General features: G+C 44.2%; 77 protein-coding genes, 1 tRNA gene and 4 pseudogenes (1 of these 82 cut by a window edge). 40 read left to right on the forward strand and 42 right to left on the reverse strand.

What is annotated here, in order from left to right; all coding sequences use genetic code 11:
* Positions 1-3,036: the 3' portion of a HEAT repeat domain-containing protein gene (locus F6K46_RS05120; protein ID WP_293053225.1), read on the forward strand. 1,866 nt of this gene lie to the left of the window's left edge; only the last 3,036 of its 4,902 coding nucleotides appear in the window; its start codon lies off the left edge, out of view; its stop codon occupies positions 3,034-3,036.
* Between the two features lie 104 nt (positions 3,037-3,140).
* Here the strand turns inward: F6K46_RS05120 and F6K46_RS05125 are convergent, their stop codons facing one another.
* The 6 genes from F6K46_RS05125 to F6K46_RS05150 all read right to left on the reverse strand — a co-directional run bounded on the left by F6K46_RS05125 (position 3,141) and on the right by F6K46_RS05150 (position 7,443).
* A complete protein-coding gene (locus F6K46_RS05125; RefSeq protein ID WP_293053222.1) occupies positions 3,141-3,284 on the reverse strand; it encodes a hypothetical protein in 144 nt (47 codons plus the stop codon).
* A gap of 13 nt (positions 3,285-3,297) precedes the next feature.
* Positions 3,298-4,005, reverse strand: a complete 708-nt coding sequence (locus F6K46_RS05130) for a hypothetical protein (protein ID WP_293053219.1) — start codon at positions 4,003-4,005, stop codon at positions 3,298-3,300.
* 406 nt (positions 4,006-4,411) lie between these two features.
* Complete coding sequence (locus tag F6K46_RS05135) at positions 4,412-4,882, reverse strand: DUF6174 domain-containing protein (protein ID WP_293053216.1); 471 nt, start codon at positions 4,880-4,882, stop codon at positions 4,412-4,414.
* Positions 4,883-5,022: 140 nt separating this feature from the next.
* Complete coding sequence (locus F6K46_RS05140) at positions 5,023-5,619, reverse strand: RloB family protein (RefSeq protein WP_366664683.1); 597 nt, start codon at positions 5,617-5,619, stop codon at positions 5,023-5,025.
* Positions 5,620-5,748: 129 nt separating this feature from the next.
* Entirely contained in the window at positions 5,749-6,918 is a 1,170-nt protein-coding gene (locus F6K46_RS05145) for a transposase (protein ID WP_293053478.1), read from the reverse strand.
* A 291-nt stretch (positions 6,919-7,209) separates the two neighbouring features.
* Positions 7,210-7,443, reverse strand: coding sequence for a hypothetical protein (locus F6K46_RS05150; RefSeq protein ID WP_293053475.1), 234 nt, complete (start codon positions 7,441-7,443; stop codon positions 7,210-7,212).
* 413 nt (positions 7,444-7,856) lie between these two features.
* Here F6K46_RS05150 and F6K46_RS05155 point away from each other — a divergent pair, with 413 nt between their 5' ends.
* Together F6K46_RS05155 and F6K46_RS05160 are read left to right on the forward strand one after the other, a co-directional pair.
* A complete protein-coding gene (locus tag F6K46_RS05155) occupies positions 7,857-8,390 on the forward strand; it encodes a hypothetical protein (RefSeq protein WP_293053472.1) in 534 nt (177 codons plus the stop codon).
* A 214-nt stretch (positions 8,391-8,604) separates the two neighbouring features.
* The gene (locus F6K46_RS05160) at positions 8,605-10,290 is read left to right on the forward strand and encodes a penicillin-binding protein 2 (protein ID WP_293116823.1); all 1,686 of its coding nucleotides are present in this window, start codon (positions 8,605-8,607) and stop codon (positions 10,288-10,290) included.
* 31 nt (positions 10,291-10,321) lie between these two features.
* Here the strand turns inward: F6K46_RS05160 and F6K46_RS05165 are convergent, their stop codons facing one another.
* From F6K46_RS05165 to F6K46_RS05175, 3 genes are all read right to left on the reverse strand, one after another.
* Positions 10,322-12,427 carry a thioredoxin domain-containing protein gene (locus F6K46_RS05165; protein WP_293053466.1) on the reverse strand — a complete coding sequence of 702 codons (2,106 nt, stop codon included), beginning with the start codon at positions 12,425-12,427 and terminating at the stop codon, positions 10,322-10,324.
* Positions 12,428-12,880: 453 nt separating this feature from the next.
* Entirely contained in the window at positions 12,881-15,166 is a 2,286-nt protein-coding gene (locus tag F6K46_RS05170; RefSeq protein ID WP_293053463.1) for a polysaccharide biosynthesis tyrosine autokinase, read from the reverse strand.
* Between the two features lie 426 nt (positions 15,167-15,592).
* Complete coding sequence (locus tag F6K46_RS05175) at positions 15,593-16,957, reverse strand: glycosyltransferase (protein WP_293053460.1); 1,365 nt, start codon at positions 16,955-16,957, stop codon at positions 15,593-15,595.
* A 505-nt stretch (positions 16,958-17,462) separates the two neighbouring features.
* Here F6K46_RS05175 and F6K46_RS05180 point away from each other — a divergent pair.
* Positions 17,463-17,551 (forward strand) — tRNA-Ser (locus tag F6K46_RS05180).
* Positions 17,552-17,691: 140 nt separating this feature from the next.
* Here the strand turns inward: F6K46_RS05180 and F6K46_RS05185 are convergent.
* The gene (locus tag F6K46_RS05185; protein WP_143727857.1) at positions 17,692-18,810 is read right to left on the reverse strand and encodes a hypothetical protein; all 1,119 of its coding nucleotides are present in this window, start codon (positions 18,808-18,810) and stop codon (positions 17,692-17,694) included.
* Positions 18,811-19,388: 578 nt separating this feature from the next.
* Between F6K46_RS05185 and F6K46_RS05190 the strand changes: the two genes are divergently transcribed.
* The 3 genes from F6K46_RS05190 (at position 19,389) to F6K46_RS05200 (ending at position 24,456) form a co-directional block, all read left to right on the forward strand.
* Complete coding sequence (locus F6K46_RS05190) at positions 19,389-20,078, forward strand: C40 family peptidase (protein ID WP_293053457.1); 690 nt, start codon at positions 19,389-19,391, stop codon at positions 20,076-20,078.
* A gap of 333 nt (positions 20,079-20,411) precedes the next feature.
* Positions 20,412-23,207: a PAS domain S-box protein gene (locus F6K46_RS05195; RefSeq protein ID WP_293053454.1), complete on the forward strand. Its 2,796-nt coding sequence runs from the start codon at positions 20,412-20,414 to the stop codon at positions 23,205-23,207.
* A gap of 286 nt (positions 23,208-23,493) precedes the next feature.
* Complete coding sequence (locus tag F6K46_RS05200; RefSeq protein WP_293053451.1) at positions 23,494-24,456, forward strand: RluA family pseudouridine synthase; 963 nt, start codon at positions 23,494-23,496, stop codon at positions 24,454-24,456.
* On the opposite strand, the gene F6K46_RS05205 is transcribed toward F6K46_RS05200, so the two are convergent.
* From F6K46_RS05205 to F6K46_RS05225, 5 genes are all read right to left on the reverse strand, one after another.
* Positions 24,436-25,218, reverse strand: a complete 783-nt coding sequence (locus F6K46_RS05205) for a phycobilisome rod-core linker polypeptide (RefSeq protein WP_075904242.1) — start codon at positions 25,216-25,218, stop codon at positions 24,436-24,438. The two genes, F6K46_RS05200 and F6K46_RS05205, sit on opposite strands and share 21 nt — an antisense overlap.
* A 363-nt stretch (positions 25,219-25,581) precedes the next feature.
* Positions 25,582-26,175, reverse strand: a complete 594-nt coding sequence (locus F6K46_RS05210) for a hypothetical protein (RefSeq protein ID WP_293053447.1) — start codon at positions 26,173-26,175, stop codon at positions 25,582-25,584.
* Complete coding sequence (locus tag F6K46_RS05215) at positions 26,132-26,770, reverse strand: phycobiliprotein lyase (RefSeq protein ID WP_293053602.1); 639 nt, start codon at positions 26,768-26,770, stop codon at positions 26,132-26,134. Before F6K46_RS05215 ends, F6K46_RS05210 begins: the two co-directional genes overlap by 44 nt.
* Before the next feature lie 195 nt (positions 26,771-26,965).
* The gene (locus F6K46_RS05220) at positions 26,966-27,715 is read right to left on the reverse strand and encodes an SDR family NAD(P)-dependent oxidoreductase (protein ID WP_293053444.1); all 750 of its coding nucleotides are present in this window, start codon (positions 27,713-27,715) and stop codon (positions 26,966-26,968) included.
* Between the two features lie 58 nt (positions 27,716-27,773).
* Entirely contained in the window at positions 27,774-28,538 is a 765-nt protein-coding gene (locus tag F6K46_RS05225) for a cupin domain-containing protein (RefSeq protein WP_293053441.1), read from the reverse strand.
* Between the two features lie 531 nt (positions 28,539-29,069).
* Here F6K46_RS05225 and F6K46_RS05230 point away from each other — a divergent pair.
* Entirely contained in the window at positions 29,070-29,237 is a 168-nt protein-coding gene (locus F6K46_RS05230; protein WP_008183188.1) for an NblA/ycf18 family protein, read from the forward strand.
* Positions 29,238-29,963: 726 nt separating this feature from the next.
* Here F6K46_RS05230 and F6K46_RS05235 read toward each other — a convergent pair.
* The 3 genes from F6K46_RS05235 to F6K46_RS05245 form a co-directional block, all read right to left on the reverse strand.
* Positions 29,964-31,088, reverse strand: coding sequence for an S-layer family protein (locus F6K46_RS05235; protein ID WP_293053438.1), 1,125 nt, complete (start codon positions 31,086-31,088; stop codon positions 29,964-29,966).
* Between the two features lie 39 nt (positions 31,089-31,127).
* On the reverse strand, positions 31,128-32,942 hold the full coding sequence (locus F6K46_RS05240) for a filamentous hemagglutinin N-terminal domain-containing protein (RefSeq protein ID WP_293053435.1): 1,815 nt from the start codon (positions 32,940-32,942) through the stop codon (positions 31,128-31,130).
* Positions 32,943-33,139: 197 nt separating this feature from the next.
* Positions 33,140-33,733 carry a phycobiliprotein lyase gene (locus F6K46_RS05245; protein WP_293053432.1) on the reverse strand — a complete coding sequence of 198 codons (594 nt, stop codon included), beginning with the start codon at positions 33,731-33,733 and terminating at the stop codon, positions 33,140-33,142.
* Positions 33,734-33,872: 139 nt separating this feature from the next.
* On the opposite strand from F6K46_RS05245, the gene F6K46_RS05250 reads away from it, so the two are divergent.
* Complete coding sequence (locus F6K46_RS05250; protein WP_293053429.1) at positions 33,873-34,733, forward strand: pentapeptide repeat-containing protein; 861 nt, start codon at positions 33,873-33,875, stop codon at positions 34,731-34,733.
* Here the strand turns inward: F6K46_RS05250 and F6K46_RS05255 are convergent.
* Complete coding sequence (locus tag F6K46_RS05255) at positions 34,718-34,936, reverse strand: hypothetical protein (protein ID WP_293053426.1); 219 nt, start codon at positions 34,934-34,936, stop codon at positions 34,718-34,720. The two genes, F6K46_RS05250 and F6K46_RS05255, sit on opposite strands and share 16 nt — an antisense overlap.
* Before the next feature lie 230 nt (positions 34,937-35,166).
* On the opposite strand from F6K46_RS05255, the gene F6K46_RS05260 reads away from it, so the two are divergent.
* The gene (locus F6K46_RS05260; protein WP_075904227.1) at positions 35,167-35,373 is read left to right on the forward strand and encodes an acetyltransferase; all 207 of its coding nucleotides are present in this window, start codon (positions 35,167-35,169) and stop codon (positions 35,371-35,373) included.
* Between the two features lie 54 nt (positions 35,374-35,427).
* Entirely contained in the window at positions 35,428-36,294 is an 867-nt protein-coding gene (locus F6K46_RS05265) for a HEAT repeat domain-containing protein (protein ID WP_293053423.1), read from the forward strand.
* Here the strand turns inward: F6K46_RS05265 and F6K46_RS05270 are convergent.
* The gene (locus tag F6K46_RS05270) at positions 36,226-36,471 is read right to left on the reverse strand and encodes a hypothetical protein (protein WP_293053420.1); all 246 of its coding nucleotides are present in this window, start codon (positions 36,469-36,471) and stop codon (positions 36,226-36,228) included. The genes F6K46_RS05265 and F6K46_RS05270 overlap by 69 nt on opposite strands.
* Before the next feature lie 501 nt (positions 36,472-36,972).
* Here F6K46_RS05270 and F6K46_RS05275 point away from each other — a divergent pair.
* From F6K46_RS05275 to F6K46_RS05305, 8 genes and pseudogenes are all read left to right on the forward strand, one after another.
* Positions 36,973-37,842: a phycobilisome linker polypeptide gene (locus F6K46_RS05275; protein WP_293027899.1), complete on the forward strand. Its 870-nt coding sequence runs from the start codon at positions 36,973-36,975 to the stop codon at positions 37,840-37,842.
* A 190-nt stretch (positions 37,843-38,032) separates the two neighbouring features.
* Positions 38,033-38,824 carry a phycobilisome rod-core linker polypeptide gene (locus F6K46_RS05280; protein WP_293053416.1) on the forward strand — a complete coding sequence of 264 codons (792 nt, stop codon included), beginning with the start codon at positions 38,033-38,035 and terminating at the stop codon, positions 38,822-38,824.
* A gap of 45 nt (positions 38,825-38,869) precedes the next feature.
* Positions 38,870-39,664 carry a phycobilisome rod-core linker polypeptide gene (locus tag F6K46_RS05285; protein WP_075904218.1) on the forward strand — a complete coding sequence of 265 codons (795 nt, stop codon included), beginning with the start codon at positions 38,870-38,872 and terminating at the stop codon, positions 39,662-39,664.
* A gap of 159 nt (positions 39,665-39,823) precedes the next feature.
* Entirely contained in the window at positions 39,824-40,585 is a 762-nt protein-coding gene (locus tag F6K46_RS05290) for a phycobilisome rod-core linker polypeptide (RefSeq protein ID WP_075904217.1), read from the forward strand.
* Positions 40,586-40,928: 343 nt separating this feature from the next.
* Positions 40,929-41,102, forward strand: a complete 174-nt coding sequence (locus tag F6K46_RS05295; protein ID WP_158069822.1) for a hypothetical protein — start codon at positions 40,929-40,931, stop codon at positions 41,100-41,102.
* Between the two features lie 226 nt (positions 41,103-41,328).
* Positions 41,329-41,790, forward strand: a pseudogene (locus F6K46_RS40030) (phycobilisome rod-core linker polypeptide); the annotation flags it as partial.
* A 363-nt stretch (positions 41,791-42,153) separates the two neighbouring features.
* Positions 42,154-42,606: pseudogene (locus tag F6K46_RS40035) on the forward strand (phycobilisome rod-core linker polypeptide); the annotation flags it as partial.
* Positions 42,607-43,576: 970 nt separating this feature from the next.
* Positions 43,577-44,791, forward strand: coding sequence for a hypothetical protein (locus F6K46_RS05305; protein ID WP_293053408.1), 1,215 nt, complete (start codon positions 43,577-43,579; stop codon positions 44,789-44,791).
* 111 nt (positions 44,792-44,902) lie between these two features.
* Here the strand turns inward: F6K46_RS05305 and F6K46_RS05310 are convergent, their stop codons facing one another.
* From F6K46_RS05310 to F6K46_RS05345, 8 genes are all read right to left on the reverse strand, one after another.
* Entirely contained in the window at positions 44,903-45,520 is a 618-nt protein-coding gene (locus tag F6K46_RS05310; protein WP_293053405.1) for a HEAT repeat domain-containing protein, read from the reverse strand.
* Between the two features lie 124 nt (positions 45,521-45,644).
* Positions 45,645-46,772, reverse strand: coding sequence for a transposase (locus F6K46_RS05315; protein WP_293053599.1), 1,128 nt, complete (start codon positions 46,770-46,772; stop codon positions 45,645-45,647).
* A 524-nt stretch (positions 46,773-47,296) separates the two neighbouring features.
* A complete protein-coding gene (locus tag F6K46_RS05320; RefSeq protein WP_293053402.1) occupies positions 47,297-47,785 on the reverse strand; it encodes a bleomycin hydrolase in 489 nt (162 codons plus the stop codon).
* A 74-nt stretch (positions 47,786-47,859) separates the two neighbouring features.
* Entirely contained in the window at positions 47,860-48,393 is a 534-nt protein-coding gene (locus tag F6K46_RS05325) for a phycocyanin subunit beta (protein WP_293053399.1), read from the reverse strand.
* A 207-nt stretch (positions 48,394-48,600) separates the two neighbouring features.
* On the reverse strand, positions 48,601-49,470 hold the full coding sequence (locus F6K46_RS05330; protein ID WP_293053396.1) for a Uma2 family endonuclease: 870 nt from the start codon (positions 49,468-49,470) through the stop codon (positions 48,601-48,603).
* Between the two features lie 473 nt (positions 49,471-49,943).
* Positions 49,944-51,224: a HEAT repeat domain-containing protein gene (locus F6K46_RS05335; protein WP_293053392.1), complete on the reverse strand. Its 1,281-nt coding sequence runs from the start codon at positions 51,222-51,224 to the stop codon at positions 49,944-49,946.
* 195 nt (positions 51,225-51,419) lie between these two features.
* On the reverse strand, positions 51,420-51,914 hold the full coding sequence (gene cpeA / locus F6K46_RS05340) for a class 1 C-phycoerythrin subunit alpha (RefSeq protein ID WP_075904203.1): 495 nt from the start codon (positions 51,912-51,914) through the stop codon (positions 51,420-51,422).
* Positions 51,915-52,018: 104 nt separating this feature from the next.
* A complete protein-coding gene (locus F6K46_RS05345) occupies positions 52,019-52,552 on the reverse strand; it encodes a bleomycin hydrolase (RefSeq protein ID WP_075904201.1) in 534 nt (177 codons plus the stop codon).
* A gap of 353 nt (positions 52,553-52,905) precedes the next feature.
* Here F6K46_RS05345 and F6K46_RS05350 point away from each other — a divergent pair, with 353 nt between their 5' ends.
* Positions 52,906-53,064: a hypothetical protein gene (locus tag F6K46_RS05350; RefSeq protein WP_293053389.1), complete on the forward strand. Its 159-nt coding sequence runs from the start codon at positions 52,906-52,908 to the stop codon at positions 53,062-53,064.
* A 382-nt stretch (positions 53,065-53,446) separates the two neighbouring features.
* Here F6K46_RS05350 and F6K46_RS05355 read toward each other — a convergent pair whose 3' ends face one another.
* The 5 genes from F6K46_RS05355 to F6K46_RS05375 all read right to left on the reverse strand — a co-directional run bounded on the left by F6K46_RS05355 (position 53,447) and on the right by F6K46_RS05375 (position 57,062).
* Positions 53,447-53,698 (reverse strand): CpeR family transcriptional regulator, encoded by a 252-nt coding sequence (locus F6K46_RS05355; RefSeq protein WP_293053386.1) that lies wholly within the window; start codon positions 53,696-53,698, stop codon positions 53,447-53,449.
* Between the two features lie 427 nt (positions 53,699-54,125).
* On the reverse strand, positions 54,126-54,737 hold the full coding sequence (locus F6K46_RS05360; RefSeq protein WP_293053383.1) for a chromophore lyase CpcT/CpeT: 612 nt from the start codon (positions 54,735-54,737) through the stop codon (positions 54,126-54,128).
* An 86-nt stretch (positions 54,738-54,823) separates the two neighbouring features.
* Positions 54,824-55,360: a phycobiliprotein lyase gene (locus tag F6K46_RS05365; RefSeq protein ID WP_293053380.1), complete on the reverse strand. Its 537-nt coding sequence runs from the start codon at positions 55,358-55,360 to the stop codon at positions 54,824-54,826.
* Positions 55,361-55,847: 487 nt separating this feature from the next.
* Positions 55,848-56,399, reverse strand: coding sequence for a phycobiliprotein lyase (locus tag F6K46_RS05370; protein WP_293053377.1), 552 nt, complete (start codon positions 56,397-56,399; stop codon positions 55,848-55,850).
* 90 nt (positions 56,400-56,489) lie between these two features.
* Entirely contained in the window at positions 56,490-57,062 is a 573-nt protein-coding gene (locus tag F6K46_RS05375) for a phycobilisome protein (protein WP_293053374.1), read from the reverse strand.
* 265 nt (positions 57,063-57,327) lie between these two features.
* Between F6K46_RS05375 and F6K46_RS05380 the strand changes: the two genes are divergently transcribed.
* Positions 57,328-57,984: a HEAT repeat domain-containing protein gene (locus F6K46_RS05380; protein WP_293053596.1), complete on the forward strand. Its 657-nt coding sequence runs from the start codon at positions 57,328-57,330 to the stop codon at positions 57,982-57,984.
* Between the two features lie 163 nt (positions 57,985-58,147).
* Here the strand turns inward: F6K46_RS05380 and F6K46_RS05385 are convergent, their stop codons facing one another.
* A complete protein-coding gene (locus F6K46_RS05385) occupies positions 58,148-59,428 on the reverse strand; it encodes a nucleotidyltransferase family protein (protein ID WP_293053371.1) in 1,281 nt (426 codons plus the stop codon).
* A 515-nt stretch (positions 59,429-59,943) separates the two neighbouring features.
* On the opposite strand from F6K46_RS05385, the gene F6K46_RS05390 reads away from it, so the two are divergent.
* From F6K46_RS05390 to F6K46_RS05400, 3 genes are all read left to right on the forward strand, one after another.
* A complete protein-coding gene (locus F6K46_RS05390; RefSeq protein WP_293053368.1) occupies positions 59,944-60,681 on the forward strand; it encodes a 15,16-dihydrobiliverdin:ferredoxin oxidoreductase in 738 nt (245 codons plus the stop codon).
* On the forward strand, positions 60,678-61,427 hold the full coding sequence (locus F6K46_RS05395; RefSeq protein ID WP_293053366.1) for a phycoerythrobilin:ferredoxin oxidoreductase: 750 nt from the start codon (positions 60,678-60,680) through the stop codon (positions 61,425-61,427). The genes F6K46_RS05390 and F6K46_RS05395 overlap by 4 nt, the downstream gene beginning before the upstream one ends.
* 811 nt (positions 61,428-62,238) lie before the next feature.
* Positions 62,239-62,973, forward strand: a complete 735-nt coding sequence (locus F6K46_RS05400; protein ID WP_293053364.1) for a phycobilisome rod-core linker polypeptide — start codon at positions 62,239-62,241, stop codon at positions 62,971-62,973.
* Here the strand turns inward: F6K46_RS05400 and F6K46_RS05405 are convergent.
* Complete coding sequence (locus tag F6K46_RS05405; protein ID WP_293053361.1) at positions 62,963-63,160, reverse strand: hypothetical protein; 198 nt, start codon at positions 63,158-63,160, stop codon at positions 62,963-62,965. The genes F6K46_RS05400 and F6K46_RS05405 overlap by 11 nt on opposite strands.
* A gap of 362 nt (positions 63,161-63,522) precedes the next feature.
* Between F6K46_RS05405 and F6K46_RS05410 the strand changes: the two genes are divergently transcribed.
* Positions 63,523-64,041, forward strand: a complete 519-nt coding sequence (locus tag F6K46_RS05410) for a phycocyanin subunit beta (protein ID WP_293053358.1) — start codon at positions 63,523-63,525, stop codon at positions 64,039-64,041.
* Positions 64,042-64,130: 89 nt separating this feature from the next.
* A complete protein-coding gene (gene cpcA, locus F6K46_RS05415) occupies positions 64,131-64,619 on the forward strand; it encodes a phycocyanin subunit alpha (RefSeq protein WP_293053355.1) in 489 nt (162 codons plus the stop codon).
* Positions 64,620-65,142: 523 nt separating this feature from the next.
* On the opposite strand, the gene lgt is transcribed toward cpcA, so the two are convergent.
* Complete coding sequence (lgt, locus tag F6K46_RS05420) at positions 65,143-66,021, reverse strand: prolipoprotein diacylglyceryl transferase (protein WP_293053155.1); 879 nt, start codon at positions 66,019-66,021, stop codon at positions 65,143-65,145.
* A 484-nt stretch (positions 66,022-66,505) separates the two neighbouring features.
* Between lgt and F6K46_RS05425 the strand changes: the two genes are divergently transcribed.
* Together F6K46_RS05425 and F6K46_RS05430 are read left to right on the forward strand one after the other, a co-directional pair.
* On the forward strand, positions 66,506-67,306 hold the full coding sequence (locus F6K46_RS05425) for a type 1 glutamine amidotransferase (protein WP_293053152.1): 801 nt from the start codon (positions 66,506-66,508) through the stop codon (positions 67,304-67,306).
* Between the two features lie 254 nt (positions 67,307-67,560).
* Entirely contained in the window at positions 67,561-68,370 is an 810-nt protein-coding gene (locus F6K46_RS05430; protein ID WP_293053149.1) for a hypothetical protein, read from the forward strand.
* Between the two features lie 174 nt (positions 68,371-68,544).
* Here the strand turns inward: F6K46_RS05430 and F6K46_RS05435 are convergent, their stop codons facing one another.
* Complete coding sequence (locus F6K46_RS05435) at positions 68,545-68,931, reverse strand: hypothetical protein (protein ID WP_293047109.1); 387 nt, start codon at positions 68,929-68,931, stop codon at positions 68,545-68,547.
* 243 nt (positions 68,932-69,174) lie between these two features.
* Positions 69,175-69,504, reverse strand: coding sequence for a hypothetical protein (locus tag F6K46_RS05440; RefSeq protein ID WP_075902669.1), 330 nt, complete (start codon positions 69,502-69,504; stop codon positions 69,175-69,177).
* 648 nt (positions 69,505-70,152) lie between these two features.
* Here F6K46_RS05440 and F6K46_RS05445 point away from each other — a divergent pair.
* From F6K46_RS05445 to malQ, 4 genes are all read left to right on the forward strand, one after another.
* Complete coding sequence (locus F6K46_RS05445; protein ID WP_293053145.1) at positions 70,153-72,510, forward strand: NACHT domain-containing NTPase; 2,358 nt, start codon at positions 70,153-70,155, stop codon at positions 72,508-72,510.
* A gap of 45 nt (positions 72,511-72,555) precedes the next feature.
* Positions 72,556-72,678, forward strand: a complete 123-nt coding sequence (locus F6K46_RS05450) for a hypothetical protein (RefSeq protein ID WP_293053142.1) — start codon at positions 72,556-72,558, stop codon at positions 72,676-72,678.
* Positions 72,679-73,035: 357 nt separating this feature from the next.
* The gene (locus F6K46_RS05455) at positions 73,036-73,206 is read left to right on the forward strand and encodes a hypothetical protein (RefSeq protein WP_293053139.1); all 171 of its coding nucleotides are present in this window, start codon (positions 73,036-73,038) and stop codon (positions 73,204-73,206) included.
* Between the two features lie 343 nt (positions 73,207-73,549).
* Positions 73,550-75,058 carry a 4-alpha-glucanotransferase gene (gene malQ / locus F6K46_RS05460; RefSeq protein WP_293053136.1) on the forward strand — a complete coding sequence of 503 codons (1,509 nt, stop codon included), beginning with the start codon at positions 73,550-73,552 and terminating at the stop codon, positions 75,056-75,058.
* Positions 75,059-75,485: 427 nt separating this feature from the next.
* Here the strand turns inward: malQ and F6K46_RS05465 are convergent, their stop codons facing one another.
* The gene (locus F6K46_RS05465) at positions 75,486-76,274 is read right to left on the reverse strand and encodes a RodZ domain-containing protein (protein ID WP_293053133.1); all 789 of its coding nucleotides are present in this window, start codon (positions 76,272-76,274) and stop codon (positions 75,486-75,488) included.
* 31 nt (positions 76,275-76,305) lie between these two features.
* A complete protein-coding gene (locus F6K46_RS05470; protein WP_366510662.1) occupies positions 76,306-77,061 on the reverse strand; it encodes a pseudouridine synthase in 756 nt (251 codons plus the stop codon).
* 162 nt (positions 77,062-77,223) lie between these two features.
* On the opposite strand from F6K46_RS05470, the gene F6K46_RS05475 reads away from it, so the two are divergent.
* From F6K46_RS05475 to gatB, 8 genes are all read left to right on the forward strand, one after another.
* Positions 77,224-77,958, forward strand: a complete 735-nt coding sequence (locus tag F6K46_RS05475; protein WP_293053130.1) for a DUF2993 domain-containing protein — start codon at positions 77,224-77,226, stop codon at positions 77,956-77,958.
* Between the two features lie 676 nt (positions 77,959-78,634).
* Positions 78,635-78,982, forward strand: a complete 348-nt coding sequence (locus F6K46_RS05480; protein ID WP_293053127.1) for a hypothetical protein — start codon at positions 78,635-78,637, stop codon at positions 78,980-78,982.
* 117 nt (positions 78,983-79,099) lie between these two features.
* Complete coding sequence (locus F6K46_RS05485) at positions 79,100-80,626, forward strand: AAA family ATPase (RefSeq protein WP_293053124.1); 1,527 nt, start codon at positions 79,100-79,102, stop codon at positions 80,624-80,626.
* A gap of 155 nt (positions 80,627-80,781) precedes the next feature.
* On the forward strand, positions 80,782-81,135 hold the full coding sequence (locus F6K46_RS05490; RefSeq protein ID WP_070394816.1) for a DUF1257 domain-containing protein: 354 nt from the start codon (positions 80,782-80,784) through the stop codon (positions 81,133-81,135).
* A 345-nt stretch (positions 81,136-81,480) separates the two neighbouring features.
* Complete coding sequence (locus F6K46_RS05495; protein ID WP_293053120.1) at positions 81,481-81,804, forward strand: thioredoxin family protein; 324 nt, start codon at positions 81,481-81,483, stop codon at positions 81,802-81,804.
* A gap of 101 nt (positions 81,805-81,905) precedes the next feature.
* A complete protein-coding gene (locus F6K46_RS05500; RefSeq protein ID WP_293053118.1) occupies positions 81,906-83,129 on the forward strand; it encodes an LL-diaminopimelate aminotransferase in 1,224 nt (407 codons plus the stop codon).
* Positions 83,130-83,210: 81 nt separating this feature from the next.
* Positions 83,211-83,372 carry a hypothetical protein gene (locus F6K46_RS40040; protein WP_366510661.1) on the forward strand — a complete coding sequence of 54 codons (162 nt, stop codon included), beginning with the start codon at positions 83,211-83,213 and terminating at the stop codon, positions 83,370-83,372.
* An 809-nt stretch (positions 83,373-84,181) separates the two neighbouring features.
* Complete coding sequence (gatB, locus tag F6K46_RS05510; RefSeq protein ID WP_293053115.1) at positions 84,182-85,669, forward strand: Asp-tRNA(Asn)/Glu-tRNA(Gln) amidotransferase subunit GatB; 1,488 nt, start codon at positions 84,182-84,184, stop codon at positions 85,667-85,669.
* Positions 85,670-85,897: 228 nt separating this feature from the next.
* Here the strand turns inward: gatB and F6K46_RS05515 are convergent.
* Positions 85,898-86,761, reverse strand: a pseudogene (locus F6K46_RS05515) (transposase); the annotation flags it as partial.
* Between the two features lie 18 nt (positions 86,762-86,779).
* Positions 86,780-86,943, reverse strand: a pseudogene (locus tag F6K46_RS05520) (IS4 family transposase); the annotation flags it as partial.

The following is an 86,943-nucleotide window of genomic DNA, read 5'->3' on the forward strand; positions in this document are numbered from 1 at the left end:
CTCAAGCCTTGGGTGGAGACGTTTGTTAATGCTTATTTTCAGCAAACTGCTACTTATCTCAAGTATCAGGTGGCTAAACAGGATTATTGTCAACAGTTAGCTAACTGGTTTGATGATGTTAAATTTGCTGGCATTGCTGTGCCTGGGCAAGAGGTAGAAAAATCGGAGAAATTAGCCCAGATTTTTGTAATGCCAGATGTCGTCGAGGAGGTGTTAACTCCTAGGGATTTGGAATTGGAGCGGTTGGTAAGGGAAAGTGGGGAAAAATCGGAAAAGGCGCTGTTGGAAAAGACAACTGGCAGGAAATTTTTGGCTGAGCAGTTATTGAGCCAAAGTCAGTCCAGAAGAGTAGTAATATTGGGTGCGCCAGGCTCTGGTAAAACCACCTTGATCAGTTATTTTGCCGTCATGTTAGCTCAGAGCAATCCTAAGGTTTTGGGATTAGATGCTAATACCGACTGGCTACCGATTTTAATTAGGATGCGGGATTTGGCGAGACATCCAGATCAAAGCCTGATCGACTATGCCCGTGGGTTTGCTGAGAAAAGGATTGCAGTCAACACCTTACCAGTGGGATTTTTTGAGCATTGGTTATCTGATGGTAGGGCGTTGATATTGCTGGATGGTTTGGATGAAGTAGCAGAAGACGCTAAACGGTATGATGTAGTCAGTCGTATCAATAATTTTTTAGGACAGTTTGACAGAAATCGGGCAATTATTACCTCTCGTCCGGCTGGTTATCGACGGGACTTTTTCCGCACTGAGGACTTTCCCCACTATCAAATCCAACCCTTTGATGACCAAAAAATTTCAGCATTTATTGATAACTGGTATAACAGTCGGTTTCAAGACCAATCAGAGGCTCAAAGGCGCAAGCAGAGTTTACGAAAGGTTCTGGAGGATAATGACCGGATTAACTTGTTGGCACAGAATCCGTTGTTGTTGACAATTATTGCATTAATTCATCGGTATCAAGCGGCATTGCCCAAGGAACGCTATAAGCTTTATGACAAGGCGGTGGAGACCTTGTTAACTTCTTGGGATGCCAATAAGGAATTAAGTAGTGATAAGTGGTTAACTTATTTGGGTTTGGATGATTTACGGCGGTTGATGGAATGGTTGGCTTATTGGATTCATACCCAGGGAAATGTTGAAGATAACGACAGTGGCACCCTTATAGACCGGGATGAGTTGATTGATCAGTTGAGTCAGCAGATTAAGACATTGAAGCACGTGCAGTTGTATCAGGCCAAGGAAGAGGCGAAACGGTTTGTGGAGTTGATTCGCGAGCGCACCGGTTTGTTGAATGAGCAAGGGCAAGATTGTTATGGGTTTGTTCATAAGACCTTTCAGGAATATTTGTGTGCCCAGGAAATTAACTATCAGGCGGATAATGAGGGAGATTTTGAGATTGTTTTGAATCACATTGGGGAGCATTTGCATGACTCCCACTGGCGCGAGGTGTTACTATTGCTCATAGCACAACAAAAACCGAAGAAAGCGGCAAAAGCGATTAAGGCAGTTTTGACTAATAATAGTAACTATGAGCAGTGGTTGCATCGGGATTTGTTGTTTGCTGGTAAGTGTTTGGCAGAAGACCCGAAAAATTTGCGGGGTACTGATAGTGGGTTAGTGCAACAGATTTTGGAGCGGTTGGTTGAGTTGGAGGTGAGTAGTGAGGAGCGGGTTGGCGAGAGGGTTTATGAGCAGGTCTTTCAGGTAATTGGCAATTTGTATGAAACGGATTTTGAGGCACAGGTATTGGAATTGTTGAAAGAGCGATCCCATTTAATTGATCAGGAACGATTGCTAAACTATCGAGCTGAGTTAGGGGAAAAGGATGAGGTAATTACAATATTGCTAGCACGGCTTCAGGATGAAAATTCTGATGTGTGTAGCAAGGCAGCCAATGCCTTGGTCAGATTGGGCAACAGCTCAGAAACTGTACTCAGTACCCTACTAGCACGGCTTCAGGATAAGAATTCTGATGTGCATCGGTGGGCAGCCTATGCCTTGGGCAGATTAGGCAAAAGCTCAGAAACCGTACTTAGTACCCTATTAGCACGGCTTCAGGATAAGAATTCTGATGTGCGTGGGGGGGCAGCCGATGCCTTGGGAAGATTGGGCAACAGCTCAGAAACCGTAGTCAACCCCCTAATCGCACTGCTTCAGGATGATGATTATAGTGTGCGTCAGAGGGCAGCCCTGGCCTTGGGCAATTCGGGCAACAGCTCAGAAACCGTAGTCAACCCCCTAATCGCACTGCTTCAGGATGATGACTCTGATGTGCGTGTGGCGGCAGCCTATGCCTTGGGCAAATTGGGCAACAGCTCAGAAAGTGTAGTCAGTGCCCTAATCGCACTGCTTCAGGATGATGACTCTGATGTGCGTAGGGAAGCAGCCGATGCCTTGGGCCAATTGAAAAACAGCTCAGAAACCGTAGTCAGCGCCCTAATCGCACTGCTTCAAGATGATGATTGTGTTGTGCGTGGGGAGGCAGCCGATGCCTTAGGCAATTTAGGCAACAGCTCAGAAAGTGTAGTCAGCGCCCTAATCGCACTGCTTCAGGATAATGATTGTGTTGTGCGTGGGGAGGCAGCCGATGCCTTAGGCAATTTAGGCAACAGCTCAGAAAGCATAGTCAGCGCCCTAATCGCACTGCTTCAGGATAATGATTGTGTTGTGCGTGGGGAGGCAGCCGATGCCTTAGGCAATTTAGGCAACAGCTCAGAAACCGTAGTCAGTACCCTCCTAGCACTGCTTCAGGATGATGATCTTGTTGTGCGTGGGAGGGCAGCCGAAGCCTTGGGCAATTTAGGCAACAGCTCAGAAACCGTAGTCAGCACCCTCTTAGCACTGCTTCAGGATCACGATTCTGAGGTACGTGGGAGGGCAGCCGAAGCCTTGGGCAAATTGGGAAAAACATCCAATCATGTTCTCCCCAGTGTGATTAAATGGATTGAACAACACCAGGATTGTGACTATGTGGGCAGTGGTATTGATGTGCTGTGGGATTTGGTTGTAGGTAGGGAATAGGGAGTAGGGAGCAGGGAGTAGGGAGCAGGTAAAAAGAGGGTTTTGCGTAGGCTCTCTTGTAGACTGGAAACTCGATAAGCTTTTGCGATCGCTTCGATTGTAGACTAGAAACTCGATTGGATTTTGCGATCGCTCTCATTGTAGACAACACAGGATAAGCTTTTGCGATCGCTAGCCAACGCCCTTCGGGCTAATCGCCTTTGGCGCGGCTGATGCCTTTGGCCACGCTGCGCGAACGCCGATCGCATTCCAAATCCCATCTCATCTAGAAATAGAGCGACTATTACAATAGTTCCGGTAGCCTCTAATATAATCGTTAACCACATCAATCGCTTGGGGGCGCATGTTTCGTTGGCGGGGAAAGTCCTTTAATACCGAAAAAACATTCTGGTAAACCGCACACCAATTCCCAATCCCTGCCCGTAATGACTGTTGTCCCCGAACCAGGCTACGGATGAAAGCAATAGAGAAATCCTCAGGATCCTTCACAACTGCTGCATCCAATAATAATAGAGCATTAGCTCGCTGAACTTGTCCCAGACTACTGCTTGATCTAGAGCGATTGACTACTGCAACAGCACTCTCCAAAGTCGGGTCATCCATCGCTAGTAAATACCCTAGCGCTAGGGCTTCTGCTGCGGTTAACATCTCAAGGGTAATGGTTGATGGCTGCTGACTACGGCTGCGAGCAATATACTCAAGATACTGATTAGCCCTCTGGCTTGGCTCAACAGAAAACCCAAGTTGGTTGATAATCGCTGCTCGCACATCATGGGTAATATTAGGGTTGCTTAGGTTTTGGAAAACCTTATCATTAAGTCCATAAACCGAGGCATATGTAATCAGATCAACATCTTTATATGCCTTAGCAAAAGGAGTACTAGTTAAGGGACTATCCGCCAACGCTACCGGAGCAGCTGTCACAATACAACATACCACAACAGGTGTCAGTAATGGTGTAATTTTCATTAGTTATTTATAATTTCTTGATAGAGTTTGTAGGGTGGGCAAAAACAGTTTAATTATTTGGATGATTATAAATAATATGTAAGCATTCAGCCGTCAGCCGTCAGCCGTCAGCCGTCAGCTTGTTTTATTCAAAAGCTTTTCGGTATATAGCGTTTATAGGACTCATGAGGTACACATAATTGTTTGACTATTGGCTCTTACCTGCTCCCTGCTCCCTGCTCCCTGCTCCCTGCTCCCTGCTCCCTGCTCCCTGCTCCCTAAAACCCGGATATTTGTACCTCACAAGTCGTAGAATTGCTATAGCGTGCGCTGATAGCTGATAGCTGATAGCTGATAGCTGATAGCTGATAGCTGATAGCTGATAGCTGATAGCTGATAGCTGATAGCTGATCTTACTTTGCCCACCTTACTTTAATTGTTCCAAATTATCAATAGTCAAAGTTCTTTCATCATCCGCTATCTCTGCTCTGTAGTCCATATCGATTTTAGTTGGATAACCTAAGGTAGGGTCGTAGGTAACATCAAGCTTATAATAATCCTGATCAATAGCCTTTTGGACAACATCGAATAGCTTCGAGACGGAATCATAGTTGTCAAAAAATTTCCGATTAACTGGTTTGCCGCTATCAGCAGCAACAATAGAAGTCGTTTCACCATTACGGATTTCTACAAATACTGGCTTAGTGACGTCACCAATACAATAGCAACTTACCTGCAATCTATACCGGTAGTTATCTAGCTTTTGAGTTTCCCAACGTTGCTGGTTTTGTTCCAATAGCTGCTCAGGGGAAGGATCACTAGCACAAGCGGAAAGTGGCACAATCATCACCAGTAATCCTAACCAACAATAGCGATAGAGTCTGGAGTGTAACGTCATAGTGTTCGAGTCACCGAGTCGAGTGACCAATGATAATTCGGGATGGTTGACGAATCCGCTAGTGATTTTGTTGCCATTGTCGGTAGGGGGGCGGAGGCAAAAACTTACTGACTCTCGTTATCTGACCCTTGATGCTATAGTCAGATCAAGGCTTTCTGGTCTTGTAGGTATTTAACCAGCTGATGTACTTTTGTTGATGGGTTAGCACAATCAATATTAAACGTCTGTTGTTCCTCCAAATGATATTTCTCCAAACGTTGAGCATTAGCTATTGCTTGATCGAGTTTAGATTCTAATACACTGTACATATCCCTAGCTTTATCATAATCCTTAATCCCATCCTTTTTGAGTTCAGAATTTAGTTGATAAATTACGTCTTTGCATTTTTCAAAAGATTTAGCAGTGTATTTGTAATGTAGCAGAAACCAAAACTCAAAACATGGTATTGATGGGATAGCGATAATACCGTAGATTTTAGCTTGTTCCAGCGCTTGTTTATATTCGGTAGGTTTATCGCCATCAAATACACAGTATATTTTATCATAGGTTACTTCTCTTCCTTTTTGCTTTTGCTGCTTGTTGCGCAAGCGCCACTTATTAGCTGTTTCCACGATCACCAGAGGATCCCCACCCTTACCGGGAACCACTTCTACTGTTGTTGTTTTGAGTTGTAAGGATGTCTTGAGAGATTTAAAGTAGTTGTATTCTGTTTCTTCACCTTCAACTACGATTAGAATATATTGTTTCGCTGGTTCAACATTTGGACTACGTCCAAGCTGAGCATAACATGGTTTTCAAGTTATCAAGGTTTGACCCTTGCGGCTAGTCCCCCAAATCCTTTATGGATAAGGTTTATAGCCAACGAATCACACAGCTTTACTGCTGACGGGACGCCCCACCGCCAAATTCAATATGTTTATTGCCGCATTCACATCACGATCCGCTGTAAACCCACAGTGAGGACAAGAATGGATGCGGTCTTTTAATTTTTTAGGGACTTTCGTTCCACAATTGGAACAGTTTTGGCTGGTATTTCTGGGATTCACTGCCTTCGTGATTAGTCCAGCATTTATGGCTTTGACTGATAAGATAGACAGAAATTGACCCCAACCAGCATCTAATATAGATTTAGCTAATTTAGTTTTCGCTAAACCTTTAATGTTCAACTTTTCATGAGCTACTAAATCATGATTGTTTAGTAATCCCTTTGCTGTTTTAAAATGAAAGTCTTTCCGAGTGTCAGCAACTCTTTTATGGGCTTTGCCTAATTTGCTAACAGCCTTTTTCCTGTTGTTACTACCTTTTTTAGACCGACTAACAACTTTTTGGATCTTCTTTAGCCGTTTTTGAGCCTTTCGATAGTATTGGGGTATTGGTACCTCTGAACCATCAGACTTAACAAGAAAAGACTTGAGACCCATATCTATCCCAATGGGATTTTCAACGCTATCTACTGGGATAACCTCTGGAACACTATCATCTTGGATTGACAACGTAACATAGTAGCCATCAGCCTTTCGGGTTATGGTAGCTGTTTTGATTTTGAATCCTTCTGGGATAGGTCGGTGATAAATCATCTTGACTTTGCCAAATTTTGGAAGAGTCAAGATGTTGCCATTTATAGGATTCTTGGATAGAGAAGGAAAAGTAAACGACTTGTATCTATTTTTACTTTTAAATCGAGGTCTTCCGCTCTTTTTCCCATTACTATCTCCCTTAAGAAACCGCTTAAAAGCCAGATCTACTCTCTTTACGCAATCCTGTAATACGTGAGCGTGAATATAACTATACCAAGGTCTATCTTTCTTTAGCTGAGGTAGAGTTTTCTTCTGGGAAAAGTAGTCAGGGTTATTTCTTAGATCTGGTAAATGACAAACAAGGGGACAAGAATTAATAGGACAGCGATTCTGCTCAAACCAATTAAACCTGTCTGCCAACAAATAGTTGTACTGATGACGCAACATGTCCAGCCATTTCTCTACTTTTGCAATTTGCGACTTTGCTAGTCTTAATCGGTATTGATATGCATATCTCATTTTTGTCCTCTTGCTTATCGACCTATTGTTAGTCTAACATTTGGGGATCCATATGACAATCCAAAATACCGAAAAGATGAAAGATAAAAAGTTGATAGTCAGAGTAACTGAATTTGAAAAACGACAATTAAAACAGGAGGCCGATAAGAGAGGGATGACCCCCTCTGAGTTGATTAGAAGCTTGATAGCTCGTTTCCCTATCCCCCAGGATTCCTAATTGGTGACTCCGTTTCACTCCATCACCGGGCTATCCTTCCTAGAGACGAAACCTGATTGTTAGTGGAGCCTTAATCATAAAGTTTTCACCAAAGGTGCGCTTTCCTTGTCTTGATGCAATAGCGAGTGGGGGGAACCCCCAAGACCGCGCTGCATCGCTAGGCGAATTAAATTCGCCACGGGTCGCACCTCTTTTATGCATAACCGACCAACCATAAAGGCTCCACTATCCTTACGGTAACTTTGAGACGCTGACCAAGCACGGGTACAGCGCGGGGCTGCCGCCCTAAAGCTCAACCGATTCAGCACTGCCTGTGGCGTCTGGATTAATCAGTGTGGCTGTGTGATTGATTTACAGGAATAATTTCTATTGATGGGATTGGTTTTTTGCTCTAACCTTAGGGTGATAGCTAGGGTTATTGGTGCGCTCAGGTTTTTTTCTGATTTTTACCACCAATTTTTAGGATATCACAAATACCCGTCTGTCGGTAACTAACCATTTCTCTTGAATCTGAGCTGATGCTAAGATAGGTGCGTTCTAGCATCATCTTTCTAGGCTTACTTTAAGTCAAACTGCGACCAAGTTAATCCTGGTCAGCAGCGCTTCTTGAGTTAGCTGACCAGCCTAAGACCTCTGAAGTCTCGGCCACTAGATTGTTTTCCTGCCCTGATTAAAAGTTACCGGTTTCCCATAGGTGTTTCCAACAACTAAGGAGTTTTTTATGAATGCTGTTCCTCGCTCTGCTCGTAGTCAAAGAAATCGGTCTCAGCAATCATTGGCTATTTCAAAAGACAAACGTTCTAGGATAGCACGACCACCAACACATACTATGATGTCACCGAAAAACCCTAAGCCAAAGGTTGAAAACGTGAGTGTTTTGCAGCAGCAAACACCAATTTTGTTGAAAGCCTTACTATTTTTAAAACTTGGCTCAGATATAGTAACATTTACACTAATTGCTACTGCTGTCACCGTTTATTCCTGGACAGTTTACAGCCAGCAACAATGGACCCAAGAGTATCGTAAGCTAGAGGAGCTGCAAAGAGATGAGCGCAATATGACAGCAACAACCGAAGTGATTAAAGATCAACTCGCTCAACAGGCTGAAAATCCAGCTACAGGGCTGGTTACTCCCAATCCAAGTAATACAATTTTTCTCAAACGAGCTCCTGAACGTCCTCAGCGCCAGCCATTTACCGCTTTCACGAAACCTCCTGAGCCAAAACCCAAGAAAATCACACCCCTGGGTTACTAGTTTTTTGCCTAGGTATAGGGCGAATGGGGGTAGGAAAAACTATGTTTAGGTATATTTATTTAAGTATATCTTTATAAGTATATTTATTGAAATACATTTAATTAAGTGTGTCTGTTTAAGTATATTTATTTAGGTATATTTGTTAAAAATGATAGTCAGGTAAAACCTTATGAAGCCCGGTAAGTCACTGGGAAACAACCGTTTGAGACTGCTAATGATATGGGTAATAATGATGGCAGGCGGCAGTGGGCTGTTGCTAAATTTATACCGTTTGCAAGTTTCAGAGGGATCGTCCCTAGAGGAAAAAGCACGGCGGCAGCAAATGGTCTATATGCGGCCCTTTGTACCTCGCCGTCCTATTGTTGACCGCAAGGGCAATGTTTTAGCCATCGACCGACCTGTCTATACCTTATATGCTCACCCGAAGTTGTTCAAAAAATCCTTACAGGAAATTGCTGCTTTGCTGGCTCCGATGATCAAAAAAACACCAACAGATTTGGAGGAGCTGTTCGGTAAACGTAAGAGTGGTATTCGCTTGGGCAATACGATCCCAGAAGCGATCGCAGACCAAATTGCTCGGTTGAACTTAGATGGTTTAGAGTTGATTCGACAATACTCCCGCTTTTATCCCCAAAATGAATTGGCATCAGATGTGGTGGGTTATGTAAACATTTTCGATCATCTGGGTCAAGCGGGTCTAGAATACACCCAAGAAAAGTTCCTAGAACGGGAGATAAAAAACATCCGACTGAGCCGTGCTGGCAATGGAGCCTTGATGCCAGGTCATGTGCCAGAAGGATTTATGCACCTTGATGACCTGCGGCTACAAATAACTATCGATAGTCGCCTGCAACGAGCAGCTCGCTCTGCCCTGAAGGAAACCATCAAGAAGTTTAATGCAGAGCGTGGCAGTATCCTAGTGATGAATGTAAACAATGGTTCGTTGTTAGCCCTAGTTTGTGAGCCAACCTACAACCCCAATCAGTACTCCAAATTCGATGTGAGTTTGTTTAAAAATTGGGCGCTGTCAGACTTGTATGAACCTGGTTCGACATTCAAACCCCTAAACGTTGCGATCGCATTAGAAACTGGTATCATTACAGCCCAAAGCTTGTTCAACGACACTGGTAAGATTCAAATTGGCGAATGGCCGATTCTCAACCATGACTATAAATCAGTAGGCGCTCGCGGGATGATCAATCCCACCAAGATTCTGCAACATTCCAGCAATGTGGGCATGGTGAGGATGATGAAAAAGATGAAACCTGAGGTTTACTATGACTGGTTAGAGAAGCTAGGCTTAAAGCAAAAAGTAGGAATTGAGTTACCAGCTGAGACGGCTGGACAGCTCAAAAGTAAGTACAAATTTAAAGTTTCCCCAATTGAACCAGCTACGGCTTCCTTTGGTCAAGGCTTTTCCTTAACCCCAATTCAGCTAACTCAGATGCTAGGTGCCCTTGCCAATGGCGGTAAGCTAGTGACTCCCCATGTGGTTCGCGGACTGTTTGACACCAAAGGGAATTCCCACTGGCAACCACGCCGTCCTGCACCGAGACGAGTATTTTCCCCCAACACTACTCGGACAGTGGTGGAAATGATGGAAACTGTAGTAACTGATGGTTCTGGAAAGGCATCCCGTATTCCTGGTTATCGGATTGGTGGTAAGACCGGTACGGCTCAGAAAGCCAGTCCTAATGGGGGCTATTACAGCGATGCCAAGATCACCAGCTTTGTGGGAATTTTGCCAGTAGAATCTCCCCGCTATGTCATCTTAGCAGTAGTGGATGAACCCCAAGGCAATGCCTTTGGTTCTACCGTAGCTGCACCATTAGTCAAATCAGTTATAGAAGCACTGATTGCCATTGAGCAGATTCCACCATCGTCTCAAAACTTCCGGTAGTAGGGCAACTTTGTTTTCAAATGAGTACAATTCAAGCTCTGGTTTGACTTGTCTGCACCTGTGCTAATAATTGATTAATGTTACTGGCTGCTGGTTTACAACTAAGTCCCTGACAAACTAAACCAATAACAGAATCTGGCAGATGGGTATCTAATTGATAAACACTGACGGGGAAATACCCACAGATCAGGGAGGTAAGTTGGTCAGCACCAGCGCGAATCAGAGTGCAATTGCGGTACCAATCTAAAGCAGTAAATATACTGGGACAGGATTGAGGGGATGTGTTGAGTACGCTACTAAATGCTTTCAAGGCTTCTTCTGCTCGGTCAAGGTATCGCAAATCTTCAGTGAGTAAAGCCAGACGTACTAGGTTAGCGATCGCTACGCCATTGGCAGATGGTGTCGCATTATCCGTATAACTACGCTCGTTTACTAACAGTTGATCACTAGGGTCACTGGCAGCATTATAGTAACCACCATTATCCACACTCCACAGCAATTCATCAAACTCCTCCTGAACCTTAACAGCTTTCTCTAACCAACTGGCCGGTGACAGGTTCATCGGTTGCAGATTTGAACCTTGGCCTTTTGCCCAAGGTTGTTCTACTGACAAACTTGCTTGATGTAAATCTAGCAAAGCTTTGATAAACAAAGCATAATCCTCAGACTGAGCCAGCACTGCCGGTTGACCATCATAGTTTAGTCGGTGGAATCGTCCTGCTACCCATTGATTATTGAGGATGAATTGAGCAGCAACAGTTGCTAGTTGCCAATAGTCCGGTTCAAGAAACACACTATAGGCTCGCGCTAGACCAGAAATCATTAAGCTATTCCAGGCAACAATCATTTTGGTGTCCGTTACTGGTGGAATTCTACCGAGCCAGTTCCGGGTTTTTGCCTCTTGATTGGTCTTGGCTGGTGGAAAGGTTTCCAGGAGATCCGGTTTGGCACCATAACGTGCTTCAAACAGTTTAGCCAAAGCAGCTTCAGTGTTCTGGGAAAACTGATCTGAGTAACGGCGCTGCAACACATTCTTGCCTTCAAAGTTGCCCTCTTTGGTCAGAGTAAATTCTTCCTGAATTGCTGTAAACTCCGATGGGCTTAGCAGTTGTTCTAGTTCTGAATAACTCCAGACATAAAACGCCCCTTCTTCAGGTTCACTGTCTGCTGGGGTCGCGAAATTATCTGCATCTTGAGCAGCATAAAAGAAACCATTCGGAGCGGTCATTTCCCGCTTGAGCCATTGAACTGTTCCTGCGATCGCTCGTTTAAAAGCGGCTTCCTGAATCCCTGCACTCCACAAATCTACCAAGTACTCCACAATCTGCCCATTGTCATAGAGCATTTTTTCAAAGTGGGGTACTGTCCAAGTGGGGTCAACTGTGTAGCGATGAAACCCCCCAGCCACATGATCGTAAATACCGCCCTTGGCTAAGTCTAGTCCCCGCTGTGCACAAGCCTGCTCTGGGGTATACTCCGATGCCCAATCGAAGCGAGTAACCCGTAGTGCCATACTGGCATAGGGAATCATGGGGAAACGTGGACCTGGATTGAGAGCATTAACGACACCCACACTAACTTGACCACCGATAAAGAGCAAATCATCACCAAGCTGCTCTGATTCGGGTAGTACTGCTGCCTGTTGGAGGTATCCCAGGATGTCTTCTTTGAAACTGTTAAGCTTACCTTTTTCTAAATCATAGAAGCGACGAATTGATTGGAGCAACTGCAAAAACCCCGGTCTTCCGTAGCGTGGTTCCACTGGGAAGTAGGTACCTCCATAAAAGGGTACCAAGTCATCCGGTGTCAGGAAAATATTAAGGGGCCAGCCTCCTTGACCTGTCATCATCTGCAATGCTAGCATGTAAATGCTATCAATATCGGGTCTTTCTTCCCGGTCTAGCTTAATCGGAAGAAAATTAGCATTCATATACTTGGCAATTGCCTGATTGGAAAACGCTTCGCCCTCCATCACCGTACACCAGTGGCAGCTAGAGTAACCGATAGACAGGAAAATTGGCCTATCTTGTTTTCTTGCTGTTAATAGCGCTTCTTCACACCAAGGCCACCAATCGATCGGATTTTCAGCATGCTTACGTAGATAAAGGCTTTGGGATTGGGCAAGGCGGTTAGTCATGACAGCTTCAGTAGTCGCTTCCCCTTCAGTCTACCTTGGTGAGTAGTGAATCATTGATGTATTTGTCGTTAGTTATTTGTCGTTAGTTATTTATAATTCACTCTTTGTTCTGAGGGCTAGCCACTGTTGACGATTTTCTCCAAATATCTGGCAGTATCTACAAAAATATGTTAGACAATGATTAGTTTTCTAGTGTCATTGAAAACATTCTGTAACTTGAATTGAAGCCGAAAACCAAAGCAAACCATGATAGTGGTTGCGTTTTCTATTAAACACAGATAATAGCGCCAAGAGCGGAACAAAACCGATCTTGGCCTTGGGAGATACCCCCTGGCTGCGAGAGCAGCTTGCAGAGCGTGGGCTAAAATCGGCAAAGTAGATTTTGGTAGCTAAAAAGTATCGGTAGATACAAATCACCCATGACCAATGATGAATCACTAGTAAACTTTGGTTTTAAACTTTGGTTTCCTCAAGAGTATTACCAAAGTAATGATGATAGTAATCATAGCTACCGGTAGTGTAACCTTTTAAACCATTAGCAACGATACCCAAAACTCTGCTATGAGCAATTCTCAATTCCGAGAGAGCTTCTTTGAACAAAATTTGCTTAGCTTTCCCTAAACCTACCACCATCAATATCCCATCGGTATTAGGCTCCAGAAGTCTAGCATCCGCCAGACCAAGTAGGGGAGGGGTATCAAAAATTACCAGCTCAAACCGCTCTTTGAGATATTGAACTAAATTCTCCATCTTTGGGGAATTGAGAAGCCTGGTGGGGTCGGGGGAAATTTGACCAGCACTTAGAACACAGAGATTTTCCTCTAGAGGCGATCGCTGAATAACATCATCAACCTTGATTTCGCTAGAAATAACATCGCTCAGTCCCCATAAATTAGGTAAATCCATCTTCTGATGAATCTGAGGAAAGCGCAGATTAGCATCCACCAGTAAAACCTTTTGCCCCATTGCTGCTGCTGCCAGGGCTAAGAATATAGCCGTAGTGGATTTACCATCTACTGGTTCAGCAGAAGTTACCACTATAGCGCTAATGGGTTTCTCAGAATACAGACATTGGAGATTAACTTGGAGAGAGCGAAACGCCTCTAAAACAGGAGAAATCTGGTAACTACCAGATCCCACACCGAGTTGTGGAGCTGAGGCTTCTGGCTCGGGTATTATGCCCACACCAGTAACGGTAGTGCATTTCTGGAGTTCTTTGTTAAAGGGGATTGTTGCTAATATTGGAAAGCGAGTATACTCTTTGATATCGTCAGTGCTGTTAAGTAAATGATGTAACTTTTCTGCTAAAAACCCAGCCGTGGCACCTGCAACTATCCCTGCGGCTGCGCTTAGGAGCAAAGTATCAGGCAAATTTGGGGATATTGGTTTTTCAGGTTGTTGCGGCTCAACAATTGTCTGCCAAGGGATACTGGTTTTAGCTGATTCAAGTTCCAAAGTTTCCCGAACTGACTCAAAGCGGTTTAGGCTTTCTGTTGCTACCTCAATCTTCTGCTTGAGTTCTGTATATCGATCGGCAATCACAGCTAGCTGTTTAAGTTTTTCACTGATCAGACTTTCCCCTTTAGCGATTGCGACCTGGCGCATCTCTAAAACCTTAATTTGGTTCGCTGTCTCTACTAGCTGCTGAATCAAATTCAGGCGAACTGTACTTGAGGAACCCGATTGAGCATTGCCACTCAACTCCTGAATACGGCTATTTATCACCTTTTCTGCTTCCTGGCTTAACAGGGGGAGTAAATTTTGCTGTTGTTGCCTTAATCCTTCAAAGGTAGATTGGTTTTCCTTGAACTCTGCTAAATCCAACACCATCTGACCTTCTACTTTAGAAAGTTGGTTGAGCAATTGTTGATAACGGGGTGTTGCGATCAGGTTAGCTACTGCTTCCGCTTGCTGTGAGGATAGCCCCAACTGACCTTTGAGTTTCCCATACAGTATAATCATGTCTCGCAGCTGAGTTTGGGTAGCTTGTCTGTGTTCGACAATAGCATTGACCCGATTCGTCAACAGTTCACCCTGAAGTTGTGGATTAATCAGGTTGTACTTCTGCTGGAGTTGCTGGAGTTGTAGCTGAAGCTGATTAATTTGTCCTTGTATTTTCGGCTGCTGATTCGAGACAAATTGAATGCCTTGTTTGATGCTAGCCTGTTGTTGTTGCTTAGAGTACTCGATGTAGCCCAGAGCAACCTTTTCCAAAACAAATTGAATTCTTTCGGGGTCTGAATCTTGGTAGGCAACTTCTAAAATTTTGGTTTCTCGCAGTCGGGATACCATCATTCCTTCCCGGAGAGTATGATAGTTTATTTCTGGATATTGGGTTTGAATTTGCTCCACAATCTCAGACATAACCTGAGGAGAGCTTAATACCTGAATTTGAGTGTCATAGTCGAAACTTTTAGTTGGAGCAGCAATGCTATGTACCCCGGGTTTTGCCTGCAACTCCAACGGGTCTTCACCAGATATGGGTTCGAGTAACAGCTGGAATTTGCCTTCATAGATCGGAACTGCACTTAAAGTTTTGGCAATAATTCCGGATGTCACAGTAAGGGCCACCCCTGCCATCAAGACAGCTCGACGACGAGCAGCAGCTAATATACGACGCAGATCGAGTTTGCTGGCTTCCAACTCATAGGCTCCTCCTGTTAGTTGTGGAGAAGATCGATACTGCTGTTGACCACTATGCTTAGATAGGGATGGCTTATAAGCTCCTTGGGAACCCATAATTCAAGTTCTTCTTGCTACTTGGGGATTGGGAATTGGAGATTGGATAACTGGTAGGATGCATAAACCCTAGTTACATGCTAGTTACAGGAACATCGGGAATGATTAGCCTGGTTTTGTGATCAATATCGATTAGCCCGAAGGGCTACGCTACGCGAACAGCAATAACCTTTTATTTTCCTTGCTTGAAGGTCAAAACAAGAAATTTAATGTAACATCATTCCGGACTCACGAAGCAATCGCTTGCCAACATATAGGATATCCAATTTACCAAACTTTCCCAATTTACAGATACAACAGTTATACCACCCATCAGGATGAATAGGACCCATGCAAAAAGGCAAAAGGAATACTAGGGTCGTAACTTAATCCTTTAACCTTTGACATCTATCCTGATTGCCACGGAATGAATGTGCCCAATAGATTTCAGGCACTAGTTGTTGCCAAATTCTCTGATTTGGCTTCCAGCAAGCTCTCATAGAGCTGACTCAGCTGATGGGCAACACCATTCCAGCTAAACATATTTTCTACCCTTGCTCTTGCCCCTAAGCCAAGTTGATTTTTCCAGTCGTGATCCGAGAGAATCCGATCGATAGCAGCCGAAAAAGCACCAGCATCTTTAGGTGGTGCCAGTAAGCCAGTTTCTGCAGATACAACGGTAAACTGAAGACCACCGACATCACTAGCTACCACAGGGGTGCCACTAGCCATGGCTTCGATGGCAACTAAACCAAAAGGTTCGTAGTGACTTGGTACTACGCAAACATCAGCTGCAGCGTAATAAGCTGGCAGTAGTTCATCAGGAATGCGTCCAGGAAATGTAGTGATAGTTTGCAGTTCTAATTCAGCTACAATCCCTTCAATGCGATCGCGTTCCATACCATCTTTCTCACCAGGACGAGAACCACCACCAATAATCAGCTTCAAGTTAGCATCACCCCGTAGCTGGGACGAACCAACAGCTCGAACTAGGGTTTCAATGCCCTTGCGTTCGTCAAACCGTCCCACGTAAAAGATGATTTTGTTTTCAGGGCTAAGTCCAAGTTTTTGCCGTGCTTCTAAGCGGTTAATCTTGCCAAATCGGTCAATGTCGGTACCACAGGGAATAATATCAATGTCGCCCTTACTTGAAACTAGCGATCGCATGTGTTCTTGTTCTTGGGGAGATGTAGCCACAATGCGTTCTGCTGTTTCTAGCACTGCTTTTTCTATCTCCAAGCGAGTAGCAGCAATCTTCGGAATTGTTTCTACTGACTCGTATTTAACTGCGCCTAGGGAGTGATAGGTGTGAAGTTGAATGAGCGATGCAGCGCGGTCTTGGGGAGGCAGCGCGGTCTTGGGGGTTCCCCCCATGAGCGACTGCCGTTGGTTTCCCCCACTCGCTATTGCATCAAGAAGGGATTGACGCTTCTTCCACTCCATACCCACCCAAGCCGAAAGCCAGTAGTTTGTATGTACTATTGAGTAGGTAATGCCTGATTGCTCCTGAAACTTAAGCAATTCGGTTAAAAACTCACCGCAGTATTCAAAAATCTCTTGCCGTGGCACAAATGCTTTTGGACCAGCAGTTAGGCGAATAGTGCGACAACCCGGAGTATGTTCAACAATTGTGGCTTGATTGGAACTGGAGAGGCGAGTAAACATATCGACCTGCCACCCCTGCTTAGCAAGAGCTTCACCCACTTGGCGCACATACACATTCTGTCCTCCAGCTTCTTCCTTACCGATTTCTATCGCTGGATCTCCGTGAACGGAGATCAGAGCAATGTGCTGTGTATTTTTCGTATTCATAGGCTTTTTTGATGTTGGAGCTTACAGAAGGTTTTCAGGTATGGGGAGTCTGACCTCTATCCGGCTAAACCCTCAGCGTCGAGCTTTTACACACTCACTTAACAAATTTTAACTTCTCAGGTGTGCTTAACACATCAGTGGATGGAAGTAAATAAATCTTAACAATTTATTTATATATAATGATAACTTAAGTCCGGCACTATATGGTAGCTTGTGTTAGCTTCTTGAAATGCTTCTGGGATTTCACACAGGTCTTTATAGCTGGCTGAATGTCCCTCACTTAAAAATAGTGCATCATTCAGCGATGCCTCAGGTGCGACCCGTGGCGAATTTAATTGGACGACTGTAAGCGCACCATTACGGTCTTGGGAAGGCAGCGCAGTCTTGGGGGTTTCCCCCATGTTTGTAGTAGTGTGAACGATCGCTGATGGTTTCTAATCAGAAAATTTACATTACTAGCAGTTGACAACTTCAAAAATGTGCTATTATGGATTGACATCACCTTGGAGAGGTGGCTGAGTGGTCGAAAGCGGCAGATTGCTAATCTGTTGATAGGTTCAGGCCTATCCGAGGGTTCGAATCCCTCCCTCTCCGTTGAGTATCCTCAACTGGCAAAAATAAAACTTTCGTTGCTTAGAAAATTTGATTAACTCTACCTAGGTCTTTGTAAAAAGGAGGCATAAGATGCGCCATCACGGTATCTTATCCCTCCTTTGCTTAGATCTGTCCCTTGTCTACCTATCAAAGTTAGAGAAGCTGTAACCAATGCCAAAGGAAATTCCGAGATCTGTGGCACCATCAACGAAAATTCCACCAGTTAAAGCAGCATTGGCAACAAAATTGGGTCCAAATGGCCAATCAACACCACCAGTAACGATTAAACCGACATTGTCCTCATCACCTGTAGAAAAAGCCAAACCAGCACCAGCAAAAGCTGAGTAAGTAGGCGGCTCAAACGGTTCATCCTGGAAAATAAAGTTGTAAGTGGCTGGGATCACAAAGGTAGCATCATCATTGATTAGTATGCTAGGACGCACTGATAGGGTGGGGGATAAATCGTATTTGCCGTTAATCATAAAGCCACCTCGACCAATATTGGTGCCATCATCAGTAAAACCGATATGACCGCCAATTCCGATATAGTTTCCAACCCCGAGGCTCTTGCCAGTAGGGTCAATGTTTCTTTGAGCTACAGGGGTGCCTACTTCATAGGAGGTTGGCTCTGAGGTGGGAGAGCTGGCTGGATCTAGTTGTATGTTTAGAGCTGCTACAGATGTCGCTAAAGTCCCTGGTCTCGGTGGAGCTACCACAGGATTATTGAACTCTTGAGAAGGTTTTTGGGATTGCTCAGTGATCGCTTCTAGGTCTTGTTTGGAGAGATTACCAGGATACTGGATAGTTTCTAAATTGGCTAATGGTACCTGCTTTTGTGTGACTGTATAGTCAGCAATTGGTGCAACTGAGCCATTGAATTGGGAGCGGTTGACCAATTCATTAGGAGACCCTACCGACTTAGTAGCACGAACCGCTGCTCCTATCCTGTCCAATTGCCCTAAACGGGAATTAGCTTGATGGTCAGTGATAGTGTTGAGATTGCCTGATAGCAGACTAGTTGGTCTGAAGATATTTTCAGGAGTCTGTGTAGTTTCCGGATTAAATCGATTAGGGTCAAGTGTGATGGTGGAAGCTGCTGCTAATTGCTTAGGTCTGACCGCTGCTGCTGTCTGGGTAAATTGCTTTACCGATGAATTATAGCTAGGTGTTTCAGCAGTAGCAGACAGCTGGTAACTGACCATCGTCAATACTGCCATACTCAGTTGCATCGAAAGGGTCTTAGGAAAATTACTCTTCACACTCACTCCTCAAAAACTACTTGGTCATTGGTTAGGGGTAACAAATTTAGCAGTTAGGCAAAAGCTAAAAGCTATATTTCTTGGTCAGTAACTTGTAGCTGCTAGCCATTGAGATCAGATAAGCTACTCAAGAACTTGAACCCAATCCTAGGATAGTCTACTCATCCGACCAACTTTACCAGATACAAAGAGCAGAATAACCTCATTTTGGCTTTTAGTTTTGCCCTGCGTAAACATCACTACTAACACAGGACTTAGCTATCTAAACCTCTAAAACCTCTGTAATTCTCTATTTTCGGTTGCCCGATCGGAAATTAGCGATTGGCGTTGGCTCCTGATTTTTCCTCTCTCTTGGTGCGCGTTCACGCTTGTCGGGAAACCCGACCGGGGTCGCACCGCTGAGTGGCGTAAGTCCACTTGCCAGATCCCGAGGCGCTCGATTAGAGTAACTTGATCATGAGGCAGTCAGGGAAAGGTTGGTCAACGGGCAACGGTTGATTTCACTGCTGAATCTTCCTAGTTGTTCATCCTTCTAGAAAAGGATCATAATCTGAGTGTAAGTTCCGCCTTCCTATACTATGGTTTTGCTTGAGCAATTACGAGCCAATGATTTAGAATACTACTGTCGTGGTAATCTCAACCTCTATGATTCGCCCAACTGTAAGGGTTTGACAACGCAAGCAGCTACAGGAAGGCACTTGCGGGTCAAGTCTGTCCCGCCTGTCGGTAATGCCTTAGAAGTACGTCTGTGCGAAGATAACTATTCTGGTTGGTTGCCTGTGTCGGATTTGGCTCTACTGGAGATAGCTAAGACTCCTTATCGCCCCATTTCTCTGTCTCCAGCTCAAATTCAAGCACGAATGAAAGCGGTGATTGGGTTTACTAAAGCAGCAATGGATCAAAATCCCTATTACCTTTGGGGGGGTACAGTAGGTCCCAACTATGACTGTTCAGGGCTGATGCAAGCAGCCTTTGCGGCATCGGGGATTTGGTTACCCAGAGATTCCTATCAGCAAGCAGCTTTCACCCAAACCATTAGAATGGAGCAACTACAACCAGGGGATTTGGTCTTTTTCGCTACCGGTCAAAAAGTTAACCATGTAGGATTGTATCTAGGTGATGGTGATTACATTCATAGTTCGGGTATTGATCATGGTCGAAATGGGATTGCAATTGACCAGCTTTCAGAACAAGGGGATGAGATAACAAAGTATTATTACCGACAGCGCTACGGAGCTGGGCGAGTTGTGACAAGTTATCAGCCCTAGTCACCTAGCACAATTATCTAGCACAATTATCTAGCACAGTTATCTAGCACAGTTATCTAGCACAGTTATCTACCACAGTTATTTACCACCGTACTGCTCGAAGAGAACATGCTAATCAGGCTTACTATAAAGCTCTCAGCAGGGCTTCAGGGCAAAAGACTAACAAACATTACCACAAAATGTCCTCACAATTTCCTTTACTCAGAGAAATCTTCTGAGCTTTCTAAAATATTCCTGCTGATGATCTTGTGATTATACTGATTATTGAGGGAAGACTGTGGGTAGATGTATCCCTAGCTTATCTGTAGAATTCCTGACGGATCGAGCCCAGCAATGAACACCACTCAGTCTCACATCAAAAGTACTGAAACAATGGCAGAGGCAGAGTCCGCCCTAAAGATCTTGTTTTCTTTATCACTTGATCTATTATGCACCTTTGGTCAAAACGGATATTTTCAACAACTTAATCCGGCTTGGGAAAAGGTTCTAGGTTGGACTTGCTCCCAATTGCGATCGCGACCTTGGATTGAGTGGATTTATCCAGAAGATCGGGAATTTACTCTCAATGCCCTTCGTGATTGTGGTCAAGGAAAACTAGTCGAATACCGGAATAGATTATACCACAAAGATGGTAGCTTGCGTTGGCTCGCTTGGAGAATTTCACAGGATGAACAGGGTCTTCTCTATGCTGTTGCTAAAGATATCACTAGTATTAAACAGCTAGAATCGGGATTGGACTATGGTAACTCTACTGGCTCCTATAAAGGCAGTAAGGGCTTTGAAAATCTAAATCTAGATGAGCAAAACTTCAAAAGTGACTTTGCTCTATTAACGGAATGGGTTTATCGCTATGAAGCGGTTAGTCAAATTAGTGGTCATCTGCTCTACGAATGGAATACCCAGACCAATGAATTGATTTGGGGTCACAATATTGAACAAGTATTGGGTTATTACCCAGGAGAACTCACCAACACTGGGCAAGGGTGGGATGAATTAATTTATCCTGATGATTTAGAACGATACCGACACACCATTGAACGGGTGATTGTCACTAAAGAGCCTTTTGATATTGACTATCGGATCCGTAAGAAGGATGGCACATACATCACCGTTGAGAACAAAGGACAGTTTTACCTAGATAGTTCAGGTAATCTCAATCGTCTGCTGGGGTTAATTGTTGACATCACGGAGCGCCAACAGGCAGAAGAGGCATTACGCCTAAGCGAAAAACGATTTCGCCTAGCAGTGGATAATTATCCCGGTACATTTATTATCTATGATGCCCAGCGGCGGCTCCAGTTTATCAATCAACAAGGGGTTAAACTAACTGGAGTGGCTGATTCACCACTACTGGGTCACACTGACGAGGAAATCTATCCTCCTGTATTTAAGGATATCTATGTGAAACTGCTACAAAAGGCTGTGGAAACCCGGATGCCACAAGTGGAAGAACTGACTTTGACTTTGCCAGAGGTTGGTGGACTCACTGTCCTCGCTACCTATATTCCCCTGCTAGATGAGCAAGGAAATATTTATCAAGTTATCGGGATTATCCAAGATACTACCCAGCGCAAGCAGGCAGAGGTAGAACTACGGCAAGCTTATCAGCAATTGAGACTAAATACAGAAGCCGCGTTAGACCAAAAAGAAGCAAAATTTCGACGGGTGTTTGATGAAGCACCTATTGGAATGTCACTGTCAGATTTGGATTATCAGTTTATTCAGGTGAATCGGGCTTTTTATGAAATGCTCGGATACACCAAGTCTGAACTAATGGCTCTCAATGGTTTGGCAATTACTCATCCTGAAGACCTAGAACAAGCCAAGCCTTATATTAGGCACGTCATACAAGGAGAAATTGATAGTTTTAAGTTAGAAATACGTTACCGTAAAAAGAATCAAGATACCCTCTGGGGTAATTTAACCATGATGGCTATGCGAAATCAAGCAGGAGAAATCCTGTGTATTTTGAGCATGGTTGAAGACATTACAGAACGCAAGCAGGCAGAGGAGGCGGTGCGACACAGTGAAGAACGATTTCGTGCCATCATTGAAGATCAAACTGAACTGATCTGTCGCTTGAAACTTGATGGCACCCTAACGTTTGTCAATGATGCTTACTGCCGCTATTTTGACAAAGACCGCTCTGAATTAGTAGGGAAAGTATTTTTGCCAAAAATGCCTCCGGAAGACGAAGACATTGTTACCCGGAACTTCCGTTCTCTTTCCGTAGATAATCCGATCAACACTTACGAACACCGAGTTCTTCTCGACTCTGGAGAAATTCGCTGGCAGCAGTGGAGTGATCGAGCTATGTTTGATGAACATGGCCAATTTATCGAATGCCAGGCGGTGGGAAGGGATATCACTGAACTCAAGCAAGCAGAAGCAGATATTCTTAATGCATTGGCTAAGGAAAAAGAACTGGGTCAACTCCGATCAGGTTTCGTTTCATTAGTTTCTCACGAGTTTCGCACGCCACTGACTACCATTCAATCTTCTGCTCAAATGCTGCAACGCTATCAGGAAAAATTGTCCCCTGAGAAAAAACAGAAGCACCATGATAAGATTCAGCATGCTGTGGTCCGGATGACTCAACTTTTGGATGATGTTCTAACGATTGGGAAAGCGGATGCTGGTAAACTCAAGTTTGAACCAGAATCCATGGATTTAGTGGCTTTGTGTCAGGACATACTCGAAAATATTAAAATTAACCTGGGTTCTAAGCATAACCTGATGTTCATTAGTCATGGTAGCTGTCAAGATGCCCTAATCGATGAAAGACTCTTGAGTCATGTTGTTAACAATTTGCTCTTAAATGCGATTAAATATTCTCCAGAAGGAGGTACGATCAAATTTGAACTCAATTGCAATTCTTCGACCGCAGTAATCCAGGTTCAAGATCAGGGGATCGGCATTCCTATAAAAGACCAAGAGAAACTATTTGAGTCCTTTGAAAGAGCAAGTAATGTTGGCAGTATCCCTGGGACTGGACTGGGTTTAGCAATTGTCAAAAAATGTTTAGACTTGCACAATGCTAAAATTGCTGTAAACAGTGAAGTTGGGGTGGGAACCACATTTACTGTTACCCTACCGCTGCACTTTGCTACGAACCAAAATAGGGAGTAGGGAGTAGGGAGTAGGGAGTAGGGAGTAGGGAGTGGCGTCCATAAAATGGAATGTACCTCATAAGTATCAGAAACGCTATATACAATGGTTGATCGCCTTTGGCTCATTATTAATTATTAATTATTGCTAATTAATATAGCATTATTAAATGAATTGTGATAATTTTTGATGCCATATTCCCTACTCCCAGATCCGCTGTTCCCAGATCCGCTGTTCCCTTTGCTATACATAATTGAAGTCTTCTGTATTCCTAATTCTCAGTTCGGTTGACAATCAACGATCAACAATGACCCCTCAGCTTTCTATCAAATTCTTGCAAGTTCAGGAAAGTAGCAACTCTACTGCTTCAACCCCCAGTTATCGCCTTGACAGCTATATTGCTCAACAAACACCTGACTTGTCTCGCTCTCGTATCCAGAAGCTGATTGAACAAGGCAACGTGCAAGTGAATGATCACGTGTGCATCTCAAAAAAAGCTAAAGTTCAGCTAGGCGATCGCATCTCCCTAACCATTCCTGACCCCAAACCTCTGGAATTACAACCGGAAGTTATCCCCTTAGAAATTCTTTATGAAGATGACGTTCTGATTATTATCAATAAACCGGCTGGTTTGGTAGTTCATCCTGCACCTGGCCATGAAAGTGGTACTCTTGTCAATGCCCTTTTAGCCCACTGTCCTAAACTGACAGGTATTGGTGGTGTTCAGCGTCCAGGCATTGTCCACCGCTTGGATAAGGATACAACTGGTGCAATTGCGATCGCAAAAACTGACCAGGCTCATGGACATCTACAAGCCCAACTCCAAGCCAAAACTGCTCAAAGACAATATTTAGGTATAGTCTATGGTGCTCCCTCTGCTGAGTCTGGCACCATTAACCAACCGATTGGACGGCATCCTGTAGACCGCAAGAAAATGGCTGTCGTGCCAGTAGAAAAAGGGGGACGCCCAGCTATTACCCATTGGCAAGTCCGAGAACGACTGGGCAACTATACCCTGATCCATTTCCAATTAGAAACTGGTCGCACCCACCAAATTCGTGTCCACAGTAGCTATATTGGTCATCCCATTGTTGGAGACCCCGTTTACAGCAGTGGTCGTTCTGTCGGTGTTAATCTACCGGGTCAAGCACTTCACGCTTGGCGACTACAACTACAGCATCCGGTTTGTGGGGAGTGGATTGAGTTTGTTGCCCCTCCCCCCCTAGCTTTGATCAAACTCTTAGACGTGCTACGACTTCGCTTCAGCTAGTTCCTTGTTCTGAGCCCGATATGGCACTAAGGATTCGTAATCGATATTCAAAGCTGACACTCGTGGGATAGTGTTGCCTTGGGGAGACAGCTCCCGTGCTAAGCCCATATACAGAGATGGATCCCCTGCCTTGGCCTTCTTGTCTTGTGGCACGTAACTGCGCACCTGGGTCTGCCAAATGATTTGTGGGAAGCCCAGTACTGCACGGTAGTATTCGTTGTAACGTGGAGATTTGATGTTGAATGGTGTTTCACCCTGAGGGCGACCGGGAAGCACTCGACGCCGTTGATAGGGGACGGTGTTGTACCCAAAATTCTCCATGTACTCTTCGCTGTCGAGCAGTTGATCGACGAAGCCTTGGATACCCTTTGTGGCAATTATAATTGACCAGGCTAATTTTTCTCTTTCGCCATAGATATCACGTCCAAGCACCCGCTGCACGCACTGCTCTACAACGCGATAGTTGCTGTTTTTGTCATAGAAGCTGGTTTTGAAAGTTTCAGAAAGCAACAACCCACGAATAAAGTCCCGCACTGTGATCTGACCGAACCGGAGTTGAGACTCCAGGAACGGTTCACGATCCGAAGCAAAGGCATGGAAGAAGATTTGACGGTATCCTGCCTCGATTAGGGCATCCATGTCTCCGGGGGAGAGCAAGTTTTCAGTGGAATAAATTCTGGGTTGCTCTTCTCCTGGTATCTCATACCCATCTATGCGCGCATTCTGCGTCACAGGGGCGTAGCCTAGTAAAGGAATAGCCACGTTTTTATCTCCGTATTCTTAGAAAATCTTACAAACCTTAATCAAATATATAATGAATCCTGTGTCAGTCTATAAAAAAATTATATTTTAATCGATATCCTAATCTCTCAAGCGACTAGTGATAGCTGGCACAGCAGTCAATCGTCAATCGTCAATAGTTATGGGTTAATCAACTAACCTTCTTCTTGCTTTTGTGATTAATCTGTGTGATTACTCTGAGTCTTCCCCTTTAACTTAATCACCTTAATCACTAATAGATTATTAATTTTGATTAAGCAAAATGTTAATCAAATTAATAATTTTTAATATTTATTCAGATAGCCCGAAAGAATTAGACCAAAGAATTAGACCATAGCCTATCGCTCAAGTGCATCCATACCCCATCCAAAAAGACAATGAATTAGTCTTGGATGGACACTCAGGCCAATCCCGTAAGTAAGTTTCCAGATCTAACTGCCAGCGTGGCGGTTTTAATCCCAGACCCAAACAGAGATGGGAAATGACATCAAAAAAACGCTGATCGTGACCAGGGGCACCTAAATGAGCATGGGCATATTCATGGACGACAATACTCAACCAATCAGACCGTGCAATGCGTCCGACATCAATTAATATCACCGCCGGAGTGGCTAAGATGTTGCAAAAGCCATCAATACCAAACTTTTCCCCTAAAGGGGTTGCCAAAATCCGCATTGGGCGGCATAGGGAATCATGATAGCAGCTATGACAGGCTTCTAGGCAAGTCTGGAGCTCTCCATTAATGGCATCAATGTGATTGCCAATCCAGGTATAAATGCGATCGCTTTCTCTACCATTATCAGTGATCTCTACCATACTTGGGTCTAAAGCCAGCTGACCCACAGCATTGAGATACTGGTAGCCCCGGATTAACGGATCATCGCTGATGGTGGAATCACCAGCCCAAGATTGAATAATACTCTTCCGGTGCCAAGACATTTTGTTGTTGTTGAGATGTCACGCCAATATTAGCCCCAGTATTAGCGCCAGCACTAGCCCCATTATCTAGATTAGAGTCAATCCGGGTTTCGATACAAAATGATGCGCTGCTAAATCCACCAAAACGTTTCACTATACTTGTACGCATCCGCCGATATGGAGTGATAAACGAGAAACGCTCATGAGCACTCATGGTTTCATATTCAGTAATCAGCACTAGCCCATCTTGAGCATCCATCTGATAAAGACCAGCTACTGGCATGGTTTCAGCGTAACCTTTTTCCCGCAATAACTTCCCCTGTCTAGGAGAGTCGGCATCTGGAACCACCACCATCACCGTCGAGTCTTTGTGACCGTCATCACTCTGGTCCCAAGCCATTGTACCCTGCCAACTGACCAAAGCTCCACCTGCTGCCAAACTCGGGTTAATCTTATGAAGCTCACACAGCTCAATGACTTGGGGATGATCAGCCTCTAAGGTGGCTACATTGATGTCCAACTCTCCCTTCTCTGCTTGTCGGAAGGCTAGGTGGTGGGTTGTGCGTTGCGATCGCCAGTTGCCAGCACTGAGCTGGAAAAATTCCATGGCATCAATAATTGGATCCATATTATGGTATTTGATTTACCGAGTTTTTACTTAAATTTTACAGGAGTTACGCAAAGCAAAGCACCCATTTGTAGGGGTTGTTAGCGCAGCTAGGTAAGTCCTAATTATTTTTTTGAAGCAATTACATCAATTTCTCAAGTTGAATCAAGCGCTAAAGACTGTACACCAACAGTTTGGCTCCATCTAAGCAAATTTCAGCGAAAACCCTCCATCAACCACCAAGACCTCACCCGTCACTGCATCTGCTTTCGCCAAATAAAGGAAGGCTTCAGCGATCTCATCAGTATCAATGAATCTCTTAATGGCCGTTGAGTTTATAAAGCCCTGCTTTGTTTCTTCGGACAGTTGTTGGATCATAGAGGTAGCCACAAAGCCAGGGGCTACAGCGTTGATATTTATCATTGGTGCCAACTCCTTAGCCAAGGTTTTGGTAAAATTTATCAGAGCCGCTTTAGCTGCCGAATAAGCCATTATTCCTTCGCGCCCGCCGTATGTTAGACCACGAACTGACGTGGTATTAAGTATTTTGCCATGACCTTGGCGAAGCATAATCTGTGCAGCTTCCCTAGAGCAGAGAACCGCGTTAAACAAGTTATTATTAAACATCGCGAGCCAGTGCTCTTTCGTCAGCTCAAGGAAAGGTTCTCCAACAGCTTGCCCCGCATTGTTAATTAGAATATCAACTGTACCAAAAGTTCGTACTGTTTCTTCAAACAGAAATTTAACTTGACTGGGCTGGGAGAGGTCGCTTTGAACGTAAATAGCCTCATGACCAAGTGATTTTATATCTTCAACAACCTGTTTGCCCTCAGCCACACTCGATTTTGAATTGATGACAACTTTAGCCCCTTCCTGTGCAAACCTCATGGCAATGGATTGGCCGATCCCATTTGATGATCCGGTAATGATCACTACTTTGTCATGGATATTCATTAGCTAGTTCCTTGATCATTTCTGATAATCAATCAATTGTATGAGTTAAAGTGCTAATCTATCCATGTTCCTGACCACAACCAATCTGTAAACGACTTTTTCTTCCGAATCTGGTTTGTTCTGCTTTTGCAACGTAACGTTCGCCATCGAGAATGCATTCCAGTTCACCGCTCAAAATGAAACAACATTCCTCGAAAGGATGGTCATGAAGAGCAATGCTCACACCAGGCTGAAATTCAACTAACAACAAGCGGTGATGAATGGCTCCCATATTTTCGTCAATTAACCAGTTTAGAAACGTGCCGTTTCGGCCACTTACTGCTGTATACGCTTCTTCATTTGGTGATGGAATCTTGTCCAAGCCAAAATGGCCTAGCAAATTGCCTTGTGTATTACTCGGATCAAGCCGTTGGGCTTCAGTTGGGAAATCGCCGGATTTTAAAAAGAAGGTATGGCGCAACCCACCCTCTAGCTTGGGTTGGGGAGCCGCCATCTGAAGCCATTGTACAAACTCTGCACCAACATTATGCCAAGCATGGGGTTTTCCAACTGGAAGGACAGCCCAATCACCTGCTTTAAGATGATAGGCTTGCTCATCAATACTAATCAATACCTCACCCTGCAAGATATATACTCCCTCCTCATATGTATGATAGTGAGAATTGAGCACACCTGATGGAGCGAGTTGACAGATAGCCATAGATGTATGAACTGAGCCACAAGTCTGATCGACTAACGCATTTTCGGTATAGCCCTTGCTATGATTGCGGTAAGAATTTGGTGTTTTTAGCATTGTTTCGTCAAACTTTGCTAAATAATGCACTTTGACTATCCTCCAGTTTGATTGATTTAAAGCTTCGCTCTCGTTGGGAGTATGTCACTTATGCAGAGCATTTGTAGTAAAGCTATCGTCTCCTCATCTGTTTTACCTTGCTCTGATCGTATATAGTTCATTTGTTCTACAACTTTGACCTGCTCCTGTTCTACAACTTTGACCTGCTCCGGCCTGCTTGCGTAAGTCCTGTTTTACATAAACTTTAATTCTTTCATATTGCTGAGATTTTTACAAACAAGTCCCCCAGTTATTATACATATAGTGATATCAAAGCCATTGTTACACTATATAAAGAGTTAGCTTCGGGTTTTGCCTAAGTCCGTCAGACATACAAGCACAAGGACAAATCATCGCTTTCCGGATTTTTATTACAATTTGTATCTTTGATTACTTATTGCTTGACAGAATCGACAGTATTCTATAGGTGTGTTAGATTGATTAACAACGGCCAAAAAAAAGAGCAGTCGGAACATTCGTCCGCCTGCCCTAATCAACGTATGTAAGCTTAGGAGTAAACCTATGGAAACGCCTGGAAAGCTAAGTTTGGAGCAACAGTTCCAGATGAAAATCTACCAAGACCAAGTCAAGCTCTTGAGCCAGGAGGAGGCTCAGTCCTATCTCTTGGAAGTTTTGCGTCAAATGATGGTTAAGGAGAATCTATTCCGCCATCTACTCAAAAACGCTTAACTCTTAATTAGCTGCGAAGGTTTCACTTTGCTTGACTTGTTTTAAGGGGTGCCTCAGTCGTACCTAAAGTGGAATAATCTACACCAGCATGGGAACGCCTATAATCTAAACCTTCGCTGCTGATCCCAAACTGCTAATAGCAATCGTAGCTTCAGCCTTTGCTGGCCTACTACTAGATAATAATAGTATATTTTATAAATTTCAACTTACGTAAAAACACTGAGATACTCAGGGAATTCGATAGTTAGGAAATTAGGTAGTCAAGGAATGCTTATCAGGAACCCTTGGCTGTTAATGACTTGAATTTACAATCTTGAATTTAGACTAGGAACTAGCTTGCATAGTGCTCACTTTAAGCTTCCTCCGAATTCTAGCACACATGATAGGATTAGGGGTGCTCGGTTTTTGCGTTACTTGCCATTATCCTTCGTTTCAGGTCAATCAGGACTTAGCCAAAATGGAGCAACCAACCCACTGAGCTACCAAAAACCTAGATGTAGGGTGGGCAGTGGCTTAGACCGATTGATCAACCTGGCCATCGGGTGGCTAGACACTGCCCACCAAAAACCTAGATGTAGGGTGGGCAGTGGCTCAGACCGATTGATCAACCTGGCCATCGGGTGGCTAGACACTGCCCACCAAAGGATTAATCACAGCAGTACACAGACCGATGCATCAAGCTGGCCAAGGGCCAAAGCTAAGCACTGCCCACCTTAAAATTAATCACTAAGATCGATTACTAATTCTCCTAAGATCCTCGCAAGAAGGGGATTTAAGGGAAGAATTAGCCCAGGTATCGGGGGTGGTAGGGAAAGCGGTGAGAATAACGGTACCATCAGGGCCAATCAGCCAACCCTGAGCTTCCACAATCCGCAGCTTTGGACGCTTGGGAACCGACTCCTCCCTAGCAGCGGGAGTTAGTTGACTCTGATAATTTGCTGTTGCTGAGTTATCTATGGTCACCCAATCTGCTATAACGGTCTGGCTGATGATCGGGTCAAGGGGACTCGGAGGCAAGCCACCCCGTCCAGTAATAATGAATTCATCCCCTTTGGAATTGTTTGATCCTACTTTGACATTTTCGGCACAGCTAGCGGAAATCAGTGTAGAGGCATCAACTACAGTAGTCGGGAGTTCTACTAAACCTTGAGATGGATTAAAATCAAGGATGTTGATTTTTATGTTACCGTCTACACCACGCTCAGAACTGGCGGTGATATCACTCAAGTTGGTTGGTTGATCGGGGAAGTTGAATCCAAAGATGCCTCGACCGGTAAGTGTAATATTACCGCCCATGCCATCAAAGGCATTAGCGGTGATGTCGCTATTTTCTTCAAGGACACCAAGAATGAAATCAGCAGTAATGGTGATTTCCCCACCATTTCCCCCTTGCTCTTCGGTACCGGCGGTAGTACTGATTTGACTTCTATCGCGCAATATTAATAATTCCTGTAGCGTCAGAGTAATATCGCCACCATCTCCGCTAGCGGTTTCAGTAGAGATATTACTTTCTTCAAGGGAGATGGAGTCAGCATTAATTGTTATTATTCCGGCATCACCAGTACTGTTATCAATCGTTCTGGTACCAATAGTACTGCCTTCTCTGAGCACAAGTGAGTCAGCAGTAATTGTTATTTTTCCAGCATTACCTCTGCTATTGTCTTGAGTCTCGCTGCCAATACCACTTTGATTTTCAAACAATACAGAACCAGCTGTGATTATGATCTCTCCAGCATTGCCAGTACTGTCATCGGTAGTGTTGGTACCAAGACCACTTTGATTTCTGAAAACAAGTGAGTCAGCAGTAATTGTTATTTTTCCAGCATCTCCACTGCTATTTTTTGGGAGCATCCCAATTTGGCAAATCCATTGCTCAAACTAACGAAAATACTAGGGATTAAAAGCATAATTTAAAGTGTTATGTGCAAAAATGGGATGCTCCCTATTTTTTTGAGTATCGCTGCCAATACCACCTTGATTTTCAAACAATACAAAACCGGCGGTGATGGTGATCTCTCCAGCATTGCCAGTACTGTGATCTGTAGTATTGGTACCAAGACCACTTTGTTCTCTGAACTCTACTGAGTCAGCATTAATGGTTATTTTTCCAGCATTCCCACTACTCTTGTTTTTAGTATCGCTGCCAAGACCACTGCCTTGGTCTTCAAACAATACAGAACCGGCGGTGATGGTGATCTCTCCAGCATCCCCAGTACTGTTATCTTGAGTGTTGGTACCAAGACCACTTTGTTCTTTGAACACAACTGAGTCAGCAGTAATGGTGATTTTTCCAGCATCCCCACTGCTATTGCCTCTAGTATTGCTCTCAATATCACTGTCATCTTCCAACAATAGAGAACCGGCGGTGATGGTTATATCTCCACCATTGCGCTGGCTTTCGGTATCGCTATTGATGTCTAGACTTTCCAATGCGATCGCACCAGCCGCAGTAATGGTGACTGCTCCTCCGCCAGTATTAATGCTCCCATCCATTAATTCCACATCACCACTACCGGAGTTGTCACTATCCGCTTCCAGGAATAGATTGAGCAAACCACTGCTGGCTTTGATATCAACATTTTTGAGACTAATATCATTGGCCGCTTGCAAACTTAGAGTGACTTCCCCTGGTGTAGTTTTGGTAATGTCAAAGCCATCTGCAGTGATATTTCCTTCCTGATTGCCTGTGGTTCCAGCAGTGATAGTGACATTGCTGCCACCATTAAGTTGAGCTTCAAACAAGCCCACTTGATCGCCTAATACCGTTACTTTGCCTCCAGTTTCTCCTGGAGAGAAATTGGCAGCGTTTAGGGCACCAGAGATAATCACTGTTCCTGGAGCAAGTGGCACAATAGTACCGGAATCGGTAATTGTGACCTGACCGTCACTGGAAACTGTTACGCCGGTGTCATCAGACAAACTACTTAAAAATTCAGTAACAGAGGCAGAATTAGATTCTATTGATGGCGTTGGGGTGGATAGTGTCAAAATCTGTCCAGCTTGCCCCAACTGCACTAAGGTTTCAGGAGGAACCGCTACTAGATTAATCTCACCCCCTGGTGCTAGGATATCCCCAGTGCTAATCACACTCCCACCGACTAAGGTGACATTTTGTCCCTCTCCCACAGCTAAATTGCCAGCATTTACGATCGGCTGAGGCGGATTCTGGCCATACTGCAATCCGGGAGTAATGTTAATGGTTAAAAGGGGCGGCTCTTCGGGATTGGTAGCACTAAACTCGGTGCCATTGCCAAAAACTATACTATTAGCGGTACTTCCGACAAAGGAACCGGCTACATCTAATTGGGAATTGGCTCCAAAAACAATACCATTAGGATTGACCAAAAACAAGTTGGCGGCACCATCTACTCCTAGGGTTCCGAAGATCTTGGAGATGTTACTACCGGTTACTCGGCTGAGAATATTGTTAATGCCAGCGGGATTGGCAAAGTAAACCCGCTGCAAGTCCCTAACATTAAATTCAGAAAAGCTATGGAATAGGTTATCCCCTCTGGTTGCTCCACCTTCAATCAAGTCAGCGGGAAGTCCTTTGACCTCTACATTTGGTTTAACAACACTTGGATTATCCCCCAAGGAATGATCCGGAACAATCTGAGCCAGAGCGGGATTGACTGAATGGGTAATCCCATAGTATCCACTCAGACTTATAGCACCAAAAATTACTAGCGTACGCACTATTTTCATCTCACTTCGCCTCCTATACTTAACCTTGGGAGTGATCTAACCAAATATGCTCCGATTTAGGAGTAAGGAGTCAGAACTCAGGAGTGATAATAATTGCTTGTCTAGTAACTTTTCAGAGAAATTGGCGAAAGAATCAACTAATGGTTATTTCTAATCCTACTAATCAATTCTGAATTCTTATTTCAATGCCTTAATTATTATTGCGCCGCCATAGCTCTAGCGCGATTAGTTTCAATCATTTGTTCCAGCATTTCCCTAGAAACACAACGGCGTTCAGAGCAATAGGTCATGAGATTGACGCCATTCATCATGCGCACAGTGCTGACTCGGACACGAAAATCATCCGTGACAAACCAACAACGTTCTTGACCCTGATTATTCTGATAATTGGTATCAATGGTGAGGATGCCATCTTTGCCAAACCAATACCGACTCACTACCGGAATACTTTCTACATAGCCTTGGTCTCGAATCAATTTGCCACTAAGCTTAGTTTCATCATCTGGAACATCAATCAGAATTGCGGCATATTTGGAATTTGGTTCCCGGTCATCTAAATTGATTTGCCACATAAAGCTCGCTCCCCCCATCGCCTGGCTGGGGTCAATGCTTTGGAGGTCACACACGGCTTGGACTTTAGGGTTATCTTTTTCAATGACTTGAACAATCAGATTGGATTCCCCGGATTCATCGGCAGCGTTATCGAAGTGATGAACTGTGCGTTGAGTAAACCACTTGCCTTCGCTTTTGCGAAAGAAGTCCATCATGGTCATGGGTGGCTTGAGTCGCATTTTTGCTTGAACCTCCTGATAGTGATAGATGGGTAGAGCTAGCCCCTACCCTAGAAATAGTAATTGTTTTTAATACCCTGTGTTCCCACCAGAACGGTAGACTAACCTTGGCAGTTCCAGGTAGAGTTTACAAATTATAATGATTCAAACTCGGTTAAGCGATCGCACTAACAACCAAGCTATGGATATCTTAAAACGGTTCCAAGCCGGAGACTATATCTCTGATGCTAATCTTGAGGGCATCGATTGGAGTCAGAGAGACTTGTACCAGGTTAACCTCAGTGGTGCTAACCTACAGAAAGCTAATTTGAGCGAAGCTACTCTGACTGGGGCTAATCTTAGTCAGGCAATTTTGCGGGAAGCGAATCTCAGGGGAGCTGATCTCAGGGGAGCTGATCTCACTGGCGCTGATCTCACTGGCGCTGATTTGCAAGGGGCTTATTTAAACCGCGCGGATTTAAGGAAGGCTAATTTGACGATGGCTAACTTAAATGAAAGCAATCTACAAGTAGCCCTGTATGATCTCGAAACCAATTGGCCAGAAGGATTTCGCTACAAAAGTTCTGGTGCTGTTGGACCTGGTGCTAATCTCAATGGTGCTTTTCTCAATACTGCTAATCTCAGGGGAGTTGATTTGCAAGGGATTAGAGTAATAGGAGGTTATCTCAGCGGAGCGGATTTAACTGGTGCTAATTTGCAGGATGCTGCCTTGAGTGGATCCAACTTACGGAAGGCTTTGCTGACCGGGGCTTGCTTGCGCAATGCCCGTATGAGTGGCGTGGAGCTGGAGGGAGCGGATTTGCGAGGGGCCGACCTGACTGGAGCAGATTTAAACCATGTACAAAATATTGCTGGCGCTGACTTTACCATGGCTCAAGGCATCAGTGAAGCTACCCGTTCCATGCTTTTGAATCAACCATTTAAGGATCTAGACACCTGGAATCCCTATACTCGAAGTCATACTCGGGAAAGTTTAGGAGCCAGTCATGAGAAGAGTTGAAGGTTGAAGGTTGAAAGGTTGAAGGTTGTTCGCGTAGCGTGGCCAAAGGCCAAGGTTGAAAGGTTGAAAGGTTGTTCGCGTAGCGTGGCCAAAGGCCAAGGTTGAAGGTTGAACGGTTGAAGGTTGTTCGCGTAGCGTGGCCAAAGGCCAAGGTTGAAGGTTGAACGGTTGAAGGTTGTTCGCGTAGCGTGGCCAAAGGCCAAGGTTGAAGCGTTGAAGGTTAAACCGTTGAAGGTTGAAGGTTGTAACCTGTAACCTGTAACCTGTAACTTGTAACTTGTAACCTGTAACCTGTAACCTGTAACCTGTAACCTGTAACCTGTAACTTGTAACCTGTAACCTGTAACCTGTAACCTATAACCTGTAACTTGTAACCTGTAACTTGTAACCTGTAACCTGTAAACTTAAATAACCATTTAAGAACGTCACCAAAATGTCTGAAATTCAAGAAGCCCAGCCATCACCGGCAGAAATTGAGGAAGTTATTACTGAACTAGAGAAATATCGGGAAAGACTCGTTAATGATGTGATGAAAATGGCTCAGAAGGTGAAACTGCCGAAAAAGGCGGCCATGGAGCATATCAAAAACCACCCAGAAATTATTAAGATCGACGCTGCTCTGGAAAATCTCCGCCCCTAGCAATCATCCTTGCCATCATCCTGACGCAACTGACTAAAGCAACTGGAATTACCCATGGTTACATCGGAAACTCAACCGCCAGCTCCCTCTGAAACTGACAGCTTGCTGGCTGATGTCAATAGCCAACTTGCTGAGGGAAACGTTGATATTACTAATCCGCAACAGTTAAAAAAGATGGTTGAATCCCTGGCTGATAGCCGGGGAATGGTCAGACTGGGATTCGTGGAAGCCTTTGGCAAAATTGGTAAGGTAGCTTCTCCGTTCTTGCTCGAAGCACTAGCTAATCACCCAAACCCGGTGGTGCGCAGGTCTTGTGGCAAGGCTTTAGCAAAAATAAGGGATCCCCAGGGGGTTACTACCCTGATTGATGCCTTGTTAAATGATGAGGATACAGTGGTCAAGAGTTCAGCGGCTGGAGCCTTAGCCAGAATGGGAGAAGCGGCTGTACCAAGGTTGATTGAGGTGTTGGAATCAGCAGATTATCCCCAAACTGCCAAAGGTCATGCCTCTTGGGCACTTGCTTTCATTGGGTCAGACGCAGCTGAGCACCTGTATCAGGCAATCCACTCGGAATCGGAAGATGTGCGGATGGCAGTAGTCGGAGCGATCGCTAATTTGGTGGATGAACCAGGTAATGACCAGGCTAGAGATATTCTCTTATTAGCACTGAAAGATGAATCTGTCAATGTTCGTGCCGAAGCAGCGACATCGGTGAGCCAACTTGACCCCCAGCTAGGGGTTCCCAATTTAATCCCGTTACTGGAAGACCCCAGCCAAGAGGTGAGGCGGAGGGTAATCTTATCCTTAGGGAAGCTTAAAGATGAAGCGGCTTTACCCGCCTTAACAGCCAAGTTATCCGATCAGCGAGAGGAAATTCGCCAACTGGTCAAGGTAGCGATCGCACAAATTCAGAAGGGTTGAAGGGTTGAAGGGTTGAAGGGTTGAAGGGTTGAAGGGTTGAAGGGTTGAAGGTTGAAGGGTTGAAGGTTGAAGGTTGAAGGGTTGAAGGTTGAAGGTTGAAGGTTGAAGGTTGAAGAGTTGTTCGCGTAGCGTGGCCTTTTGGCCAAGGTTGTTCGCGTAGCGTGGCCTTTTGGCCAAGGTTGTTCGCCCTGGGTGTTCCGTCTAGGGTAGCTTAAAAAAAATCATAAATCTAGCTGTTATCATATTTATGAGGTACAGATAATTTTTTTTCTGTTCCCTGTTCCCTGTTCCCTGTTCCCTGTTCCCTGTTCCCTATAATCCAAAAACAATGTACCTCACCAAAGTGATAAATACACTATAAAACAATCAAAGTTTTCATACTTCATAATTCATACTTTATAATTCATAATTTCTAAGATACTTGTCAGTTTCAATCACAGGCAATCCCAGAAGTTTACAAATCTTGATAATTTAGGGTGATCAGGGCATTGTATAAATAAATGTGTGAAGGTGTAAAACACTGACACAATCTCGCTCACAGGAGCTATGAGCTCCCAAGACTCCTCAATCAGGAGTCGTGAGAGAGGTTATGTTGTTGTTTAAAAGCTTGTAAAGTTTTTTAAACACCCTGAGAAAACCCTGATTAAAAAATTTGTTGCTATCTAGGAGAATCTCTTAATGGCATTCGGACCAGCATCACAGCTAGGTGTCGGCCTATTTGAAGACACAGATCCAATTGAAGTGTGGCCAGGTATCTCAAGCGAGGACGCTGAGGCCGTGATTCGGGCGGTCTATCGGCAAGTCTTGGGCAATGCTTATGTCATGGAAAGTGAGCGACTCGCTGTCCCAGAGTCTCAGTTCAAACTAGGTGAACTCAGCGTTCGGGAATTTGTGCGGGCAGTAGCTAAATCGGATGCTTACAGCTCCCGGTTTTTCGACAAAGCCCCCCGCTACCGCGTAATTGAGCTGAATTTCAAACATTTACTTGGTCGGGCTCCCGATGGCTTCGATGAGATGAAAGCTCACAGTATTATCTGGGATGAAGGAGGCTTCGAGGCAGAGATTGATTCCTACCTCGACAGTGACGAGTACCAGGAAGTCTATGGGGAAGATACGGTTCCCTTCTACCGGGGCTACAAAACCCAAACAGGCAAGAAGATGGTTGGGTTTACCCACATGTTCCAACTGTTGCGAGGAGCTTCTAGTAGTGACTTCAAAGGGAGCTTGGCTGGCAAGAGTCCTTGTCTAAATAAGAATGTAATTCAAGAAATTCCTACAGCAGTGGTTCCCCCGTCTGGTGGTGTATCTGGCTGGTCTTTCCAAGAGACGCCATTGGGTGCCAGAACTCGTCATGGTGCTGGAGCTACTGCTGAAGGTAAGGTGTACCGCATTGAGGTAACTGGCTATAAGTCCCCTGGTGCAGTGAATCGGGTATCCAAATTCCGGCGCAGTAATCAGGTATACCTGGTTCCGTTTGATCAGCTCTCCAAAGAGTACCAGCGGATTCATAAGCAGGGTGGCGTGATTGCAAGCATCACCGTTGTGTAATTAGGATTCAATCGGGATTCAAACGTTTCTAATCTGGAAAAGTTCGTGTATTTCTGCGTACTTTGGCAGCAAACTAGTTGGCTTGCTGCCAAAGAAGGTAGAGGTGCAGTTCAATGAAGGGTTGGTTACTTTGTTTTGGCAAGGAAAATCCCCTCTATTTTGAATAAGTTTTTTGCAAGGAGAAATTTAAATGGTCAGTACAGCGCCTACTGCCAAGTTTGGTCTAGATTCAGATACCATCTTTGAACTATGGCCCACTAGCGGCATTGATGAAGTGCAAGCTGTAATTCGGGCAGTTTATCGTCAAGTTTTGGGCAACCCCCACATTATGGAGAGCGAGCGGCTGGTGAATGCTGAATCGCAATTATGCGATGGCAGCATCAGTGTCAGGGAATTTGTCCGGGCTGTTGCCAAATCAGATTTCTATCGCGCTCGGTATTTTGAATCCTGTGCGCCCTACCGATTTATTGAGCTTAACTTTAAGCATTTATTGGGTCGTGCTCCCCTGGATCAGACAGAAATTTCGGAACACATCCGCATCTGTATTGAGCAGGGCTACGATGCTGAGATTGATTCTTACATCAATAGTGACGAGTACCAAAATAATTTTGGGGATGATACCGTACCCTACTATTGTGGTGCTACTAGCCAAATCGGCCAAAAGCAGGTGGGCTATAACCGTACCCTCTCCTTGGTAAGGGGTCGTCCAGAAATTGATAGCTCCATAAAAAGCTCTTGCTTGGTAGAAGCAGTTGCCACCAATAGCACCAGCGAAATTGTTCCACTGGCAGGTTGTCGTGCTGCCGCTTATGCTGATGCTACCGAAAAGACGTTCAAAATTGTAGTCCGGGGTGCCATGTACAGCGGTCGTCGCCGTCGTAGTACCACTGAGTACATTGTTCCTGGCAGCAAGATGACACCCCAAATTCAGCGGATTAATCGCACTAGTGGGACAATCGTCAGCATTACAGAAATCTCCTAATATCTGGAGTTTTGTCTTTTCGGAAGTTTTAAAGGAGAGATAGAAATGGGAAATTTAACTCGCTCAGCTGTTCTAGGCTTGGATGCCTTTGAAGGTGATCCATTAGAATTACGGCCTTTTGCTAGTGAAGATGATTTACAAACGGTAATTCGAGCTGTTTACAAGCAGGTTTTGGGCAATGCCCATCTGATGGATAGCGAGCGACTCGCTAATGGGGAATCAATGTTGCGGAATGGGGATATTACTGTCCGTGGCTTTGTGCGCATGGTAGCTCAATCAGCCCTGTATCAATCCAGGTTTTTCCAGGGGTCTTCTCCCTATCGGTTCATTGAACTTAATTGCAAGCATTTGCTGGGTCGTGCTCCTTTAGATCAAGCTGAAATCTCTGAGCACGTCAGCCTTTACAATGAACAGGGTTATGGAGCTGAAATCGATTCCTATATCGATAGTGAGGAATATCTCCAGAATTTTGGCGAGGACGTCGTTCCCTACCCCCGCAGCATCCGTAGCCAAGCAGGAATTAAGAATGTGGGCTTTAATCGGATGTTCTCCTTATTACGAGGATCTCCTACCAGTGATAGTGGAAAACCAGCTCAGCTAATTACTTCTGTAGCTAGTAATCTATCTCCAAAAGTTAAGGCTCCAGCGATTGGCAATGGTGCAGGTTATGGCAATACTGGCAAGCGCTACCAGATTGCTGTTTCCACATGCGCTGGTGCAGCCCGGTTGAATAAGTATAGCAAGCTGAACTATCAGGTTAGCTATGACCAACTCTCTGAACAAGTGCAGAGTATTCATAAAAGCGGTGGCAAGATTCTCAGTATTACTGAGTTAAATTGATCGAGTAGCCCGGTTATCAGTTACTAAGTCAATAGTTAATGGTAATCAAAAAAAACTGGTAACTGATAACTGGTAACTGATAACTGATAACTGGTAACTGATAAGTGAATAGCTGTGTCAGTCAGCTAAATTTGAGCAAAGAATTTAGGAGGAATTTAAATGTCACTTTGGGTAATGGATGCTGACCCGGTAGAGTTGCGTCCTGGTGCAACAGAAGATGATGTGCAGACAGTGATTCGGGCAGTTTACAAACAGGTTCTAGGTAACCCGCACTTGCTGGAATCCGATCGCTTAACTAGCGCTGAATCGATGCTGCGCAATGGGGACATCAGTGTACGGGGCTTTGTGCGCATGGTCGCTAAATCAGAGTTGTATAAGTCCCTGTTTTTTGATTCTGCTTCCCAGTATCGTTTCATTGAGCTCAACTACAAGCATTTTCTAGGTCGTGCTCCCCAGGATCAAACAGAAATTGCCGAACACGTTCTAATTTATAATGCTGCTGGCTACGACGCAGACATCGATTCTTATATCGATAGCGACGAGTATCAGTTTAATTTTGGCGAGTTCATTGTCCCCTATCCTCGTAGTAATACTACCGAAGTTGGGATTAAGAACGTAGCCTTTAATCGGACGTTTTGTTTGATGCGGGGAGATGCTACCAGTGATAGCAGTAACCAAGCCAAGCTGATTAGTGATTTAGCGGCTAATGTGTCTACCAAGATTACTGCTCCTGCTGGGGGTTCAGGTACTTACGCCAATACAGGCAAACGCTTTAAGGTTACTGTAGCTAAAGCTGGTGTTGGTTCTCGCTTCAAGCGGAGTAATGCTACCTATGAGGTGGGTTACGACCAGCTGTCGGCGAGGATTCAAAATATGCACAAAATGGGCAGCAAAATTGTCAGTATTACTGAAATAGGTTAGGTTGACTGTCAGAGGTTGTCTGAGAAGTATAATTTGCTATACCTAAGCCCCCTAAATCCCCCAATTTTGGGGGACTTTTACCAGCAAATAGATTCTTGTTCCCCCCAGAATTGGGGGGCTAGGGGGGCAAAATTCAGTATCAAAAAACTTTTCAGATATCCTCTCAGGATTCAGTAGTTGATATGAGCTAAGTCTCTAGATGTTAGTTTTTGGAAATAGGCTGTGATCAATCAACAGCTAATTTCTAAAAACTAACACCATTGAGTAGTTAACTATTGATTAACTACTCAATGGTGTTAGTTTTTGTGAATTCACAACTTAGTAAATTCAGAGTACTTCCCCGATGTCAAGAATGATGGCAGATGGCACTAGCACTCTTAGGCATTATAGCGATCGCAAAGTTGTACTAGAGGTAACAGGTCTGTGTCGCCGAAATGTAATGGCAACAAGTAACTATAGGATTAAAGTTCCTAGGAAAATTAAGGGTTTTAGGAGTTTTGTTAGTCAAGCAGGCTAGGGTCAATCAACCAAAACCATATAAGAAGCGTCACGTTAACCAAAAATAAGTTAATACTTATAGTGTTCAATCAATAGAATTTTGACATTCACCGATAAAGACTCTTTAGTTAAAGTGAATTCACTAGAAAGTGAAAAAAGTATTTTTCGTAAGCAAGTTTTTAGAGTAGTTGTTTATTAACGGTAATTAACAACATTTAACAACAATGGATTTGGAGGTCTTTTAAATGGTAATTGGTTTTATAAACCCTGTACTAACACGCGCCTCGCAATTAGGGGTAGCAGCATTTCAAGACACAGACCCAGTTGAACTGTGGCCTAGTCATTCTGAAGAAGAAATAGAAATTGTGATTCGGGCTGTCTATCGGCAAGTGTTGGGGAATACCTATGTCATGGATAGTGAACGGCTCACCGTTGCCGAATCCCAACTCAGAAAGGGAGAAATTTCTGTCCGCGAATTTGTGCGCCAAGTGGCTCAATCTGAGCTTTACTACTCCCGATTTTTCGAGAGTTGCTCTCGTAACCGAGCCATTGAGTTGAATTTCAAGCATCTTCTTGGTCGAGCTCCTGAAAGCTATGAGGAAGTTATTGAGCATACGAGCATGCTTGATCAAGGCGGTTATGAGACTGAAATCGATTCATATATCGATAGCGAAGAATACCAGCTAGCTTTTGGGGAAAACCAGGTTCCCTATTATCGGGGGTACAAAACCCAGATCGGGAAAAGTACAGTGGGATTTACCCATATCTTAAAACTGTTGCGTGGCGCACCTGGTACCGATAAACCCAATGTTTGGCGGGGGAATTGGTCTCGGTTGAATCAGTTCCTGATGACCAATAGTCCCAGTAATATGGAGCCGCTTTCTGGAGCTGGTGATGTCGTAAAACCTACTGATATCAATAAACTCCTGGCTAATGTTCTAGGTCTCAATAAAGCCCAAGTAGGAAGTGCCACAGAAACTCAAACAGCACCTAAGATTCTTACAGAAGCTGAAAAACTCCTGCAAAACACGACTCAAACCTGGCAACGCCAGTATCAAGCCTGGGAAGAAATTGATCCGATTGAGCTGTGGCCAGGTCGCTCGGAAGCAGAAATCGAGACGGTGATTAGAGCAGTCTACCGTCAGGTTTTGGGAAATGCTTATGTTATGGAGAGTGAACGGCTGACTGTCCCGGAATCCCAGCTCAAGCGGGGGGAAATCACTGTCCGTGAGTTTGTGCGTCAGGTTGCCAAGTCCGAGTTGTATCGGTCCAGGTTTTTCGATATCTGTCCCCGCTACCGGTCAATCGAGCTGAATTTTAAGCATTTGCTCGGTCGTGCTCCTGATGACTACTCTGAGACTTTCTATCACAGCCAAGTACTTGATCAAGGAGGTTTTGAGGCGGATATTGATTCCTATATCGATAGTGACGAGTACCAAGAGGTGTTTGGGGAGAATGTTGTACCCTTTTACCGGGGCTATAAAACCCAAACAGGCAAAAAGCTCCTTGGGTTTACTAACATGTTGGTGCTGATGCCCAGCGTTTCTAGCTCTGATAAAGACAATGTGTCAGGAAATCCACCAAGGCTGAATAAATCGATTATTTACAATAATCCCCTTGGGCAAGCCCCAGTTACTGATATCCAAGCCTTATTGGATGAAGTACTCAAGCCCAAAATTCAACCGCAGGAAGCTCCCCCAGAAGCTGACAAACAACGCTCAGAAGCCTATCAAGCCATCCAACAGAAATGTCAAGAGCAAGAAGAACTGCTGGAAACCTTGCAGCAACAGCTGGCAGACTTACGACCATTGGCTAGCTTTGGAGAATCACAGTATAGCAAATGGCAGTCTTACAGTTCTTCGAGCAATGGTGGTAGTGGTTTCACCAGCATTGCAGCCCAAATCCCCATGGCAGCAGCGACTGTAGAGCCAGACAGTTATGAAGCTCTACAACAAAAGTCTGAACAACAGGCTCAGGAAATTGCTAAGTTACAAGAAAAGATTGCTGATCAGCGGCGTTTAGCTATGATTGCAGAAACCCAGTTGAATAAGTGGCGTCCTCGTAGTTATTAGAGTAATTATTAGAGCTGCGATGTAAGCATTCAGCCGTCAGTGGTCAGCGGTCAGCTTATTTTATTCAAAAGCATCGATTGCGCTACGCGCACACTGCGCGAACAGTAACGTGGCCATTCCCGTAGCGTGCCATTGGCCTTGGCCAATGGCTAATAGCTGTGCGTGTAGCGCATTAGCTGATGGCTGATGGCTGATAGCTGATAGCTGAATGCTTAGCTGTGATTAGCTCTATGGCCAGTTGCCATAGAAATGTGTAGGTTGTTGAGGGTTGACTGTTGAGTGTTGAATGACAGCGGTCAACCCTCAACAACTACCTGGAAAATACAAGGTTTTAACTAAAGGTTTTAACTAAAGCTTTGAACAAGGTACTTTTAACAGTAAAATATATAGACTTTAAATAGCCGATCCGGAGGAAAAGCCAATGCCCAAGAAAAGCCGTAAAACTGCTAGCCAGTATTCAGAAGGTAAGTCCAAGGTGGGGATCTCCCTGACCCCTACAGGCATTGGCTTGTTGACTCAGATGGCTCAGAATACTGGGTTGTCCCGCTCGGAACTAATTGAGCGTATCGCCAGAGGTAATATTGCGATCGCATGCCAGCAGGCAAGTATGACCATCGCCCTGGAAAATCCACCGCAGGCAAACGAAACATCCCCCAACAATGGAGCCAAAAAATCTCCAACCAAGATTCAAGTTATAGAGGGTGAGCAACCGCTACAACCTGATGTCTCTGAGCCTGGTGGTTCTGGTGTATCCCAAGAAGATTACCAGTCTTTACAACAGCAGGCTAAAGAGCAAGCTAATTTGATTGAAGACTTACAACAGAAGTTAGCTCAACAAAAATCTGAAACGGCTGAACAGACCGAAAGTTATCAGTCTTTGCAACAGCAGGCTAAAGAGCAAGCTAATCTGGTCAAAAAGTTACAGAAGCAGCTAGCTGACCAAAAATCTGAAACGACTGAACAGACCGAAAGCTATCAGTCTTTGCAACAGCAGGCTAAAGAGCAAGCTAATCTGGTCAAAAAGTTACAGAAGCAGCTAGCTGACCAAAAATCTGAAACGGCTGAACAGACCGAAAGCTATCAGTCTTTGCAACAGCAGGCTAAAGAGCAAGCTACTCTGGTTAAGAAATTACAGAAGGAGCTAGCTGACCAAAAATCTGAAACTGCTGAACAAACCGAAAGCTATCAGTCTTTACAACATCAAGCTCAACAGCAAGCTAATGTGATTGAAGACTTACAACAGAAGTTAGCTCAACAACAATCTCTAGCAACACAACAGGTAGAGAGTAACCAAGCTCTGGAACAGCAGGCTCAAGAGCAATCTAATCTGGTGAAAAAGTTACAGAAGCAGTTAGCTGACCAACAATCCCAGGCGGCGCAACAAGTAGAAAGTAATCAGGTTATACAACAGCAAACTCAAGACCAACAGAAGCGTATTGCTGAGTTAGAGCATCAGTTGTCTAAACAAAAATCTTCGGCTAATCAACCTACCAAGAGTTATGAGTCTTTGAGACAGCATAATCAAGAGCAAGAGGATCGGATCGCCACTTTACAAAAACAAATTGCTGAGTTAAAGCGTTGGGCAACCATTGGCAAAACAGAGTTGAATAAGAGGCGTAGCCGGAGATTGTTTTAGCTAGTGCCGGAAAGCATCAATAATTATCCCACGTCCCCTGGCTTCCTTGGTTGATAGTTTTGGGGATAATTTTTGGTTTCAATGACAACAAATAATTGGATTATTCTGGTATTATTCCCGAGATGCTTTCCTGCTTGAACCAAAGTTTAGCAACTGTTCCAAGCGTGATATCGAACTAGCTGCTGATTCTCGGATATAGGGGTCGGCTTCCTGATTCTCAGCTTTAGCAGATAGCACTTCCATAGCTCTCTCATCCCCTAAGGAACCTAGAGCCTGTAGCACAGTAACTTGAAGCGCAATATCGTCGATGTCCAAAGCAGCCACTAGGGCTTCAAAAGCTGGTGGACCAATGGTTCCCAGTGCGCCAACTGTCGATATTTTGACAACGGGATCTGGGTCTTTAAGGGCGGTTTGTAGACTCTGCAACCCCACAGTTGGGAAAGTTTCTTCTGAGTAGTTAAGAGCGATCGAAGCCAGCGCTTTTGCACAGCTAGCCCGTACGGTGTTATTTTCACTAGTTGTTAAGGTTTCTGCCAATACCGGTACAGCATCAAGACCAATCACACCGAGAGTTTGTACTGCTGCTCGCCGATAAACCACATCCTCATTATCCAAAATTGCCATCAACTCAGGAATAGTATTCTCGGTGCGCTCTGCTGCAATCTGCCGCATAGCTCTTTGTCGGAGTTTAGGATTTTTATTTTTTAATTGTTGATATAACTGCATCATGAATCTTACACAAACCTAGACATTTGGTCTGAAGTCCAATTCCTGCTTCGTTTTCTTCTACGTGGGAAGTCGGCTTCTTCCACTCCACAGGCGTTTGATCGATTGCCATCGACAGTGAGAGCCCCTACCGGGGTTCCCAACGCTCTATGTTGATTGCCGCGTTGAGATCCCGGTCTTCAACATTTCCACAACCTCCACAAATATACACCCTTTCCTTGAGTGGCATATTCTGTTTATATCCGCATTTGTGGCAAGTCTTTGATGATGGAAACCACCGATCTACTAGGGTTAGCTTGAACCCATGAAATTCTTGCTTGTAGGTCAGCAACTCTCTGAATCGATGGAATCCCAACAAGGAGATAGCCTCCGCTAGTTTATGATTAGCTAACATCCCCAAAACGTTCAAGTCTTCAATTTTTATTTCTTGATAAGTCTGAGCTAATCGAGTAGTTTCCTTTTGCAAAAAGTCTTCTCTAATGTTGGCAAGGTGCTTGTGTTGCTTTCTGAGTCTTGCATAGTAAGTCAGTGCGTTCTGACTGGGTTTTGTCAAAGTCTGACCGTTGCCTAACACCTTTTTGCGATTGTGCCACTGTAATTTCGATAGCTTGGTTTTCGCTTTCTTTATCGATTCGGGCTTTTCAATCTTGGTGCGGTCAGACAATGTAGCAAAGCACTTGACTCCGAGGTCTATTCCGACTTTTTGATGGGTGTGTTTCATCCCAGGAACGGGACAAGCATCGACTTTGAACGACACAAACCACTTCCCGGCTTCTCTGGAGATCGTGAAGGTTTGGGAAATACAGTTGTAAGGGATCGCCTCCTTTAATCTGAAGCATCCCAAGGTAGGGATATTGATTTGTTTCCCAGCTTTCAACAGTCGCTTACCGTTGCAGTCATCAACGGTGAAACTGCATTGATGACGCTTTTTCTTAAATTTTGGCATCTGAGCTTTAAGCAATCGGTCCCGCCAACGACTACAAGCTTTAGCTAAGTTCCGGAATGCATTTTGGTAAATACGACTTGGATAGTTGTTACACCAAGCAAACTCAGCACTTTTCTTAGTTACATTAGTGAACACCTTCTTAATGGCATTCAACCGTTTAGAGTCGGAAGCTTTGACATGATCAAATTCCCATGATGCTTTCATCATCCATAGTCCGTAGTTGTAGACAAACCGGGAGAATCCTGCGCACTGATCTAAACAATTGGCTTCGGTGTTATTAACTTTTAGTTCTCGTTTGATTGCATACATGGGAATTTCGACCATTATTTGTACTTCCGATCCTACTTTAGGGCTATTATCCGGATTGTCGAGGTTTTTGTCAATATTTTCTTGAATCGGTTGAATGTAACGCCTTAAACCATAGAGCCGACAAGAGAAACAGTGAATAATCGCCATCATATCTTCGACCATAAAGTCCGATCGGCTATTAACTTTCCCGATATATCCCACCGTTGTAAAGTTCGGACACTCACGCCAGCGATTTTGGCAAATTGGTTCTGTAATGCCTAACTAGACACTTTCGTGGAGGTTTGTCGAGTATTGTGTAAGATTTAACCACTAAACTTCAACTCTTCTGTAGACATTAGTAAATATCAGAAAAAAAAATATTACTAGACATCCTTGATCCAGGAGTCAGCAGCTTCAATAACAACAACTAAGGGGTTCTCAGCAAAGTGCTGAACCTTTTTCAGGCACAGCACTTTGCTAAGATACCCCTTTAGTCGAAAGTACTAGAGGCAGCTAGCCACTACAGACAGTGGATAGCAATCATCCTATGACATGGAGTTGATTACATAGTCAAGATAAATCCGGTATTCAACCAAGGCTTGGGCAGACATATCACGAGGAGCGCAGCCACGATCCCGGAGGAAGGTCAAACCAGTAACATAGGTAGCTGCATCGATACCTAAGGCTTTGTAGACTTCACGAGCGCCAGCAATACCCCACTCATCCAGAGGACCAGTACCACCAACAACTAAGCAATAGTTGAGCAAACGCAGGTAGTGAACGATGTCACGCTTGCACTTTTCTTTCTGAGTACCTGCATCAATGTCCCGACCACTACCGTTAGGGAACTTTTTATAGATAGCATCAACAGCTTCTTGAGCTACAGCGTCGTAGTTACCTGCTAACTTGTCAGCAGCTTCCATACGAGCAGCAGAACGTTGCAAGCTACCTTGAACTGATTCTAGGTCAGAAGCGCTAGGAAACCGACCTGCTAGGTCAGCGGAAGCAACAACAGTGGTTAACACTGATTTCATAATTTAAATATCTCCTGTCTTAAATTGATTTCGGCAAAAGGTCAGTGTAATTTAATTTCTCCTGAGCCGGGAGACTAGCTAATAGCACTGCCAACTGCATCGAAGTAGCTACCAACTTCTGCAGCCAAAGAAGCACAATCACCGCTAGTAACAGACTCTTTGCGTTGAGATGCAGTGTTGTTAACAAAAGCCACAGCAGCAGCCTTCATGATGCCAACAGCCCGGGTTGTATTACCAGTGGGAACGCCCAAAGCAGCGTAGGTTTCCTTAAGACCATTCAAGCAGCGGTCAGTCAGTACAGAACTATCTCCGCTGAGAACGGCGTAGCACACATAACGTAAAACGATTTCGCCATCACGTAGACAAGCAGCCATCTTGCGGTTGGTGTAAACACCGCCACCGGGAGCAACTAAACCAGGGGTTTCGCAAACGATACCAGCAACCGCATCAGTAACGATACAGCTAGCATTGCTGGAGATAAAATTCACAGCATCAAGGCGCTTGTTGCCATCAGCAATAAATCCCTTCAGAGCATCTAAATCACCACCGCCAACAAATCCACCTTTGGCATCGGCAGCAACTACGGCTTTTGAAAAAGCGTCTAGCATTAAAATCTCCTTATCAATAACAAGGACTTAATTAAAATTATTGGTCTTGTCGTTCATGAATTGACTAACCAATTTAGACAATAAAAGCTATTTGACACTCTAGTCCCATTTATGAGAAACAAAGCAACAAAACATTACAAAAATTTCCGTCTATCGGTCTAATTGTATATTTTTGTATCAAGAAACTTTTAACTGTTTGCTTAAGTGCTAAACAGTATCGTCAAGATCAGGGTCAATACCTGCTGCTCGTAGCTGCTCAGCCAGCCGAGCCGCTCTTGCTAAAGCAGCTTGAGTTCTTTGGCGCTCCTCCTCCACTATAGACTCTGCTTGTTCAGCACGTTGTCGCTCTTGTTCAGCTCTTTCCCTTTCTAGAACAGCTCGTTCATCACCAATCAGCAACAGATTTCCTTCCTCATCCCACCACCTTAGCCACAGTTGACTTTGATTCTGATAACTTCCTTGCCATAAGCCTAGTTCTACACCCAAGGGTGAAATATAATAATGCCCTCGTTCATTAGGGGTTAATTTCTGATAAAACCCACTGACCAAGGTATAGACTTCAAGAGAGCCGTTGTTTATTTGATAAATACCATAGTAGGGAATTCTGATAATTTGCTCATATACCCAAAACTTCCCTGGCTTAGTTACTTCTCCTTGAGTCGAGAGGGATAATGGGGTTTTGTCCCGTTCTTCATCCCCATTGCCACTGGCAAATTCTAAAGCAATTAATGGTGCTATATGTTCCCGCCACACCACATAGGAGCGACGAATTTTACCGTCTAGCTGAGGAGGGACATTGGGAACATAAAACCAATCAGGTGCTTCGGCTCCTTTTTCAGGTGGATCAGTTTCTCGCCAGTATATACCACAGTCTTGCCCAATAGCATATTCTCCATCAGGATGTCGCTGTTGTAATATCTCTCCAATCGAATCCGTTAGAATTATACTTTGGGGATGCTCTTGAAAGTTTTTGCCTACGGCACGCTTCGCGAACACAAATGTACCATCTGACTCCGGTAGCTGGGTGTGCTCAGGGAAAGGGGGAGGTAATTTGACTCGAGGTACTGTCTCAGTCATGATCTGGCCTAGACTATGGCGGTGATAATCTCTATATTATCCTGGCTGCAAAGCGTGTGATAGGCGATCCCAATTACCAATTACCAGAGCATGGGATTAGTCCTTAGTAAACTAAAGACGCTCTTCCAAGGTTAGTAATTACGTAAGCATTCAGCCGTCAGCTGTCAGCCGTCAGCTATCATGCTTAAAATAAACCTCGTTCGCGTAGCGTGCGCCGATGCCCAAACGGTAGAATTTAATAGTTCGAGATTTTCTCGAATTGAAAGTCTGGGAATTTGCCCATCTAAGCATATGCGCTACGCGCACGCTACTTGATGTGACGTTAGCGGTAAGCTATCATGCAAACTTAACTCAGATTAAACGAATGCTTACCTGTTTTATTCAAAAGCTGTTCAGTGTATCTTGCCCATAAGCTGATAGCTGATAGCTGATAGCTGATAGCTGATAGCTTACCTAATGACTAATCCTAATAGCTAATGACTAGTAACTGCTTTAGTAACTGCTTTCTCCCGAATCAACCAATCTGAATCATTAGCTGCCAGATCTTGACCACTGGTATCCCCAAACTGCTCTAATGCCATTAAACTGGCATATTTCAAGTCGAAAATATTGGTATTGAGGCTGTCTTTGAGTAAGGGAATTGCCCGTTCATCTCCTAAATTACCCAAGGCAATAGCAGCAGCAGCACGGGATTTCTGAAACTGGGGTGCTTTATTGTGTAGGGCTTCCACTATCAAATCGTAGGCATCGGCGTATTTCAGCCAGCCCAACAGTTTGACAACATGGTAGTGAGCACCATAATCGTTATGGGCTTTGTCAGCATAGGTAGCAAGTAGGGCGTCAGCAACAGTTTCTGGTGATAACTTGAGCAGAGTTTTACTGGCTAGATAACATCGCCCAAAATCTGTGTGGTATAGCTCGTTAATCAAGAAGTCTAAACTGGGCATTTGGTCATATTCATGAACCAGCTCTAGGTGATCAGGATGATCACGAATCACTTGATCGAGTGATGGTTCGATATCCTCAAAGGTGATATCACCGGCTGGCAACCCAGCCTCGGCCAAGAGGCGAATTCCTCGTATTCGAAAGACCATGGAAATGGGACAGGTCGCAATTTTAGGAATTCCTTGGTAGTATCGGGCATCAATCAGGTCTTGAATACAAGCTCGTCGGGCATTGACACTAGAGTGTTCTAGGAATGCCATCACTTTGTGCATCTCGGTGGTATCCCCTGTGAACCGACAAACCGTTGCGATCGCAGCACTGGCTATGGGTTCATTATCAGATTTAGTAAAGGTCTTAATCTTCTCAAGGGCTGGTTTATAGTCTAGTGCTGCCAGAGTTTGGATAATCACCCGATAAGTCTGACCTGGCTTCTCCAGCAGCTGGGCTATTTCTTCGAGAATTTCGGGATCTTGAGTGCCAATTTCCCCAATTGCCCAGACCGCATTTTCCACCGTGTAACAATCCTCATCCCCTAGACATGAGCGAATGATGGGTAGGGCTACAGAGGCTTTCAGACGACCTAAACTTTCCACTGCCTTGCGTCGAGCGATACGATGGTACAGTTCTGAGTTTTGGTCTTGCACCGTTTCCATCAGGGCATTGATTGACCGCTCGGTGGGAAAGTTAATTAAATGGGATGCAGCCAGATAGCGATCAGATTGGTCTTCTAACTGGTCTAAGGGTGTTTTTAAAAGTGCGATCGCTTGATCTTCGGTCAAATTAAATATATTTGCAAAACGTTTATCCATCAGTGATTTAGTGGTGATTTAGAAATTAACAATAGGACTTACGAAGTTTAGTTAGTTTTGCCCCCCTAACTCCCCAAAACAATCAGGGGACTCTTCGACGGTACTCAACCAATTCAGGCAAAGCAACGTACTAAGAGTCCCCAGGTGCTGATCGAAATATTAGTCAATCAGCGACGGATTTTCACCGTGATCTCCTTAGGACAAGGAGTTGATTACATAGTCAAGGTAAGTTTTGTACTCAACCAAAGCTTGAGCAGACATGTCACGAGGAGCACAACCGCGATCGCGAGTGAACTCAAGAGCTGCTACATACGGACCGGTAGGTAGGTTCAAAGAACGGTAAACTTCACGCTGACCAGCAATACCCCACTCATCTAGAGGACCAGTACCGCCAACAACTAAGCAGTAGTTGATCAAGCGTAGGTAGTGACCAAGATCGCGGTAGCACTTGTCAATCTTGACTTGAGAATCCCCAGCTTCACCAGATTCCTTTAGGTAAGGATACTTCTTAAAGCAAGCATCACCAGCTTCTTTGGTTACTTTATCAATGCCTTCTGCTAGCTTTTCAGCAGCTTCCATACGAGCAGCAGCCCGCTGTAGGCTACCTTGAACGGACTCAAGGTCAGAGCTGCTAGGAAAACGACCTGCAGCATCGGCAGCAGTAACAACTGTGCTTATAACTGATTTCATTCTTATATATCTCCTGAATGGGTTTTGACAAAGATTATACTTAGCTTTTGGCTTCCCCAGCTCGCTTTGGCAGGAGCTTGGTTATCTTAGGCAAAAGGGAAAGACTAGCTGATAGCAGCAACTACTGCATCGAAGTAACCAGCAGTTTCAGAAGCTAAGGAGGAACAATCCCCAGAAGTTACTTCAAACTTGCGCTGGCTAGCGGTGTTGTTAACGAAAGCAACTGCAGCAGCTTTCATGATTCCAACAGCACGAGCTGTGGAGGTGGTGGGTACACCCAGAGCGCTGTAGGTTTCCTTCAGACCATTCAGGCAGCGGTCGCTTAGTACAGAAGCATCACCAGCTAAGATGGCATAGGTCACGTAGCGGAGGATGATTTCACCATCACGCAAGCAAGCAGCCATGCGGCGGTTGGGGTAGCAGTTACCACCAGCTTGAATCAAACCAGTGTTTTCGCAGATCATGCCAGAAATAGCGTCGGAAACGATGCAGCTGGCGTCGCTGGCGATAATGTTTACAATATCAAGGCGCTTATTACCATCAGCAATAAAGCCTTTGAGAGCAGCCAGGTCTCCAGCACCTAGACATGCGGTTTTGCTATCTGCTGTAACTACAGCTCTGGAAAAAGCGTCAAGCATTGAAATCTCCTTAAATTAAAGGTACTTAACTAGTTTGCTATCTTGCTGGTTATTTATCTTTGACCAGCTCAATATGAACATTAGAGGATAATCGGAACCGCCGTCTCATTTATTAACAACAAAGTAATAATTTGTAATATTCGTTACCAGTTCACCAGTCGATCACACAGGAGTCAGTTAACCGACTCGGCAGTTATATACAAAACTTAATAATTACAGGAACTTAGCTGTGATATATGCTAGCGCTGATATTGAAAACCTAAATCATTTTGGAAAAATACCTCCCTTGACCATAGTGCGTCTACTGTTGACGATGGCAATAGGGCTATATATATATAGCGTTTCTCATCGCTATGAGGTTCACAGGATTTTTTTCCACTTCCGAAGTTCCCTCTTCTGACTTCCCTACTCCCTACTACCTACTCCCGCGCAACCCAGGACGAAAGTACCTCAAGCAATTGGTAAGCATTAAGCTATCAGCCATTGGCCAAGGCCAACAGCTGATAGCTTAGCTATAAACTGGTTGGCGTTGCTTAATAATGGAATGATTTTATAGCAGAAGTCAGAAGTCAGAAGTCAGAAGTCAGAAGTCAAACTCTTGCGCTTATTTAGGTTTGAGACTTTTGTCATGTCCTAACTGCCCTGGCGACTGCTATAACAGTGAGGTGGAATAGGCATCTTGCCTGTCCCTTGATCTTTTGGGGCGGGCAGGATGCCCACTCTACTCCTATTCATTCAAAGACTGACGCAACGCCAACTGGTTTATATCATGTCGGGATAATTACCCTTAATACAAATCTCTCCCATCTCCCCATCTCCGCATCTCCCCACACTTCCCACCCTACCTCTAAATTATGGGTATTCAACCTGACTTGATATTAGTGGGGGGATTTTTCAGGAACGTTCATCAAATCTGGTGCGGAAGCTCCCGTATTTTATCCAGTATTGTTTTAGATCATGATGAGGTGTATGTAAACTGGCTTTAGCTTGATACAAAATAACTTGGCGATGGGAGCCAATCCAAATTTTTTTAATGGGTTTAACCGATATTACACTTCCTCCGAGACTCTCGACACATTCGGAGAATCGTTCAAGGGTTGTATATTCTACCGTCTCAAAGATAAAAAAGTGACCCGAGCAGATCAAATGTCTGCTCCTAATCCAGCACTGCATCTTTTTTTGAGCTCTTGGCGGTAGCATTAGCTGTACACAAATCATCCTCAACTCTAATGATAATTAAGATTATATGATAGTGGTTTTATAACAAAGGGAGTAGGGAGTAGGGAGTAGGGAGTAGGGAAGAGGCAACAAAAAAAAATTGTCACAACTCATTTAGAAACCCTATAGGTTTTAGGCTTTATGCTAATACATAATAATCACTTTAAGAATCATTTAGATAGTAGCAATAAAATAAAATACCAGTTTTAAGCTTGTCGGGTTGTAACCAAAAATTTGGTTATTTTGAGTAGTCTAGATTAGATTAATTTAACCACGCTACTTGACTTAGTATTTGTTAGTATTTGTGTTACATTACAATCCCTGATTACTGATAACTAGGCACTAGAAATCGGCGCTACAAATCAGGTAATTCGTCAGCAAAACTTTGCCGTTTCTCAAATCGTAAATGACCAGCTGCTGATCCCCATACGTGCTCATGAGTATTGACATCCATACCCTGATCTAGGCTTATCCAAGTAGTTTCAGTTAGTTCCACATCACTGACCAGATAGGTTTTACGCCCATTACGTTGGATGAAACACTGGCAACCGGGTTCTACACTGCCACGAAACATGTCACCTTCTCGCCAGAAAATCATTGAACAGTTGTAGCGACGTTCTATAACATCAGGAGTGATGGTTTTGATAATATCTGGCTCTCGCGCCGCCCCGGCATAAAGAACTGGATCTTTAAGGCTGTAATTTTCTATATAAGTATGATCTCCCTTATCAATCAGGCGATGGACTCCCTGACGGTAGGGACTCCATAGATCGTAGTCATAGGCTTGCTCAGAGTAGAAACCAATACCGGAAAAAAAATCAAAGGGCAAGGGGCGAAAGAAAACATGAATGTGAGCGTAAAGCTGAGGATTATCAATCGCTTGTTTTTGGTTACTAAAATCTCCAGCCATCCAACTAGCTAGAGTCAGTAAATTACTGGTAGTTTTATCGGTAGTACTAGACAACATTAGTGTATTAATCTATTGAAAACTTAGAGTTAAACAAGATTAAAAAAAATCTAAATTATGACCTTAACTGTTCAAGCTGCTAACTTTCACCCCGATTGGGATAAGTCGCGGATTTCTGAAGAAAACGAGGCTGTAGTCACCCCTTGACCAGAACTGGTTTTAATCAAGGACACCCGAAAACGTAAATTCGGTGTGGCAAACCAAATCCGTTCTTCAGCAGCTGCTCGGTCATACTCCGTTAACAAAGTGAATGTACCATCTTCAGTAAGGTGATAGTTGCCCACTGCTGCAATGGTCTCGGCATAGCCTTGCTCTCTGAGCAGTTTTCCCCGATCGGGGTGTTCAGGATCGGGGATAGGGACTAGAACGCAACTCCCAGACTGGATGTCGTCTTCATCCCAATCTGACTCACCTTCCCAACTCATGCGAAAGGGATGGAAGGCAGTTGTGGGATCAATATCGTATAGTTTGCAAATGTCAATCACAGCTGAGTCATCAGCCTCAAGGGCAACGATATCAATAGTTGAGCGTATTTCCTCAAAGTGACTAAACGCTAAGTGATGACCGCTGCGTTGCGATCGCCAACGTCCAATAGAACGTTCTAGAAATTCAGTAAGCTCCATCTGCTATGTGTAGTTTAATTTAAAAAAGTTAACAATTTTGTTTGCGTATAGCATGCGTATAGCAGCTGAATGATCAGCGGGGGTGGTGTTGTAGCTGACGCAAACCTAGTAAATTAGAGCTTTTACCCGGATTTACATCTTCAGTTATACACCGTGGCTCCAATCCTTCAACATTAGTAATTGTAAACTTTTGTGACAATTATGTGTGGAGACCAGAATTAGTATCAACGGCAACATAATATTCAACTATTTATAGTTAACACTAAAAAGGAGTTATAGCAGTTCTCATAGTAATGATGCAGTAGCCTCACGGGGGTTTACCCCACTCCCGCTTTGCATCAAGACAATCAGGTAAACAGGATTTTTTCCCTGTTCCCAGATCCGCTGTTCCCTATTCCCTGTTCCCTATTCCCTGCTCCCTACTCCCTACTCCCGCGCAACCCAGAACGAAAGTCCTTCAACCAATTGAGAAATCCTACGCTAATTATCAAACTTTTTGTTCCACGCCAAATCCTACTAGCACCACCTTGTCTAGGGGTTCGCTTTCTGGAGGACGCTGGTAATTGATAATTTTGCGGATTCTTAAGTTGGGATTGATCAGGGTAATGGAATCAACAGATACCACACGGGTATAGTAGGTGGTCATCAAAAGTTCTAGTTTATTGGTATCGAAGCTAAAATGAGCGACTTTAGGTTTAGCTTCTTCGTAGGCGCGATCGCGTAAATAATCTCCCTCTAGAATCATTGATTCTTGGACCTGAGGGACAAAAAGCATATTCAGTTGTTGGGAGACCCGTTCACCTTTTTCAGAAACTGTCTCGAAACCAAGATGATAACCACACAGGTCATTGATATTAGGTAAATCAGGTTGCTGATTATCCATCAATACCTTAGTTTTGAGGGGAGAAGACAGGGGTTCAATGGTGAATTCTGTAAGGGAGCGCTCTACCTCCTGGTGAGTCAGATTATGATAGGTACGTTGTGCCATCCAGCTTCCTACACAGCAATCAAAGAAGTATTTAAATTTGGATATGGACATGGTTTTGTTAATTAAAATAATTTAAAATATATCTTTTTAAATTGTTACTATCTATTAAATTTTTTCTAGTTTTAATTATGAGTTATTGGTTTAGCTAAATTTTTTCAATTGATTAATTAAATGTTCGAAATAGGGGGCTATTGTGTCTGGTTCAGATAATCGCTTTAAACTAGCAGCCTTTATGCCTTCTAATCCTAATACCATTGCGGCGATTGGGACTTGCAATTCTTTGTACAACAAATTCATATAGTGCAGTCCTTCAGCACTAGTAAACTGGGTGCTACTGCCAGCAATCCCATAGGTAATACAGCGGAGGAAATGCCAAAAATCTCGCCAACAGGCTTCTGCTCGTGGGGCGGGATAAAGACTACCTCCTGGTTTAGTAATATCAGGATATTGAGCCAATACGGTTTCCCGCGCTTCAGAAATGATATCAGAAGCGTTATCCCGCAAAAATTTGGCTGTATTGATTAAGGGCTCCGTATCTGGTGAACAGGCTTTAATGTGCTGCAAGTCATCATCGGTAAGATAGCGACCGTGATCATCAGCTGCCTGGAAATGCTGGATAATCTCTGGAGGATAGGAGTCTTGCCAGTTGGCAAAGCTGACAATTCTGGCTTTGGTAATTAGTTCTTTGATATAGTCGCTTAATTGAGTCGTCATGGTTGATTTTTGTTGAAGGTTAAAGGTTTAAGGTTGGTTGAAGGTTGAACGCGATTGCGTGGCCTATTGGCCAAGGTTTAAGGTTGAAAGGCCAAGGTTGACCTTAGCATCTCATCAACGCAACGGTTAACAAAAACAATGAAGTGAACTAGCCCTAGCTTCCGGTAGCAGCTAAGGCTAGTTCACTTCACAGCAGTATACTAAATTATGATAATCTTTGATTAAAGGTATTAAGAAATGTAAAAAAAGCTGGCTCTGTAGTGCTATGGACATCCGTGAAATCGAAATCTCTCTCAAAAGTCCAAATGCTCAGGATCGCCTCAGGGCACTTACTGCTTTGAGAGAGTATGGTTCAGATGTAGCTGTTCCCCTACTTACAAGTAAACTCAAGGACCCAGAGTTTTTAGTGCGCTCCTTTGTGGCCATGGGACTGGGGAATAAACGGAGTGACGAGTCCTATGCTGCGTTGTTAAATTTGATGGAATTTGATACCGACCCTAATGTACGGGCAGAAGCTTCCAATTCCCTGTCTAAGTATGGAGATGTGTCCATATCTCATCTGGTGACTACCTTTCAACAGGATGATCACTGGCTGGTGCGCCGTAGCATTCTTGCTGCTTTGGTGGAAATGTCTTGTCCAGAAGAACTCTATAGTATTTGTATTTGCGGCTTAGCAGGGGAAGACCCAACTGTCCGAGAAGCAGGAATTGATGCCCTAGGTTTACTGGCTGGTACTGTTAAAGAAACTGAGGCATTGCAGCAAATTCTGGCTCTGAAAGATGCACAATGGTGGCGTATTCGGATGCATGTTGCCCGTGCCCTAAAACGATTTGATTCCCCCGATGCTAAAGCAGCATTGGCAGAACTGATGAAGGATGAAGACCATAGGGTCGTAGCTGCTGCTTTGGACAGTTACCTCTAGAGCATCGGTTTGGTGATCAGATTTAGGGAGTAGGGAGTAGGGAGTAGGGAGTAGGGAGTAGGGAGTAGCAAAGCAGCGCCTAGCTGTGGGGGTTCCCCCGATGATGGACTGCATCAAGACATTGAATTTACCTAATAAGTCTGAGAAATGCTATATAAAAATTTCACAAGGAGTGCGGCTCGTGATGAGTTCTTAACATTGGTTGTATGCCATGCTTAATTAACAACCGTATTATATGGATTGGATAATACAGGAAAGCTAGCACTCTAGGCAGGGACAGTAACGCCCAATCGGCTTCGTTGGGCATGACGGTAACAAACAAACTGTTTTTTAGCCAATGGAGACAGTACATCATTTTGTGATTTAGACGCTCTCTCATGCTGAAGTAGAAGCGATGATTGTAGGACAAGAAAAAAGCCCAAAATCCTTTTGCTTCTGAGAGCTTAGGGCCGACTTCAAGGTCACGGAAAAGCTGTGATCGTACTTGGACAGCGAGGGATTGGGAGACTGGTTGGGCTTGCAATTTATTTAAGACTATCTGTGGCAACGTGACTCCCAGCAAATCCCTGACTAGGCAAAGGTCAAGCAAGAGCATACGTTCACAACCCAGCTTTTGAGCCTCTGCCAGTACTCTGCGCCAATCTAACTGGGGATGAGTACGGAGTAGTTGAGCAACGTCGCATAACTGAGCCAGACGTACACTCCAGTGACAACAGTCTTTGCCCAATTGCACACAGAGAATTAACAGCATCTGTTCTGGCGAGATAGTAGAGACTGTCTTACCAGCAAGAGATAGAGGCTGAAGATGCGATCGCAAATATTCAAAATCTAATGGCAAACAGAATAAATCGGGTACAATCCCCTGGTGAAGGTCAATACAGACTCGACTCTTTTTATCCACAAAGTGATACTCCCAGCCCAGGTCTTTTTGCAATTCATACCCTTGAGACAAGAGTAATTCTTTAACTCTCGGGATGTCGTGGTGATCAACCAGGATGTCTAAGTCACCGAACTGCCGCAGCCCCAGATTGCCGTAAACTGAAACGGCAAGGGTAGGCCCTTTGAAGGGGATAGCAGAAATTCCGTGTTTATCCAGAAGAGTCAGAAGCTTGAGTAGTTTCTGAATGAGAAATGTGTTGTGTACGACTAAGTGCTGGAAATAATTTCGGAGTTGTTTGAGGATGTTCTGGGGAACCAGGTCTGGGCAGGTATTTTTGAGACTATGGTACAGCAGCGGTAAGACTTTCTGACGGCGAGCTGTTTTGAGGAGATAAGTCCAGTCGATGTCTTGCTCAAGCAGTAAACGTTTGATAAACTTAGCAGTCGCTTCGTCGATGCTGGTTCGGACACAGTAGAGGAGTAACTGGAGTTCTGGTTTAGTCTGGAATTCTCGGTTAGTTATCGATACTGATGCTATAGTAGTTAATGGGGTTAAAGTCATCATCCAAAGTTAATCTAAAAATTCGCTCAAAAGTGGAAACCGCCATTATGCATGTGGCGGATATAATGGCACGTAAAACTTGAATTTTACCTTCAAAATGGGAAAATTAGCGAATTACGGCTCAAAGGTAATTAATTAAAATAATCTATTCAGTAATCTATTCAGTAATTGATTACTATTTACTTACTACTTACAGAAAAAACTGGGATTTTCAGTACATTTGACTAGTGAGTTTGCAAAGTTTTGATGAAGTACCTTGCCATATAACACAATAAGGATTAGTTTCTAAGTAATCCCTATTGACTGGCAGCGCTTTCCTTGCTAATGCTTTGACAGAGTGGCAAGGAAAGCTTCCCCTTAGGTAGATTTGGGTGCCTTAGTCAGGCAAAGGTTAGGTCAGGCAAAGGTTAGATCAGGCAAATGTTAACGATTATTTCTTTGTCTGGGAGAAATGAGACAGGAAGTATCGCGATACTCTATGCTCAGTAAGGGTTTTACTATGTATACGAGCAATATAAATGTATCAGCCTTTCCTGGACTATCTGGAAAAAGAGCTATTTAAGCGGTTTGATTTAAGCAGTCAACCAATTCCCCCAGGCTTAGAACGCCAGGTAAGCGATCGCGCTAAACATCGGGCGATTATTCAAAGCTGGTGTTACCAATGCCCGGAATTGCGGAAGATTCGCTATACCTACATGGATGTTGGACCAGTCTCTCAAGTCTTTAACAGTGTGATGTATCCCAGTCACTGTTACGATCTCCCTTTGCTAGGGATTGACTTCTTAGCCTTTGGCAAAAAGAAGATCCTGGTGGTTCTAGACTTTCAGCCATTGTTCAGGGATGAAGCGTATCAGGAAAAATACATTGAACCGATGCGAGTCATTCGCGATCGCTATCAGGACTTGGCACAAAACTTAGAAATGAAGTTTTATGATGCCAACCAGTACTTCTCTAAGTATCTACTGTTTGCCAAAATCGATTCCCTAGAGACAGTGCAAACAGAAGTCTTTGAGGCTTACAAAGACTACTTGGCGTTATATTGGCAAATGGTGGAGCAAGCTGAGCCTCTAACTGAGCCAGAAGATATTGAGCGCATTGTTAAGGCACAGAAAGACTATGACCAGTATAGTGCCGACAGAGACCCAGCCCATGGTCTGTTCAGCAGCTACTTTGGTCCCGAGTGGGCAGAGCGGTTCTTATATGAGTTCTTATTTGAAAATGCCATGCCTTTAGCCGTTAGTCAAAGCCAAACATGACTCTCTATCAGCCGTTTCTAGACTACGCGATCGCATATCTAAAAGAGCGCCTTGATCTACAGCCTTATCCCATTCCCCCTGGGTTTGAACGCAAATTCGCAACAGTGGGGAAAGGGAAAAAGCAGCAAGATGTCCTGACCACCAGTTATGGCTTTGCTGCACCCAAAATCCGACAAATTCGAGCTGCTCATGTCCAGGGGGGAACAGCATTACAGGTACTCAATTTTGTGATCTTCCCCCAGCTCAACTATGACCTCCCCTTCTTCGGTGCTGACTTAGTGACCTTACCTGGTGGGCATCTGATTGCCTTAGATATGCAGCCCTTGTTCCGGGATGATCCAGCCTATCAAGCTCGTTACACCGAACCTATCCTACCGATTTTCAAAGCCCATCAACAGCATTTGCCTTGGGGAGGAGACTTTCCTGAGGAAGCAACACCGTTCTTTTCCCCAGCTTTCCTGTGGACACGCCCTAAGGAAACCGAAGTAGTCGAAAATCGGGTGTTTGCTGCCTTCAAGGACTATCTGACAGCTTACTTGGATTTTGTGGATCAGGCAGAACTAATTACTGATTCCCAGCATCTCAAAGCCATCAAGGAAGCTCAACTGCGTTATCTGGGTTATCGTGCTGAAAAAGATCCAGCTCGTGGTATGTTTCAGAGATTTTATGGCAGTGAATGGACCGAGGAGTACATCCACGGTTTCTTGTTTGATCTAGAGCGGAAGCTGGCAAAGGCTGAAGCTTAGGATGTTAAAAATTAACCTCAGTTCGATGTAAGAAAGTGGTTAGTTTTTTCAGGAGTCAGGAGTCAGTATCTTCGAGTCATAAGTCAGGACAAAAGTACAGAATTGATGACTACAAAATGGATGGGAATAATACAGAATTTTATTGTTGATAAAACGTAAGCTATCAGCTATCAGCTATTAGCTAAAGGCTTGTGGCTGACGGCTGACGGCTGACGGCTGACGGCTGACAGCTTATCATAAAACTCTGATGAATTGCCAATTAACTGGGAAATAATTTATCTTGATTCCATTTATTATGACTCGATGCTCCTGACTCGATACTCCTAAATTGTAGAGCCTTTAATCAAACGTACAAGATCTTAGCCTTTCCCCTCGCTGCGATCGCCAAACCGTAGCAGTAGCCAGAAACAAATTTTTTTAAAATATCTCAAATCCTTGTCTTGATGCAGCCCCTCCCCACTCGTACTTTGCATCAAAACAAGGTTGTTTTAATGCGCAAAAGCTTACTTAATACTTAATACTTCATAGGTCGCTAAAATTAAAAATTATGTCTTTTAATTAAGAACCTTTAAAAAAGTTAGGCTTGTATGAACCTAATCCCCTAATCTTGTGATTAGAACTGAGTAAGCTATCAGCTATCAGCTATCAGCTTTTAGCTATGAGTTGATGCCCATAGCGCACGCTACATGAACAGCTTATGCCCATAGTGCAAGCTACTTGAGTGGCCATTGGCCAACGACTGACCACTGACGGCTGACGGCTGACGGCTGAATGCTTAGATGACTGAGGTTTACGATCATAGAGGTGATTAATGACAATTCCTTTGCTAGAGTATCCTCCCTCAAGCCAAAATCAGCGGGTCGCTGGATATGAGGTGCCCGGAGATGAGCAGCCTAAACTATACACTACAGCTAATCTGCTGTCTCCATCGGAAATGGATGAGTTGATTAGGGCAGCCTATAGTCAGATTTTTAATGAACAACAGATTATCAAAAGCAACCGCCAAACCTTTTTAGAATCACAGCTGAGATTTGGTCAAATCACGGTGCGCGAATTCATTCGTGGTCTAGCAACATCTGAAACTTTTTGGCAGCGCAATTATCAGACCAACAACAACTACCGTTTTGTCCAGATGTGTGTACAACGCATCTTGGGGCGTGATGTCTACAGCGAGCGGGAAAAGTTAGCTTGGTCAATAGTGCTGGCTACTAATGGGTTACAAAACTTTATTGATGCTCTGCTCGATAGCGACGAGTATCTCGAAAACTTTGGTGATGACACCGTGCCTTATCAGCGGCGGCGGATCATACCCCAGCGTACTCAAGGCGATCTACCCTTTGCCCGGATGCCTCGTTATGGGGAAGACTACCGCACCCAACTGCAACAGCTGGGTTACTTCAAACACCAACCAATTGGTTTCAAAACCTATTATCCTCCTGCCTCAGTGCGCTTTGTAGCAGGAGTACTCACTAAGGCAGGGGCTGTAGTCTTACTTGGGGGAACAATTGCGATCGCCTTAGCGGCCTGGGGTATTATCAGTCTGTAGCTGTGAGTGTAGGTTTGATAAGAAATGTTACTAACCTGCCAACGGCTAGACCAATTAGCTGGAGTAAACAGCTGAGCTGTGTATTGAGCAGGAAGTAATCAACCAAGAGGCTTCCAGCACCAACGTGGAGCGAATCCACAGGGTCACCATAGCAAGCCAGTTCTGATCTGCCGTTGCAATCAGACATAAAAAAATCTTAAACTCTTAACAAGATGTAACGAATAAAGGCTCGACATCATTGTATAAAAGTTACCTGAAGGGTAAATAGTGACAGGCGAAAGCCAACCAACCGGTTGACACACAGCATTCCTAGGTCTCTCACCAGAACGTGAAGTTTTGTAATTTTTCTTAACGATCCGTTTTGAACCCAACTTATGGGACAAACACTAGGACAAAGACCAAAAAAGAGAGATAGGAGTATTGGCTGTGGCTGGAGCATGTTCTATGCCTTTCCCGTTTCAAACTGCTTGATTCAGTTTGATTCAGTCTGAGTCTGTTTAACTGAAGCCCGTTTTGAAACAAAACCAACTAACGTAGGAGATTCCGTCAATGTTTGATGCGTTTACTAAGCTTGTTTCGCAGGCTGATGCCCAAGGTCAATACATTAGTGATGACCAACTAAATGCTCTTACCGCTATGGTGGCTGACAGCAACAAGCGGATGGATGCAGTAAACCGTATTACCAGCAACTCTTCCACCATTGTGGCTAACGCAGCTCGCTCTCTGTTTGCTGAGCAACCCCAGTTAATCAATCCTGGTGGAAATGCCTACACCAGCCGTCGGATGGCTGCTTGCTTACGCGATATGGAAATCATCCTGCGCTATGTGACTTACGCCATTTTTGCTGGTGATGCTAGTGTGCTGGAAGACCGCTGCCTCAATGGCCTGCGGGAAACCTACCTAGCTCTGGGAACTCCTGGTGCTTCCGTGGCAGTGGGTGTAGGAAAGATGAAGGAAGCTGCGATTGCGATCGCTAACGACACCAATGGCATCACCCCTGGTGATTGCAGCTCTCTGATGGCTGAAATTGGCGGCTACTTCGACAAAGCAGCTGGTGCAGTTGCCTAAAACGCTAAAGGCATATCACTTGCTGTCTAACTATCACAACTTCAAACGTTTTTGAAAACTTGACAAAATATTAGGGAGATACCTAGACAATGAAAACCCCGCTTACAGAAGCCGTCGCTGCTGCTGACGCTCAAGGTCGTTTTTTAACTAATACAGAAATCCAGACTGCCTTCGGTCGATTCCAGCGGGCTACAGCTTGCTTAGAAGCGGCAAAAGCCTTGACTGCTAAAGCCTCAACCTTGACTGACGGTGCAGCCCAAGCGGTGTATAACAAATTCCCTTACACCACTAGCATGCCTGGACCAACCTACGCATCTGACCCTACAGGCAAGGCAAAATGCTCCCGTGATATCGGTTACTATCTTCGTATGGTTACTTACTGCCTAGTTGCTGGTGGTACTGGACCGATGGATGAGTACTTGATTGCTGGTTTAGATGAAATCAACCGTACCTTCGAGCTGTCTCCGAGCTGGTACATCGAAGCCCTCAAGTACATCAAGGCTAACCATGGTCTAAGTGGTCAGCCTGCTACTGAGGCAAATAACTACATTGACTACGCTATTAACGCCCTGAGCTAATTGCTCTTTTGGCCTGGAAAGGTCAGCAGGTGTTAGCAAAAACTAGCATCTGCTGACCTTTCCGGGCATTGTTTTGTCTATACAGTTTGTCTATAGCAAAGGGAGCAGGGAGCAGGGATTAGGGAGCAGGGAGCAGGGAGTAGGGAATATGGCATCAAAAATGCTCACCATTGATTTAGGTACCCTATATCTACCAAGTAATCAGATCAAGGGTCAATAACTCACCGTCAAATCCTTTGGATTATGACGGGAGCTTGTAAGAAGCTCATAGTTGACCAGTCTAAGTTCTTTAGAACTACGTTATTTCTGAGTGTTAAAGTTCCTACCTGAGGATGCGTACGTAAGCATTAAGCCGTTGGCTGATACGCGACACGCTGATAGCTTACGCGCGATCTTTCCAATATCACAACTAATAACAAATTGGTATATTCCAAAATTGTCCGGATTAACCTGATATACCCAGTAAAAAGAAAGTGGTAGATGCACCCTGGTAAAGTCCTAGAGCTAAACTCTGGGGCTTTTTTTATTTAGATACCGTATCCCACTGCTGATTATCGACTGGAACAAAATCTGGCAAAGACCGACCCATCCAATACAGCCACCCTAAACCAGCAACTCCCAATGCGATCGCAACCAAACTGACCACTTGAGCAATGCGTAATGGACCGAGCATCAGACTATCCATCCGCAATGCCTCAATCCAGAAGCGACCAGTACTATAGGCAACCATATAAACTAGAGCCATCGTCCCTACCTTCAGATGGGGTTTGCGGCGTAAATCCCGAAAGAACAGAGTCATCAGTAACCCAAAGACCAATAAGTTCCACACAGACTCATAGAGAAAGGTGGGATGGAAATAGTCAAAATTCTGAAAGCCTGGGGGACGCTGTAGTGGTGGAATATACAATTTCCAAGGCAAATCCGTGGGAGCGCCAAAGGCTTCGGAATTAAAGAAATTCCCCCAACGTCCGATTGCTTGACCTAATATCAGAGAAGGAACCACTAGATCAGCTAACAGCCAGACAGACAGTTTATTGAGGCGGGCAAAAATTATTGCAGCTAAGATACCACCCAAGATAGCGCCATGAATGGCAATCCCACCATTCCAAATCGCAATAATTTGGTCTGGACGCTGGGCGTATTGTTCCCACTGAAACAAGACATAGTAAAGTCTGGCTCCAGGAATCGCAGAAATCACCAGCCAGATAGCGAAGTCGCCCAACAAATCTGGGTTAACGTTACGACCCTTGGCTAGATATTGGGAAAGGCTAACTCCAATTAACACTGCTGAGGCAATCAATAGTCCGTACCAGCGGATTGTTACCGGTCCGAGTTCAACGATTATTGGCCCGGGAGAAGCAAATTGGAACCCTAGGGTTAGAGCAGAGATTGCTTGCAGCATTGATTTATCGATAGGCAGCAAACCACAAGTTTCATTGTAGTCTCCTACAGCATCGGTTAAGTCATCACAAAACTAGGTCAATTGATAATGGGGTGATGAGAGGATGGGATGATGGGGTGTAATGGTTATAGAAATATCCTGATCAAGTGCTTGGTCGAGGTATCGGACTTTGTCTTGATGCAGCGCGGTCAACTTCTATTACTTGACCAACTCTCTACGATTCCCTAATCTGGAATGCGATGGTGCCAAGCAAAGCCTTGGATCAGCTTCTCCCATAACTGCTCAGCAGAAAGTATAAATAGACTATATAGCTGTCAAAGTTTTGCTTTTGTCTTGAAATTAGTGTAACAGCCTCGATTATGGCAAGTCACTTGTCCATAGAACAACCTTGACCTTCGGTCACGCTTTGCGAACAACCTTCTGACCTTAAACCTACCCGACCAGGGAAGCCAAAGGCGAACAACCAAATCACCTTCAACCCAAGATGAATTCCGAACAACTAGAATTAACTATAGGCTGGCTTTACCCTACCCTAATGAGTACCTACGGCGATCGCGGTAATGTCATCTGCTTACAACAACGAACCCAGTGGCGAGGCATTAGAGTCAATGTAATCCCCCTGGATCAGCAGACTCCTGCTGAGCAATTCTCTAAAGTGGATATCTTCATGGGTGGTGGTGCTCAAGATAGACAGCAAGAAATTGTTATGCGAGACTTACAAGGTAGCAAAGCCAATGCCCTACAAGAAAAAATTGAAGGAGGTACACCGGGGGTATTTACCTGTGGCTCACCTCAATTGCTAGGTCACTACTATGAACCAGCTCTAGGTAAGCGGATTCAGGGATTAGGGTTGCTGGATTTGGTCAGCAAGCATCCTGGCGTAGATGCTCGCCGTTGCATTGGTAATGTGGTATTTGAGATTACTGCATCACCCCTAGCCCAAGACTTAAAGGCTATGCTCGGGAAAAATCCAGTAGTGATTGGCTTTGAAAATCACGGTGGTCGTACCTATTTAGGTAATGTCGAACCCCTAGCTCAAGTGGTAAAAGGATATGGTAACAATGGGGAAGATGGCACAGAAGGAGCATTTTATCGAAATGCGATCGCAACCTACTCCCACGGTCCGCTGTTACCGAAAAACCCCTTTATTGCTGATTGGCTGATCCAAACTGCCCTCAAGCAAAAGTATCATATACCAGTGTCATTAGAACCACTGGATGATACCTTAGCAACCAAGGCACGGATAGCGATGTTTAAACGTCTTGCTCTGACTAACCTGAGTTAACTAAGACTACTAGCAAGAAGCCGTGACTATTACGGGTAATGGGTAATCGGGATTGGTAGAAATGTCCACTAATTACTAATAATCCACAGTCCCGACTTTAGTGGATAGCCCCTTAATGGCTCGTAAACGAATAAACTACTAAGTATACCCCCTCCCAAGCAGTTGAGCGAGGGATAAGGTGCGGTTAAAACCGCGCTTTGTCGTAGTTCCTCCGCGCTTTAAAAAGACGCGGTTTCCCTACCCCGTGAAGTCAGATGACTGGAAAAGTAATCGATAGCAGTGCCACTGGAATTCTCATTCTGATCATCCCCTTCGCATTGGTGATGGTTCTGTTGCTAAAGGCATGGCCGATCGTACTGGCAATGCTAATCTTGATTATCATCATCAGGCTTTGGCAGCAATATCAATGGCAGAAGTGGACTCGGAAAGTTAATCCCTTCTTCAATCAACTGATTAAAGATAACCAAGGTTGTCTGACACCCATTGACTTGTCGATCAAGGCAGATATTTCTGGAACTGCAGCGAAACAGTATTTAGAGAAAAAGGCACAGGAGTTTGGAGCTCAGAGTCGAACCTATGATGACATTGGCACTGTTTATTACTTTCTGACTGCTAGCGCTCTCGGTAGTATCTTTGATGAGAGTGAACCCTCCTTCGACCCTGAAAGTGAATCCTCCTTTGAGCCTGAGAGTGAATCCAACACCAGTAAACCAACCCCGACTTTGGAACTAAAGGTCGAAAAAGATGATTTCTCTACCAGTGACATCCCAAAATCGCTAGAAACTCCAGGATCACAAGAATCTGTTGCCTCGAAACTAGCTGCCTTCACTGCTAATGCTTCAGGTGATCAAAAAAACCGAGTCAAAAAGAAGCAGGATAAGAAAGTTTATCAACCTCTGATCCAAGCCGAATTAGCCAAGCGACTCGATGTTCATTCGAGCACAGTTGGTAAACGTAAATCTGATCCGGACTTTTCACAATGGAGTCAAAGTAAAGATCCAGACGGAATTGCCTGGGAATATTCATCACAGAGAAAAGAATTTTTGCCAGTTGTGAACAATTAGCAAAATTTCGATCGCGAATAAATTTTAATTAGTCATTAGTAATTTCTTCTTTGTCATCTTTACCCAATAACCAATGACTAATCAGCCAGCTTCCCAGAATGATAAGTATTCAAAGGTGAATTATATCATACTAGCAATGATATGATAATACCTAAGGTTAGAAGAAGCTGGAAACTAGGAAATGGAATGAGCAAGTTCTGCCTGGGTTGGGGAATTAAACCTGTCCAGAGCATCCCATTTATTCAACACTTGGGATTTGAGTTGTTCAAATTTTATCTTTAGTATGCGTCTGCTGACTATGGGTTGAGCTATAGGTTGTGAGGTTTGACCAGTATTAGCCGACTCTTGTAACATGTGGCATTGTTGGGGTGTAAGCGTTACGGTCATTACCTGGTTACAGCGTTGTGGTTCTTCAGTGGAAAACAACAGTAGTCGATAGAAGCCTTTATCTGCTAAGCAACGAGTAATGGTCTGAACTTTCGAGGTTTTCAAGTCTAGATAGCAAGGGAGTAACCGAGAGTCCTGTGCTGTAGACTCAAGCACAGTAACCCATAGTAGCATAGGATGAGGCGAATTGATGAAGACAAATTGACTGTGGGGCTTGCTGAATAGATAATACTGAATTTCCTGTGGGGATAACATCAAGCATAATGTGGCAAAATTTCCCAAGCTGCTTGGTAAATTTGCTGGAAATACAATTTTGCTAATTGGTTTATCCAGGGGCCAGGGTTGCTGTAGACACACTTGTAAAATTTTAACTCCTGATTATCTATTTATAGTCTAATAAACCTATGAATAGCATCATTAAAAACTCCCTAAGCTGAAGGCAGAATCAATGAAATATTGCTGGCTAACCGTTGATGCTGTTAATTGGTTAAACTTGACATGCCATAAAGTTTCAGGTAAACTGTCTACACTCCCTAAGAATGATAGTGATAAACTATTCAAGGGGTAAGTAGATTGTTGAGCGACTACTTCTTTAACGCCATCCTTATAATTTTTCTGGAAAAACTTATTATTCATAAGGGTTCCAGAGATAAAATTTTCAGTCATTGGGGGAATCCCATTGACAAACATCAGGCAGGTAGTCACAGCAGCTGCTTCGATAAATGTTCTCCAATAACGATGGTTCATAAGTAGAGTTAAGTTGATTGAGATCTAGAAATAAGGCTTACTATGACAGCAAGTCAGTAATCAATCAAGGTCGTTATTATACCGTTAGTCATGGTTCACAGTCCTCTTCACATAACGCCTAAAGTGTACGGAAAATTACTGAATTGATGCTATAGTTTCAGGATGAAGTTTGGATGTTTGCGATTGCGTTTTTGTTGTGTTTGAGTTGATGTATACCAATCACTAAGCAGAAATGGGAGAGGGTGAAAAGGAAAAAGGCTGGCAGGCAAAATCGATATTTTATTGCCTGACGTTTAACGTCATCTTTGGTACTTTGAACAATCAACGGTCGGACCCTTGAGAGTGGGATAGAAGAAAATATAGCAATCCGATTTGAGTTGTGAAACACCAGAAGAGGGGGAGAGGGGTCTCAGACCAGAAGTGGAGGAAGAGAAGTAAGAATCTCACCATGGGTTCTTTTTCACAAATGATTGAGGATTTCTATATACTTCTGACCCCATCACCTGATCACGTCATCACCCCATCACCCCATCACCCAGTATGATCAAAAATTTTCCATTGTGATCAGTTCGTTGTGGCTCTTGACCTATTTTTCGGGAAATCTATAGGTGAGTGTCGAAAGATTTTTCAGTAAATTAAGCTTGAGCTATGGCAAAGCGATCTCTCCAGGCATCTCCAGACGGCATCAAAAAAGCCAAACAGGCTTTTGAACGCAAGGGATGGACACAAGAATATTTTGCGGGTGAAATCGGCATAGAAACTCGCCAACCGATTTGGAAGTTTTTTGCCGGTAAACCCGTTGACCGCCGCGTTTTTAGCGAAATCTGCTTTCATCTGGATTTGGAGATGGAAGAGATTGTCGCTATACCAGAATATGCTCAGATAGATGCAGAAAAGAAAGCAGCTGAGGACAAAAGTAGAGTTGATGCCATCGTCACCAAAGTGCGATCGCACTACCATGACAAAATTCAAAATCAGTGTGGCACTCTACGCCTATTAGATATTGCTCGACCGGTTAGTTTAGATCACATCTACGTGGATGTGAATATTCTCGAAGAAATCACTAGTCAACGATGGTTGGAAATTGACGATTTGCAAGGCTTCCCAGCGGAGGAATTTGACCGCTTGGGTATAGGCAAAGTGCGCCGGGAAAGCATACCAGGACTGCAAGCGGTAGAACGCTATCCTAAAATGATGGTGCTAGGTAAACCTGGCTCTGGGAAAACCACCTTTTTGCAATATCTGGCTATTCAGTGCAATCAAGGAAATTTTCAATCGGATCGGGTTCCGATGTTGATTCGATTGAAAAACTTTGCCGAGGATGCTATGATCGAATGTAGTTTCAGCCTATTTAACTACATTAATCAAGAGCTTCAAAGTTGTGGTATTTCAGAACAAGATATTGAAACTATCCTCAGCTATGGCAGAGCCTTGATCTTAATGGATGGCTTGGATGAAGTCCCGGAAACTGCCAGTAATCAAGTTATTCAACAAATCCGTAAGATTTCAGAAAAGTATTACAAAAATCAGCTGATCATCACATGTCGCATTGCAGCTCAACAGTATCGATTTCAGGGATTTACTGAGGTTGAGATTGCTGACTTCAAACCAGCACAAATTCAACACTTTGCTAAAAAGTGGTTTGTGGCGGTAGCAAGGAATGACCCAGAATCAGGTTTGGAGAAAGCATCTCTGTTTATCGAGCAGATGAAGCTGCCAGAAAATCAGCAAATTAGAGAACTAGCAACAACACCAGTCTTGCTGAATCTAGCCTGTCTGGTTTTTCAAACCAAAGCTGACTTTCCTGTAAAACGCTCTGATCTTTACCAGCAAGGACTAGACTTACTACTGATTCGCTGGGATGAAGCCCGGGGTGTTAAGCGAGATGATATTTATCGTAATTTATCCTTGCCCCACAAGCTAGAATTACTTTCTCAATTAGCAGTTATCACCTTTGAGCAAGGGGAGTATTTCTTTGAAGAAATTCGGCTGCAACAATTAATTGCTGATTATTTAAGGAAATTACCAGCAACTCAAAGCAACCAGGCAGCTCTAGAATTAGATAGCTTAGCAGTACTCAAATCTATTGAGGTGCAGCATGGACTATTGGTAGAGCGGGCACGACGAATTTACTCATTCTCTCATCTGACATTTCAAGAGTATTTTACCGCCAGAGCGATTGTGATCGGCACTGGGATGTCTTTGTCACAGCTAGTCGAACACCTACAGGATAAACGTTGGCGGGAAGTATTTTTACTCACAGCACAAATGTTGCCAGATGCTGATCAGCTATTGTTGCTGATCAAGCAACAGATTAATCGGTTAGTCTGTGCAGAAATGGTGCTTGACTCAGTCAAACTGACACCAGGCGCTATGGCTTTAGGTGATAACTTAACAAAGTTCTTGAACTGGATTGAGAGCAAATCTCTAGACATCGATACTCCCTACAAGCCAGCAGCAGTGCGTGCGTTTTACATGACCCTTGCCCTTCCTCCTAGCCATCCTCTTTCCCGGAATCAAGCCTTAGCCTTGGCTATTGATCACAGACTAGGAGGAGAATTGGGTAGTGAACTTGCCCTAGATTTAGCTTTAGATCATGCTTTAGCTGTTGCCCAAGCTATGACAGCAGAACTAGTTTACGACCGACTCAGTGCTCTTTACCTTGCCCTTGATTTGAATCACCTGACTGGGATTGAGTCTATAGGAGACTATCTAGAGAAGCTTAAAAATCAGCTACCTGACCTAGATGATGACGACCGAGATAGTATTCAAGAATGGTGGCAAAGTCATGGTGCGGAATGGGTATCACAATTAAGAGCCTTGATGATAGAGCATCGTAATATGGGTCACCAATGGCATTTGACCAAGACATCCCAAGATTGGTTAGAGCAGTATAGTCGTGCTAATCACTTGCTAGTAGAGTGTCTCAATAGTAATTGTCAGCTGAGTCTGACGGTGCGCAAAGAAATAGAAGATACGTTGTTGTTGCCGCTGTGCCACTCGTAATTGATCCCTCACGGTCGATGTTGACCTGAAGGGGTGACAAGTAGCTTGTCACCCCTTCACCCTTTAAGCTACCGTAAACCTAATCGCCTTGGGCGAACAACCTTGGCCTTGGCCTTTGGGCCACGCTACGCGAATGGCCACGCTACACGAACAACCCTTAACCCTTAAACCTTTTTGACCCATGCTACGGTGTTGACACTCCCCGCTCGCTTTGTGACGGGGATTCCTAGATCTACGACCGGCCTTAAACCTCCGCGTCCGAATGGCAATACCTAAACCGAAATCCCGTCAAGACTAAGATTCTAGTTCAGTTCGCGAAAGACCCAGCGGGCTAGTCTCGCGATAGCGTTCAGCTACTTTTTGAGAAGTGCCTTATGAAGTCCGTTGCTTCCCTGTTTCACTTGGTTTCGGCGTGCCCCGCCGTACCGTTGTTTTCTCAAAGTGTTATCTTGCTGGGTTCACACACCAATTGTTAGTTGATGGTTGGGTTTTTAGCGATGCAGCGCGGTCTTGGGGGTTTCCCCCATGAGCGACTGCATCAAGAAAGGAGGACTTTCCCTACCCTCCGGGCATTTCTACTTTAAGGTCAAGCAGTGGCGGGTCTCTCTCCCGGTTGCGCCAAGGCCAAAGGCCACGCTACGCGAACGGATTTTCAGCCTGTACCCATATTTTACTAATACTCTAGCGCGTAAGTAATGTCAACCTTTTGGCAAAAATGAACTTGCCCTCAGAAAGCATACACAGTCTGCCCGGCGGCGTTTCAACCGGTGCGACCCGTGGGAAATTTAATTCGCCTACACAAAGCGCACCGGCAGAGATTTTTAAATTCTCTTATTACAGCTTCCAAATTTGTACAAGATTTAGGATTTTTGCTACCAGGGTTCCGGATCAGAAGCTGTCCGCTAGACCGACTACGCTTTTTATATATGCGCTTTACCGCTACCATAAATTATAGCTTAAAGCCGTCCTAAAAGGACGGGGCTTTAAACCCAAATTTTTTTGGTAAGGCTTACTTACTATTATTGTTGATTGCTTTTTTATGCCTTTTCCGAGATCTAGTGGTCTTTTGCTCCATCCGACATCCCTACCCAGTCCCTTTGGTATTGGTGACTTAGGTTTACAGGCTTATCAATTCATTGACTTTTTGGCAGAAAGCGCCCAACAATACTGGCAAATCTTGCCCCTTGGTCCGATTGGGTATGGGAACTCTCCCTATGGTTCTTACTCAGCCATGGCAGGCAATCCCCTACTCATTAGCCCAAAACAATTGCAAAAGCAGGGACTGCTCAAGGATGAAGACTTTGCCAATCTGCCAGAGTTTCCCCTCGACTCAGTGGATTATGATCAGGTAATTCAAACCAAGATGCCCCTGTTGTACCAAGCTTGCGATCGCTTCCGTGCCAACGCCTCACCCCAACAGCACCAGAAATTTACAGAATTTTGTCAAGCAAAAGCCAGCTGGTTGGAAGACTATGCTTTATTTATGGCTGTTCATGATGCGTTTGACCAGAGTAGCTGGCATACTTGGGAACGAGACATTGCTATGGCTCAACCCAAAGCAGTTGAGTATTGGCGGCAGAAATTGCAGGATGAAATTTATTTCTACAAATACCTACAGTTTGAGTTTTTCTGCCAGTGGTCAGCTCTCAAACAGTACGCCAACCATCACCAGATCCAGATTATTGGTGATATCCCAATTTATGTGGCTCACGATAGTGCTGATGTCTGGGCTCATCGGGAAATCTTTGCCATTGATCACGAAACTGGCGAACCCACACTCATGGCTGGGGTGCCTCCGGACTATTTCAGTGCCACAGGTCAGTTGTGGGGTAATCCAGTTTATAACTGGGAACAGTTACAGGCAGATAACTTCCGATGGTGGATACAACGCTTCCAAACCATCTTGGAGTATGTAGACATTGTGCGGATTGACCATTTCCGGGGATTTGAGGCCTACTGGCAAGTCAAGCAAGGAGAAACAACTGCCATCACTGGAGAATGGGTTAAGGCACCAGGAAAAGAATTTTTTGAAGTACTCCAAGACAAGTTGGGCAATTTGCCAATTATTGCCGAAGATTTAGGGATCATCACTCCAGAAGTAGAAGCATTACGCTCACGCTTCCAGTTTCCTGGTATGAGAATTTTACAGTTTGCCTTTAGTGGGGGATCAAGTAACCCTTACTTACCCTTTAACTATGTCCACAACTGTGTGGTTTACACCGGTACCCATGATAATGACACAACAGTGGGTTGGTTTAAAAAACTCTCTGCTGAAGATAAGCAGATTATAATGAATTACTCCGGATCAGTCAGCCAAGAAGGCATCCATTGGGATTTAATCCGATTAGCGCTCAGTAGTATTGCCAACCAAGCGATTATTCCTGTGCAAGATATTTTAGGTCTGGACACAGATGCTCGAATGAACTTTCCCAGTACTGTAGAAGGTAACTGGCAATGGCGCTATCGACCGAATGCGTTGAGTGAAGAATTGGCTAATCGCCTCAAAATCCTCACTCACACTTACGATCGTGCTCCCAGTTATGACTAGCAAGCCTAGTTATATTGTATTGGAATAGTTTTAACAATTAATCCTATTAAGTTCATTATTGGTTGTTTATATTTTGACAAAAATGTTAATTATTAGTTAACAATCCTAAACTCACAATCCTAAACAATTCTATTCTATACAAGGGATTAACTGGACTTTATATAAGTTAAGTCGTTGCTATAGCATTTGAATTTGATATCTTCAAATTTAATTGATTAACCAAGGTAACAGGTGACATTAGGAAAGAGAGCCTACACTTGTGAGCGTTTTATGGTAAATCAGCATTGGTTTTCATGCATCTATTTTTAATTTTAAATGCTATGATTTGTGATTTTTTTAGTAACATTTATAGGTTTTTGCCACCAATTATATGCTTTTATAATGTTTAATATTGATGAAATTAATGCTTTTCCCATAGAAAGCTTTACTACTGAAGAGAGGGTCTAGGTTTAGCAGCAAAAGTTAATGCTTGTACTGCACCAGGAGCCCCCATCTGCTTTGCCTGTTGGTTATTGAACTCAACGATTACATTCCCAGCATCGCCAGCTTTAACAAATAGTTTTTCGTTAGCAACCCAAGTCTGGTGCGCTCCTTTTTCTAGGATGCCTTCATATTTTTTCTTGCCATCTGCCACGATCAGAAGCCAAGATCTACCTTTGAGAGTGATATCCACCTGAACTGGCTTATTTGGACCCGACGGTATCTTGGTTAAGGCTAACTGCGCTTGGGAGTTAGTTTGATCTACATTACCGGGTGTCGGTAACGATTGAGCTGGAGACGAGTTTGGTTCCTTATCAGTTATTTGTGGCTTAGAAGGGTTGATTAGGACAGATAAGCCACTCACTGAACCAATAACCAAGCAAATGTAGAACAAATAAAGATGAAACGGTCGCAGTTGAGGAACCCTACTGTTACCCCAGGAAAGTTTTGACCTTTTTACAGTTACCCCAGTGGGAAAAGCCTTGGCAAACTCGTCTCCATTTAAGCCTAGTGCATCCCCAAAGTGCTTGATAAACCCTTGAACATACACAGGTTCTGGTAATTGGTCTAGCTTGCCTTGCTCTATTGCCCTCAAAAATCGTGCATTAATTCGGGTACAAGCGGCAATTTCCTCAATGGTTTTACACTGTTGAGTACGTAACTGACACAGGGATGAACCCATTTCTTCCAGCTTCTTCTGTTGTTGTTGCTGCAACGGGACTTTGTTTTCATTCATACACGGTACTCCTCGACATCTGCTGGCATTTTTACTGAACAATGGTGGATTTACTGGTAAGAAAACTCACCTCTACATCATTCAAGGCACGGTAGTCACCACAAGGAAGAATTGGCTCTCCTGGTAGATTTAATTTAATCGGGCCAATAGCAGTACGATGTAGATGAATCACTGGATAGCTTAGCAGTTGAGCAACACGACGGATCTGTCGGTTTCTACCTTCCGTTAAGACTACCTCCAAAAGTGTGGATTGACCCTTACGCTTAAGTACACGAACTTGAGCGGGTAACGTTTTTTTACCCAGCAGATTAACACCTTCACGCCAAGTTTGCAGTACCGATTCTGGGGGATTACCCCGTACCCAAACCTGATACGTCTTAGGTATGTGATGACTAGGATGGGTCAGGCGAAATGTTAGCTCACCATCATTGGTCAGTAGTAATGCACCTGTAGAATCGGCATCCAGCCTTCCTACAGGATGAATCCCCTGACCCTTGGTTAGTTTATCCGGTAATAAGTCAATTACTGTCGGACGATTCCGGGAATCTCGGCAAGTGGAAACTACTCCAGCAGGCTTGTTCAGTAAAAGGTAGATAGATTGAGGTCGGTGATAGGGGTTGATCGGTTTGCCATCCACTTCGATTACATCTGTTTCTGGATCAGCTTTCTGCCCCAAATGTACAGTCGTACCATTTAGGCGCACTTGTCCTGCGGCTATCATCTTCTCGGCTCGACGCCGTGACGCAATACCCCACTGTGAAAGAATTTTTTGTACTCTTTCCTCCATGACCCAACATTTGGCTTTAGCTTTGTCTTCTGGACTATGGTGATGCTGAATCTAGTTTGTCTTATGCTTATAGTGTGCCCAGGAGTTGATTTCCATTAGACAACGACTTCAAAATACTATGTACAAAAATACTATGTACAAATAGTACAAGAAGGTGTTCTTTTGGTTAAAACTCCCAAAACCTCGAAGCAAAAGCCAAGCCAGATTATCAGCAAAGTTATTTCCCCAGCGCTACGGCTGTGGCTGCGATCGCAAGTAGAGGAAGTTGCTACATTGCAACTAAACATTGTGGGATGCGATCGCCAAATCCTGACTGGTTACATTCCTCAGGTTGCCCTTGCTGCCAACCAAGCAGTTTATCAAGGACTGCATCTAAGCCAAATTCAGCTCGAAGGCAGTAATATTAGACTCAACCTGGGTCAGATAATTAAGCGTAAACCCGTACGTCTTTTAGAACCAGTTCCCGTAGTGGGTCAGCTATTACTCCTAGAACCAGACCTGCAATCATCTCTTGAAGCACCCTTGTTATCTAACGCTTTGACGGAGTTATTATATACATTCCTTAAATCAGATGATATCATTAAACCCGGTAACGACCCAAAACAGCCACAAATACGCTGGCAAAAGATTAATATCAATATAGGACAGCTGACCTTAAGAGGCATTTCAACTAATCCTGATGTTGCTAGCCAGCTGATAGTAATTCGTGCTGGTATCCAACTGGCGACCCCCAACCAACTCGAACTGAACCCCTTGCAAGTTCAGATAGATCATGATGCCCCCCCTATTAGCTTAGATGGCTTTCTAATCAATTTAGGACCAGAGGTGGAGCTTCAGGAACTTACCCTCACAACTGGACAACTGATATGTCGTGGAGGATTGAAGGTAATGCCTTAGTCGTTACTCCTTAATCGTTATTTATGATACTTTTAGCTGTTTTTAATTAGCTTAAGCGCGTTTATATTGTGGCTATATAATTCATAATTATGTCATTAATGCGTCATTACCTGTAATAAAACCATCCTTTCCATCCTTAAGGAAAAAACCTACCCATAACAGCTTTTGTTAGGTGCGCTTACAGTTGTCGAATTAAATTCGCGTGATTGTCGCGCCTCTGGATGCAGTTCCTGATGGTTTGGGTTCTGTGTGCCCAGGCAAGGGTCCACACCTGTCAGCCATGCAAAGCCCGAGTGGTTTGAAGTTACCGTAAGACAGGCTCGCCTTAATCAATAAGTTTTAACCATGCATCTGCATAGCCTATCAACTATAAAGGCTCAACGTAATCAGGTTTCGTCTCCGGGGAAAACCCCCGCAGGTCGGCGCTGCCTCCCCTGTTCCCTTGCTGCATCGCTGTAAGCCCTGTCGAGAAAGTCTTTTGCTTCACAATCGCTCCCTTTTCGTGCTGCATACGTTGCCAACTACAGGCGCGCCTTATGCTATTCCTTATCCATCCTTCCGTAAGATTATTAAGTAATGTAACAATTTTGCGGTTATACCAGCTAAATGTCTTGACAGCTAGAGAGGAAGCCGATAAGGTTAAATACATACCCGGGTACAACGATATAAAAAATATATGCAAGACAAGCAAAAAGTTACTCTTTATCTTCCACCAGGATTGCACCGCCGGCTCAAAATTAAAGCGGCTGTTGATTCTGAATCAATGTCAGCTATGGTTGAGAGGGCGATTATATTCTACATAGAACATCAAGATGTGGTTGAAGAGGTAGACCAATATGGACAAACCCATAAAGTATACCCCTGTCCTGAGTGTTCTAGTGACTTGGTTCTCTCAGAGGGAAAATTAGTTGCTCTGAAAAACCAACCTGGTGTGATATCGGAAGAACTCCCAGTAGAAAAGGTAACAGCAAAAGTATGCTCCATTACCGATTCTCACGGAGAAGAGGAATTGGTTCCTTGTTAAGGTAGCCAAAGTTAAGGTAGACAAATTAGTCTACTCGCAGAGCACACTTAGTTAGCTCAGTGGTTCAGTTGAAGATGTTTGGGCAGTTGTAAGCCGTCTCTAATATTAGGTAGAGTTATGCAAGAAGAGATAAACGTTCTCATTCAAGCTCAATATCCTCTAATCTACCTCGTGACTCCCGAGGAGGAGCGGGCAGAGAGGGCAATAGCAATGATTGCTCAAAGGAAGTCTCAACAGCAACGAGTCTTCGTTTGGACCGTCACTCACGGGATTGTTGAGTATGGTCAATCACGCCACACCACTCAGCACAATACGGTCTCTCCTGAGGCAGCAGTTCAGTGGGTAATTCAACAAAAAGAACCTGGTATATACATCTTTAAGGATTTACATCCCTTTATAGATGCACCAGCAACTACCCGATGGTTGCGGGATGCGATGGCAAGCTTTAGGGAGGAAGCTAAGAAGTCTCTTAAAAAGTCTATCATCGTAATGTCCCCGGTGCAGCAGATTCCTATTGAGTTGGAAAAGGAAGTGGTTGTCCTTGACTTTCCCCTACCAAACCTTAAGGAACTTAACCAAGTCCTATCCCACCAACTGGATCAGAGTAAAACTCGTCGAACGACTACAGAAACTAGGGAAAAGCTCCTCAAAGCATCATTAGGCTTGACCCGGGATGAAGCAGAGAAGGTTTATCGCAAAGCCTACGTTAAAGCTAGTCGTCTTACTGAAGCTGAAGTTGATATTGTTCTATCCGAGAAGAAGCAGATCATCCGCCGCAACGGGATCCTAGAGTATATCGAAGAAGATGAAACCCTCGATTCTATAGGAGGGTTAGAGGAACTGAAGCGTTGGCTGAAGCAGCGCTCTAATGCCTTTACAGAGAGGGCGAGAGAATATGGTTTGCCTCAACCGAAGGGAATGTTGATTCTAGGGGTTCCTGGCTGTGGTAAATCTCTGATTGCCAAAACTACGTCTCGTTTATGGGGTCTGCCACTATTGCGCCTGGATATGGGGCGGGTATACGATGGCTCGATGGTAGGGCGCTCGGAAGCCAACCTGCGCAATGCTTTGAAGACGGCAGAATCAATCTCTCCAGCTATTCTATTCATAGATGAGCTTGATAAGTCGTTTGCTGGTAGCAGCGGTTCTTCTGACTCTGATGGGGGTACTTCAAGTCGAATCTTTGGTTCTTTCCTGACCTGGATGCAAGAAAAAACCTCACCAGTCTTTGTGATGGCGACAGCCAACCGAGTGGAGCGCCTACCAGGAGAATTCCTGCGCAAAGGTCGTTTTGATGAGATATTTTTTGTTGATTTACCCAACACCCAAGAACGCCAGCAAATCTTTGAAATTCACCTGAAAAAGCGGCGTGGAGATATTGACCGCTTTGACATTGAACAGTTAGCTAAGGTTTCTGAAGGTTTTTCTGGGGCTGAGATTGAGCAAGCTCTGGTGGCAGCGATGTATGAGGCATTTGCTCAAGACCGGGAGTTTACTCAACTGGATATTATTGCCGCGATTAAATCAACTCAGCCTCTATCGCGCACGATGACAGAGCAGGTTGCAGCCCTGAGGGACTGGGCTAGGCAACGCGCGCGACCTGCTGCATCCTCCCTAGCTGAATATCAGCGTATGGAGTTCTAACAGGCTTTCTCCTGCTCCCAACAGGAGTAAAGGCTAGCAATTTTTTGCTAGCAGTTTGATAAGTAGCCGCTTGTAATTATTGTTGAGGGCGGCTAGCCATAAAAGTAAAACGCTACGTTGTCGTTTCTCTGATACCTTTTCTGGAGGAAATCCACATGTCTCACTTTAGCACTCTGCGCACTAAAATCTCCGATGCTGAAATCCTGAAAACTTCCCTGTGTGACCTGGGAATCACTGTTAAGACAGAAGCTGATGTTCGTGGCTACAATGGTCAGCGGGTTCGCGCTGACTTGGTTGCCGTTCTCGAAGGTGAATATGATCTCGGTTGGTCTCGCAACAGCGATGGCACCTTTGACCTGATTGCTGACCTCTGGGGTGTAGCTAAGAAGCACAACCAAACCGAGTTGATCAACTCCATCAACCAGAAGTATGCCGTTAACAAGACCTTGGCAGAAGTCAAGCAGCGTGGCCTAAACAATGCCAACGTTAAGTTGGTTCTACAAAAGTAGTCCATTTAGGCGTTCCCAAGCTCACGGGTTGACCAATTGTATAGCGGGTTAACCCGTTTTTTTGTGCAAATTTTTATGCAATTGTATAAATTTCGATTTTATGAAAGCCGATAAAGCATAAAGGCTGAGAACTCCGAGGAAAAGGGAGTTTTGATCTGGTGCAAACGGTATGATGTTTTCAGTCATAGTAAAATATTCTATACTCAACGTGTCCAGATGCGGCTCGACGCCCATCTCGTAACAATTGTTGATAATCCCCCATGCTTGAGCTGGGGGGAAGCTCAAGCACTTAAAATATAAATTGTGTCAATGCAGTCTAATCCAGTCTTTTGAGGGGATACCGTTGTGAGTAATGTGATTACAATCGAAGATAAAGATTTTGAAATTGAAGTTTTAAAAGCCCAGCAGCCAGTACTGGTATACTTCTGGGCAACTTGGTGTGGACCATGCCGCTTAGTATCGCCATCAGTGGACTGGGTTGCGCAAAATTATAGCGATCGCTTAAAAGTCATTAAGATGGAAGTAGACCAACATGAAGATGCCGTTGCCAAGTGCAAGGTAGAGGGTGTCCCTGCTCTAAGACTGTTTAAAAATGGTGAGGTGACCAAATCCCACGAGGGAGCAATTACCAAAACTCAATTGCAGACTATGCTGGATGAGAACCTTTAAATTAGGGCAGTAAGGGGCAATGGGAGCAATGCCAGCGAACCGATGGGAAAGGCTTGTGACGGCTCGAAAAGAATAGACAAAAGAAAAAGACTAAGATTAAAATGCAGTTTGCCCAACGTTTACAACCCCTGCAAGCAAATGTATTTGCCGATATGGATCAGGCCAAAGCGTTGGCAGCTGCTGGGAAAGAAATCATTGACCTATCATTAGGGTCTTCCGATTTACCAGCTCCCAACCATGTGTGTGCTGCGATTGAAGCCTCGTTGTATGAGCCTAGCACTCACGGTTACTTGCTGTTTCATGGTACTAAAGCTTTTCGTCAGGCAGCAGCTAGCTGGTATACTGAAAAATTTGGTATTCCGGTTGACCCAGAAACTGAGGTGCTACAACTGATTGGTTCTCAGGAAGGCACAGCTCATTTACCTTTAGCTGTGCTTAATCCAGGGGATTTTGCTCTGCTACAAGACCCAGGCTATCCTTCCCATGCCGGTGGTGTCCACCTAGCCAGTGGTCAGATTTATCCGATGCCCCTATTGGCAGAAAACAATTTTTTGCCTGTATTTGAGGATATCCCCGAGGCAGTGCTAGCTCAAGCACGGATGATGGTGTTGAGTTATCCCCATAATCCCACTACTGCGATCGCACCCTTGTCTTTTTTTCAGGAAGCAGTGGCGTTTTGTAAGTGCCATAACCTGGTATTAGTTCACGATTTTCCCTACGTTGATATCGTTTTTGAAGATACCAGAGGCAATGGGGAGCAGATCGGGAAAATCCAAGAAACCCTCAATCCCACCTCTGTTGCTCCCTCGGTTTTGCAAGCAGACCCAGAGAAGAATTTATCGATTGAGTTTTTTAGCTTTTCCAAGTCTTACAATATGGGAGGTTTCCGGATTGGCTATGCTATCGGTAATGCTCAATTGATTCGAGCGTTGCGGCAGGTGAAAGCGGCAATTGACTTTAACCAATACAGGGGGATTCTCAATGGTGCGATCGCAGCGTTGAATGGTTCTCAAGACATTGTTAAACCGATAGTCACCACCTATCAACAGCGGCGGGATGCCTTTGTCCATGCTTTAAACCGCATTGGTTGGTCAGTGCCAGTTCCACCAGCCACTATGTATGTCTGGGCAAAATTGCCAGACCCTTGGGCAGGGAACTCAGTAAAATTTTGTACTAGCTTGGTAGAAGCCACTGGGGTGGCTGCTTCTCCAGGAGCTGGTTTTGGCAAGGCTGGTGAAGGCTATGTCCGTTTTGCCTTAGTACAGGAACCAGACGTTTTGGAAAGAGCAGTGGAGAGAATTTCAGGATTTTTGCAATCTTATTAATAAGTACCTAATACTCTGTCTCTGTCGAATTAGCCTTAAGGGTTAGGACAAGGTCTGAAGAAACCCTAAGAGGCTGGCATCATGGATGTTGATCCAACAATCCCCGTCTATGCAGGAGCGGGGATTGTCAAAGCAGCTGATTACTATCGTGATTTACAGGCACATCGAAAAGTACTTCAAACTTTGCTTCTGGCATATACCGATCCAAAAATCGGAGATGGTTATCAGCATCCTGACGATTAAAGAATCTAGCAACTGTGTATCTTTGGCATTTAGGCAGTAGACGCATAAGTGCCCAAGGGCGAGTGTAGTCTTCTGTTAGTGGAATTTGTCGATTAGTCATGCTTACCCCTGATTTGAAGTAATAAGAGCACTGGATAATTGCTTGATGAAAGGCGATGGACTAAGTCCATCGCCTAGGTGATGAAAAACCTTTGTTTTCTTAGGTGCGCTCTTACCATTAAGAATTAAATTCGCCAACGGCAAGCGCACCTGTCGAATCTTTAGTCAGATTAATCTAAAATGGCTGACTAAAAAAACGACCGGGTGATCTGGACATTATGATGGTTCTGTGATATCTGCAGACTCCTGATCACAAAAGGGAAAGATTATGAGCTGATTGCGGTGCGAGCCCGGTCGGATTTCCCGAGAAGCGTGAACGCCCACCAACAGAAAAGCTCACCTGTTAACAGAGCTGTCCGCCGTAACCCACCAATATTCAGCTGTCTTAAGATTTACTTTATAAACAGTCTCTAATTTTAATCAGCTAGCCTAGGGGTTAAATGTAAGTATTTAGTTAAAAAAAGCCCTTTAACAGTACACTTCCGAGATTAGAGCGTAAGACACATTTGCTATAATAATGGTATGTAAAAATGTCGAACAATTTCCAATCCTAAAAGACAAAAAGTTACATACAAACTGTCAACTCAACTCCTTGGATTAATTGTAAGGAGTGAGGCTTTAGCTAATCAAATAGTGTACATTATTGGGAATAGTGGACAAAAAATGCCCTAAGTTCCATCAATAATCTTAACCCTTAATTATAACATCCAATGACTACTGCTGCACCAGCTAAAACTCAATACGAAGCAATCATTGGTTTAGAAACCCATTGTCAGCTTAGTACCGAAACCAAAATTTTTTCTAACTCTTCCACAAAATTTGGTGCTACCCCTAATACCAATATTGACCCAATTTGTATGGGGATGCCAGGAGTGTTACCGGTTCTGAATCAAAAGGTACTAGAGTATGCTGTCAAAGCGGGTTTAGCACTCAATTGCCAGATTGCTCCCTACAGCAAATTTGACCGGAAACAGTATTTTTATCCTGACCTACCCAAAAATTACCAGATTTCCCAATACGATTTGCCCATTGCTGAGCATGGCTCACTGGAAATTGAAGTGTCCGATGATGAGGGTAATCCTATCCGTAAAACCATTGGCATCACTCGCCTACACATGGAGGAAGATGCCGGGAAACTGGTTCATGCTGGTAGTGACCGACTGGCTGGTTCTACCTACTCCCTAGTAGATTTCAACCGTGCTGGGGTACCTCTGATTGAAATAGTATCAGAACCGGATCTGCGCTCTGGTCAAGAGGCAGCAGAATACGCTCAAGAGCTGCGTCGGATTGTACGCTACATCGGTGTCAGTGATGGCAACATGCAAGAAGGGTCCCTGCGTTGTGATGTCAATATATCTGTACGTCCTGTAGGCCAGAAGGAGTTTGGTACCAAAGTAGAAATCAAAAATATGAACTCCTTCAATGCTATCCAGAAAGCGATTGAGTACGAAATTGACCGGCAAATCGCAGCTGTGGAAGCTGGAAAATCGATTATTCAAGAAACTCGCCTTTGGGAAGAGGGTAGTCAACGCACCATTAGTATGCGGACTAAGGAAGGATCCAGCGATTACCGCTATTTTCCTGAACCTGACTTACCACCAATTGAAGTGTCAACGGAACAATTAGAGCAATGGCGCAGTCAGCTAGCGGAACTTCCTGCCCAGAAGCGGCATCGTTATGAAAGTGAACTGGGACTTTCTGCCTATGATGCCCGGGTGTTGACGGATGATCGTCAAGTGGCAGAGTATTTTGAAACAACTGTTGCTGCTAATGCTAATCCCAAACAAGCCGCAAACTGGGTAATGGGAGATATTGCTGCTTATCTTAAGACTGAGAAACTGGCTATTACAGAGATTGCTCTCAAACCCGAGACTCTGGCAGAACTGATCAACCTGATTGATAATGACACCATTAGTGGTAAGATTGCCAAGGAGATTTTGCCAGAATTACTCTCTAAAGGGGGTTCTGCTAGGGAACTAGTGGAACGTAAGGGTTTGATTAAGATCTCTGACCCAAATGAACTCTCAACCATTATTGATGAGGTACTGGCTGCCAATCCTAAGGAACTCGAACAGTATCGCAATGGTAAGACCAAGCTGCAAGGTTTCTTTGTGGGACAGGTGATGAAGAAAACTAGCGGACGAGCTGATCCTAAGCTGACTAACCAAATTTTGGGCAAAAAGCTCAAGGGTGATTGAGGCAACGGGCTTGCCAGGTGTTGCTGATCACTAAATCACTAATTACCAATCACAAATAACAAAGAAAAGGAGAGTCACTGACGTGACCCTCCCGATCATCAGGGTGCATCTACATATCAAAATATACACTATTTTGGATGAGGGGTGTAACCCCTTTTTTTGTTTTTTTGTAAAGTTTTGAGATTTTATAGCAATTATGGAAATTACGGCTACACATCAAGCTAGACATCAATACGCTTGGTGCGTAAGTCCAAAAGACTTGATTTGACACTCCCCGTGCTTTAGCAGCGGGGATTCTAAGTTCTTCGTAACTACTTGCTCTACCAGGGTTGCCCCAAGCAGAGTAGAGGTGGCTACTCCCTTAGCGTTACTTTGGGTATGCCCTACCCTAGATTTTGCCTTGAGCAAAATATTGATTGCCGCGTTGGTGTCTCGATCTAGAGTACAGCCACACTGACAGATATGAGTGCGGGTAGACAGAGATTTCTTAACTACCCGTTTACACTGACTGCATTCTTGGCTGGTGTACTGTGGTGGCACAGCAACAGCTAGTTTCTCAAACTTGTCAGCAAAATACTCAATCCACTGCCTAAACTGATACCAACTAGCATCAGCAATGGATTTAGCTAGACAGTGATTCTTGAGCATATTGCTCACACTTAAGTCTTCATAAGCTACTAAGTCGTTAGACTTGCATACGTTACGCGCTAATCTCTTAGCATGTTCGTTCCGTTGCCTACTTACTCTCAAATGTTTCCGAGAATACCTAGCTCTTGCCTTGCAGCGTCGATTCGAACCTTTCTTCTTCTTGTAGATACGACTTTGAGCGTGTTTGATTTTAGATTCAGCTTTTCTGAGGAACCTGGGATTGGGTTCAGTGTAACCATTAGAGTCAGTATAGAAAGACTTCAAACCAACATCTAACCCAATTTCATGCCCTGTTTGAGGCTGAGGATCAATGCACTTAACGTCAACACAGAACTGGCAGTAATAACCATCAGCTCTACGAAGCAAACGAACTCGCTTTATGGATTTAATAGGATAGGTATGAATGTCCCACTTACCTAATAGCTTGAGTGTACCAATACCCTGAGGGGGCGACGAAATAAGCTAAAATGCAGATTCTATAAGCAACCTAGCCCTTATACCTCGTTGATAATACTTTCGTTTATTAGGATTGAGTCTCATTAATTCGGTTACTAATTCTAGACAACAATCCTTAAACTTTACCCAGGTTTGACCATATAAACCAATGTAAAAACTGCTATGTCTCC

The sequence above is a fragment of the Moorena sp. SIO3E8 genome (genome assembly GCF_010692445.1).
Lineage (GTDB): Bacteria > Cyanobacteriota > Cyanobacteriia > Cyanobacteriales > Coleofasciculaceae > Moorena > Moorena bouillonii.

Excerpts from the sequence above, each read along its gene's own strand:
- F6K46_RS05125 (WP_293053222.1), bottom strand. The coding sequence starts at position 3,284 with ATGCGATCGGCGTTCGCGCAGCGTGGCCAAAGGCATCAGCCGCGCCAA.
- F6K46_RS05130 (WP_293053219.1), bottom strand. The coding sequence starts at position 4,005 with ATGAAAATTACACCATTACTGACACCTGTTGTGGTATGTTGTATTGTG.
- F6K46_RS05135 (WP_293053216.1), bottom strand. The coding sequence starts at position 4,882 with ATGACGTTACACTCCAGACTCTATCGCTATTGTTGGTTAGGATTACTG.
- F6K46_RS05145 (WP_293053478.1), bottom strand. The coding sequence starts at position 6,918 with ATGAGATATGCATATCAATACCGATTAAGACTAGCAAAGTCGCAAATT.
- F6K46_RS05155 (WP_293053472.1), top strand. The coding sequence starts at position 7,857 with ATGAATGCTGTTCCTCGCTCTGCTCGTAGTCAAAGAAATCGGTCTCAG.
- F6K46_RS05160 (WP_293116823.1), top strand. The coding sequence starts at position 8,605 with ATGATATGGGTAATAATGATGGCAGGCGGCAGTGGGCTGTTGCTAAAT.
- F6K46_RS05165 (WP_293053466.1), bottom strand. The coding sequence starts at position 12,427 with ATGACTAACCGCCTTGCCCAATCCCAAAGCCTTTATCTACGTAAGCAT.
- F6K46_RS05170 (WP_293053463.1), bottom strand. The coding sequence starts at position 15,166 with ATGGGTTCCCAAGGAGCTTATAAGCCATCCCTATCTAAGCATAGTGGT.
- F6K46_RS05175 (WP_293053460.1), bottom strand. The coding sequence starts at position 16,957 with ATGAATACGAAAAATACACAGCACATTGCTCTGATCTCCGTTCACGGA.
- F6K46_RS05190 (WP_293053457.1), top strand. The coding sequence starts at position 19,389 with ATGGTTTTGCTTGAGCAATTACGAGCCAATGATTTAGAATACTACTGT.
- F6K46_RS05195 (WP_293053454.1), top strand. The coding sequence starts at position 20,412 with ATGAACACCACTCAGTCTCACATCAAAAGTACTGAAACAATGGCAGAG.
- F6K46_RS05200 (WP_293053451.1), top strand. The coding sequence starts at position 23,494 with ATGACCCCTCAGCTTTCTATCAAATTCTTGCAAGTTCAGGAAAGTAGC.
- F6K46_RS05210 (WP_293053447.1), bottom strand. The coding sequence starts at position 26,175 with ATGTCTTGGCACCGGAAGAGTATTATTCAATCTTGGGCTGGTGATTCC.
- F6K46_RS05220 (WP_293053444.1), bottom strand. The coding sequence starts at position 27,715 with ATGAATATCCATGACAAAGTAGTGATCATTACCGGATCATCAAATGGG.
- F6K46_RS05230 (WP_008183188.1), top strand. The coding sequence starts at position 29,070 with ATGGAAACGCCTGGAAAGCTAAGTTTGGAGCAACAGTTCCAGATGAAA.
- F6K46_RS05235 (WP_293053438.1), bottom strand. The coding sequence starts at position 31,088 with ATGCTCCCAAAAAATAGCAGTGGAGATGCTGGAAAAATAACAATTACT.
- F6K46_RS05240 (WP_293053435.1), bottom strand. The coding sequence starts at position 32,942 with ATGAAAATAGTGCGTACGCTAGTAATTTTTGGTGCTATAAGTCTGAGT.
- F6K46_RS05245 (WP_293053432.1), bottom strand. The coding sequence starts at position 33,733 with ATGCGACTCAAGCCACCCATGACCATGATGGACTTCTTTCGCAAAAGC.
- F6K46_RS05250 (WP_293053429.1), top strand. The coding sequence starts at position 33,873 with ATGATTCAAACTCGGTTAAGCGATCGCACTAACAACCAAGCTATGGAT.
- F6K46_RS05260 (WP_075904227.1), top strand. The coding sequence starts at position 35,167 with ATGTCTGAAATTCAAGAAGCCCAGCCATCACCGGCAGAAATTGAGGAA.
- F6K46_RS05265 (WP_293053423.1), top strand. The coding sequence starts at position 35,428 with ATGGTTACATCGGAAACTCAACCGCCAGCTCCCTCTGAAACTGACAGC.
- F6K46_RS05275 (WP_293027899.1), top strand. The coding sequence starts at position 36,973 with ATGGCATTCGGACCAGCATCACAGCTAGGTGTCGGCCTATTTGAAGAC.
- F6K46_RS05280 (WP_293053416.1), top strand. The coding sequence starts at position 38,033 with ATGGTCAGTACAGCGCCTACTGCCAAGTTTGGTCTAGATTCAGATACC.
- F6K46_RS05285 (WP_075904218.1), top strand. The coding sequence starts at position 38,870 with ATGGGAAATTTAACTCGCTCAGCTGTTCTAGGCTTGGATGCCTTTGAA.
- F6K46_RS05290 (WP_075904217.1), top strand. The coding sequence starts at position 39,824 with ATGTCACTTTGGGTAATGGATGCTGACCCGGTAGAGTTGCGTCCTGGT.
- F6K46_RS05295 (WP_158069822.1), top strand. The coding sequence starts at position 40,929 with ATGTCAAGAATGATGGCAGATGGCACTAGCACTCTTAGGCATTATAGC.
- F6K46_RS05305 (WP_293053408.1), top strand. The coding sequence starts at position 43,577 with ATGCCCAAGAAAAGCCGTAAAACTGCTAGCCAGTATTCAGAAGGTAAG.
- F6K46_RS05310 (WP_293053405.1), bottom strand. The coding sequence starts at position 45,520 with ATGATGCAGTTATATCAACAATTAAAAAATAAAAATCCTAAACTCCGA.
- F6K46_RS05315 (WP_293053599.1), bottom strand. The coding sequence starts at position 46,772 with ATGTATGCAATCAAACGAGAACTAAAAGTTAATAACACCGAAGCCAAT.
- F6K46_RS05320 (WP_293053402.1), bottom strand. The coding sequence starts at position 47,785 with ATGAAATCAGTGTTAACCACTGTTGTTGCTTCCGCTGACCTAGCAGGT.
- F6K46_RS05325 (WP_293053399.1), bottom strand. The coding sequence starts at position 48,393 with ATGCTAGACGCTTTTTCAAAAGCCGTAGTTGCTGCCGATGCCAAAGGT.
- F6K46_RS05330 (WP_293053396.1), bottom strand. The coding sequence starts at position 49,470 with ATGACTGAGACAGTACCTCGAGTCAAATTACCTCCCCCTTTCCCTGAG.
- F6K46_RS05335 (WP_293053392.1), bottom strand. The coding sequence starts at position 51,224 with ATGGATAAACGTTTTGCAAATATATTTAATTTGACCGAAGATCAAGCG.
- cpeA (WP_075904203.1), bottom strand. The coding sequence starts at position 51,914 with ATGAAATCAGTTATAAGCACAGTTGTTACTGCTGCCGATGCTGCAGGT.
- F6K46_RS05345 (WP_075904201.1), bottom strand. The coding sequence starts at position 52,552 with ATGCTTGACGCTTTTTCCAGAGCTGTAGTTACAGCAGATAGCAAAACC.
- F6K46_RS05350 (WP_293053389.1), top strand. The coding sequence starts at position 52,906 with ATGAGGTTCACAGGATTTTTTTCCACTTCCGAAGTTCCCTCTTCTGAC.
- F6K46_RS05360 (WP_293053383.1), bottom strand. The coding sequence starts at position 54,737 with ATGTTGTCTAGTACTACCGATAAAACTACCAGTAATTTACTGACTCTA.
- F6K46_RS05365 (WP_293053380.1), bottom strand. The coding sequence starts at position 55,360 with ATGGAGCTTACTGAATTTCTAGAACGTTCTATTGGACGTTGGCGATCG.
- F6K46_RS05370 (WP_293053377.1), bottom strand. The coding sequence starts at position 56,399 with ATGTCCATATCCAAATTTAAATACTTCTTTGATTGCTGTGTAGGAAGC.
- F6K46_RS05375 (WP_293053374.1), bottom strand. The coding sequence starts at position 57,062 with ATGACGACTCAATTAAGCGACTATATCAAAGAACTAATTACCAAAGCC.
- F6K46_RS05380 (WP_293053596.1), top strand. The coding sequence starts at position 57,328 with ATGGACATCCGTGAAATCGAAATCTCTCTCAAAAGTCCAAATGCTCAG.
- F6K46_RS05385 (WP_293053371.1), bottom strand. The coding sequence starts at position 59,428 with ATGATGACTTTAACCCCATTAACTACTATAGCATCAGTATCGATAACT.
- F6K46_RS05390 (WP_293053368.1), top strand. The coding sequence starts at position 59,944 with ATGTATCAGCCTTTCCTGGACTATCTGGAAAAAGAGCTATTTAAGCGG.
- F6K46_RS05395 (WP_293053366.1), top strand. The coding sequence starts at position 60,678 with ATGACTCTCTATCAGCCGTTTCTAGACTACGCGATCGCATATCTAAAA.
- F6K46_RS05400 (WP_293053364.1), top strand. The coding sequence starts at position 62,239 with ATGACAATTCCTTTGCTAGAGTATCCTCCCTCAAGCCAAAATCAGCGG.
- F6K46_RS05405 (WP_293053361.1), bottom strand. The coding sequence starts at position 63,160 with ATGTCTGATTGCAACGGCAGATCAGAACTGGCTTGCTATGGTGACCCT.
- F6K46_RS05410 (WP_293053358.1), top strand. The coding sequence starts at position 63,523 with ATGTTTGATGCGTTTACTAAGCTTGTTTCGCAGGCTGATGCCCAAGGT.
- cpcA (WP_293053355.1), top strand. The coding sequence starts at position 64,131 with ATGAAAACCCCGCTTACAGAAGCCGTCGCTGCTGCTGACGCTCAAGGT.
- lgt (WP_293053155.1), bottom strand. The coding sequence starts at position 66,021 with ATGCTGCAAGCAATCTCTGCTCTAACCCTAGGGTTCCAATTTGCTTCT.
- F6K46_RS05425 (WP_293053152.1), top strand. The coding sequence starts at position 66,506 with ATGAATTCCGAACAACTAGAATTAACTATAGGCTGGCTTTACCCTACC.
- F6K46_RS05430 (WP_293053149.1), top strand. The coding sequence starts at position 67,561 with ATGACTGGAAAAGTAATCGATAGCAGTGCCACTGGAATTCTCATTCTG.
- F6K46_RS05435 (WP_293047109.1), bottom strand. The coding sequence starts at position 68,931 with ATGCTACTATGGGTTACTGTGCTTGAGTCTACAGCACAGGACTCTCGG.
- F6K46_RS05440 (WP_075902669.1), bottom strand. The coding sequence starts at position 69,504 with ATGAACCATCGTTATTGGAGAACATTTATCGAAGCAGCTGCTGTGACT.
- F6K46_RS05445 (WP_293053145.1), top strand. The coding sequence starts at position 70,153 with ATGGCAAAGCGATCTCTCCAGGCATCTCCAGACGGCATCAAAAAAGCC.
- F6K46_RS05455 (WP_293053139.1), top strand. The coding sequence starts at position 73,036 with ATGAGCGACTGCATCAAGAAAGGAGGACTTTCCCTACCCTCCGGGCAT.
- malQ (WP_293053136.1), top strand. The coding sequence starts at position 73,550 with ATGCCTTTTCCGAGATCTAGTGGTCTTTTGCTCCATCCGACATCCCTA.
- F6K46_RS05465 (WP_293053133.1), bottom strand. The coding sequence starts at position 76,274 with ATGAATGAAAACAAAGTCCCGTTGCAGCAACAACAACAGAAGAAGCTG.
- F6K46_RS05470 (WP_366510662.1), bottom strand. The coding sequence starts at position 77,061 with ATGGAGGAAAGAGTACAAAAAATTCTTTCACAGTGGGGTATTGCGTCA.
- F6K46_RS05480 (WP_293053127.1), top strand. The coding sequence starts at position 78,635 with ATGCAAGACAAGCAAAAAGTTACTCTTTATCTTCCACCAGGATTGCAC.
- F6K46_RS05485 (WP_293053124.1), top strand. The coding sequence starts at position 79,100 with ATGCAAGAAGAGATAAACGTTCTCATTCAAGCTCAATATCCTCTAATC.
- F6K46_RS05490 (WP_070394816.1), top strand. The coding sequence starts at position 80,782 with ATGTCTCACTTTAGCACTCTGCGCACTAAAATCTCCGATGCTGAAATC.
- F6K46_RS05500 (WP_293053118.1), top strand. The coding sequence starts at position 81,906 with ATGCAGTTTGCCCAACGTTTACAACCCCTGCAAGCAAATGTATTTGCC.
- F6K46_RS40040 (WP_366510661.1), top strand. The coding sequence starts at position 83,211 with ATGGATGTTGATCCAACAATCCCCGTCTATGCAGGAGCGGGGATTGTC.
- gatB (WP_293053115.1), top strand. The coding sequence starts at position 84,182 with ATGACTACTGCTGCACCAGCTAAAACTCAATACGAAGCAATCATTGGT.